Below are 115343 nucleotides of genomic sequence, written 5' to 3' on the forward strand. Positions count from 1 at the left end.
GCAGCGGCGCGGAAGTATCCGGCGGGACGGCGCGCTCCGAGCCTCCCGGCCCCGCGGACCCACCAGGTGAAACGTCCCATATCGTTCGCTTCAACGGGTATCAGCCGGTCACACGTTCTTCATTCCCGTCAGCGAACAGTGGGGTGTGAACACGATCGCCGCCGGTGCCGAACGGGCGGTGCCCGCCGAACTCGGCGAACTCGCCGAACTCGGCGTCCGCACCGCGCCGCCTGCCGCCGTCCAGCGGATCCACCGGGCCCGCTGGACGATCCTCGGGGTCCTGCTCGCCGGCACCGCCGCGGTCCTGCTGGTGACGCTCGGGCCGCTGCGCCCGGCGGTGTCCGCGCTGGGCCACCTGCGCTGGGAGTTCCTGCCGGCGCTGATCGTGCTGTGCCTGCTGCACTACGTGTCCTCGGCGATCGCGCTGCGGGGCGCCGCCGGCCGGCCGCTGCCGCTGGTCGCCACGACGCTCGCGCAGTTCACCGCGTCCGCCGCGAACCGGATCACCCCGGGCGGCCTCGGCGCCGCCGCGGTCAACACCCGCTACCTCGTCTGCCGCGGCCTGCCGCTGCCGCGCGCCGCGGTCGCCGTCGCGGTGCTGCAGGTGGCGGGCGTCCCCGCCGACCTGCTGCTGCTCGGCGCCGTGCTCGGCCTCGGCGGCGGGAACGGCCGGATGCTGGACGCCCTCGGCGACCACGCCGCCTACGCCGCCGGGCTCCTGCCGTCCGTGCCGCTGCTGATCGCGGGCGGGGTGCTGCTGCCGGCCGCGCTGCTGTGGGGCCGCCGCGCGGCGCGCTCGGCCGCGGTCGGACGGGCCGTCGCCGGGTTCACCGACCTGTGCCGCCGCCCGCGCGACCTGCTGGTCACCCTGGCCGCGTCCGCCGGGACCACGCTCACCCTCGGGGTGGCGTTCGCGCTCAGCGTCCTCGCCGTCCCCGCCGCGGGGGTGGGCCCCGCCGACCTCCTGACGCTCGTCGCCGCCTACCTGGTGGGGGCCGCCGCCGGCGCCGCCATCCCGCTGCCCGGCGGCGTCGGCTCCACCGAGACCGCGCTCGTCGCCGCGCTCGCCGCCCTGGGCATCGAGGCGGGACCGGCCCTGCACGCCGTCCTGCTGTTCCGCGCGGTCACGTTCTGGGCGCCCGTCCCGCTCGGGCTGCTGTCCTGCCGGACGCTCCGCCGGTGACCTTTACGTTGTAGATCACTAGATGCGGAACACCTTCGCGGCGTTGCCGGACAGGAACGCCTCCCTGGCCGGGTCGCTCAGGCCGAGGTCGTCCAGGCCCTTGAGCGCCCGGTCGGCGGTCAGCATCGGATAGTTGGTGCCGAACATGACCTTGTGGTTCCTGTCCTGCGTCATGTACCGGACGAGTTCCGGCGGATACCTGCCCACCGTGTACGCGGACGTGTCGATATAGACGTTCGGGTGCTTGCGGCACACCGCGACCATCTCCTCCGTCCACGGGTAGCCGATGTGCCCGCCGACGATGACCAGTTCGGGGAAGTCGAGCGCGACCTGGTCGATGTACGGAATCGGCCGTCCCGTCTCGCTGGGACGCAGCGGGCCGGTGTGGCCGACCTGCGTGCAGAAGGGAATGCCCAGTTCCACGCATTCCGCGAAGAGCGGGTAATAGCGGCGGTCGGTGGGCGGCAGCTCCCACAGCCACGGGACGACGCGGAGCCCCTTGAAGCCCAGGTCGCGCACGCACCGCCTCAGCTCGCGCACGGCCTCCATGGGCTTGCGCAGGTCGACCGAGGCGACGCCCACGAGCCGGCCGGGCGCCTGCTCGACGAACGAGGCGACCTCGTCGTTGCTCACCAGGTCGCCCTCCGGCCCGTACCAGGCGCTGATGAGGCCGACGTCCACTCCCCCGGCGTCCATGGCGGCGACGGTCGCCTCGACGGGCACCTCCTCCGCCGGCGCCTCGCGCCCCAGCCACCGCCACAGCGAATCCAGCATCTCGTGCTGCAGGAACCGGGCCGTGCCGTGCTGCATCCAGGCGTCGATCACCATGCGTGCCTCCCCACCGGCCGCCTCCGCGGCCTCACCCGGCGAGTCTGCCAGCTCCGGACGCCGGGCGGACGGCGGCCCCGGCCGCCGGGGTGGGCGTGCGGCCGGGGCCGGAGGGCGGGACGGGTCAGGTCTGGTTCTGGAGCGCGAGGGCGGCGGACCCGGTCAGCGCGGGCAGGTAGCCGAGGCGGTGGCCCAGCGCGGTCGGGTGGTAGGACGACTCGATCGGGATCGTCACCGCGTTGAGCCAGTCGTCGCCCGAGCACAGCTCGTGGCCGGCGAACTCGTCGCGGACGTCCGACCAGGTGAACCCGGCGCGTCCCGCCGCCTTGGCGATGACGCCGTCGAGGGTGTCGGCGGCGCCGTTCAGCGCGGTGCGCTTGGTGTTGCTCAGCCCCACGCACACGTTGACGATCTTGTAGAGGCGCGGGTAGCCGAGCACGACCACGCGCGCGGACGGCGACTTCGCGCGGATCTTGCCGTAGAGGGAGTCGAGCCGGCCGGGCAGCGTGTTCCGCATGTAGTCCTCGGCCTCGGCCACCCTGCTCTGGCAGGTCGAGGTCGAGTGCAGGACGCAGGTCTGCATCACGTCGGCGAATCCGGCGTCGTTCCCCCCGGCCGTGATGCTGACGAGCGTCGTCGACGAGCTGAGCGCGCCGAGCTGGCCGCTCGCGACGGTGGCGGTGGTCGCGCCCGAGCAGGCCACGAACTTGTAGGACGACGTCGAGTGCGCCGCCGCCCACAGGTTCGGGTAGGCGTTGGCGCTGCGGTTGCACGACCCGCTCCCCGGGTCGTAGCTTCCGGCCCCCGTGCCGGAGGAGTAGGAGTCCCCGAGTGCGACGTAGCCGGTGCCGGCCGCCGCGGCGGAACCGGACCAGAGCAGTGATGTGGCGGCGAGGGTCGCCGCGCCGAGGGCGGCCAGACAGGGGCGGGAAGGACGCATCTGCACTCCGCAGCATCGTAAGGAATTATGCCGCTCCGCTTATACCCGCGCGGCCATTCCGCCAAGCCCCTGACCTGATCAACTCGATTTGTCATAATTCGCCGTTGCAATCCTAAAACTCACGGAATTCGCGGCTGTCAAGGCACAGGAGGTAACAACCATTCTCCGGCAGATCACGCCGGCCTCGGAGATCACATCCGCCCCATTCGTCATGGCATGTCACCGGGCCGCCACGGGCCCGTCGCGACCGGCCGCGCCCCGCGGACGCGGAGGGTTTCGGCGAACGTCCGCTGCCGTCCCGGAATACCGTGGACGAGCATGACCTCCCGGGCGGCGACCTCGTCCGCGATCCCGAGGAGGCCGCGGCGGTCGGCGTGCGCGGAAAGGCGGATCACGCCGACGCGGGCGCGGACCGGGACGGTGGTCTCGCCGCCGCGGCCGGGCAGCGGGAAGACGCCGCCCCTTTCCGCGAGGTCCAGCAGCGCGCGGCCGGGCGACTCCTCGTCCTGGTAGCCGGAGATGAACAGCGCGCTGCCCGGTTCGGGGAGGATCCGGCCCGCCCACTGGACGGCCGGGCCGCCGGTCAGCATGCCGGACGTGGAGATGACGACCCCGGTCCGGAAGGCGTCCAGCTCGGCGGGGCGGTCCGCGATCGCGGCGGCGCCCCCGAACACCCGCAGCGCCGGGTCCAGGGACGCGAACACGGTGGCCAGCTCGGCGGCCATGCCGTCCACCCGCACCGGCACCTCGGGCAGGTGCCGCCGCAGGATCAGCGCGATCTCCTGCGCGCGGCCGAGCGCGAACGCGGGGATCAGCACCCGGCCGCCGCCCCGGTGGACCTCCGCGACCGCGCGCACCAGCTCGCCCACGCGCATGTCGCGGTCGTCGTGGTCGTCGGCGCAGCAGGTCGACTCCAGCACGAGCAGGTCGGCGCCGCGGGCCGGCTCGGGGACGGCGTAGCCGCCGACCGTCTCCTGCCGGAATCCCGAGATGTCGCCCGTGACGACGACGCGGCGGTCGCCGGCGCGCACCACGACCCCGGCCGCGCCCAGGATGTGCCCGGCCGGGAACAGCTCGACGGTCAGCGCGCCGATCCGGCGCGGCACCCCGAACGGCAGCTCCTCGCGCCGCCGGGACGCGGCCGCGACGTCCGGCGGCCCGTAGAGGACGTCGCCGGAGTCGCCCCAGCGGGCCCGGCCGCGCTCGTGCGCCGCGAGGACCTTGGCGGTGTCGGCCCACATCACCGGCATGAGCGCCGAGGTCTCCGGCGACGCGATGACCCGCAGGTCCGGACGCCTCGCGACCAGGGCGGGGACGTAGCCGCAGTGGTCGTTGTGCGCGTGCGTGACGACGACCGCGTCGAGCCGGCCGCCGAGCGCGCGGCCGATGTCGCGCGGCGGCCCAGCGCGGTCACCGGGCCGGAGGCCGGCGTCGACGAGGATCCGCGTCCCGCCCGCCTCCACCAGCACGCAGGAGCCGCCGATGTGGTCGTCCCCGCCGAGCGGCACGACCCGCAGGCCGAGCTCGGCGGTGGCGGCGACCGGCGGCGGCGCCGGCTCGGCGAGCCCCCGCAGCAACCCGAGGAGCTCCTCCGCATCCCGCCCGGCCGCCCGGGCCGGCTCCCCGCCGGGCATGCCAGGGTCGGCGGGCGAGGGCGCGCCGTCGCGGCCGGGCGGGGGCGCGCCGGGGCCGGTGGGTGGGGACGCGGCGTTGGCGGTGGGCGGGGGTTGTTCGAGGACGGCGAGGAGGGCGGTGGCGAGGGCGCGCGGGTCGGTCCAGCGGTCGCGTTCGGCCGCGAGGCGGCGGGTCAGCGCGTCCGCCCGCTCCGCCCGCTCGGCCAGTGCCTCCCGGGCGGCGGCGAGCTGCCCGGACGCCTCCCGCGCGTCGCGGCGCGCGTACTCCAGGCGGCCCTGCTCGGTCCTGAGCCGGGTGCGGAGGTGGTCGATGCGGCGGGCGGCGCGTCCGGCGTCCCGGTCCGCGCGCTCGGCGGCCCGTCCCCGGCGCCCGATCCAGCCGAGCCCCGCCCGGACGACGCCGTCGTCGGGATGCAGCAGGACGGCGGCCAGCGCGCGGACCTCCTCGCCGGCGCCGGTGATCCGCGCGGCGGCGCGGCGGCGCAGTGCCGGGAACCGCTCGACCGCCTCCAGCAGCAGCGGCGCGTGCTCCCCGGCCAGCTCGCCGGGGTCGGACGGGAGCCGGGCGGCGGACGGCCGCTCCAGCACCGCCAGCGCCACCGCCCGCAGCACCGCCGCGAGCGCGTCGCCGGTGGCGGCGGGCTCGGTGACGGCGGGCTCGGTGGCGGCGGGCTCGGTGGCGGCGGGCTCGGTGGCGGCGGGCTCGGTGGCGGCGGGCTCGGTGGCGGCGGGCTCGGTGGCGGCGGGCTCGGTGGCGGTCACTCGGACGCCGCCCGCCTGGTCGCGTCGGCGAGGACGGGTTCGCAGCCCAGCCCGTCCTCGCCGGGCTCCAGCGCGCCGAGCACGCGCAGTGCCTCCACCAGGTCGGCCGTCCCGTCGTACCCGTGTTCGCGGAGGTCGGCGGGGGTGAGACCGGGCGTCTCGGTCTCCGCGTAGAGGGTGAGGAGGGCGGTGAGATCGGCGGGGGTGCCGCGGTCGTCCTCGGCGACGAGGACGTGCCACGCGGCGGCGAGGCAGGGGTCGGCGCGGACCCCGGTGTCGCCCAGGAACGCCGCCGGTTTGGCGCGCACCTGCCGCAGCACGTCGTCGAGCGTCCGGTCGCGGTCGCCTCCGGCGAGGTCGGTGACGACCCGCCCGACCAGCGCCGGCCAGCCGCCGGTGCGGCGGAGGAGGTCGCGCTGCCCGGCGTCGTCGGGGAAGCCGAGCGAGTCCTCCAGCATCCACTGCCGGATCGCGGGCGCGTCGAACCGCCGCAGCGGCACCAGTTCGACGTCGTCGTCGGCCGTGTGCCGGAGCCAGCCGGCGGCCGCGGCGGGGCCGGCGACGAGCACGACGGACAGGGTTCCCTCCCCGGACGGGTCGGCGACCGCGCGCCGCGCCTCGGCGAACCGCCGCTCGAACTGCTCGCCGTCCCGCGCCGCGTGCAGGTCGACGACGATGACGTCGTGGCCGGGGTGGCGGCGGGCGCGCAGCACCGCGCTGTCGAAGGTGCCCTCCCCCGGCCGGACGGCCCGGATCTCCAGGTCGGGCCGGTCGGAGGGCATCGTCCGCAGCGACGCCGCGACCCGCTCGGCGTGCAGCGCCGCCGACCCGGCCACCACGTGGACGAGGCGGCCCGGCCGCAGCAGCCCGGTGATCTGCCCGATGCTGAGCGGGGCCCGGTCCGGCCCGTCCTGGTGCGGCATCCGGTAGGAGTGCGCGTCGAACGCGTCCGGGTCGTCGAAGTCGGCGGCGCCCTCCAGCACGCTCTCGATCTCCCGGACGCCGCCGAGCAGCCGCAGCACGTGCGGGGTGCGCAGCCGGTACCGGCCCCCGTCCACGCCGAGGACGCCGAGGTTGACGCACTCGGCGAGGAGGCTGCGGAAGTCGTCGCCGCTGCAGTTCTCGAACCCCCGCGCCCACCAGTACCGGCACTCCTCCCGCAGCTGCCGGACGGTGAGGGCCTCGCCCGCGCCGTCACCGAGGGCGTGCAGCGCCACCGTGTAGGCGATGACCTTGTACCGCTTGTCGAGAGTGAGGGTGTAGTCGAACCGCTTCTGGAAGCCCTCCACGAGGTTCTGGTTCCGCCAGACCTCCGCGACGTCCTCCCGGGTGATCTCGTACGGGAGGGTCCGCGGCGTCTCCCGCAGCAGGGCGAGCAGCTTCCCGGCGAACAGCTGGACGAGCGCCGGGGCGTTGTTGGCCTCGGCGATCACCCGCGCGGCGAGCGTCTCGGGGAAGGCGAACCCGAGCGTGGCGAGCGGCCGCACCAGCAGGTCGAAGGCGTCCTGCGGGTCCAGCGGGCCGACCGCGATCGGCTCGCCGAGCTGGGCGAGGGGCTGGTTGGGCAGGCCGTGGAAGCGGGCGGTCTGGTGCAGGCCCGCCCACACCACCTTGACGCGGCGGCCGGTGTCCTCCATGAGGGTTCGCAGGGCGGTGACGTCCTCGAAGCGGCCCCGTTCGGCGTCCCGGTTGAGGAAGGCGTCGGCCTCGTCCAGCAGGATGAGCAGCTGCCGGTTGCGGTCGGCGTCCGCCCACCCGCGGACCGCGTCGATCACCTGGTCGCGGCCGGTCAGCCCGGACCGGACGACGCCGGCCTTGGCGAGCCGGTCGCCCAGCATCGGCCACAGCGACAGCGAGCGGACCTTCCCGACCGTCTGGATGGTCTCGAAGATCACCGTCCGGTCCGGGTCGGACGCCAGGTCGCGTTCGGCCTTGCGCAGCAGCGCCGACTTGCCGAGCTGCCGCCCGCCGAACACGAACGACGGGCCCCTGCGGTCGGTGACCTTGCGGAGTTGCTCGGACCGCCCGTAGAACATCTCCTCCGGGACGCCGCCCGTGGGGGCGTAGGGGTCGGTGGCGGTGAACGGCGCCATCAGCGCGACCGCGACCGACCAGTCCTGCGGCCGGCACGCCAGGTACGCGATCGCCGCGTCGTCCAGGACCCCGGCGACCGGCGCCGGGCGCTTGCGGGCGGCCTGGGCGAGCTGGGCGCGGTCGTCGGCCGACAGGACGCCGAAGTACAGCACGAGCACGGTCTCGCCCTCGGGCTGCCCGCCGAGGAGGTCGATCAGCTGCTGCGGACCGGGACGCCCCCAGTGCAGCAGCAGCCGGAGCCGCCCGCCGGACGGGCTCTGCTGCGAACCGAACGCGGGCAGCAGCGCCCCGCCGACCGAGCCGACGTGCCGGACGCCGTCGAGCACGATCCGCATCCGGTCGGGGCCCTGGTCGGCGTCGCCCTGCGTCCCCTCCAGCCCGATCATCTTGAGGATCGCGTCGATCAGCGAGCGCAGGTTCCCCGGCGTCTTGCTGCGGCCGTCGCGCAGGTTCAGCCACTTGCGCAGGCCCTCCCCCGCGACCCGCCGGGACGCCTCGCGCAGCTGCGGGATGTCGATGCCGGCCCCGGCGAGCAGGCCCTCCAGCTGCGGATCGGTCACGTCCCGCCCGGCGATCAGGGCCTCCTTGAGCACGTCGATGTACTCGCTGGTCTCCTGCTTGCGGGCGCGTTTCCCGGTCTGCCGGGAGTGGCGGTGGAAGACGTCCGGGAACGCGGGGTAGAAGCGCTGGAAGTCGGGGCTGTCGGCTTTCTCGGGGAGCTGCTTGCCGGCCTTCAGCTGCGCGATGAACTCGCGGGCGGTCGTCAGGTCGCGGTCCTCGATGTGGCCTTCGATGCGCCGCACGTCCGCCTCGCGGAGGTCGCCGGCCTCCCGCGCCTCGGCGAGCGCCTCACGCGCGGCTTGCACGCTCGTTTCGCACCAGCGCTCCAGCCGGTCCTGCAGCGCGTCGAGTTCGCGTCCGATGCGGTCGAAGTCCTGGCGGTCGGCGGTGAGGAGCCGCACCGCCTCCTCGGCCTCGCGCTCCTCGCCCTCGGACAGCGACCCGTCCCGGCGCGCCATCGCGATCTGGTCGCGGAGCCCCTCGACTCGCCGGTCCCTGGCGGCTCGGGCGTCGCGAACCAGGTCGTCCCGGCGGGCCCCGAGCCGCGCGGCGGCCTCCGTGTCGACCGCCTCCAGCACGGACACGACGGCGCGCGTGCCCTCGTGGTCGAGCCGCTCGGCCCGCGCCTGGAACACCTTCCCCCAGTCGGGCGGCCCGGCGTGCGCGACGGCGACGAGCTCCTCCAGGGTGATGTCGCCGGTCGGCCGGAGCGTGCGCGAGTCCAGGGCGAGGCCGGCGGCCGGCAGCAGGTCACGGTTGAGGACGCGGGCCGCGGGCGACTCGGACTCGGGCGGCCGCGCCCCGTCCAGCAGGGCGAACGCGCCGTCGAGCAGATGGCGGGCGGCGGCCGCGGCCTCCTCGCCCGCGGCGTCCGCCAGCGCGGCGAACGCCGCGCCGACCTCCTCCCGCCGCCCGGTGACGGCGTCGCGCAGCTGCCGCAGCGGCCCCGCCCGCCAGTCGCGGTCGCCGGAGGCTGCGTCCTCGTGCTCCTTCACCGCCGCCGCCCACCGCCCGGCCGCGGCGAGCGCGTCGTCGATCCGCTCGTGCAGCTTGCGCCGGGCGCCCGCGATGATCGGCTTGCCCTTCTTCGGGCTGTTGACGCGCCGATCGGTGTCCTCGATGAGCCGCTCGATCGCCGCGCCGCCGCGCAGCCGGACGACCTCGGCCGCCACCTCACCGGCCCGCGCCGCGTCGTCCTGAGCGGCGGGCCGCAGCAGCCGGCGGATCTCGCCGTCCGCCGGCAGCAGCGCCTTCCACACCTCGGTGGCACGGGCGAGCTTGATGGTGCGGCGCGGCGCCTCCTCCAGCAGCCGCGCCGCCTCCTTGGACGCGTCGTCGCGGGCCTGCGCGAGCCTCGCGGCACCGCGGATCCAACCGTCCATGCCGGGGCTCAGGTACACCCCGGCCCGCGCCGCATGCGCGAACGCCTCGCCGCACTCCCGAAGGACCGCCTGTCCCGACACGACGACGTTCAGGTTCTCCACCAGCCGCGCCGTCTCCGGATACACCAGGCCCGCCCTGATCGCGGCCGCCCACGCCAGCAGCGCGCCTGCCGGATCGTCGGCGAGCGCCTTGGCGTCCAGGTCGCGGGCCGCGGCGGCGAACTCGGCCGACAGCGGCCCCGCGAACACCCCCATCTCCGGGGCGAGCGCCGCGCACCGGCGGGCGTCCACCTCGGCGTCCGGACGCCCCGCCGCCCTGCGCAGCCAGGCCGCGAGGCCGAACCGGCGGTCGCGCAGCGCCGCGGCCTCCGCCTCGGCCAGCCCGTCGGCCGGCCCCGGCTCCGGAGCCGCCGCGGGCTCGGGCTGCTCGGCCACCGCTTGCTCGCGCCGGTCCTCGGCGCGGGTGCCGGACGGTTCCGGCGGCGGTGCGGGCTCCGGCGGCGGTCCGGCCGGCTCCGGCGGCGGTCCGGTCGCGTCTTCGAGGAACGCGTCGAGGGCGGCCAGCCCGTCTTCGGGGGCGTCCGGCGGGACGGTCTCGGCCGCGGGCGCCTCCCGGGGCGCGGGCACACCGGCGACCCGGTGGGCGTCGGTGGCGAGGGGCCGGTCCGGGACGTCCGGCGGTTCCGGCACCGCCGGGTCCGGCTCCACCGGGGCGGGGGCGGGGGCGGGCCGCTCGCCGGTCCCTATCGTGAGGTCTCCCATCAGCGCCACGTAGATGAGGCGATGCCAGCGCTCCGGCAGCTCGGCGCGCGCCCGCTCCGCCAGGACGGGGGCGCGCAGCCGGTCCTTCGCGCACAGCTCGATGAGCTCGGCGAGCACCGCCAGTTCCCCGTCGCCGTCGGCCGCGGCCCGCCGCAGCTCCGCGAGCAGCTCGGTCTCCGACTCCGGCCCCTCGACGTACCGCAGGTCGCGGACCCGGTCGTCCCTGCGGCCGGCCTCCAGCACGGCCTGGACCACCGCCGCCAGCTCGTCGAGTTCGACCGGCTGCTCTCCGGGAAGGATCCGCGCGGCCAGCCCGTCGAAGCCCGCGGCGACGCCCTGGACGAGCAGCAGATCACCGTCGTCGGGGCGATGGCCGTCCCGCAGCCGCCCGGCGACGCGGTCCGCCGCGTCCGCGGCGCTCGCGAACCGTCCGCGCAGCTCGTCCAGCTCCACGGCGAGCCGCCCCGGCTCGGGTGCGGCCTCCCGGTCCCCGGCGGCGATCGCGTGCAGCCGCAGCGCATCGACCGGTCGTTCGGGAAGTTCGGGATGCTCCTCGCGGAGGGCGTCCCACAGGTCACGCGCTCCGGGCATCCGCTCCGCCGGCTCCGCCGCCAGCAGGCCGAGCGCCACCACCGCGAGCGGACGGTCCTCGGCGACGGCCCGCACCAGCCCCCAGCGCACGAAGGCGATCGGAGCGTCCCATTCCAGCAGGCTCCGCAGCCCGGGAGCCCGCTCCAGCACGTCCTCCGCCGTGTCGGCGCCGAGCAGCGCGACGCAGTCGTCCGGGCCGAGCTCGTCGGCGTTGCCGAAGCCGTGCGCGAAGACGCCGCCGAGCAGCAGCCGCAGCCGGCCGCTGCGCCTCCGGTCGCCGTGACGCATCGTGCGGAGCACCTGCTCGATCGCTCCGGCGGGCATCTTCTTCGCCGCGCCGAGACGCACCACGTCGAGGACGGCGCGCTGCAGCTCGGGCGGTCCGAGGCGCAGGACCTCCCGCACGTCCTCGGCCGATACCGCCGCCAGCGCCGCGTCCTCGAGTTCGGTCAGGCCGTCGACCCGTTCGCCGAGAACCCCGAAAGGCGCGGCCCCTTCGTGAAACCCTTCGCACCGAGACCCATGCCCCATGCCGTCCCTGCCTCTCACCGTGGGCGACCACCTGGCGACAAGGTAACGCGTCTTCCAATTCCCTGCCATCAAAACGCAAATGACGCGTTGATCGAATTCACAACGTTTCGCTCGCACACCCCTCGCCATCCCCCTGGTGACCAGCGCGAGCACCGCCCGCCGGTAACACGCGGCCACTAACGGCCATGTACCGAAAAATCCCACTCTGTCGGGCCGCAACCCGGCAACCTCGTCCCTCACCCTCACACCCGGTGCTACTCTGCGCGTTGATCGAGTTCACGCGTGCGCTGCTCTCGGTGGCGTGGTGGCGTGTCCGCAGATCACGGCGACCGCCCGGCGGCCGGACGGTGGCCGGGCTCCCCCACCCCTGCCGCCGCGCACCCCAGGAAGGGCGGGCCCACCTCATGCATCCCCCGTCGGCACACCCGCGCTGCGGCCGGGCATGACCGGCCGCAGGCCGCTGACCTCGCGCGACCCCGAAAGGCTCGGCGGCCACCGGCTGATCGAACGGCTCGGCGAGGGCGGCCAGGGCGTCGTCTACCTCGCCGAGGACGAGAACGGCGACCGGGTGGCGCTGAAGGTCCTGCACGACCACGGCGGCTCCCGCGACGGGTTCCTCAGGGAGATCTCGGCGGCCCGCAAGGTGGCGTCCTTCTGCACGGCCGAGATCCTGCACGCGGGCGAGGACGACGGCCTCCCCTACGTCGTCACCGAGTTCATCGACGGCCCGTCCCTCCGCGATCTCGTGTCGGAGCACGGCACGCAGAGCGGCCCGGCGCTCTACCGCCTCGCGGTGGGGACGGCGACCGCCCTCGCCGCGATCCACGAGGCCGGCATCGTCCACCGCGACTTCAAACCCGGCAACGTCCTCGTCGGCCCGGACGGCCCCCGCGTCATCGACTTCGGCGTGGCCCGTTTCCTGGACGCCACGGTCACCGCCTCCAGCACGGTCATCGGCACACCGTCCTACATGGCCCCGGAACAGCTGGCCGGCGACACCGTCACCCCCGCCGCCGACGTCTTCGCCTGGGGCGCGACCATCGCCTACGCCGCGAACGGCCACCCGCCCTACGGCCAGGACACCATCCCCGCCGTCATGAACCGCATCGTCAAGGGCAGACCGGACCTCGGCGGCCTGACCGGCCCCCTACGCGACCTGGTAGCCCAGGCCCTCCACAAGGACGCGGCCAAACGCCCGCACAGCCGCGACATCCTCCTACGCCTGCTGGAACACTCCCAAGGCCCGATCACCGCCCCCGAGGCCCTCGCCCAAGGCCACGCCCTGGCCATGGCCGACGACCAAACCCTCACCAACGACCGCACCACCCGCTGGACCACCGTCAAACTCCCGCCGGCGAACGCCTCCACCAAACACCCGGTCTTCCAGCGCGCGGCTCTCGCGATAGGCATACCAACCGCGCTCGCCCTACTTGCAGGAATCGCAGTGATGGCGCCCACAGGCGGGACACATGAACAGTCCCAGGCCGTCACCGCCTCTCCGACAGCCGGCAATTCCCGGTCGGCCGCCGCCGTCCAGCAGCCCCGGTCCGCCATGCCCCGCACGGGCCCGCCCACCACACCGGCGGCGGTCGGTGCGGCCGTCGAAGCAGCGGTCTCTGCGCGGAAGACCGCCGCCTTCACCGCGGAAGGTGGCATGGACCAGAGCACGGATGTGTTCGATTCAGAGGGCACGCTCCACTACCAGGCCGGCGAGAGCACCAATTACAACTTCGAGGTGCGGACCGAACTCGCCGAGGAACTGTACAGCGGCCTGACAGGACCACGGATAATAATTGTCGGAAACTGCGCCTACTTCCGCGCGAGTCCGAAGATCTGCCAGCCCATCGATACGGAATCCCTCCGCACAGGCGAGAATATCCTTGCCTGGGCGGCGGCAGAAGTAAGGTGGGTGTCGTCGCCGTACAACATTCTGGAACTCCTTCGGCAGACCCCGTCACTCCGCCGAAGCACGGAGACCGGACGGATCACCTACCACGGCACCGCAGCGGCCGTGCGGCTCGTGTCCGACGGCCCTGTCGCCCCGTTCTACCGGGCGTTCGGCAGCAATCTCACCCAGGTCGCCTACACCCTGGTCACCGGCCTCGACCACCTTCCCGAGCGCCTGGAGATCGACCTCTCCAGCAAAGTCACCATGGCTCCCGCCTCTCATTCACTCTACTCCGTTACTTACCGTGACTGGGGAAAAACCGGCACCATAACCAGTTCGTATTGATGTTCAACCCGCGACAGTCCGTTCGGAAGGTTCCCCATGCAGGCTCGTGAATTCTCCTTCTTCAAGGTCATCGAGGGTGAGAAGCAGTTCCAGATTCCGCTGTACCAGCGGACCTACAGCTGGGGGCACCGGGAATGGGCTCGGTTGTGGGCGGACATCCTCGAACACGCGGAGATCATCGCGGCCGGTGAGGACCGGCCGGCGCATTTCATCGGCTCCGTCGTCCTCGCGCCGGGCACGATGTCGGCCGGGGACATCCAGCGGTGGCTGGTCGTCGACGGGCAGCAGCGGCTCACGACGCTGATGCTCGCGTGCTGCGCGCTGCGCGACCGCCTCAGGGACATCGCGCCGCGGGAGGCGGGCCGCATCCACAAGCAGTACCTCGTCAACGAGTACCGCGACGGCCTGGAGCACTTCCGGCTGCTGCCCACCCAGGCCGACCGCGAGGCGTTCGCCGCCTGCATGGAGAGCGGCGCCGGCGCCGGCGGCAGCGACCGCATCGGCGCCGCGTACCGCTACTTCAAGCAGGCGCTGATCGACTACGACCCCGACGGCGACGTGGAGGCGCTCAAGCGGCTGGAGACCGTCGTCCGCAGCCGGCTGTCCGTCGTGGAGATCACCGCCGAGCACGGCGACAACGTGTACCGGATCTTCGAGTCGCTCAACAACACCGGCGTCAAGCTCAGCCAGACCGACCTGCTCCGCAACTACGTCTTCATGCTCCTCCCGACGATCGGCGAGCGCGTCTACACGAGGATCTGGCTGCCCATGCAGCAGGAGCTCGGCGCGGACAATCTGGAGCTCCTCGCCTGGCTCGACCTGGTGATCCGCGGCGACTACCGCGCCAAGCAGAGCGAGATCTACCGCGCCCAGCAGCGGCGTCTCAGCGAGATCGTCCGCCAGGGCGGCGAGGAGGCGCTGGAGGGCGAGATCGCCGAACTGTACCGGCGGGGCCGGCTCCTCATGCGGGTCATCGAGCCCGCCAGGGAAGAGGACGCCGCGCTCCGCGCCGCCCTGCTGCGGCTGCACGAGTGGGGCGGGCAGATCACCTTCCCGATCGCCCTGCACATGCTCGACCTCCTCGACCACGGCAAGACCACGGCCGCACAGGTCGCCCGGTCCCTCTCCTTCGTCGAGAGCTTCCTCGTCCGCCGGATGATCGCCGGGATGCCCACCAACAACCTCAACCGCATCCTCAACAGCGCGCCCAGGGAACTGGAGGCGGACCGCCCGATCGACGAGGCCGTGCACCGCTACCTCTCCGGGGAGCGCCGCTACTGGCCGTCCGACGACCAGCTCCGCACCGCCGTCCGGACGCGGCCGTTCTACTGGTCGGGACGCCCGAACCAGCGCTTCTTCGTCCTCAAGCGCCTGGAGCAGAGCCACGAGTCCAGCGAGCCGGTCGACTTCGCGGCGGCGAAGCTCACGATCGAGCACGTCATGCCGCAGACCGTCACGCAGGACTGGCTCGACCTCCTGTCCGCCGAGGTGACCGACGAGGACGGCCCCGCCGAGCTGCACGCCGAACTCCTGCACACCCTCGGCAACCTCACGCTGACGGGCGACAACTCCAAGCTCTCCAACCACCCGTTCCAGCGCAAGCAGGAGATCTTCGACGCCAGCGCGCTGCACATGAACCGCGAGATCGCCGACGCGCCCCGCTGGGGCAAGGCGCAGATCCTGGCCCGCGCCGAGGCACTGACCGAACGCTGCGTCGCGCTCTGGCCGGCGCCGCTCCCCGGCGGCTCCGACCTCGAGGACGAGCGCCGCACCTGGGTGCTGCTCCGGCGCCTGCTCGCCGAACTGCCCACCGGCTCGTGGACGACGTTCGGCGACCTGGCCGCCGTCATCGGCTCCAACCCCGCCGGCGTCGGCAGCTACATGGCGTCCCGTCCCGGCCTGGAGAACGCGCACCGGGTCCTCACCTCCGAGGGCACGGTGTCCCCTTCGTTCCGCTGGCCGGACGAGCGCGCCGAGACGCCTCGCGCCGTCCTGGAGACCGAGGGCGTGACCTTCTCCGACGGCGGCGCCGCCGACCCCGCCCAGCGCCTCACCGCCGGGTCCCTCGCGAAACTCATCGGCATGGACACCCCCGAGGACGCCGAGGATTCCGGGGACGACTGGGACCGGCTCCTCGGCCGGTTCGAGAACCAGCTGTCCGTCCACGGAGACGAGACCGTCGAGCTGACGACCCAGGTTCTCGAGCACTGGATCGGCAAGGGCGGCAACATCGACTTCGGGAGCGGTAAGACCAACACGAGCTGCTTTCCGTGGCTGGAGGACCCCACGGACTCCCGCGGCTGGATCTGGCCGGTCGTCCTCTACCCGCGCAGCGCCAGCGTCGAGGTCGTCTTCCAGCACCTGGCCAAACGTCCCCCGTTCGACGACACGGCGCTCCGCGAGGAGTACCGCCGGCGCCTCAACCGCATCGACGGCGTCGACATCCCCGAAGACCGCCTGGACAAGCGCCCGAACTTCCCCATCGGCGCCCTTTCCGGCGACGGAATCAAGCACTTCATCGAGGCGCTCGACTGGTTCATGGACAACGCCGGCACCGCCCGCCCCCCTGAGGAGGCCGCGGCCACCGAGCCGGACGACGCGCGTCTCGCCGCCGAATTCCACAGCGCGATGCTGCTCCTCTACACGCGCACGAAAACCGAGGCCGACTACAACGCGTCCGCGTTCCTGAGCATGGTCACAGAGCACGGCGGCGTGGGCGCGGCGAAGCTCCTCCTCGCCTCTCCCCACATCTCCGACGGATTCACGGCCCTCCACGAACGCGGCCGCCTGGACCTCTCCGTAGAAGCCCAGGTCGCCGACCCCCGCTTCGCCGCCCTCTTCGCCGAAGAAGAACGAGAGCGCGCCGCCCACCGCCTCACCGAGGCCGGCTACAAGCCCTGAGGCCGCACTGCCTTCGGAAACGCGTCAAGCCCGCCGCCGCGGCGGCGGGCTTGACGCGGTGAACATGCCTTTCCGCCGGTAAGGACGAGAGGCGATGCCAGCAGAGCAGTGCCGTCCTAGCCTTTGCTTTCCTAGCCCTTTGCCTTCCTGGCTCTGGCAGTGGTGCGGATTTTGTGCCAGGCGGATTTGGCGTGGGTGTTCAGGCGGGTGCTGAGGCGGCGGGCGGTGGGGAACTCGGTGCCGAGGAGGCCGAGGCCCGCCAGCATCGCGACCACGCCGGGGCCCGGCAGGACGAGCATGGCGACGCCCGCGACGATCAGGGCCGAGCCGGCCGCCGCGACGGCGACCTTGCGCAGCAGGCGGACGTGGGCCCGGTGCCGGGGCCTCGCCTCCGGTTTGGCGCGTTCCATCATGGTCGTCACAGCGTCCTCCCCCGTCGTGGACTCCTGTGTGGGACGAACGGCGGTGGCGCCGGGGATCCCGATCCGGCCGGATGTGATCAGAGCCATAGCGGATGCCGGGGGTCGTCCGGCCGACCGCTAGCATTTCGCTGATGAAGATCCCGTTCGGCGTGGAGCGCCGGGTGCGCGGGCGGATCGGGGCGTGGGCGGCGCCGGTGTGGAAGCGGCTCGGCGGGCGGGCGCAGTGGCGGCTCGCGCGGCTCCGGCACCGGACGTTCCTGGTGTACGCGGGCGGGGTCGTCCGGGACGAGCGCGGGCGCATCCTGCTGCTGCGGCACCGGCTGTGGCCGGAGTACCGCGCGTGGGGGCTGCCCGGCGGATACGTCAACGCCGGTGAGCGGCTGGAGGACGGGGTCGCCCGCGAAGTGCGGGAGGAGACGGCCCTGGAGGTGGAGGTCCCCGGGCCTCCACTGGGGCTGGCCAGCGGCTTCCGGCACCGGGTCGAGACCTACTACGAGGCGCGGATCGTCGGCGGGCGGCTCGAACTGGACGCGGCGGAGGTCCTGGAGGCGCGCTGGTTCCCGCTGGACGGGCTGCCGGACGAGATGTCGCCCAGGCTCCGGAGGGTCATCGCCGGATTTGACCTCAATCCCGGTTGAGGTTGCACGGTGGACGGCATGAGCCTCACCGATGTGGAACGCGAGTACCTGTCAACGCAGCACCTGGGCCGGCTGGCCACGGTCGGCCCGAAGGGCGACCCGCAGAACAACCCGGTCGGTTTCACCTACAACGCCGAGACCGGCACCATCGACATCCGCGGCTGGAACCTCGCCGAGAGCCGCAAGTACCGGAATCTGGGCCGCAACGACCAGGTGGCGTTCGTCGTCGACGACCTGGCGTCCGTCCAGCCCTGGAAGGCGCGCGGCATCGAGATCCGGGGACGCGCCGAGACCGCCGTGGAGCAGGCCCCGGAAGGGTCGTACTTCGGGGACGATCTCATCCGCGTCCACCCCCGCGTCGTGTTCTCGTGGGGTATCGAGCCGGATGGCGAAGGGATGACCAGACGCACCGTTGCGTAGCGGGCGACCGGCCCGCCGGGTGATTCAGGCGCCCGGGAGGGGTTCCTGCAGGGCGAACCGGTCGGCGGTCGCGTGGCACTTGGGGCAGCGAGCCGGCGCGCGCTCGCCCCGGACGACCTCGCCGCAGACGGCGCACGCCCACTCGGTGGTGAGCAGCGCCATGACGTCCGAGCGGGCGACGATGCCGACGAGGTCGCGGCCCGACATGACCGGGACGCGGCGGATGCGCCGTTCGATCAGGAGGTGGCGGGCCTCCTCGACATCGGTGTCCTCGGTGACGCTGATGACGCCGGTCGTCATCACGTCGGCGGCGGCGTCCCCCTCCCGGGCCAGCAGGTCGTACTCGCTGACCAGGCCCACGACGGCTCCGTCGGCGTCCACGACCGGGACGGCACTGATCCGGCGGGCGCGCAGCAGGGCCGCGACGTCGGGCACGGGCGCGTCCCGGTCCACGGTGATCACCGGGCTCGTCATGATCTCTTTGACCTTCACTGCTGCCGCCCCAGAGTCAAGCGGGCCCCCGCACCGTCCGGTGGGAGAAGCCCCAGTCGTCGTCCTCCCCTATGACCTTAGATGTCGCGATCGTTCCGCCCGGCACCGGGCCGGAACGGGCCGCTCGTCCGCAGGTCGCTTTCAGTCCTTCCCGATATCGCGCGGATGATCCGGATCCGGACCGGCCGCAACCGGCAAGGCCCGGTGCGTGAGGCACCGGGCCTTCCCTAGAATCACCCGGCGGAGCAGGCGGGAGCCATTCCGGTGCCGGTCCCGGTCCCCTGGAAGCCGAACTCGGTCGACTGGCCGGGGGCGTTAGAGCCGTTGAAGGCGACATTGCCGAACTGGACCGCGCCGCTGTTCCCGCTGCGGTCGGTGTTCCAGGCGTTGGTGATGCTCGCGCCGGACGGCAGGGTCATGGCGACCGTCCAGCCGTTGACCGGCGAGGAGCCCGCCGTCACCCGGACCGTGGCGGCGAAGCCACCCGTCCACTGGTTGGTCGACACGGTCGCCGAGCACCCCGCCCCGGACGGCGGCGGTGTGGTCAGCGGGGTCGTGGGAGGCGTCGTCGGGGGCGTGGCCAGCGGGGCGCCGGGGCCGTCGGACAAGGGCGGGGTCTGCCAGTCCCTCCGCTGGGACAGGTCGCCGGCCTTGCCGCCCGCGATCCGGAACCCGCCGGTCGAGCCGCCCGAGCGCAGCAGGAACTTCTGGATGTTCGCCCGCAGCGGCGCCTGCCATTCGGAGCGGGTGGCGCAGTGCGTGCCGTCCTGGGCGTCCGACCAGTAGGTGATGTTGTCGCCCGCGCCGAGCCCCGCCACGCTCCCGGACCTGGCGGCCAGCCAGTCGATGTGCGGGTTCTCCATGATGAACAGCCCGCGCGGCGCGACCATGGCCACCATCTCGTGGGTGTCCACGGGGAGCCCGCTCGGGTTGCCGGTGTAGGAGCCGAACGCGTCGCCGAGCCGCGGCTGCTCGGAGTAGGCGCTGCTCAGCGGCTGCGCGCCGCTCTCCTGGGCGATCCCGCGGAAGGCCGGCACGCAGCCGCTGCCCGACTGATCGATCACGTCGATGATCCGGCTCGCGCCCCAGGCCCAGGCGGCCAGCAGCCCGGTGCCGCTCGACGACCCGTAGACGCTGTAGAACGCGCCCTGCTTGCTGCCGCGCGCCGTGCCCTCCTTCCCGACCGCGAGGGGGTCGTAGCTGATGACGGCGGCGCCGGACGACCTGATGGTGCTCGTGTCCGCGCCGACCCCGCCGAGGACGATAACGGCCGGGAACGGCCCGGCAGGGACACCGCGCCGGCGACCACGAGTGCCAGCACGGTCAGCAGGACGACCGGCCTGGCGGCACCCCGGTCGGTACGGGCGGGCGACTCACGGCCCGCTGCTCGAACCGGACTCCGACGGCTCCTCACTCGGCCCCGAGTCCGAGGGAATCTCGCTGGGACCGGGCGCGGACGGCTCTTCGGAGGGCATCGAGGTAGACGGCTCACCACTCGGTGACGGAACCGGCGTCGACGGTTCGGTGCCGTTCCGGGGTTCGCAGTCGATGCCGTCCTGGTCCCGGTCCTCGTACCAGGCGTATTCGGGATCGGTGCCCCGGTAGTACGGGCCGTATCCGGCGGCGTTGGCCTTGGCGCACGTGGCAAAGCGCGGATCGAGGCCGGCCCCTCCCGACCTCGCACCAGGTTCGGACGGCGACACTCCTCCCCCATCTGGCGTCGTCGACGGACCAGAAGTGGGCGGGGCGGACGTCGGAGGAGCGGACGTCGGCGTGGAGGACGTCGACGGAGGACGCGTGGACGGCGTCGTAGCCGGGGCAGGCTTGCCGCGCGAGGTCTTCTGGGACGCCTGGCCACCGCACGAAGCGAGCCCGGCGAGGAGCAGGACCGCCGCGAGCGCGACGAGTACCGCGGGGAACGTGCGTTTCGGGGGCCGGGTGCGGTGATGCGAGGGCCGGCGAGCGATCGGAGGCATGGGCAAACCCTTCGTCCGTGGGCCCGCCGCGCCACACCCCCTTCCATGCCCCGCACGAGGAGGCCGCGCTCCCGCACACGCACCTCGATGCATATTTTTCACATTCCTTGACAAGGTAGTCGGATAGCCGTAAGAATCCCGCACGACCAGCCATCGTCCCTTCCCCGGGCGCGCCCGGTGGAGCTCAGGCAACTCCGCCGGGCAGCGGAACAGAGCATGGGCCGCCGCATGGCCGCCCGTCCGGCCATGACCGTCGGGAGAGCAATGCACGAGAACGCGGAGGAGCCGCGGCCCTGGTTGCGGACGGTGAGCGAGGACTGCCCGGTCGACCCGCCCCAGCAGGCCTGGATCGAGGCGTCGATGACATGGTTCGCCGGCGAGTTCGGCCGGGAGCCGCTGCTCGGCGGCATCGTGCTACCGGGCCCGAGTCTGCGGTCCGGATACACCGGGACGCCCCGGCAGATCGAGCGCCTGATCACCGGTGTGTGCACGGTGATGTCGATCGACCGGTCCGACCTCACGGTGGAGTACTTCGACGTGCGGGACGAGGACGCCCCGGAGACACGCGGCGGCAGCCGCGCGGTCGGGCACTACTTCGTCAGGGACGGCCGTCCGGTGATCGGGCTGGACGTGAGCGAGGCATCGGACGCGGACTACCTGACGGCGATCATCGCGCACGAGCTGTGCCACGTCCGCCTGCTGGGAGAACGCCGCGTCACCCGCGAGCGCCGCGACCACGAGCGCCTCACCGATCTCCTCACCGTCTATTTCGGATTCGGCGTCTTCAGCACCAACGCCGCACTGAGATTCGGGGAGACGGCCCGCGGATTCTCCGTCCAGCCGCTGGGCTATCTGGACGAGCGCATGCTCAACGCCGCCCGCAATGACGGCTATTCACGCGTCGGTTATCTCACCGAGTCCGAGTTCGGCTATGCGATGGCCTGCTACGCCTGGTTGCGCGCGGAGCCGGATCCCGCCTGGGCCGCCCGCCTGGACCCCGGCCCGCGCGTCCAGCTGAAGCAGGGCCTGGCCTATCTGGCCCGGTGCGCCCGGCAGGGCGAGCTGCCGACGACCCGGAGTGACGGCGTTTCGATAGCGGTCAAGGTGAGGGGCCCCGACGATCTCCGCCTCCCGTTCCCGGTCTTCACCCGGAGCCCCCGGCCCCCGGCCGCTCCACCGCGCTAGCCCGGCGTCCCCCCAGGCTCACCCGCTGCGTTGACCTGCGGCGTGTTGTTGTTATGAGCGCACCGAAAACAACAACACGCCGCAGATCAACGTCGGGGTGGGCCGGTCGGCGTTCGTGGACGCCGCGCCAGCGCCCCCACCTCCGCTGGTGGTGCTGGCGCGCCACGGTGTCACTTCGTCCAGAAGTTTCTGAATATTTTGTGTTATCGCCCGTCCTGGCGGGGGTCTGCACCGTATCTACAGGCACCCGACGCGAGAGGACGTGGCATCGCCATGAGCAACCCCATTCCCCCCAGGGGTGGAGGGCCGGGCCCGCGGCGGCGGCAGCGGACGGTGTCCGGGCGTGCGGCGGCGTGGACGGCCGCGGGCGCCGCGGGGCTGCTGGTGGCCGGCGGGGTCGCCGGTATGGCGAGCGGCGCGTTCGACGGCGACCCCGGCGCCGCCCCGGCCGCGAGCGGATCCTCGGCGTCCCCTGCCGCGTCCGCGCCGGTCCTGCCCGACGCCGCGGAACCGTCGCCGAGTTCGACGGCCAGCCCGACACCGACCCGCACCCGGAAAGTTTCGAAGACCCGCACACCGACGCCCCGTGCGACCCGGCCGCGTTCGGCCAAGCCGGCGCCCGCCCGGACGAAGGCGCCGCCCGCACCGGCGAGCGGAGGCACCGCGGCGCAGGTCATCGCCCTGGTGAACCAGGAGCGCGCGAAGCAGGGGTGCCGCGCCGTGAAGTCCAACGCCCGGCTGACACAGGCGGCGCAGGGCCATTCGGCGGACATGGCCCGGCGGGGCTTCTTCGACCACACCAACCCCGACGGCAAGAGCCCCGGCGACCGGATCACCGCCGCCGGGTACCGGTGGTCCACCTACGGCGAGAACATCGCCAAGGGGCAGCCGACGCCCGCGAGCGTCATGAAGTCCTGGATGAACAGCCCCGGCCACCGCGCCAACATCCTGAACTGCAAGTTCGCCGAGATCGGCGTCGGCGTGGTGAAGTCGGGCGGCCCGTACTGGACGCAGGTGTTCGGCACCGCCCGCTGATCGCGCCGATCACCGGGGCGTCGCGAAGACCTGCGTCCACCAGGGCCCGCCGGCGCCGCGCACGACCCCGATCCCGACCGTCGTCAGCCGGCAGTTCAGGATGTTGGCGCGGTGCCCCTGGCTGTTCATCCAGCTGCCGACGACGGCGGACGGCGTCGCCTGGCCGCGCGCGATGTTCTCCGCCCACACGCTCCAGCGGAAGCCGGCGGCGGTGATCCTCTCCCCCGGGTCGTCGCCGCCGGCGCCGCGATGATCGAGGACGCGGCGGGACGCCATGTCCGCCGAATGCCGCTGCGCCGCCCGGTGCAGGGCCGGCGAGACGCGCAGCGGACCGCATCCCGCGCCGGCCCGCCGCGCGTTGACCAGCTTCACGACCTGCTGCTCGACGGTCGCGGGCATGCGGCGCGGCGCGACCCGGTCCTTTCCGGACGCGGCGTCCGGCTCGGGCGGCGGCGTGCGCGAGGGCGTCCGGTGGGCGGGGGCGGGAGCCACGGAGTCGAGTGATGGACGTGGCGGGTCGGGCGGCTCCGGCCACGTCCAGTAGACGGCTGCCGCGACGACCCCGACCGCCGCGGCCCCCGCCACCCAGCGCGCCGTCCCGGCACCCGCCTTGCCCGCGGCGGCGGAAGCCTGCCCGGCACCGGCGGATGCCGTCCCCGTGCCGGCGGATGCCGTCCCCGTGCCGGCGGATGCCGTCCCAGCATCGGCGGATGCCGTGCCGGTGCCGGCGGATGCCGTTCCGGCGGCGGTCGGCGGTGCGGCGAGCGAGGACCCCGCCAGGCCGTTGGCGCCGGTCAGCGCGGCGTGCAGCGGAGCGTCGGCGGGCAGCGGCACCATGACCAGGCCCGCCAGCAGCGCCTCGGGCGGGGCCAGGTCGCGCCCGCGCTCGGCGCAGGAGCGGCAGTCCCGGATGTGCTTGGCGATCCGCTTGCGCCACAGCGGCGACGGCCGTCCGTCCCATCCGGCGAGCAGCGGGCCGAGTGCGTCGCAGCGCCGGCCGCTCACCACCCGCACGACGGCGCGGCACGTCGCCAGTTGCTTCTTCATCCGCTGCACCCGGACGGCGGCGTGCGGCGCCGGCACGCCGAGCCCGTCCGCCAGTTCCCCGCGCGTGAGATGCCCGGACGCCTCGAGCCACCACAGCGCGAGGAGTTCGCGCTCGTCCGCGTCCAGCCAGCGTGTCGCCTCGGCGATCTCGCGGCGCTGCTCCGACAGCTCCAGCCGTAGTACGGCCAGTTCGGCGAAGTCGTCCTCGGCCCCCGCCACCCGGGCCATGGCCTGCGGATCCAGCGGTGTCCGGCGGCGCTGCGACGTCCAGCGGCGCCGCACCTGGTTCATCGCGATCGAGATGAGCCAGGGCCGGAACCGCGCCGGCTCGCGCAACCCGTGGAGTCCGCCGAGCGCGCGGAGCACCGACTCCTGGACGACGTCGTCCACGTCGGCGTGGCCGCCGAGCGCCCAGCCGACCACGTTGTAGAGCAGCGGCAGATGCTCGGTGACCAGCCGGTCCCGGGCGGCGGCGTCGCCGTCCTGCGCCGCGCGGACCAGCAGGTCCACGTCCGTGCCCACACCCATCCTCGTCCTCCCGAGAGTCTCCGCCTTACCTGCAGCAGACCTCCGAGATCACCGCGAATAACAACAAGCCCGCCGATTCTCCACCCTCAACGGTCGTTTCAGGCGCCCCGCGACCCGTAGGCGGGCCCGAACACGACGAGGAGCGCCAGGTCCTCGGTCACGTCCTCGAACCAGTGCTCCTCACCGGCGGGCACGAAGACCACCGAGCCGGGGCCGACCGCCGCCGTGCCGCCCGGCGTCACGATCCGGGCCCGTCCAGCGGTGACCACGTAGATCTCGTCCTCGGTGTGGGGGCTCTGGTCATCGCGCCCGCCCGCCTGAATGCAGTACGTCCCGACCGACAGGTCCGGGGTGCGCAACTGCTCGGCCCAGTCATTGCCATCTGCGGCGGGCGCCGTCCAGGCACCCGCACCCTCAATGATCTCCATGGACGGGGAGCGTAGCGAGCGGTCCCGCGCCCACTGCAAGCAGCGGCCGCACCCGGCGAGCACGAAGGTAATGGCGGGTACCTCGTCCCGCGCCACAACCCGAACCATTACCATCTACTGACAGCCGCCCTTCCAAGTAGTGTCGGAATACTCGATCCAGGCACTACTCGGCGGTTTTTCTATGCTCCTCGAAATCAACATTGAACTTCTAACGGCCGTCGTCTTATAGAAGGAATAGGTTCCTTCAACTAACCTCCCGTGGAGGAACGGTCGGCCGTCCGCTCCCACTGCGCTTGAACTTTTCTCGTCCTAAATCGGCCGGCACATGGGCGGCTGCCCCCGTCCCCACCCCGCAGGAGTCTCCGCATGTTCCGAAAGATCACGGCGGCATTGGCCATCGCCCTCGGGTCGGCGTTCCTCGTGCCCGCGCTGGCCGCCGCTCCCGCATCCGCCTCGACCCCGGCCGCGGTCGCCGCCCGGACGATCTACTACGACGCCAGTGGCGCCCAGGAGTTCAGGGCGGCCGTCGACGAAGGCGCCGCCGCATGGAACGCCGCCGTGCCGGCGATCCGGCTCGTGCCCGCGTCCGGAGCACAGGCCACCGTCAAGGTGTACGCCGACAACGGCTGGCCGCGCACCTACATGTACGGCTTCGGCCGAGCCGTCATCTACATGGGCCGCGAAGCGGTCAACGACGGCTTCTACCCGCCGCGGATCGCCGCGCACGAACTCGGCCACGCCCTCGGCCTGCCCGACAACCGCAACGGACGCTGCGACTACCTGATGTCCGGCCACAGCTCGCCGGTCTCCTGCACGAGCACCACACCGCATCCGACCGAAGCCGCACAGGTCACCCGCAACGCAGGCGCCCGCGTCCCCGCCCTCGCCACCGCCCGGCAGGCCCAGTACGCGAACTGCTTCACGTTCTGATCGTCCCTGCCCCGGCAAGAGCACCAGCCGAGCCGGTCAAGGCTGACTCAGTCGCCCACGCCGAGGCCGGACATGAACGCGCTCGGATACCGGTCGCCGCGGGCCGCGCCCCGCGGCACCGCCGTCCCGATCTCGGCGAGGTCGGCGGCGGTGAGGTCCAACTCCATCGCGGGCAGCGCCTCGGCCAGCCGCTCGCCGGTGCGGGCGCCGACCAGCGGCACGATGTCGGTGCCCTGTGCCGCCACCCAGGCGATGGCCAGCTGGGCGACCGTGCACCCCTTGGCCTCGGCGACCCGTCGCAGCGACTCCACCAGGGCGAGGTTGTGTTCCACGTTCCCGCTGGTGAATCGCGGGCAGAAGCCGCGGCCGTCGCCCGGGCCGGCGGTGTGGCCGGCCTTCCAGTGCCCGGAGATGAGGCCGCGGCCGAGGACGCCGTAGGCGGTCGGGCCGATACCGAGTTCCCGCAGTGCGGGCAGCACATCCGCCTCCACCGCGCGGGAGACCAGCGAGTACTCGATCCGCAGGTCGGCGACCGGGTGCACGGCGTGCGCCCGGCGGATCACCGACGCATCGACCTCCGACAGGCCCAGGTGCCGCACGTACCCGGCGTCGATCATCTCCTTGATCGCACCCACGGTGTCCTCGACCGGCACCGCCGGGTCCAGCCGCGCGGGACGGTAGACGTCTATGTGGTCGGTGCCCAGCCGGGTCAGCGAGTAGGCCCGCCCTCCAGCGCGGCGTGCACGGTGGCGATGCTCTCGGCGCGGTCGGCCGCCCCGTAAGCGCCCGACATGCCCATCGCCCCCAGCCCCAGTGCGGAGGTGACCGGTCCGCTGCGGCCCAGGGTTCGTGTCTGCATCATGTTCTCCTCGATTCGCTGTTTCCTCGATGGCGTCTCCAACCCAGCGCCCGCGCCGGGACGGGTGGAAGCGGAGCGTTCATCGGAGGAGAGCCGCTCCCTGGATGGGCTCGCGGCCGCGAGGCACCATGGAGCCATGCGACGTGACCAGCTCGTCGGCTTCCTTCGCCGCCGACGCGAGGCGATCCACCCGGCCGATGTGGGCCTCGACGCCGGCCCGCGCCGCCGCACCAGCGGCCGGCGCTTGACCGACGACGAGCGCGACCACCTGTTCCACCTGGCCGGGCACCGTCCCCAGCCCGCGGACGGGGTGGCCCGCCTGGCCCGCGCCGGTCTGATGCGCATGCTCGACCTGCTCGGTGACACCCCGGCCCTGGTGCTGTCGGACCTGGGTGAGGTCCTGGCCAGAACCGGGCGGCCGTTCTGCTGATGGGCGACCACACCGGCTTTTCCGGCGACCGGCGCTACGTGGTGTACCGGTGGTTCACCGATCCGGCCGCCCGGGCCGTCTGCCCGCCCGAGGAGCAGGAGCACCAGGCCCGCCGGCTTGTGGCCGACCTGCGCGCGGTCGCCGGACGCTGGTCCGGCGACCCCGCGATCGCCGGACTCATCGACCGGTTGGAGTCGTCCAGCGCCGACTTCCGCCGGCTCTGGGCCGAGCACGAGGTCGCGGTCCGGCGCGCCGACCGCAAGGCCGTCCTGCACCCGCGGGTGGGCCGGGTGCTGATGGACTGCGAGCCCCTGGTCACTCCCGACCAGGGGCAGCAACTGCTGGTGCTCACCCCGGCCGACGCCGAGGCCCGCGAACGGCTGGAGTTGCTGCGGGTCCTCGGCGTCGAGGAGTTCCCCGCCGGGACGACGGGCACGTCCGCACGGTGACGACGACTTCGTATCAGCCGAGGGAAGTGACGATGCCGGCCAACTCATCGGGTATCGAGAGGAATGGCGAGTGGGAGGCGTCGAGCGCGACGACGGACGTCGGGTTGTCCGGGAAGGCCGCGTCGGCCTCGGCGACAAACCTCGCCTGCAGGGCCGGGCTGATCGCCCTGTCCCGTGTGCAGGTGAGGTACGTGCGCCGCACCGATCCCCAGCCGTCGTCGGTCAGGGCAGTGGTGCCGAGCATGATGCCGAGGGGACCGTCCGGCGTCAGCAGGCCCGTGGCGGCGTCGGCGAGGACCGGGGCCACGTCCGCATAGAACGCCTCGTAGAGCCGCTGCCGGTAGGCCGCGTCGGCCGTGGCGAGGTCCAGCCGCAGCGCGCCCGTCCGGGCCGGGTCGCCCCGCAACAATGGCGCGACCTGATCGTCTGCGGCCTCGGGTGTCCGCGTGTAGGCCACGGCCGGCACGCCGGACGCCGGCATGTAGGCCGAAAGGTACACCGCGTGCGCGACCAGTTCCGGCGCCTGCTGGGCCATTCGCGTCAGTACGGGACCGGCGGCGCTGTGGGCGACCACGGTGACCGGCTCGCCACCGCCGATCCGCTTGATCTGCGAAGTCAGCAACGCGGCCGCGTCGTCGAGACTGACCTCCGCGACGGGCGAAACCTCCGTGCCGACTGCCTCGGAGTTGTACGGCTGTTCGGTGAACCACCGGGGACGGCGGGCGTACAGTCCGTGCCCGGCCATGTCCACCGCGACGGCCGGACGACCGGTGGCCACCACCCGGGAGACGACTTCGCTCCAGCACCAGGAGCCGTGCCAGAAACCGTGAACGAATACCAGCGTGGAAGTGGGGGGCATTGATTCTCCCTGGTAGCAGTAACAAGGTGGTCGTTTTCGACTGGTCGGTCAGACGGTGAGCAGCACCTTGGTGGCGCGGCGCTCGTCCATGGCCCGATAGCCCTCGGCGGCCTGGTCGAGGGGCAGGGTGAGGTCGAAGACCGCGCCGGGGTCGATGGCCCGGTCCCAGATGAGCTGGATCAGCTCGGGCAGGAACCGGCGTACGGGGGCGGGGCCGCCGTGCAGGTGCACTCCGGAGAAGAACAGCTCGCGCCCGTCGAGTTGGACGTCGTGCGCGACGCCGACGTAGCCGACGTGGCCGCCCGGACGGGTGGCACCGATGGCCTGCCGCATGGACTCCCGAGTACCGACCGCCTCGATGACCGAGTGCGCGCCGTACCCGCCGGTGAGCTCCTTGATCCGGGCGGCACCGGCGTCGCCCCGCTCCTCGACGATGTCGGTGGCGCCGAACCGGCGGGCCAGGGCCTGCCGGGCGCGGTGGCGGCTGAAGGCGATGACGCGCTCGGCGCCTCGCTGCCTGGCGGCCAGGACGGCGAGCAGGCCGACGGCGCCGTCGCCGACCACGGCGACGGTCTTGCCAGGGCCGGCTTCGGCGGCCCCGGCGGCGAACCAGCCGGTGCCCAGCACGTCGGACGCGGCCAGCAGCGAAGGGACCAGGTCGGCTTCGGGCGCGCCCGGTGCGGCCACGAGCGTGCCGTCCGCCAGCGGGACCCGGACGAGCTCGGCCTGCGTGCCGATCGACCCCATGAACACGCGGTGGACGCAGTGGGACTGGTACCCGGCCCGGCAGCTTTCACAGGTGTTGTCCGAGGCGAAGAACGAGCCGACGACGAAGTCGCCGACCTCGATGCCGCGTACCGCACCGCCGACCTCCTCGACGACGCCGACGTACTCGTGGCCCATCGGTCTGGGGCCCTCGCTCTTGTCCGCGCCGCGATAGGCCCACATGTCGGTCCCGCAGACACAGGTCGCGCTCGTCCGGACGATCGCGTCGGTCGGCTCCAGGATCCGCGGGTCCGCGCGTTCCTCGACCCGGACGTCGCCGGGGGCGTGCATGACGGCTCCACGCATGGTCGGTGCTCCTTGATACGCCGGGGTGTGTCGGCTCCAGGGAACACCATCTCGGGCGTGCGCGAGAGTCCCTGGCGTGACGTTCCCCGGCAGGGCACCCCTCGTCCGCGCCGGTCCGCCGTACGCTCGATGGATGGACAACCGTCACCAGGTGCGCGAGTTCCTCATGTCGCGACGCGCCAAGGTCACCCCTGCGCAGGCGGGGCTGCCGGCCGGGCGGGGCCGCCGGGTACCCGGGTTGCGCCGCAGCGAGGTCGCGATGCTCGCCGGCGTGAGCGTGGAGTACTACTCACGGCTCGAGCGAGGCGCCATCCGGGGCGCGTCCGCCGCCGTCCTGAACGCCATCGCCGACACGCTGCATTTCGACGACGCCGAACGCGCGCACCTGTTCGACCTCGCCCGCACCGCCGACGGCATCCCCGCGTCCGGGCGGCGGCGCCGAGCGGCCCGGCAGGTCCCCGTGGACCCCAGCCTCACCTGGGCGCTGGAAGCGATCACCGGCGCCGTCGCCTTCATCCGGAACCCGAGGACGGACGTCCTGGCCGTCAACGCCCTCGGCCGGGCGTTCTACTCACCGCTGATCGGCGGCGCCGGACGCGTCCCGAACCTGGCGCGGTTCCTGTTCCTCGACCCCGCCTCGCGCGACTTCTACCCCGACTGGGACCGCTTCGCGCAGACGAGCGTGGCGATCATCCGCGCCGAGGCCGGACGAGACCCCCACGACCGCGGCCTGCAGGACCTCGTGGGTGAGCTCTCCACCCGAAGCGAGACGTTCCGCAGGCTGTGGGGCGCCCACGACGTGCGCATCCTCGGCACCGGCACCAAACGCTTCCACCACCCCGAGGTCGGCGAACTCGTCCTCGCTCACGAGGAACTGGCCGTCACCGCCGACCCCGGCCTGATGCTCATCGTCTACACCGCCGAGCCCGGGTCGGCGTCCGCCGAACGACTCCGGCTCCTGGGCTCCCTCGCCACCGAGCCGGCATCCACCGCGTGAACCGGCCCGGACGACCTCGTCCCCGTGGACGGTCCTCGCCACCCTGCGGCTGCCCTGGGTAAGACTTCGCGGCCCCGCACCATATCTGCGACGTCACCTGGCGCGGTAGGCGGCGTACTCCCGGATGATGAGGTCATGAGGCATCGCGGGCCAGCGGCTGAGGGCGCCGGTCTCCCGGTCGATGATCAGGATGGGGTGGAGGTCATCGGAGGGCGCCGTGGTCGAGCGGGTGATAAAGCCGTCCGCGAACTCCTCGACGGTCACCGGCACGGGACGTCCATCACGGGCGAAATAGGCGTCGGCGCGGCGCCACGCCTCGGCGCGGTCGACCGGGGCCGGGCGGACGGTGTAGGCGGCCAGGACGTCGGCGACGCCGTGCAGGGTGCGGCAGTCGCGAGTCCCGCAGCCCTGGCAGATCTGCCCGCCGTGCCCGTCGCCGCCGGGCCGATGAGCCGACAGGACGCAGGTCAGCGCGGCCGTGCAGGCGAGGACGAGGCGCCGCGACTGCGCGACGAACTCGCGGCTGTACGGGTCGAGCCGCCCATGCTGGACGAGTGCGGCGTCGATCGAGTGGACGTCGGCGCGCATCGCGGCCGTCATCGCGGTGTGGACGCGGCGGTGCACCTGGTCGTGCGTCCAGGAGGCGGGCTCGGTCACGCGGCCCACACCCCCGCGAACACGGCGGTGACCGTGCGCCCCGCGTCGTTGCCGTGCCAGCCCCAACTGGCGGCGGTGAGCGAGATCGTGCGCAGGCCACGCCCGGACTCGGCGAGGTCGGCGGCCTCCAGCGCGGCGGGCTCGCCCGGTCCGCCCTGGTCGGCGACCGACACGGCGACGCGGCCGCCCTCCTGGACGATCTCGACGGTGAACGAGCCGCCGTCCTGCCCGGACTTGGTGTGCCGCAGCGCGTTGACGACGAGCTCGTCGGCGGCGAGCAGGACGTCGTCCAGGTAGGGGCAGCCGGCCAGCAGGCAGGCGACGAACCGGCGGACGTTGCGGGCCTGCTCGGGCCCGCCGGGGAAGGAACGCCGCCACCGCAGCGGCGCCGGCTGCGCCGCCGGAAGCATCGTCGGGGACATCGAACACCTCGGGTCGTGGACACGGACGTTGCGGATCCTTCGGGTCTCCCCTGGTCCGCACAGCGATCGTCACAGGAAGTCGCCGCCCGGTCACGAAGAATCCGCGCAAAAGGCGTCCCGGCCGGTGGATTGGCACAGGCACCGCTCACGCGCCCGATTCCCGCACGTGCGAATTTCCATCGCGCGTTCCGTCCACCGTGCACACCCGGCACTGAGCATACGAGAACCGAACGTTCAAATTTCTCACGTGCGCCATTCCAATTTCCCTCCCACCAGGCCGTCCAACAAATGTTGGCAATACGCATGGAAGGCGTGATAAAAATCCGCTGTGTCGCAACGCCGACCATTGAGACGGCCACCGAGGAGCCCGATGTACAGAGATTCGGAAACGCCACCGCCCTGGGCGCGGAGGACGAGCGCCGACTGCCCGGTCGGCGTGCCGCACCAGGCGTGGATCGAGGCGTCGCTCACCTGGTTCGCCCGCGAGTTCGGTCGGGAGCCGGCCGCGTGGAACGTCGTCCTACCGGGTCCTGACCTGCCGTCCGCCGCGTACACGGGGACGCCCGAGCAGATCGGGACCCTGGCCTCGCGGGTGTGCGGGCTGATGGGCGTCGACCCCGCTGAGATCACCGTGGAGCTCTTCGACCGGGCGGGCGAGGACGCCGCGGCAACGCGGAAGGGGCGGCGCACGGTCGGCCACTACAGCGTCAGGAATGGCCGAACGGTCATCGGGCTGGACGTCACCGAGGCGGCCGACGCCGCCTATCTGATCGCCGTCATCGCGCACGAACTGTGCCATGTCCGGCTCCTCGGCGAGGGCCGCATCAGCGCCGATCACAAGGACCACGAACGCCTCACCGACCTGCTCACCGTGTACTTCGGATTCGGTGTCTTCACCACGAACGCCGCGCTGAGATTCGGCGAAACGGCACGCGGTTTCTCCGTCCAGCCCCTCGGCGAACTGGACGAGCGCACCCTGAACGCGGCCCGCAACGACGGCTTCTCACGGCTCGGCTACCTCACCGAGCGCGAGTTCGGCTACGCGATGGCCTGCCACGCCTGGCTGCGCCGCGAAGCCGAGCCGCCGTGGGCGAACCACCTCGACCCGGGGCCCCACGCGTTCCTGCGGCAGGGCCTCGCCTAACTGAGCCAGGCCGCCGCGCCGGGAGTACTGCCCACCCGCCAGTCCGCCACCGTCCCCGTCTCGATCCGCGTGGTGCCGAAGACCGACCCCGTGTGGCTCAGCGGCCTGCACCTGATGATCACGCGCGGCGAGTGGCCCCCGCACCCCCCGGGACACCGCCCGGCGTGACCCGCCCGCCCGGACGAGCGCGCCTCGAAGCAAAGGTCTACATCGGGTACGCGGGCCCGCGCCCACCGCACGTGCGCTTGCTCAACGCGGTGTCTCCTCGAACCGTGTCGCGGCGTCCAGGGCGGCGGCGTCGTAGTCGGCGGCCAGGTTCGCGACGTCCTGTGGGGCGCGCTGCGGGGAGCCGGTGTCGAACGGAGGGTGTGGGTCGTACTCCGTCCAGAGTTGGACGGCCTGGGCCGTGCGCGTGTCGATGAGGAGTTCGACGAGCCGGAGCGCCATATCGATCCCGCTGGAGACACCCGCGGCCGTCACGATGCGGGCGTCGTGCTCGACCACCACGCGCTCCGAGGTCGGGACGGCCCCGAAGAGGGGGAGTTTGTCCAGGTGCCGGTAGTGGGTCGTCGCCCGCAGTCCCTTGATCAGGCCCGCGGCGCCAAGGATGAGCGACCCCGAGCACACCGAGGTCGTCCAGCGCGTGGTGGCGTGGACGTCGCGCAACCAGGACGGGAGCGCACCGTCCAGGACGTGCACGGTGCCCGGACCACCGGGGACGACCACCACGTCCGGGCGCGGCACCTGCTCGAAACCCACGGCGGTGAGTTGGAGGGTACGGCAGTCGTCCAGCACCGGGTCCGGCCGCTCGGCGGCGAACACCACCCGCACGCCGGGCGTCATGGCCAGCATCTGGTACGGGCCGACGGCGTCCAGTGCGGTGAACCGGTCGTACAACGGGATGACGACGTTGATCTGAGGTGTGGTCATGACGGGCTCAGTGGGCGTACTCGTGCCGGCGGCGGAGCAGCACGGCCAGCATGGCCGCCATCATCAGAACGTGCGCGGCCGTCATGAACGTCATCGCGCTGACGACGTCGGCCCAGACGAGCGGGACGAGGACGGCCGGGACGTACATCGCGGCGCACATCTCGCCCGTGTAGGCCCAGCCGTGGCGGCGCAGGCGCATCCAGGCGGCCATGCCGATCGCCATGTCGGTGGCCATGAGCAGGTAGTGGGCGCTCGGCCGCTCATCGAACGCGACCGTAAGCCCGAGAAGGTCGCGGAGGGCGCCGAGGACGAGCATCCCGGCGAACATCGCGAGCACCATCTCGGCGTAGTGCAGCGCGAGCCGTCGCCATACGGGACGAGCGCGTTGACCGGGTTCCAGAGTGTGAGACGTAGTTGTCATGGCATCACTCTTCGCGTGCCGGGCGCCCGCCTGCCAGCCTTGAGGCGACGGATGTCCGAAATCTTGGGGTAACCGTCCATCGGACATAGGTGGCACGCGGCCGGATGCGCAATACCGTGGCGGTATGCACGCATTGCGCCGCGTCCTGATGGTGGGCTACCCGGCGGCCGAACTGCTGGACATCGCCTGCGTCGTCACGGCCCTCCAGGTGGCCAACCACCTCCACGGACGGGCCGTCTACGAGGTTTCGCTGGCCTCGCCGGGCGGCCGTCCGATCGATACCGGGACGGGTCTGACAGTGCAGGCGCAGCACTCGCTGGAGCGCACCACCGGACCGCTCGACACGCTGGTCGTCTCCGGCGGCATCGGCTATGTCGACGCGATGGAGAACCGGCGGCTGGTCGCACACGTCCGCAGGCTCGGCCGGGAATCGCGCCGCGTGGCGTCGGTATGCACCGGCGCCGGCGTCCTCGCGGCGGCGGGACTCCTGGACGGACGGCGCGCGTCGACCCACTGGGAGCACGCCGCCTTCCTCGCGACCCGGTTCCCGGCCGTCGAGTTCGACAGCGGCCCCATCTTCGTGTCGGACGGCCACGTGTGCACGTCCGCCGGCGTGACCGCCGCGCTGGACCTGACCCTGTCGTTCATCGAGTCCGACGTGAGCCCGGACCTGGCGCGGGACGTGTCACGACAACTGGTGACGTACCTGCAAAGGCCCGGCAACCAGGCCCAGATGAGCATGTTCACCGCGCCCTCCCCGTCCAACTCCCTGGTACAGGACGCCGTCGCACACATCGCCGGGAACCCCGCCGCGGACCTGTCGACGCCGACGCTGGCGGCCCGCGCGGGGGTCAGCGGACGCCATCTCGCACGCCTGTTCCTGGCCGAGACGGGCATGACCCCGGCACGCTTCGTGCGCCGGGCCCGCAGCGAGGCCGCAGCGCATCTCCTGACCGGCACGGCACTGACCGTGGAGACGATCGCGGCGCGCTGCGGTTTCCGCAGCGAGGAGGCACTGCGGCAGGCGTTCCGCGGCCTGTACGGCGTCTCCCCGTCCCACTACCGCGCCACCCAGACCACATCCGGTGAGGCGGGTCAATCGAGCAGGGCTGTGGCTTCGACCTCGACCAGGACGTCCTCTTCGAAGAGGTAGTCGACGCCGATGAGGGACGCCGGAGGCATCGGGAGTCGCAGCCCGATCTCCTCGGCGACAGCCTCCACGCCGGCCATGAAGTCGCCGATCTTGTCCGGGCTCCACTTCGTGACGTAGAACGTCAGGCGCAGCACGTCGTCGAACGTCGCGCCCGCTCCCGTCAGGCCGGTGGCGGTGTTGCGCAGGGCGTGGGCGACCTGACCGGCCAGGTCGCCCGGAGCGACCGGGGTGCCGCCGGCTTGGCGGGCGACCTGGCCGCTGACGTGCACATGCCGGTTCCCGGTGCCCACGGCTACATGGTGGTAAGGGGCGGGCTGCAGCATGCCTGCGGGAGTGAGGTACTGGACGGACATGAGGTGTTCCTCCTTCATTAGGTATCGCTAAGATACTTAGTAGATAGAAGAAACTTCAACGAAACCAGGTTTCGGCATGGATACCGACCGCGAGATCCGCATGGAGTCCGGGCACCGCGAGCTGCTCGACCAGGTCCTCGACAAGTGGTCCCTCAGCGTCCTCAACGAGCTGTGCGAACGCCCCTGCCGTTTCAATGAACTCCGGCGGGCGATCCCCGCGGTCACCCAGAAATCCCTGACCGCCACCCTGCGGCGACTCGAACGCAACGGTGTCGTCGAACGTCAGGTCACCTCCACCCGCCCGGTCGCGATCACCTACCGGATCACCCCGCTCGGCAAGACCCTCCGCCACCCCGTCGACGTCCTGCTGGCCTGGGCCGATGACCACATGCCCGCCATCGAACGCGCCCGCAACGCCTTCGACGCCCAAGAGGACGCAGAAGGCTGAACTCGAAGCTCCCTGCGAGACCGCCCGGCTGATCGCGTGGGGGTCATAGGTACAGTCCGACGTTTCTGGACGGCGGCGTTTGCGGGGTGATGACGTGCAGGTCGGTGGCGCGCAGGGTGGTGATTTCGGTGTCGTCCGGGCGGTCGCCGGTGGTGATGCGTTCCGCTTGCGCGGCGATGGCGGCGTCGAGGAGGTTGCGCATGAGGCGGCCGTTGCCGAAGGACGGCCCGCGGGGGCTGGTCCGGAGCAGGGCGCGGAGCCGGTCGGGGACGTCCGGGGCCAGGGTGAAGCCTTCGGCCGTGGCGAGGTGCCGGAAGATCGCGACGAGTTCGGTGTCGGTGTAGTCGGGGAAGGCGATGCGCTTCGGGAAGCGTGATTCCAGCCCCGAGTTGGTGTGCAGGAAGCGGCGCATCTCGCGTTCGTATCCGGCGGCGATGACGACGAGGTCGCCGCGGTACTCCTCCATGAGCTGGATGAGGGTCGCGATGGCCTCCTGCCCGTAAGCGTCGGTGGCCAGCGCGTATGCCTCGTCCACGAAGAGGACGCCGCCGAGGGCTCGCTCCACGACGGCGCGGACGCGGGGTGCTGTCTGCCCGAGGTACGGGCCGACGAGGTCGACGCGGGACGCCTCGACCAGATGGCCGGACGACAGCAGGCCAAGCTTCGCGTAGATGGCCGCGACCAGGCGGGCGACGGTCGTCTTGGCGGTGCCCGGATTGCCGGTGAAGACCATGTGCCGGGTGGGGGCAGCGGGTGCCGCGCCGGCGGCGCGGCGCAGTTCGGCGGCGCGGGCTTCGGCGACCAGCCGGTGGACTTCGTCCTTGACCTCGTCCAGCCCGATGAGCGCGTCGAGTTCGGCGACGGGGTCGGTGACGGACTGGATGCGGGCGGTTCCGCTCAGCACGTCCGGGATGTCCTCGGGGAGGAGGGCGGTGAGGTCGTCGGTGGACGGGGTGTCGAGCGCGGTGACGCGGCGCGCGTGGAGGGCGGTGGCGCGTTCGCAGAGGTTGCGCATGACGCGCGCGTTGCCGAAGGAGCGGACGCGCGGGGCGCGCCGGAGCAGCTCGGCGACCTTGCCGAGCGCGGCCTCGGACGGCTCCATGCCGGCGGCGGCGGCCTGAGCGGTGAAGATCTCGACGAGTTCGGCGCCGGTGTAGTCGGGGAACCGGACCGTGGTGGGGAATCTGGAGGCCAGGCCCGGGTTGGCGCTGAGGAAGCGCTGCATCTCCGTCTCGTATCCGGCGACGATGACCACCAGGTCGTCGCGATGGTCCTCCAGTGCGTTCAGCAGTTCAGCGACCGCCTCGGCGCCGTAGTCGTTGCCCGAGGTGCTCTGGGTGAGGGAGTACGCCTCGTCGATGAACAGGACGCCGCCGAGCGCGCTCTGCACGACGCCGCGGGTCTTGGGCGCGGTCTGGCCGACGTAGGGGGCGACGAGCCGGGCGCGGGACGCCTCCACCAGGTGGCCGGACGACAGCACGCCGAGGTCTTTGAAGATGCGGGCGACCAGCCGCGCGACGACCGTCTTGCCGGTGCCGGGGTTTCCGGTGAAGACCATGTGCAGGGCGGGCGCGGCGGTGGCGGGCAGCCCGGCGTCGTGGCGCAGCCTCCCGGCCCGGACGCGCGCGGCGACCAGTTCGATCTCCTGTTTGACGGCGGCCAGGCCGGTCAGCGCGTTCAGTTCGGCCATCGGGTCGGCGGACTTCTCGGCGTCGACGAGGGATTCGGGGAGGTCGGCGCGGGTGACGGCGAGTTCGTCGCCCGGCCCGGTTCGCTCGCGCACGGTCTCCAGGACGAGTCCGGCGAGGTGGGGGGCGAGGCGGGCGTTGCGGAGGTTGCGGACCGGCGGTGTCCGGGCCAGCAGTTCGCCCGCCGCGGCCAGGGCGTCCTCGTCCGCGTGAGCCCCCCGCTTCTGCAGCGCGCGGCGGAACAGTTCGGCGAAGCCGTCGGCGTCGAAGGGGTGCGTGGGCACGGTCGTGAACCGCAGCGCCAGCGCGGGGTTGACCTCCCGGACCGCCTCGTCGCCGCCCGGCTCGCACAACGCGACGATGTGCAGGTCGTCGCGGACGTCGATGGCCCGGTGCAGCTCTTCGAGGACGGCGGCGCCGCAGTCGTCGTTGCGCGCCAGGACGTCCAGCCCGTCGATGATCAGGACGCGTTTGCCCGCGCAGTCGCCGACGGCGTCGAGGACCTTCGTGGTGGCACTGGAGGCGCCCTTGTCGGCGTAGTGGTCCCCGGCCTGCCAGAGCGGGTCCCCGGTGATGCGGCGGTCGGTGAGCAGTTCGGCGACCTGCTGGGCGGCGTCCCGTTTGCCGGTGCCGTCCGGGCCGACCAGCAGGAGCCGGACGTCCCCGGCGGCCGTGCTCGTCTTCTGCAGCGCGGCGACGACGTCCGGTTGCCCGACCAGCCCGAAGGTGGGCTCCTCCTCCGGCTGCTCCGCCTCGTCCGGTGGGGACGTCGTGGACGTCGTGGACGTGAGCGTGGACATCACCGGGTTGACGACGCGGCGGCGCGGTGCGTAGAGGCGCCTGAGCTGCCGCATGACGGTCCTGGTCGGGAGTCGGCCCCGGTTGGGGAAGAGCGCGTTGCCGGGGAGGCCGTTCACCGCGCCGATGAACCTCGCCACCAGGTCCAGCCAGCGCCGGCAGGCCTCGGCCTCGCCTGCGCCCAGAGTCCGGCAGAGCCACGCTCCGGTCGCGTCCACCCACTTGTCGCGGTCGTGGCCGGCGCGCTGGGCGGCGAACCGGTCCAGCAGGTCCCGGTAGCCCTCCTCGCCGAGGACGGCCGAGATCTCCGGGGGAACATCGTCGAGCCCGGCATGGGCGAGAAGCCGGACGAGCAGATCGTCCGCAGAGTCCTCGTGCGGCGCGGCCTCCACCAGATGCTCGTGCAGTGGCCGGAGCCCCGACCAGACCCATTCCAGGTAGCCGGTCGGCCCGGCGAGTTCGGGCAGTGCCGCCAACGTCTCGTCGTCGGCCCGCGCGATGAACGCCTCGGCACGGGCCGTTTTCGTGAGGCCGGCGAGATTCGGCGGGTCGTCGAAGAGGCGGATCAGCGCATTCCGCCTCTCCTCCAGCGGTTCGACGCCCTCGAGCACGTCCAGCGACATGCGGCCCAGCTCTACCGCGAGGTCGAGGTCGGGCACATCCGCCAACCAGTTCAGCGGAAGGAACTCTCCATCCCCGACCGTCCAGTCGTCCGCCGTGCTCAGCGAACTGCGGCCCGTTCTGTAGTACGCGCCGTAGCACTGCCTTTGCAGGAAGGCGTGCGACCCGGAGCGGAGGGCCGACGGGCCGAGAAGGAATTCCGTCGTGACGATGAGGTCGAGCACTACGAGGGGGGCGGGGGTCTTCAGTCTGGAACTCTTGTCGGTGGTGAGGTCCGCATAGCGCGGGTCGGCCACCAGGTCGTCTAGGCGTGCGCCGATCTCCTCGCACAATCCGTCCGGGACCCGCCAGGGTCCGACCGACCACAGATCGAGCGTCGGCTCGTCGGTGACGAGTAACTCCAGATGGTCCGGTAGTGGCATCGCACCCATCTCCCTGTCGGCCGTTCTCGGCGATGACCGCCCCACCGCCCCTTCCAACGGAGCCGGTGGACCGGCCGCCGGGCCATGGTAGGACGCACGCCGCCCGGCCCGGCGTGAGTCAGGGACGAAAGTTGCCCGCCGGTGCGCGCGCACCGCGCAAGCCCGGCAATCAGACCGCCGATTCCGGCAAAAAGGACATCGCTGTATCGCTTGAATCGCGCCTTGAAAACCGTTGATCAGCCTGCGAATAGGGGTGGCAGTGGACGATGTCTTGGTCTGTTGAACGCAAGCCATGCATGCCGCAGCCGATCTCGTGGAGTGCCGTTATCCGCACGTGCAAAGTTCGGGCGTGCGCGATTACATAGGGGGTCCGATGTGCTCGTGACGTCAGCCCCGCGCGTCAAGAGGCACGCCCGGCGAACCGTCCGTTCGATGCCCTCGCGGTTCGCCTCCCCCGGGTGGAAGGACTGCGAGCGTGGGCGTGGACCACCCCAGCGGGCCCGGCAAGGGCCCCGAAACCGTCGACAAGCCCACCACGCAGGACAACGGCGACAAGCCACCGGCAGAGAACAACGGATCGTCCAGCGAAACGCCCCGCGCCGACAGCCTCCGCGCGGCCGGCTGGAAACTCGAGGGCTACGGGGAGACCGGCACCGACCAGCGGACCGGCGAGTCGTCCACTACCGGTTCGACCGGTGACAAGCAGCGCGGCCCCGGCGACCCGCCGGCCGAAGCCGACCCGAAAGCCGATAAGGAACCGAAGGCCGGCAAGACCGGATCCGCAACCGACGATCCCAAGACCGCAACCGCCGAGACCTCGGGCACCGACGGACGCGACCACCCCCAGGGCCAGCCGCCCGGACGGGAGACCGACGACCGCGCCGAGCCCGCCGACCGGGCAGCATCGTCGGCGGGGCAGTACAGGATGCCGGCCGACAACCCCGGGTCACCCGGCCAGCCGTCCCGGCTGGACGATCTCGCCCGCGCCCGTGAGGCACAGCAGCAGCGGGCCGCGCAGAACGCCGAAGGTACCGGCGGTGGCAGCGGCGGGCAGCCGGGCGAGGCACGCGACGGCGGCCCCGCCGCGCCGCAGGAAGAGAGCCGGGACGACAAGGCGCAGCCGGCGGGGCAGGCGGAGACCGGCGGCACCGGGCGGGACACTCATGCCGAAGGGCACGGCGAACGCGAGGTCACCGGTGGTGAGGGTGTGCGCCAGGACGGGCGCCCGCCGGAGGCGCCGCCCGCCGACACCCGCGCCGCGAGCGGCGGCGCGCCGGGCGAGAGTGACCGGCCCGCCTCCCAGCCGTCCGGCGAGCAGGCCGGCGGCCCCGCGCCCGAGGCCGGACGCCCGCAGGACCGGGAGCACCCGCCGCTCCCCCACCAGGACAACACCGCCGCAGCCGCCGACAGCGGGACGCCGCCCGGGACCGAGCAGACTCCGCCTGGCGCGGACGGACAGGGCGCGGACAAGCACGGTACGGACGGGCAGGGCGCACAGAAGCAGGGTGCGGACGAGCAGGGCGACAGACGACCCCGGCCCGAACCATCCGCCGAGACCGGCGACCGGACCACCGGCCCCGCGCCAACCCCGCCGGACAGCGTGCACAGCGCCCCGGAGCCGTCCGGCCGGGACGCACAACCCGCGCAGGAGACCGGCACGAATCCGCAGGCACCGGACGGACCCGCCGACAACGGCCGCACGCCCCCGCCCGAGGCACCCCAGCCGACCGAGGCACCCAAACCGGCCGAAGCCGACGAGTCCGGCACGGAGCAGCCCGGCGAGGCCGCCAACGGCACCCCCGATCACGGAACCACCGGCGACGCTCCGCCCGCCCCCCAGGAGGGCGAGCCCACCCAGCCCGGCACCCAGACCGGCGAAGCCGCACGCAGCGGCGCCGCACCCGACAGCGGAACGGACGAGCGGGGCAACACCGATGACACGCCACCCGCGCCCGAAGAAGCGGACCAGAGCGCCGGGGCACCCGAACCTCCCGGCGAACACGACGCTGACCATGGTAAGAAAGGCCCGGAGGGCAACTCCGAACAGGACCCAGACGAGACCAATCGGATAAAACCGGAGGTCCCCGGCAACCCCGTTATTTCCAACGTTCACACCGACAGCCGCGGCCAAGTCCACGTCGAACCCAGATACGGACGAGAGCCAACGGGCGAGTCCGGCACCGACCTCGCGCCGAACGAACCGGAAAGAACGGATCCGGAAGACCTTCCAAGCGACCAAGCCCTCGATCCGGCTCACACCGAAACCGAGTCCGAAGCTGCCAGTCGAGCCCTCGACCAACGAGAAGACATCGAGCAGACCAACTTGGACAAAAGGTCTCGATACGAGCGTCTCCGTAGGGCCAATGCCTCTCGAGCGAGCGACTTCAAGTCCGTTACCAAGGCAGACGGAAGTATTGTGGACGCTTTTCTTCGAAAAACTCCGCCGACCGGCCATGCTGAAACGGCCACTGCTCCCGTAGTGAAGCCTTCCCAGGCCAACGCGGGAACTGGAGACGCTATGCTCACCGTAGGCTTGGGCGCCATCGTGGCAGTCGAAGGCACACGTCAAGCCGGGCGCGCTGTTAAGCGTGGACTCAACCGGATGAAGGAGAAGATGAATGCCGATCACTGACCTCCAGACGGCAACTTTGCACGCTCAACTGGCCGGACATGGAGACGAACATCAGCGCATGTTGGGCCAACTCACATCCGAGGAGGACCAGGACGGTTACTCCAAGCTCCTGGCAACCGGATTCTTCGAAGCCGTCGACCAACGCTTTGTCAAGGACGGAAAGATCGCCGAAGACAGCGCTGTCGTCGACTTCGTCGCCAATCTACGCTCCAAGACCTCGGAGGTTGCCGACAGGCTCAATCCATCCATTGCTGAACGCTTGATCCTCCACGCTCTCGGCAGGGGCGAGATCGACGACATCGACGGAAATACCAGGTTGAGTGGACAAATTCTCATCCTCGGAGGCCTCATCGCAGATATGAGCCTCAGCGAGCCCGAACTTGACGCCTTCATGACCAGAATCCGCGGCATGGCCGAGGATTGGTAGGCAGTATGGATGAGCGTAACGTCAAAGTAAACGACCTTCATAAGGCGGCCCTGCGAACGTTCATGCTCGACCCAGACGAATGGGAGTCAAAGTACGCTGGTGCGCTGCAGAATGATGACGATCTCGCAGGTTATCCAACACTCATTGGATTCACTGTCGGCACGGCGATTCGGCGACACTTCCCGGTGACATGGTCCCGATCCGATCTGATCCGATACGTCGCCGATGTGCGCATCAACGTCGGCACCGAGCAACTACGACCGCGCCTGGCCGAGGACCTCATCCGCTGGATACTCAACGATGATTCGCTCGGTGAACGCCCGCCGTTCGATGGAACCCCAGCGGACATCGTGAGTACCAGCCTCATCTTGCTCATGAGCCTCATTACCGACGCTGACCTCGACGAGGCCGGAATAGACGAGTTGATCAATGAGGCTGCGCACAGCGCTGCACAGCAAAGACCAGAAACTCTGCCTCGATAGCTTTGGGAACCGCCGACGTGAGTGACATCCCGGGTTCGACGTCGACGAGGCGAACAGCAGTCGCTCTGGCGGAGTTATGCAGGGGCATCTTCTCGAGACGGGCCGATAACGGCGAATCGGATGGCCTTTGTGTGGCCCTCGACGTCCAGCCGCCACAGGTAACGGCCCTCCGGCAATGGAATGGGCCCGACCGCCACCCTGAAGTTCACGCCGAGCGGCAGGCCGTCGGGAACATCGGGGCGCACAGGCACCTCAATATCACCATGGGCCGTGATGGGCGCAGCCTGGTCAGCGGGCCCGACCATCACGGGTTCTTCATCACCGTCCAGCAGGCCGAGCTGCGGAGCGAATTTGCGGTCGGCGTGGTCGTGCGGGAATCCGAACATGGCCACCACTGGGTGCGGAGCGGTAGGCGTGCCGGTCATGGATCAGCTAGCCCCGAGAATATGGATCTGCGCGGGGTCCTCAACCTCCTCCACGACCTTGCCGGACGAGGGATCGGTGGGCGGTCGCTGGCCGACGCGCTGCCGATCAACACCGCCGACGAGGGCATGGCCCGCATCGTCTTCCTGCTGCTGGCGCTGTTCGCAGAGATGGAACGCACCTTCACCGCCGAACGCGCCGCCCGCGCCGTCGCCGGAGCCACAGGCCGGCAGATCGGACGGCCTGTCGCCCACCCCGAAGACACGATCGGATACCCGCGGCTGCTGAAGGCCCAGGGCGACTCCCTCGGCGTCATCGCCGCCAAGACCGGCATCCCCCAAGACTCGCTGCACCGCTACCTCGCTCGAACCCCCTGGCCAGCGCCACCACGACGAACCGGGAGCCCTCCGTGGAGATCAACCAGCAACAACTCGATGAGATTCTGGCCGACTTCTCCGCACTCGGCCGAGCCACCTACCTCGACGACCCGATCTTGAACTTCGGCTACGCCGCCACTGACAACGACGAGTTGGGCGTCCCTCGATTCAGCCCCGATTTGCCGCAGGTACCCGTCGCCCTGATCGAACGGCACCAGGCGCTGTGGACCCACCCCGACAACAACGCGCCGCAGCAGGAGGTCTGGACCCAACACGCGCTATCGCAAGGAATGCGGCGTATCGGTGACCACGGAGTGCACCAGCTACCCAGCCTGGACGGATGGCTGATCGCCCAGTGGCCACGCGACGGCGGCGGACTCCAGTTCCAGCAACCCAACGGCCACCTGTTCGTATACGCGCTGTGCGAGCTCGCTCCGGCCTGGATTACCGCAGCCCAGCATTACGGTGAGGTACTGGTCGTGCACGGCCCCAACCTCGGCCTGCGCATCCCCGCCGACCACACCGACGCCGAGCACCAGCGCCGAACCGCACTGGCGACCGCTCGAAAAGCCGGCCTGGTCACCGGCGGGCTCATGCTGTGGGGACAGGTCCGGACACCGTGAGCGGCGTGGAGCGAGTCCCATCGCCCGGCGGGGCCTGCTGGATGTGTGGCCTGCCTGCGGTATGCGGCGAGAAGCTGCCCGGCCGCAAGCACAAGGTCCGAGCGTTGTGCCAGACCCACTCCGACGCCATCTTCGGCGCCGACGATCCGCCATGGAAGCGCCTGGACGCCAAGACCCAGCGCGGGATCGTCCAAGAGTGGCTCCGCGGTATGACCATCCTCGCCCATGGCGGTCACCGTCCCATGGACGAGTTGCTCGCCGAGATCGCCGCTGTCAACGAGGTCGGCGCCGACACCGTCCGGCTGGTCTCGCCGCTGATGCCGGGAGAAGCCCACGACCTGCAAGAGGCGACTCGCGCACAAAATCGCCTCCGCGGCCGCGAGACCATGGTGCACGCCATCGTCACCCAGATCCTGCTGGACTGGTGCTCCACCGCCACTGGCAAAACCCGCGGCGAGGTTCTCCAACGCCTAGCCCTGGAACTCGACACCTGGCTCGCCCAACCCGGGCCGCCCTCCGGCGGGCCGACGCCCGGCTCGCTCTGACCGATCCCCACGGATGTGCAGGCGGCTTCTGACATCTGCGCAGAGAACTTCGGCCGGGCCACCGCCAAGACGGTGCGGAATATGAGAGGAAACGATCATGCCCGTAACTGATGAACAGGTAGCGACACTGCGCGCTCAACTGAGGGGAAACGCCAACGAGCACCGAAGGCTTCTGCGCGACCTTGATTCAGATGAAGCGAATGTAGGGTATCCAGCACTCATTGCCGCAGCCTTCATCGAGGCGGCAGAGCGCCGCTTCTTGAAGGACGGGAACGCGGCTGACGAGTCGGAAGTGATCGACTTCGTCGCAGGCGTACGAGAAACAGATGATGAAATGCCGGATGTGATCTCTGCCCAGATCGCCGAAGGCATGATCCTTCACCTGCTCGGAAAAGGTGCGATGGTTAAAGCTGACGAAGAGACGAAGCTCGGCCATCAAATAGTCCTGATCGCCGGCCTGGTAGGTGATGAAAAATTCACCGAGGACGATCTGGATGCCTTCTTGCGCGATGCTCGTTCACTTGCCGACCAGTTGCTCGAGTGATGGACTTTTCGACTGTCAAAATTGGCGAGAAGAACATTCTTGCGTTTGCGGTCGTTCTTGCTGGAGGGGCCGCAGGCCTGGCTGCCCCTGCAAGACGAGATGCAGAAGGACGACGAGACGGCGGCCGGGTACAACTTGCTGCTGTTCGGGGCATTCGAGGTGGCGGTGCGGCGGAGATTTGCACCGACCTACACCGTTGGCCAGATCGTTCGCTTCGTCGCTGACCTGCGGATGAGGCTCGGCGAGGACGCGGACGTGATCAACCCGATCGTCGCCGAGGACACACTGAACGCTCAGGTCTGCATCCTGTTGTACCTCGTCGGCGAGGCGGACTTCGATCGGGCGAGGCTGGAGCAGTTCATCGACGAGGCCACCGCCTACACCGAGCAGTGGCTTGCTGCACGACAAAGCGAGCAGGCCGCGCAGCGATAGACGACCGCTGCACAGAGCGCCTCCACTCACCCAGAGGTCGATCGGTCTCCGCACTCGGTCAGCTAGTCGATCCTGTGCCCTCGCGTCAAAGTGGCACCTGCCCTCGGCACCGCACCGGGGGGACGCGGGCCGCCGACCGATGGCGAGGACGGCCGAGGGGGCGTCCGGCCGGGCAACTGTCTGCTACTGACGGACGCATCGCCACGCACCACCCTCGATTCAAATCCGACACTTGCGGATAAGTGGGATTTGCAATCCGGACCTTCCGGGGCGAAGAGAGTGCGCGAAGGTCGCACGTTCGGAATTTGCGTGTGCCGATGTCCGGGCGCGTGTTCCTTTTCGGCGCTCGGATCGAGTGTTTGTCCGAGCGTGACCGTACGATTACTCGATAGTGGCCGATCGCACAGTCAATGATCGGCACGGGTCGTGTTCGACGCGATATCGGGAGGACGGTCGATGCCGAGCCCCTACGTCCGCCGCCGGCAACTGGCGGCCGAGATACGCAAACTACGCGAGAGCCGCGGCCTCACCACCGACGGCCTCGCCAGTCTCATGTTCTACAACCGCGCCAAGATCTCCCGCCTGGAGAATGCACAGGTCCGTCCGGACGTCGGCGAGATCATGAACATGCTCGAAACCCTCGAAATCTCCGGCAGCCAGTACGACAGGCTCCTCAAGCTCGCCCGAGAGGCCGCGCAGAAGGGCTGGTGGGACAAGTACGGCGTCTCCATGGGGCCGCGACAGAAGCTCGCGGCCGATCTGGAGTACAACTCGGCCACCGTCCGCAGCTACGACCAGACGGCGATGCCCGGCGCCCTTCAGTGCCGCCCGTTCATCGACACTCTTGTCAGCCTCGACGAGAGCCAGAAGACGCTCGACTACGAGCCCGACCGGATGGCCGAAGCCCGCGAGCGTCGGCAGCGCGAACTGCTCAGGCCAGACGGACCGGCCTACGAGATCATCCTCGACGAAACGGTGATTCACCGGCTGGCGGTACCGGTGGAGGCGATGGCCGCCCAGCTCTGGCACATGATCCAGACGGTCTCGACCGAGGAGCGGATCACCGTTCGCGTGCTCATGCACAACGCCCGCATCCCTGGAGGCTTCCTCCCGAAGGCGCCGTTCTACCTCTACACGTTCGCCGACCCGGGCGACCAGCCGATCGCCATCGTCGACACCGTCACCACCGACCTCGTTCTTACCAAGCGCGGCGAAGTGGCACGGTATACCGGGATATACGACCGCCTCCGGGAGGCTGCTCTGTCCACGGAGGACAGCATCGCCTTCCTGACGGAGGTGGCCGACCGGCTCACCGACCAGACAGGATCGGGAACATGACCAAGCAGTTCCACGACTGGCGTAAGTCTCGCCACAGCGAACCCAACGGCCACTGCATCGAGGTGGGCCGGGCAACCGACGGGACGATCGGCGTCCGCGACACCAAGCTTCACGGCAACGGTCCGACCCTGGAACTCACCAGGGAGGAATGGCGGATCCTCCTCCAGGAGATCCGCGCCCACGATCGCTGATCCCCCAAACCAAGCAAGCATCGCGGCCTTGAGGCGAGCCCGCTCGCCTCAAGGCCGATGGCGTCTTTGGCCTCCACACTCACCTGTCAGGGCCCTTCTCCTTCGGGCGGATCGAGGGCGAGATGCCGTGAGGCGCGGAATCTGTGGTCCCGCGACGCGCCTTCGCAAACCCGGCATCTACTGGCATCCGGGCTCTCGAATTCTGACTTCTCTGGACGGATCGGACGCGCAAAGTCCGCACGTGCGGGTTTTGCACGTGGCGATATCGCGGAGAGCAGCCCGTTTCGGCGCGCGAGTCGAGTGTTTGTCCGAGCGTGACCGTACGATTACTCGATAGTAGCCGATCGCACACGGTTAGCGATCGCTGCGGATCGTGTCCAACGCGATATCGGGAGGACGGTCGATGCCGAGCCCCTACGTCCGCCGCCGGCGACTGGCGGCCGAGATACGCAAACTCCGTGAGAGCCGGGGCCTTACGACCGATGGCCTGGCCCGCCTCATGTTCTACAACCGCGCGAAGATCTCCCGGCTGGAGAACGCACAGGTCCGCCCGGACCTGGCCGAGATCATGAACATGCTCAACGCCCTCGAAATTACCGGCAGCCAGTACGACAAGTTCCTCAAGCTCGCCCACGAGGCCGCACAGAAGGGCTGGTGGGACAAGTACGGCGTCTCCATGGGGCCGCGCCAGAAGCTCTATGCCGACCTGGAGTACAACGCCGACACCGTCCGCGAGTACAACCAGACGCTGATGCCTGCCGTCCTCCAGGCTCCCGAGTTCATCTCGGCGCTCGTGGAACTGGACGAGTGCCAAGGGAAACTCGACTACATCCCGGAGCGCATGGCCGACGCCCGCATGCGGCGCCAACGCGAACTGCTTCGCGCAGACGGCCCGTCCTACGAAACCATCCTCGATGAGTCCTTGATTCACCGGCTGGCCGGCCCGACTCAGGCGATGATCGCTCAGCTTCACCACATGATCAGGGTGGTCTCGGAAGAGGAGCGGATCAGCATCCGCGTCCTACTGCACGACACTCGCGTCCCGGGCGGCTTCCTCCCCATGTCGTCGTTCTAGGCATCCTGTGGGTCAGTTCCCCGAGTCTTCTCGGGTCTGGTCGAGGCGATCGATCAGGCGCCGCACTCGTTCGGTCGCGGGATGATGTTCCCCCTTGAACTGGCCGAGGTCGACCAGCAAGCCCCGGAGCATAGGCCAGACCGTATCGTAGCGCCTGTTCACCATCAGCAGACGACCGATCTCCTCGCGCAGGCCGAAGGCTTCGTCGGACGTGTGTCCATACGTGGACTCATAATCCGGTAGCAGGGCGCGAAGCCTCTCTACGGCCTCGTGGTTGCGCCCAAGTCCGGCCAGCGCACCGGCTTCCTTGTGGCGGCAGTCGAGCACCAGGTCGTGAAGTGGACCGGCGAGGTCGGCGAGACGGGCCGCGAGGTCGGCGAACTCCTCCGAAGCATGCTGGAAGTCCCGGTTGAAGAGCATGACGTCCGCCATGTCCTTCCGGAGCGCCAAGACGAGATTGTCGTCCGCCCCGAGCGCCTCGGAGGCAGCCCCGACCGTCGAGCGGAGCAGTTCGACGGCCTGGGTGTAGAGGCCGTCGCCCGCCAGTTCTTCGGCCTGTGCTCGCGCGGCGGCCACGTCCTCCCGGCTGAACCGGACCGTCCGAGGCGGACGTGGCGGGGTGAGCGACATGGTGACCGGTGGGCCGACGAGGGCGGTTTCGGCAATCCGGCCGGCGACGGCCGCGTACATCCGGGCCGGGTCGGGCGAAGGCGCGGGGACGGTGGCGCCGGGCAGCGGCGGCAGGTCCGCGACGAATGGTATGAGACGCTCGTAAACTTCCGCTGCCGCCTGTGGCCGCTCCTCGGGGACCTTCTTGAGGAGTGCCGAGATCAGAGACTGGATCTCCTCGGGGACGGCAACGCCGAACTCGTCCAGCGTGGGTGGCTCGTTGTTCATGTGCATGGCCGCCGTGCCCATGGGGGTGGGAGCCTGGAAGACCTTCTCTCCACACAGCAGCTCGTGGAGGATGCAGCCCACGGCATAGAGGTCGGTGTGCGGGCTGATCGCGCCCGTCGTGATGTACTCCGGCGCCATGTACGCGGGAGTGCCGGGGTAGAAGCCCGCTTCCGTGATCTTGGTCTCCTCCATGGCCGGGTCGAGGAGGGCGACGATCCCGAAGTCCAGCACCTTCAGTGTCCCGTCCGGACGCAGCATGAGGTTCTCGGGCTTCAGGTCACGATGGATCAGGGACTCGGCGTGCGCAACAGTCAGGACCGCGCAGAGCTGCGCGCCGATGGCCGCGGCCCAGGGCAGCGGCAGTCTTCCATCCTGCTCATGGAGCAGGTCCATAACCGTGAGCCCCTTGACGTGCTCCATGACCAGGAACACCTGATCGTCACCGTAGGGGCCGAAGTCGTGAATGGTCGGTACACCCGGGTGATCGATCCGTGCCGTCGCGCGGGCCTCGCGGCGAAGCCGCTTACGCGCCAGAGCGCTGGCTTCCGGATCGGCAAAGACCGCATCGCGCAGAAACTTGATGGCGATATGCCGGTCAAGATGCTGGTCGAAGCCCTGCCAGACCTCCCCCATCCCGCCGTGGCCGATCTTGAAGACAAGCTCGTACCGTCCGGCGACGACGTCCCCGGCATCCACGCGCGCACCACCCCTCTCGCCGATGGTGCCAGTCTTCCCCGTACGCCCCGCCCTTCGCGGGCAATTCAGTCAAGACCCCCAGATTCCCGGATGATCCGGTAGACCTGGCTGCGGCCGAGTTCGTTGATCCGGCTCCGGAACAGCGAATCGTCAAAGTAGCGCTGCATCAGCGTGGAATTGTCCTCGTGCTGGCGGATGACGGCCTTCTGCAGGTGGTCGCCGAACGCCTCGCCGAAGTTGGCCTCGTCGTTCACCATCGCCTTGAGCTGGAGCGACTCGTCCTCGGCGGCGGCCTTGAACTGCTGCTCGATCCAGATCTGATCGGTCTCGGACAAGCCGAGCCCGTACTTGTCGTTGAAGGCGGCGATGAGCTGCGCCAGCGAGGCGATCTCCTGCTCGACCGGGCTGCTGCCACCGTCGGACGGACCGGGGAGGCTCACCTCGCCCTCGTCACTGAGGCTGATGTCGTGATCACCGGTCTTGTCGATGCGCAGATGCGTCAGGTCGATCTGGCCGATGTCGACGGACGGGTCTTCGGGCTTCGGCAGCCGGTTCAGGAGGAACCGGCCGAAGATGTAAAGGCGTTCGAGGTCTTCGTCGTGGTAAGGCACGACCTGGGCCATGAACCCGTACAGCCGCACGTAGTCGTTGAGCGCGCCGCGGAACTCCTCGGCGGTCTCGGAGTCGTTCTCCCGCAGTTCCTCGAACCGCTGCCGGGCGGGATCGGTGAAACGGTAGAGCGCGGCATGCGCCTTCACCCACTCCTCGTGAGTCGCCGCGGCCCGCTCCCCCGCGAGATACGCCTCCGCCAAAGCCTGCATCTCCGATGTCACGAGCAGGCCGTAATGCATGACCTCCCCCTCCTTGGTGTAGAGGAGGTTGGGGTCTATCTGGTCGGTGGTGGTCGATTCGAAGTACGGCTGGAAGGCCGCCTGGATTTCTTCGGCCTCGTTGGCGAAGTCGAGGACGTAGACGTCCCCCTGGCTCTTGAGCGGATGGGTGCGGTTGAGGCGCGAGAGCGTCTGGACGGCCGCGACGCCGGCGAGCTTCTTGTCCACGTACATCGTGGTGAGGAGAGGCTGATCGAAGCCGGTCTGGTACTTGTCTGCGACGACAAGGATCCGGAATTCCTGCTTGCCTTCGGAATGCCTGTCGTCGGCCTTGCAGTAGGCGAACCGGTCGGGCAGCTCGTTCGGGCCGAAGCCGTTCATGCGTGCCTCGGTGTACTCGATCTCGTTGCCGTCCGCATCCTGCTGGGTCAGCGAACCGGAGAAGGCGATGAGCGTCCCGCAGTTCGGGTAGCCGTTCGTCTGGACATAGTCGCGGATCGCCTGGCCGAGGCGGAGCGCATGCTCCCGCGACCGGGTCACCACCATCGCCTTCGCACGCTTGCCGAGACGGCCGGCCGTGTGGCTGCGGAAGTGCTCCACGATGATTTCCGCGCGGTGGCTCATGCTGGTCGGGTGCAGTTCGGCGAACCGGGCGAGCTTCGCGTTCGCCTTCGTGCGCTCGACCTCCCGGTCATGCGGATTGGCGTTGGCCAGCCTCCAGTAGGTCTTGTACGTGACGTAGTTCTTGAGGACGTCGAGGATGAAGCCCTCTTCGATCGCCTGCTTCATTGAATAGATGTGGAACGGGCGCGGTTTGCCGTCCTGGCCGGGCGTTCCGAACAGGTGCAGGGTCTTCGGCTTGGGCGTGGCCGTGAAGGCGAAGAACGACAGCGTCTCGTGCTTGCCCCGGGCGAGGGCCGAGGCCGTGAGGAGGTTGCCGTCCTCGTCTATGTCGTCGGTGCCGAGCTTCAGCAGGACGCGCTTCAGGGCCGCCGCCGACTCCCCTGACTGAGACGAGTGCGCCTCGTCCGCGATGACCGCGAAACGCTTGCCCTTCAGCCCATCGACCTGCTGAAGAACGTACGGGAACTTCTGCAGCGTCGTGATGACGATCTTCACGGTCTCGCCCTGCAGCGCGTCGGCGAGTTGGGCGGAGTGAAGGTCGATCCGCTTCACCACGCCGGGCGTGTGCTCGAACTGGGTGACGGTCTCCTGGAGTTGCCGGTCCAGGACGACCCGGTCGGTAATGATGATGACCTTGTCGAACACCGGCTTGTTGGGGCCGAGGCCCTTCTTCACCGCCCCCGGGTCGAGTTCCGCCGCGTCGGCCGGCGTGTGGAGGTTGGACAGCCGGTGCGCCAACCACGCGATGGTGTTCGACTTTCCCGACCCGGCCGAATGCTGGACGAGGTAGTTGTGTCCAGCGCCGTGCTGCGCCGCATGACCGGCGGCCTTGAGAACGGTGTCCCACTGGTGGTAGCGCGGAAAGATGAGCGGCAGCCGGTGCGCCTTCCCGGGGGACGGCTTGCGTCCCCTGCCTTTGTTGACCTCCTCGTCTTCCAGGTGGAGGAACCGCTTGATGAGGTCGAGCCAGGTGTCGCGCTGCCAGATGCGCTCCCACAGATAGGACGTGCGGTAGGCCGTACCGGCGGCCGGGTCGGGATTGCCAGCGCCGCCGGGATCGCCCGCGCCCTCCGATCCCATGTTGAACGGCAGGAAGCGCGTCTTTGCGCCCGCGAGCCTGGTGGTGATGAAGACCAGGTCTTGGTCCACGGCGAAGTGGACGAGGGTCCGCTTCGCAAAGATCAGTTCTCGCGGGTCACGGTCCTTGCGGTACTGCTCCTTCGCGTCCTCGACCGTCGTCCCCGTCGCCTGGTTCTTCAGCTCGGCTGTCGCCACTGGAACACCGTTGACGAAGAGGGCGAGATCAAGCTCATCGGTCGTCTTGACCGAGTACCGAATCTGGCGGACGACGCTCAGGATGTTCTTGCCGTAAGGCACGAGCGCATCCGCCGCGATGGTGTGGGCGGGGCGGAAGTAGGCGAACTTGAACGAGATCGCGCGGTCTTTCAACCCGTGCCGCAGCACCTCAAGGGCACCCCGTTCATCGATGTGCTTGGCCACGACCTCGGCGAGCCGGCGCGCCGCCGCTGCCTCGTCATCGGCGTGCAGCTGCTTGAGTCGTCCCCACTCTTTCGGCTGCGTGCTCTTAACGAACTCGATCAGCTCCACCGGGTTCAAGCCGAGATCGCGGTCGTACTCCCGCGCATCCCCCTGCCGCCAGCCGCCCGGCTCGACGAGGGACGAAACGATCGCGGCCTCGAACACCTGCTCGTGATGCACCGGGCTCATGCCCTCATCCCCCAGCTAAAGCTCATCCAGGTCCCGCTCGCGCAGGACCTCCTCGGCCAGTTCCACAAGGGTTCCCTGCCCCGGAACCTCCCACCGCTTCGTCCCTTGGACGGCGACGGGGGCGGCGTTCCACTCCGCGAGCCGCCACATGTGCTGGACGAGGCCGGTCGGCGAATAGCGCCGGTTGTCAGCGGCCCACAGCAGCGCTTTCCCGCGCTGGCCCGTCCACGTGGCTTTGGTGCGCCGGGCGTCCTCGGCCAACCAGTCCGCCAGTGCCTCGTCCTCCGTCGGCCCCGCCCCCACGAACAGGAGTTCGGCGCCTTCCGGGATTCGGCCGGCATCGACCAGGACGGCCACCGTGTTCGGCCTGCGGGGCTTCGTGTTCTCCTCACGCCGGTACTCGTCCGGTACCTGCGGCGGCGGGGCGCCCTCTTCGAGGTCCGTCAGGATGCGGCGGACGAGCAGACGGCACCGGTCCTCGTTCAGGAAGGTGCTCCTGATGAACGAGGTCGGCCCGAACTCGATGTCGACGTAGGAGGTGAGCCGGTCAAGAATGTCCGCGACCATCCCCGGGACACCCTCTCGGAAGGACTCCCACTCTTCCGAGGTGTCGTCGAGGTGATCCAGTCCTGCCCGCTGGAACACGATGTGGGCGAGAAGCAGGTCACCATGTTCGGCGATCGCAGCGGCCCGGTTGCGGCGTTCCTTCTCCTCGCGGTCCAGTGCCTCCCGCACGTCCCGCAGCAGCCGGACGGACCGCCAGATCTGCGCCGAATCGGGCGCCCGACGGAAGATCCGCGTGTAAACGCCTTGGCCTTCCTTCTCCCACAGGGCATCGATCCGCGCCTTCACCCGAACCGTGAGGCGGGCGTCATTGTGCGCGCAGACCAGCGCGAGCCCCGCCTCCTCCATGGTGCAGCCGGCGTCGGGCGCGGGTGGAGTCTCACCGCGCCGGAAGACATAGGTCTTCTCCAGTTTCACCTGGAACTCGCTGCGGATGGTCGCCTGCATCGGATCGAGAGCGGCGAAGTCTTGGGGCTCTACGCGGTTCTGCGTATTGGCCGCCTTGGTGATCTGCTCGCCGAAGCCGTCCGGGCTGTTCCTCGTCGCGATGACCTTGACGCTCACCTGCGCACCGGCCACGAGTGCCGGATTCTGCTCGAACACCGCACTGATCGTGGTGACCGTCTGCGCGCCGTTCACGACGCTCACGTTCGTCAGGTCAAGCGTGGTCGGCCCGTTCGGGTCACTGATGCTGAACGGGTGAGGGTCGGCCTTGTCGCAGGTGATGGTGATGCCGTTGTTGAAGTACCAGAACAGCTCTGGATGCTCCTGGAGCGTCGCCGATATCGCGCTGTTCGCGGGTGTCAGGCCGAGCGACTGCCTGATGTTCCGGTCGAACAGCCGGTCACGATGCTTCTCGTACCAGCCGGCCACCTCGCCCACCGAAACGATTCCCTGGAAAGCGTCGTACGGAGCGGTTTGCCGGAACCAGTTCGTCACCGGGACGGACAGGTCGATCCGCACGTTCAGATCTTCGAGAATTGCCGCCTTGGCGTCGAGTGCGCCCCGGACCCCGTAGTCGATCGGACGATCGGGCGAGTAGGGGTTGAACTCCTTCTTCGCGTCCTCGAAGCACTCGATCACGCTGGACGACAACTGGCCTTGCCCCATCACGGCGGCAAGGAGCGTGATGTGTGCGTCCGGGTGGTCGAGCACGCGGTTGATCTGGTCGGCCAGATTGGTGTAACGCTCATTGAGCCGGTCGTACTGCCTCTGGTCGATGCGCTTGAAACCGTTGACCATCTGAAGCGCGTCGTTCATCTTCAGCGCCGCGCGGCCTTGGTCGCTCCACTTCGACTGGATCAGCCAGAGCCTCGGTGCCCCGTCGAGGATGGCCACCGCGTCGATCCCATAGTCATCGAAGCCGTCGACCACGAACCCGGCGGCGGTCTCGTTGTCGCATCCCGTTAACTGCCGGGCGATCAGCGCGGCAAGCCCCCGCGACAGAAGCTTCTGCTCCCGCTGGTAAGGGTCCTTGCTCGGCATGTCGTCCACCGAGATCAGCCCGCCGAAGTCCCGCTTGATCGCCGCCGCGACCAGCCCCACTTCACGCGGAACCCGCCCGCCCCGCTCCTCAGCCATACTGCCCCGCTCCCGCCGTAGACACGTCGAACTGCCCCGTAACGGCCGCCGTAATCAACGTCCGCCGCCGCTCCTCCAGCAGGTTCAACTGCACCGAGATTCTCGCAAGAATTCGACGATATTCACTCAGTGATTCACTAGCACACCCCGAAAGACGATGCTGGTGAGCGGCGGATGGAACGGGTATCGGCGTGCGTTTTAGATCCCAGATATTGATGCCTTTCACGGTCGCACCCGTCACTCGCGATTGAATCTCGGCTGCCACGAAAGGCGTCTCGAGAACGAACTGAAGCCAACTGGGATCCACATGGGGCGAAGGCGCAATGCGGGCAGCGTCCTGTGTCAGATTTGCCCCAGTCAACTGCGCCGGGACCAGCGCAACCTCACCCACACTGCCACGAATGGCGATAATAAGGTCACCGCCCGCGAGGCGGGATCTTGCGTAACGAGACTCAATTTCGCGAGTCGTGCGACTGAGCTTGTCCAACGAAAGCCGACCAGCAGCAACATCCCCCCCTTTGACAATGGGTACTCCATTTTCCACATGAGGACCCGGGAGGACGATCCCATACATAATTGGACGAGTTTGATCAGTGAGTGAAGCCAGCGGCTTAATTTCGTGATCGACTCCGTCCACAAACTGGGACTCCAGAAAAGCCCTCTGACGCTCGTAGAGCAACCCCATGACACGCGACTGCATACTGTGCATTTTGTCAATGCGAAGCGTCTCGGCGTCGAGGTAGTCGGCGATGCGACGCTGCTCGTCCATGGGTGGAAGCGCCACGGGAACCGCGCCGTAGCGTTCGGCGTTGAGTTCGATCTGATTTGTGGAACCCGCAACGCAGGTAGCCATCATGAAGTCGAGGGCGTGACTGCTCCTGAGGTAGAAGTAAAGAAACCGTGGATGCACGGTCCCGCCGATGGCACGCGCGATGGTGAGATGGCCGTCGGCGATGCACGGCCGCTCATCCGGGGCGTCCACGAAGAATCCAACTCGGCCGAGCGTTCCCGTGCCAGTGGAGTTGACCAGCGTGTCTTCCGGTTCGAGAAAGCCTTTCAGGAGACGCGGGTTCCCCGTGTAACCATGGAATCGAGTTTTCTTCCAGTCCCAGCCCTGCCATTGGTTCGCGGCTTGGCTGAGCACCCGGACAGGCCCGTCATCCACATAGTCGGGGGCCGTTCCTCGCCGCAGCACCGAGGTCACGTGCTTCAGCGGCCACCATGACCATCCGTCGGGCAGCGCTGCGCCCTCAAAGCCGGTCACTGGGTCACCTGGCCGAGGAGGGTTTGGATTTCGGATTCCAGGGCCTTGAGTTCGGCGTCTATTTCATCGAGGGGGCGAGGCGGCTTGTAGACGTAGAAGTGGCGGGTGAAGGGGATCTCGAAGCCGATCTTGGTCTTGGAGTGGTCCACCCAGGCGTCGGGGACGTGCGGGAGGACCTCCCTCTCCATGTACTCGTCGATCTCGGCGCGGAGTTGCGAGTCCGGGGCGTGCATGGTGGTGAGTGGGACGTTCTCGTTGTCGCGGAGGTCCGAGTCGGGCAGGGGGTTGTTCTTGCGGTCGACCTGGAGTTCGCCTTCGGGGTCGCTAACGGCGACGGCGCCCCATACCGCCTTCTCGACGTTCGCCGGTGGTTTCAGGCCGGCGGACGAGTAGGCCGCCGCGAGTTGCATCGCGAACTCGGCTTTGTGGTCCGTGGTCGTGCCGATGAGGGGCTTGAGAGCGGCGAGCAGGGCGTCCCCGGCCGGGTACTTGGTGACCTGCTTCGTCTCGGCCAGAGCGGCGAGGGTGTCCTCGGTGAGCTCGAAGCGCTGGCGGAGCGGCCGCTCTACGGTGATGCGCTGGTAGCCGAAGGCGTGCCGGGGGAAGACCTTCACCTTGCTGTGATGGGGGTGGTTCTCGTCGGCGGCGAGCGTGAGGGCGTCGCGGTAGATCTCGGTGAGTTCCTTGATCTGGGCGTCGTTGACGAGCTTGCGCTTGTCACCCAGGGACTTGCGCATCTTCTTCCAGTAGTCGCGGCCGTCCAAGAGGATCACCTTGTCCCGGAGGGCGGGAGCCTTGCGGTTGGACAGGATCCAGAAGTACGTCGAGATGCCGGTGTTGTAGAAGAGCTGGTCCGGCAGGGCGATGATGGCTTCGAGCCAGTCCTGTTCGAGGATCCAGCGGCGGATCTCGGACTCACCCGAGCCAGCGGCGCCGGTGAAAAGCGGGGAGCCGTTGAAGACGATGGCGATGCGGCTTCCGCCCTGCTCCACCGGCTTCATCTTCGAGATCATGTGTTGGAGGAACAGCAGCGACCCGTCATTGATGCGGGGTGTTCCGGCTCCGAAGCGGCCTCGCCAGCCCTCGGTGTCCCGCTCGTCCTCTACGGCCTTCTGGACTTTCTTCCACTCCACGCCGAACGGCGGGTTGGCGAGCATGTAGTCGAATCCGCGGATACCGCGCCGGTCCTCATGCTGGTCCTTGGAGAACGAGTTCCCGTACTTGATGTCGCCGGGGTCCTGGCCCTTCAGCATCATGTCCGCGCGGCAGATCCCGTACGCCTCGGGGTTGAGTTCCTGCCCGTAGACCTTCACTGTGGCGTGCGCGTTGTACCGGCGGATGTGGTCCTCGGCCTCAAAGAGCATGCCGCCGGTGCCGCAGGCGGGGTCGAAGACCGTCCGGACGACGCCGGGGACGGTGAGGTCCTCGTCGTCCGGGATCAGCAGGAGATTCACCATCAGCCGGATCACTTCGCGCGGGGTGAAGTGCTCACCGGCGGTGTCGTTGGCGTTCTCCGAGAACTTCCTGATCAGCTCTTCGAAGACGTAGCCCATCTGGTGGTTGTCGACCGTGTCGGGGTGCAGGTCGATCTCGGTGAACCTGCCGGTCACCAGGTAGAGGAGCCCCGCCTCGTCCAGCCGGGTGATCTGGTCGTCGAAGCGGAAGTGCTCCAGGACCTCGGCGGTGCCAGGCGAGAACCCGGCGATGTAGGAGCGGAGGTTGGCGGCGACGTTGTCGGAGTCGGCGAGCAGGCCCGGGAAGTCCAGTTCGCTGATGTTGTAGAAGCTGTGCCCGGCGACTTCCTGGAGGATCGGCTCGATGTTCTTGACCTTGCCCTGCAGGAGCCGCGCCTTCGTCACGACGTCCTTCTTGGTGTCGGCGAGCACGCAGTCGAGCCGCCGGAGGACGGTGAACGGGAGCACCACCCTGCCGTACTCCGATCTCCGATAGTCGCCGCGAAGAAGGTCCGCGACGGACCAGATGAAGTCGGCCAACTCCTGATGCCTGTCGCCCACCGTGTTCCTCTCGTTCCTGGGAATCTCAACGTATGACGTACGGCGCGCCCGCGTGGATGACTTTGGTCAATGCTTGGGGCGCAGCGTTCCCCCGGCCAGTCCGGCGGTGAGGCTGCCCGCCAATTCATCCCCGAGGCGGGTCGTGCGTTTCAGCAGGTCTCTGAACTGTTCGACGCGGTGGAGCGCCTCGGCGTGCGCGCGCTGTTCGGTGAGCGGCAGCCGGGGCACCTCGATGGCGCGGACGTCGATCCGCATGATCCGTGAGCCGGAGCCGCGCAGGTAGCGCTCGATACCGGCGTCGCGGAGGAACCCGGCTAGGAACTTCGGGTCGAGCGCGTCCGGGTCGGGGCGCAGCAGATGCAGGTGGGAGCCGAGGACGGCGCCGTCCTCGGAGATCAGCGCGGTGGCGGGGCGGTTCCCCGCGGTGACGAGGACGACGTCGCCGACCTGGACCGTGACGGCCCGGTCCTCCGGGGTCTCGGCGTCCAGCCGTCCGGTCGCGGGCCGCGCCGCGGCGACGTCGGCGGCGGTCAGCACCGGCCGCGCGCCGGACGGGCCGGTGCTGCGCAACCCGCCGGGCGCCTGCATGACCGTCAGGGCGCCTGACCGGGCTAGTTCCCCGATGGTGATCATCGGAAGCGGGGACGGGTCACCGGCCGCCTCTTCCACATCGGGGAGGGTGACGGGGAGCCGTGTCAGAAGCTCAGAGAGGTCGCGGCGGACGCGGGCGAATCGTTCACCCGCGTCCACATCGACCTTGGTGAGGTACCGGGCGGGGGTGACGTCGGTCGTCCCGCCGAGTAGGTCGACGGTGGGGACGGTGACGCTGCGGTCGGGGAGGTCTCCGGTCCCGTCGGCGAACGCCCGCCAGGCCCGTGTGATGCGGGTGACGGCCGCGTCGATCGGCAGGCCGGTCGTGTCGGCCACGAGCACGTCGCCGGGCGGACGCCGCTCCGGCGCCGTTCGGGTCAGCACCCACAGATGCATGCCCAGCGGGGTCCCCGGGACCCCGGCGGCGGGCAGGGCCGCGACCATGCGGAGGGTGCCGGTGCGGAGCAACTCGGCGCGGATGCGATTGCCTGACTTGCGGGACGCCACGGCCGGGGACAGCAGGACGGCGACGTTCCCGCCCGGTCGCACGTGTGACAGTGCGTGCTGGAGCCAGGCGAGTTCCGGTTCGGCGCGCGGCGGAACGCCGTACGACCAGCGACGGTCGTAGATGAGGCCGGCATGTCCCCAGTCAGGCTGGTTGAACGGCGGGTTGCAGACGACCGTGTCCGCCTCGGTGCCGGTGAAGGCGTCGTCACGGAGCGAGTCCCCGACGCGGATCTCGCTCTGTGCGCCGGCGAGGACCAGCCGGATCCCGGTCAGGCGCGCCAGATCCGGGTCGAGTTCCTGTCCGAGCACGGCGGTAGCGCCGCAGGCGGCCGCGGCAGTGAGGAGGCTTCCACTGCCGCAGGCAGGGTCCAGCACCGTGCGGCCTTTCGCTCCGGCGAGTCCGACCATGAGCTCGGCCACCGGACCCGGTGTGGTGAACACGCGCCTCGCGTGCGTTTCCAGCAACCGGGAGTAGAGGAGTTCGAAGGTCCGTGCGGCCCCGTGTTCGCCGGCGTACTCGGCGACGGCGGGCACCAGCGCGGCGCGGGCCGGCTCGTCCGCTCCCGGGGAGAGCCATGCCCCCGGCACCCCGGGGGCGACCGCCCCGAACTGGCCGGCCTTGCGGAGCCCCCTCCGTTCCCGCGGCGTGAGGCGTTCCCCACTGGCCTCCCGGGCAGACCACAGCAGGGAAAGGCCCAGATCCCCCACGACAACGGGGAGCTCGATCTCCTCGGCCGCGGCCCTGACGCGCTGCCAGAGCCGGTCGCTCGCCGGTACTTCGGCAAGCTTGCCCTGGTCGCGGAGCCAGCCTTCGACCTCGGCGAGGGAGAACGTGGGACTGGTAGCCGTCCCGCCTGCGGGTTCGGGAAAGTCCGGGTGGCGGCGCCGCCAGTTGCTGACCGCGGCCCTGCCGACTCCCGCGATGCGGGCTATCTCGGCGGCCGTGACGGTGGCCTCAGAAGCCACGTCCACCTCCTCTATCCCCACAGCTCAGCGCGTTGGCAAGTGCTGTTGACATGAACCTACCCAGGGGTAGGCGTGCACGTCAATACAAACTGGCTTGACGTTGACTATGTTTACAACGCATCCTGGTGCCAGTTCGTTCTGATGTGAACGATGGCGTGTTCGACAGCGCGGCGTGATCACCGCTGCCACCGTCCGCATCCCTGCTGCGGGCTTCCATTCGTTTCATGCGGCGCACGGTCGCCGCCCCGGCTTCCTGGAGTCCTCCATGAACCGCACCTCCGCTCGTCCCCCGACCAGGCTCGTCACCCTCTACCGGCTCACCGGAGTCCGGCCTGACATCGATGGGATGGTCGACGCTCTCGACGCCGACGGCCTCAGCGCCCGTGACCTCGACCTGCATCTCCCGTCCACGCTCGGGGTGCCGTCGGTCGCCGTGACCGGCCGGTTCGAGCGGGCCGCACCCGAATGGCGCGAGCATTTCGCCATCACCACCGGGCTCGATATCGGTGGGGCGGAAAGCCACGGCGCCTGCCTTCTGCTGCTCGCCGTGGACGAGCATGTCTACGCCATCGGGTACGGGGCCGGTTTCCGCCTCGTCCCCGAATCCAGGAAGGATCCCCGCTTCGGCCTGCGCGTCGCGATCCGCGTGCTGGACGCCGGGCAGGTCCGAGACCTCGTCCGCCGCTCCCCTGCCCTCTACGGCCGGACGGACGCCACCATCGTCCCCGGCGGCATGCCGATCTGGGCGTTCGGCGTCGAGGAGCACACCGATGTCGTCGGCCGGGCCGGCGGCGCGACCACGCGGCTCGCCCTCACCTGTATGCGCGGCGGGGACGGGGCGATCGCCATCGACGGGGCGGCCGGCCTGCGGGTGAAGCTCGGTGTGCGCCCCGCGGACCTCGTCGCCGATCTCCGTGAGATCGCCCGCGCGCTCAGTGCGGACGCGCGGCCCGGCCTGGAGTTCATCGACGCCTTCCAGCCCGTCGACGACGAGATCACGACGATGCTGCTCGACGACGAACTCGACCTGCTGCTCGGGTGCGACGAGGACGCGGTGCGTGGACGGCTGCATCCGGTCGTGCCGACGGCCAAGCTCCGCGAGTTCGAAGACGCCCGTGCCTTCACCACCAGGTTCGCCGGGTCCAAATGGAACAGTGACCGGCCCGACCTGGCGTATGTGCTGCGGCGCGCTCGGAGCCAGCGGCAGGGCACGCGCCTGACCCGCGTGCGCGACGCACGGATCGAGATGTACTCCGACCCGGGCCGGACCGAGTCCCTTGGCAACTTCAGTGCGCTGAAGTGGCTGGAGGCGACGGTCGCCCTGGATGATCGCAGCTTCTTCCTCATGGACGGACGCTGGTACGAGATCGGCACCCAGTACCTGGAGGCCAAGCGGCGGGAGATCGAGGACCTGATCATGCCCGATCCCGGCTTCTACCTCCCAGCCTGGGAGGAGGGGTGGGACGAGAAGCGCTACAACGAGCACGTCGCCGACGTCCTGCCCGGCGCCCTGTGTCTAGACCGCAAAGGCGTGCGCACGCGCCTGCATCGCGGCAACGGCGTCGAGGCGTGTGACGTCCTCACCCGTGATCTCGTCCTAGTGCATGTGAAGCGGGCCGACGGCTCGGCCCCGCTCAGCCACCTGTTCGGGCAGGGCCTCGTGTCCATGGAGACGCTTCACACGCCCGAGGGCGAGGCGCGTTTCGCGGAACTGGTGGAGGAGATCGGCGGGGGCCGCCTGGAACTGCCGCGTCCGTTCCGTCCCCGGAAGGTGGTCTTCGCGATCCTGCTGAAGGGTGGGGAGGAACTGAGCGCGTCCACGCTGTTCCCGTTCTCTCAGGTGACCCTGGCGAACGTGGCGAGGACCATCCGTTCGCGGTACGGCGTCCCGGTCGAGGTCGTCGGCATCTCGGTCCACGATTCGTGAATTGCGGGCCGGGCGGGGGGTGGGCAGGTGTTCCTGGGGGGCGTCGGAGCGGAGGTGGATCGGCTCGTGCTGCGAGAACTGCTCACAGTGCGGAGCCAGACGACATCCCGTGGCACCACTATTTGACACCGAATCCCGCTTCTTGCAGGGGGGTTCGTCGTTTTTGCGGGCAGTGCAGGGGTACTCATTCGAACCGACCGAGAGGGGGAGGGATGAGGCGTCCGAGGATCGTGATTGTCGGGGCCGGGTTCGCTGGGTTTCATGCTGCGCGTACGTTGTCGCGGCTGGCCAAGGGGCGGGCGGAGCTGGTCGTGATCAATCCGACCGACTACTTCCTGTACGTGCCGCTGCTGCCTGAAGTGGGCGCGGGCCTGCTGGATCCGCGCCGGGTGGCGGTGTCGCTGACCGCCGCGCTTCCCGATGCGCGGCTCGTGCTCGGTGAGGCGGACGCCATCGATCCGGACGCACGGACGGTGAGTTACGTCGATGCGGAAAGCGGGCGCGGGGAGGTCGGATATGACCGGCTCATCCTTGCGGCCGGCAGCGTCAACAAGCTCCTGCCCATCCCGGGCGTGGCGGAGCATGCGCATGGGTTCCGGGGCATTCCGGAAACGTTGTATCTGCGGGACCACATCATCCGGCAGATGGAACTCGCCGGTGCCGCTGACGATCCGGACGAACGGGCGGCGCGGTGCACCTTCGTGGTGGTCGGTGCCGGTTATACCGGGGTGGAGGTGGCCGCGCAGGGGGCGCTGCTCACGCGGGCGCTCAAGCGGCGGCTCCCCCGGTTGCGGGATGAGGCGCGCTGGCTGCTGCTGGATCTGGCCCCGCGGGTGCTGCCCGAGCTGGACGAGCGGCTGTCCCGCACGGCCGACCGGGTGCTGCGGGGGCGCAGGGTCGAGGTGCTCACCGGGACGTCGGTCGAGGATGCCGAGTCGGACGGGGTTCGGCTGACCGGCGGACGGCACGTGCCGACCAGGTCGCTCATCTGGTGCGTGGGGGTCCGGCCCGATCCGCTCGTGGAGTCGCTCGGTCTGGAGACGACGAAGGGGCGGCTCGTTGTCGACGAGTACCTCAACGTGCCGGGCCGTCAAGAGATCTTCGCGTGCGGGGACGCCGCGGCGGTGCCGGATCCGAACCGGCCCGGCGAGGTGACGCCGATGACCGCGCAGCACGCCGTCCGGCAGGGTAAGCGGGCCGCCCGCAACGTCGCCGCGTCCTACGGCACCGGTGCGCTGGCCCCCTACCGGCACCGGGAGCTGGGGTTCGTGGTCGACCTCGGCGGGGCCCAGGCTGCCGCCAATCCGCTGCAGGTGCCGATGTCGGGGCTGCCGGCGAAGGCGGTCACGCGCGGGTACCACCTGCTGTCGCTCCCGGGCAATCGTGTGCGGACGGCCGCCGACTGGGCGTTGAACGCGCTGCTGTCCCGTCAGATGGTGCAGTTGGGTCTGGTGCGGTCTCCGCTGGTGCCGCTGGAGACGTCCGCGCCGGAGCTTCCGAAGATCCCGCACTGATCTGTCTCGCTTTCGCCACGGCGGGCGCGGCCGGTTCAGTACTGGGCTAGCGCAAATATGCGACGTCGCCGCGGGCTCATCGTCGGTCGTCCAAGATTCCGGGGTTGTCCGGAGGCGGACGACGGGTTGTACGGGGTTCAATCATCTGTGGGGGCCGGGTGCTCCTAGGATGTTCGGACCCTGACGGGGCGTCAGGGCTGGTGAAAGGACGGTGCGGGGTGGCTCAGCTTGCTATTGCGGATTCGTTCATGCCGCAGTACGCCAAGTTGGAGCCGAAGGTGCGGAAGGGTGTGGAGGCGGCGATCGCGAAGTTCGCCGAGCACACGCACGCGGGGCTGCACCTGGAGAAGCTCAACAACGCCAAGGATCCGCGGATCCGGACGATCCGGATCGACCAGTTCTGGCGCGGGGTGGTGCTGGCGCCCGAGACGGGGGACGTCTACTGCCTGCTGGCGGTGAAGGCGCATGACGAGGCGATCGCGTGGGCGCGGAGCAGGAAGTTCTCGGTCAACCGGGCGATCGGCGTGTTCGAGGTGCGGGACCAGGTCGCCCTCGAGGAGATGTCGCCCGCGCTGGAGAAGGTCGCGGAGGGGACGAACTACCGGCTGCTGGGCCATGTCTTCGACAAGGATCTGGTGCGGCTCGGAATTGATGCGGAGTTGATTCCGCTCGTCAAGCTGCTGACGGACGAGTCGCATCTGCAGGCGATGGAGAAACTGCTTCCCGACCCGCAGTACATCGCGCTGCTGGCACTCGCGCAGGGCATGAACGTCCAGCAGGCGTGGGAAGAGGTCGCGAAGTGCCTGCCGGCTGAGGAGAAGCCGGCCGCCGTCGACCCGGATGACCTGGTGACGGCGATGCGTCGGACGCCAGGGCAGGTCGTCTTCATCAATGGGCCGGAAGAGCTGCGGGATATTCTCGCCCACCCGTTCGACACCTGGCGCATTTTCCTGCATCCGACGCAGCGCCGGGTCGCGCTCCGGCCGTCGTACAGCGGTCCCGTCCAGGTCACGGGCGGGGCCGGGACGGGGAAGACCGTCACCGCGCTGCACCGTGCGAAATTCCTCGCCGGTAAGGGCGGACGTGTTCTGCTGACGACGTTCACGCGGAACTTGGCGGAGGCGCTGCAAAAGCAGATCGACCTGCTCGTGGACGATCCGGAAGTGCGCGAACGGATCCATGTGCAGCACGTGGATTCGCTGTCGTACTCGATCGTCGGACGCCATCACCGGCCCGGTATCGCCGGAGCGGAGGTGAAGGACCCGCTGTGGGAGGAGGCGGCGGAGGGGACGCCGTTCTCACCGACGTTCCTGGAGCGGGAATGGGAGCAGATCGTCCTGGCGCAGAGGCTGGAGAGCGAGGAGGAATACCTCGCCTGCACGCGGGCCGGGCGCGGGGTGCCGCTGGGGAAGGCGCAGCGGGCGGTCGTGTGGCGCGCCATCGGGCATGTGGTGGACGGGCTGGCGAAAGAGGGGAAGTCGACGTTCCACCAGCTGGCCAATGAGGCGGCCGAACGGGTGGACGGCCCCGAATACGACCATGTGATCATCGATGAGGCGCAGGACATCCATACGGCGCAGTGGCGGCTGCTGCGGCGGCTCGTCGCGGTGGGGCCGGACGATCTGTTCGTCGTCGGTGATCCGCACCAGCGGATTTACGACAGCCACGTCTCACTGACCAGTCTCGGCATCAATGTGCGGGGTCGCAGTACGAAGTTGAAGATCAACTATCGGACCACGCAGGAGATCCTGGCATGGTCGGTGCCGTTGCTGGGGCTCGCGCCGGCGCAGGGGCTCGATGACTCGGCGGACACGCTCGACGGGTACCGGTCGCCGATGCACGGGCGGCGGCCCGTGGTGAAGGCGTATCCGGATTCGGACGCGGAAATGGACGGGCTGGTCGCCCAGGTCCAGGGCTGGCTCGATGACGGAGTGGAGCTCAGTGCGATCGGGGTCGCGCACCGGTACGGGTGGATGGCGAAGAAGGCCGCCAAACGGCTGAAGGAAGCGGGCATCACGGCGTATCAGGTGCCCAGCAAGTCGCCGGGCGTCCAGGTCGGGACCATGCACAAGATGAAGGGCCTGGAGTTCAGGTGCATCGCCGTTATCGGGGCCGATGAGAATTCGCTTCCGGCGGCGAAGGCCATCACGCCGGAGGACGAGGACCCGAAGGCGCACGCGCAGGACGTCCAGAAGGAGCGGTGCCTGCTGTTCGTGGCCGCTACGCGGGCGCGGGACCACCTGTACGTGTCGTATGCGGGGTCGCCTAGCCCGTTCCTGCCTGGGTGAGGTCGTAGAGAAGGGTGCGCAGGCCGTCCGCCTGCGGGTGGCCGTCGCCGTAGCGGCTCGTCAGGTCGGCCAGGAGTTCGGTGAGTTCCCTGCGGGCCTCGTCCGTCCGGCCCGCGGCCAGTTTGAGGCGGGCCATGCGTTCGCGGACGCGCAGCGTGAACGCGTCGTAGGGGCTGCCGGGTGAGAGGTCGTCCAGGAGTTCTTGCAGGTGGGTGAGGGCCGAGCCGGTGGCGCCGAGGTGGGCTTGGCTGACCGCCTCCTGCTCGCGGCAGTTCAGGACGTGCGGGTCGTCGGGTCCGTAGAACTCCGACAGGGTGACGGCGGCGGCGCGGTAGGCGTGGACGGCTCGGCGGTAGTCGCCGCCCTGGAACAGGACGTCGGCCAGGTCCAGGCGCAGGCCCAGGTATTCGGGGTCGTCGTCGCCCAGGGCCAGCCGGGCGGGTTCGGTCAGGTCGGAGAGCAGTTCGGCCGCCTGGGTGAAGCGTCCCGCGCCGGCCAGTTCGGCTGCCTCCGCGCGCGCTTGGACGACCTCGTCGAACGTGGGCAGTTCCACCGGTTCTTCTGGGCGGGCTACCGGAACCGTGCCCGTTATCCGGATCCGGCTGACGGCGGCGGCGTACAGGTGCTGCGGGGCGATCGCGTCGACGATCCCTGGGAGCGGGTGCAGTGACGAGACGAATTGCAGGAGGCGGTGGTACACCTCGTCGGCGTTCACCGGACGGTCGCCCGGTTGCTTCGCGAGGAGTTGAAGGGCGAGTGCGTCGAGCGCCGGAGGAACATCGGGGTTGAGCACGCTCGGTGGGGTCGGAGCCTCGTCCTCATGGCGGCGCAGCACCTCGTAGGGCGTCGTCCCGAGAAAGACCTGGCGGCCGGTGAGCATCTCGTAGAGGACGCAGCCGAGCGAGTACAGGTCGCTCTGCGGGCTCGGGCTTCCGTACACCTGCTCCATGGCCGTGTAGCCCGGCGTGTAGGGCGCCCCCAGGCCGGTGGTGGTCCGCCGTACGTCGCCCGGCCCGAGACCCACCGCGGCACCGAAATCGAGGACTTTCACCGAGCCGTCCAGGCACAGCATCAGGTTGCTGGGCTTGAGGTCCCTATGCACCAGCGGGCGTTGGTGCGCGACGTTCAGTACAGCGCACACCTGGGCGGCTATGAGCGAGGCCCACGGGATGGACAGTCTCTCCTCGGCGTCCAGGACGTGGGCCACCGTCGTGCCTTCGACGTACTGCATGACCAGGTAGAAGCATCCGTCGTGGCTGCCGAAGTCGTAGACGGTCGGGACGCCGGGGTGCTCGAACCAGGCCGTGCTCCGCGCCTCCTGCTCGAACCGCCCGACGAGCGCCTCGTCCGCGACGCGGGTGAACTTGACGGCCAGGCGCCGGTCGAGGAAGCGGTCGTAGGCGCGCCACACCTCGCCCATCCCGCCGCGCCCGATCGCCTGATCGAGTTCGTACCGCTCGCGCTCTCCGAGGAGATCGCCCCGCCGCACCGCCCACCTCCACTGCCCCGTGCAGGCAGCAGCGTACCGGCGGCGGACATCGGGGCGCGCCGGCCTCAGCCGGACGGGCGCAGGCTGCCCGCGCCGAGCCCCTCCAGGCCGAGGCGCAGGACGTCGGCGCCGAGGCGGTAGGTGTCGCGGAGCGCCGCCTCCAGGTCGGTGAGCCTGCGGAACGCGCGCCCGAGTTCGGCCTGCTCGTCCAGGCCGAGGCGGGGCAGGCGGGCGCGCCGGACGTCGAAGCGGGCGGACGAGGTGGAGCTGCGGAGCCGGGCCCCCTGCGCGCCGAGCAGCAGCCATCCGGCGACGAAATCGGGGTCGGACCGGGACGGTTCCGCGCGGACCAGGGCCAGGCCGGGGCCCAGCACCGGCCCCTCCCCGGTGATGACGCGCGCCACCGGATGGCGGGCGGCGAGCGACACGACGACATCGCCGGCCGCGACGTGGACATGCTCGTCGTCCGGTGCGGCCGTGCCGGTGGGCTCCTCGCCCAGCGCGACGTCGTCCAGGGTCAGGACCGGCACGTTCCCTTCGCCCATCCGCACCTTGGCGGGAGGACGGAGTATCTGCAGCACGCCCGCCTTGGCCAGTTCGCCGACCGTCGTCATGGGGACGTCGGCGCGCGCGCGGGCCTGAGTGAGGGAGGACAGTTCGGCGACCGCCCGCGGAAGTTCCGCGGCCTTCGCCTCCAGGAGTTCGCGGGCGGCGACGAACGAGCCTTCCGCCGTGGGCGCGCTCCGCTGCGGAAGGTAGCGGGCAGGGGTGAGGTCCACCTCGTCGTCCAGCAGATCGATGATGCGTACGACGACGCTCGCGTCCGTCCCGGGGGGCTTGCCCTTCTCGTAACGGCGCCAGGCGTCCAGGGCCGTCTTCCGGAAGTTGCCGGGGTCGGCCGACGTGTCGACCATCAGAACGTCGTCGGCCGGGGTGCCGCCAGGGGACGGACGGCGCAGAACCCACACCGCCAGCGCGACCGCCATGTTCGGCACCGCGCCCGAGGGCAGGCCGATGACGGCACGGAGCGTCCCACGGCGGAGCAACTCGGACCGGACGCGGCGTCCGGAACGACGGTTCGCGACGGCGGGAGGCATGAGAAGGACGACATGCCCCCCTGGCTCGACATGGGCGAGGCCGTGCTGGAGCCACGCCAGCTCCGACTCCATGCGCGGCGGCAGCCCGTACTCCCAGCGCGGGTCGCCGGTCAGCTGCTCGTAGCCCCAGCCGCGGTCGTTGAAGGGCGGGTTGGAGACGACCAGGTCGACCGTCCGCCCGGGGAAGGCGTCGGCCAGCAGGGAGTCGCCCGGGCAGACCTCGGCGGGGGCGCCGCGCAGCGCGAGCTGGATCGCGGACATGCGCGCGGTCGTGTCGTCGATCTCCTGCCCGAGGAGCTGCTCGACGTCCTTGAACACCTCGTCGGCGGCCTTGAGGTAGCTGCCCGTCCCGCACGCGGGGTCGAGGACGGTGCGCGCCGGGCCCCCGAGTTCGAGCATCAGCCGGACGACCGGCTCCGGCGTCAGGTACACGCGGCGGCTGTGGTGCTCCAGGTAGCGGGTGCGCAGGAACTCGAACGTGTCCGCGGCGCCGAGCTCGTCCACGAGCTGGGAGAGGGCGCGGACGAGCGGCACGGCGGACGGCGGTGTCAGGCCGGGGCCCGCCTCCACTCCCCCGGGCAGGGCCCGGACAACCTCGGGCAGCGCGCCGGCGACCTTGTCGTCGGGGGCGTCCGCCAGCTCGTCCCAGCGGGAGGGGTCGGCGCGCAGGTGGAGGAGGAACGCGCCGGCGAAGGTGAGGACGTCGGCGAGGTCCCGGCCCTCGGAGGCCGCCGTGCGCAGGGTCTGCCAGACGCGCTCGCGGACGGGCGAGTCGGACAGCTTCCCCTGGCCGCGCAGCCAGTCCTCCACCTCGGCGAGGGAGAACGTCGGGCTGACCGCCGTCCCGCCGACGGGTTGCGGGAAGTCGTCGTGGCGGCGGCGCCAGTTGCTCACGGCCGCGCGGCCCACCGCCGCGAGGCGGGCGATGTCCGCCGCGGTCACCGTCGCATCGTTCGGCACCAGCGCTCCCTTCAGCCGACGTTCAGGGTCGGCATCACCCTAGTGCCTATCACGGCGGTTGATCTGATTCACGTCTCCACCACCGATAGAGCTCCATCGCACACTTGATCGTATCAGTTTGCATGTTGATTGCGTTCACAGCATGTGATGTGGTTTGCTGTGTACAGCCAACTCCCGGGGCGATGCCGGCAGCGTCGCCCTCTCCCCAGGCCAGAGAGCGGAGGTGACGACCCGTGTACGTCCCGACGATGCCGCTGCGCGAGTTCGACGACGCGCAGGGACGGATGCCTGCGGACCTCGCCGCACGCACCCAGCGGTTACGCGCCTGTGCGACGCGGGCTCCGATGTGCGCGTGCTGCGGAGTCGCCCGCCGGCTGCTGTGGCTGTGCTTCGCCGCCGTCCGGCACGGCGACGACCCGATCGCGGAGATGCTCGCCGGTGAGGCCGAGCACTACGCCGACACTGGGGAGCACCACCCGGACTGCCCGCACCTGCCGCCGCCCCCCGCCCGGGGCCGGACGCCGGTGCAGGGGCGGGTGCCCGGGTGGCCGTCCGGCCCGCTCGTCGCCGCCACCGACGCGAGCTGGAAGCGCGGCACCTGCGGCCTCGGCTACGTCGTCAGCGACGGCCGGTGGGGCATGCGCGGCTGGACGTTCGGCCCGCAGGACCCGACCGGACCCAGCAGGGTCCTGGTCAGCGAACTGCGGGCCGTGGGCCTCCTGCTCGACCGCATCGGGGACGGCGACCGCGCCGGGGACGGCGGCCCGGACCTGACGCTGCTGCTCGACAGCCGGCCGGCGCTGCGCTTCCTGCGGGCGTGGCGGCGCGGCGACACCGGCCTGCTGCCGGACGGCTACGACCTGCGGCCCCGCCGCGGCGCCCCGCCGTCCCTCGTCCGGCTGGCCCGCCGCGTCGCCGGACGTCCCGGACTGGCGTTCGAGCACGTGAAGGGCCATTCCGGCCATCCGCTCAACGAGACCGCGGACTCCCTCGCGTCCATCGCCCGCCGCAACGCCACCGAACCCTTCGACTGCGCCGCCCGCGCCGAGGGCCTCGCCGGCGCCTTCCTGCGCGCATGGCACGAGACCTCCCCCCGAACCCCCGGCGAACTCGCCGCCTGAACCTTCTGGAGAACGACATGAACCCCCATCAGCCGCCCTATGGCCACGGACGGATCCCGCCGCCTCCGCCGCCCCCGCCGCCCATGCCGCCGTTCGCCGTTCCGCCGCCGAGGAAGAACGGGAAGGGATGCCTTTACGCGGTCATCGGCGCCTTCGCGGGACTGTTCCTGATGGGATCGTGCGTCGCGATCGTGGCCAGCGCGTCCGACCCCTCCGCGCCGACGGACTCGCCGTCCCGGGCCGCCGAGACGAAGCCGGCGGAGAAGAAGCCGCTCGGTGGAGAGAAGCCGGCCGCGAAGAAGACGGCCGGCGAGAAGAAGGTCACGAACGGGATAGGCCGCCCCTACCGGGACGGGAAGTTCTCCTTCACCGTCACCAAGGTGAAAAAGGGCGTGAAGAAGGTCGGCAACGAATACTTCGGCGACACCGCTCAGGGCCAGTTCGTCATCATCAGCGTGACCGTCGAGAACATCGGCGACAAGGCCCGGACGTTCACCAACGGCAACCAGACGCTCATCGACACCAAGGGCCGCGAGTTCGATGCCGACCCCGAGGCGTCGCTGTGGACCGACAAGGACAGCAAGTCCTTCCTCCAGCAGATCAACCCCGGCAACTCGGTCAAGGGCCAGCTCATCTACGACGTCCCGCGCGGCACAAAACTGAAGGCCATCGAGATGCACGACTCGATGTGGTCCGGGGGCGTCACCATCCCCCTCGGCAACCGCTGACCCGGGCGGGAACGTGCACGCCACCGTCACCTTCGCCGGCCGCGACGAGATCACCGGCCGCCTCCGCAACCACAACCCCCTGAATTGGTCCTGGCGTGGACCACACCCCGAGGATGTGACTTGTCCGAACTCTCCTGGGCCCTGACGGTTCCTCAGCCGGCCGCATGGGCGATCGCCCATGGCCACCAGACCGTCTACAACCGCCCCTACTCGACGGACCAGCGCGGCTGGATCGCCATCTGCGCGGGCGCGACCATGGACGATGATCTGAGACGGCTGACCGGCCGGCTGACCGGCCGCTCGCCGCAGAGCCTCGACGCCCTGTGCACGGAACGGAACAAGATCGTGGCCGTGGCACGGGTGGCGGACGTCTGCGACGAAGGGTCATGCGATTGCGGGCCCTGGGCCGACAAGCGGCTCGTCCACTGGAAACTGGCGGACGCGGTCCCGCTGCCCGAACCCGTCCCCGCCCCGCACACCCTCGGCCACTGGCGGATGCCCGACCATCTCGCGGAGGCGGTGGAGCGACGATGGCGGCTCGCCGCACACGCCATCGCGGGCGGCGAGGCCGCACCGGCCCCGCCCACCCCGCCCGGGGACTCCCTCGCCCTGCGGGACGAACTGCTGGCGCTCCCCGGGGCCGCCGAGGGATACCGGCACGTGCTCCTTCTCGGCACCACGGGGGCGGGGAAGACGACGGTCGTCCGGCAGTTGCTCGGCACGGACCCGGAGACCGAGCGGTTCCCGTCCACGTCGACCGCGAAGACCACCGTGGCCGACACCGAGATCGTCCTCACGGCGGACGGGCCGTTCCGCGCCGCCGTCACGTTCGCCGGACGCGACGAGATCGCCGACCATCTGCGCGACAACGTCTGGGAGGCGGCGCGGGCGGTCTTCGAGAGCCGTCCCCGGGAGGTGGTCCAGAACCGGCTGCTCGACCACGTCAGCCAGCGCTACCGGTTCAGTTACCTCCTCGGCCGGGCCGCCCTCCCGGACGCCGCGCCGCCAGACGACATCGACGACGAACCGGACGACGATGACGACGAGATGGACGGCGATCCGGCGACCGCACCGGCCGGACCTGCCGGATCGGCCGGATCGGCCGGACCGGCTTCGCGCACGGTGGACCCGCGCACGACGGCACTCGTCCAGAACGCAGTACGCGCCGTCCAGAACGCGGTCGCGACCGAACTGACCGCCGTCCGGCAGGACACGACCGGACCCGGGCACGAGGACCGGCCGCTCGAGGAGTACATCGAGGACGAACTCGAGACGCGCATGCGGCGCTCCGACGTCTGCGCGCGGATCGTCGACGCGTTCCTCAACGACATCGAGGACCGCTTCGCGCTGCTGACGGAGGGCGACCTGCGGCGCGCCCCGGACGGATGGCCGGTGTCCTGGTCCTGGGAGTGCGCCGACCGTGCCGAGTTCCTGCGCGCGGTCACCAGGTTCTCCAGCAACCGGGCGGCGTTCTTCGGCCGGCTCCTGACCCCCCTGGTGAACGGCATCCGGGCGGCGGGGCCGTTCCGGCCGCTCTGGGCGGAGCATGAGCCCCGGCTCGTCCTCATCGACGGAGAGGGGCTGGGGCACACCCCCGGGTCCGTCGCCGAGGTGTCCACTCCCCTGCGCAAGCGCCTGGACGAGGTCGACGCCGTCATGCTCGTCGACAACGCCCAGCAGCCGATGCAGGCGGCACCGGTCGCGGTGATGCGGACGGCGGCGGCCACGGGGAACGGCGAGAAGCTGTTCTTCCTGTTCACCCACTTCGACCTCGTCAAGGGCGACAACCTCGGCTCGTTCCGCGACCGCGAAAGGCACGTCCTCGGCTCGGCCGAGAACGTGCTCGGCGAGATCCGCGAAGAACTCGGGCTGGCGGAACGGATACTGCGCCGCCGCCTGGACGAGGCGCGCTACTTCGTCGGCGGCATCGAGCAGGTCCTCGATCCCGAACGGGTCGACCCGCTCCGGCCGAAGGCGTCCCGGCGCACGATGCGGCAGCTCAACGGGCTCCTCGAAGCGCTCACGAAGGAGGCGGTCCGGGCCGAGACGGGGCCGGCGCGCCCCGTCGACAAAAGCGGGCAGCTGACGGACGCGGTCGCCGAGGCGGCCCGGGCATCCCACACCCGGTGGCGCGGCACCTTCGGGCTCACCCACTCCGCCGAGGCGCCGAAGAAGCACTGGAGCAGCATCAAGGCGCTGACGCGGCGCCTGTCAGAGGGGCACACCGACGAGTACAAGGACCTGCGTCCCGCGGCGAGCCTGCGGACGGCACTGGAATACGCGGTCTACCGGGTGGTCCAGCGCCCCGTCCGATGGACCGGGGCCGAGCCGGACGCCGATGAGCAGGAGGTCATCGTCGGGGACATTTCCAGTGCCGTCACGAAGCGGGTCGCCATGCTGGTCGACCATATGATCACAGTGGATCCCCGGCCGGACTGGACGCGCGCCTACAGGGAACACGGAAAGGGCTCTACATTCCGCCGGGCGGACATCATCAGTGCGGAAGTCTACGAAAAGGCAGTGCCCCCGCCGCTCTCCGCGGAGCCCTACGAGAACTGGTTCTCACGAACGGTACTGACGATTTTCGAGGACGTCGCCGCAGAACTCGATTTCATCCTGGAATGAGCTGATGCCGCGCGCTCTCGGTACGTCGTACACCCACCTCACCTTGACTCTGGAGTCCACGTTGCGTCGACTTGCTGCCCTACTCCCCCTTCTACTCGTGTCGTCCCTCACCGCGTGCGGGGACGGCGACCCCGCCTCCGCCACGGCGCCGTCGAGTGCGCCGCCGGCCGCGTCACCTGCGCGGCCGGCCGCGCAGCCGAAGACCGAGGCCGCCGTCCGGACGGCCGCGCAAGACGAGTTCGACGCCTATGCCGCCGGCGAGTACGGCGAGGCGTGGGACCTGTGGACGGCAGCGGGCCGGCGCATGATCTCCCGCGCGGACTACGAGAAGCTCCACGAGTTGTGCCCGTCCGCGACCGGCCTGCGGTTCACGATCGAGAAGGTCAGGGTCTCCGGGGACACCGCGACCGTCCGGGTCTCCCGTTCCATCGCCGTGTTCTCCTACAAGTTCCTCTACGAGCAGGGGCAATGGCGGTTCGTCCCGGACAAGGCCGCGGTCGCCGACTACCGGTACGCGCGCAAGGCCGGCATCGCCAAACTCGCGGCCCGCGAAAAGGCCGAAGGCCTTTGCACCGGCTGAGCCACGAACGATCCGCGACGGCCCGTCCTCCTTTGGGGGCCGGGCCGTCCCGCCCGCCCTTGCCGCTCCCCATCGTCGGCCACCCGCCGGCCGACCGGTGCTGGCTGCCCCGCGCTGGCTGCCCCGTGCCGGCCGCCCGCCCGGACGAGCCGAAATCCCCAATACGCCATGGGCCCAATGCCGCAAACCGGGGGACTCGGAACGAGACGGCCGAGTCGGAGGGGGCGCTACCTGCACAAAACGGATCTCGACAGGATCTATGCGTCGATACCTTCAAAAGCCTCACTAACTACCGGCGGCAGAACTGCAGCTCAATGCTTTGACGAATGGTGTTCCATGGTGAAAGATGTCTGGTCAAGTCCCCGCGCTTCCGCTACTTCCTCGTTCCCTCCATGGAGGTACTTGTGCCGCCGACACGTTCGGGGCTGCCACCAGACGCGCGCGCCTGGCCCGGACTCGAAAGCACGGGGCCCGACCTTGTCGTCGGTGACCTGACATCGCTCGCGCGGCGGCTGGAGAGCCGGCTGGAGACCATGATCTCCGCGGCCACGGCGCACCTGAGCGCCGCAGGTTCCGCACCGGCCTCGGCGTTCGGACGCTGGGACGCCGCCGTCCAGCTGGCCGGTACCGCGTCCACCGCCCACGCCGCGATCAGCGACCACCACCTGCGGTTCATCCACTCGATGCAGGCCGTGGTCAAGAAGCTGTACGCGACGGCGAACGTCTACGACAAGCACGAGGCCGCGATCGAGGCGAAGATCCGCGAACTCGACCGGCTGCTGAGCGGGGCGCCGCCGTCCGTCCCGACCGCCGGCGAGCGTCCGAGCACCGCCGTGCCCGGCCCCGGGCCGACCTGGCCGGAGGCGGGCCGGTAACGATGACCGAGCACCAGAGTTCCTCGCTCCGCGGCGGCATCCCGTCCGGATCGCCCGCCTCGTACACGTCCAAGGAAGAGATCACGTCGCTGCTCCGCGGCACCGCCCCCGCGGCGGTGACCGCCTCCGGCCAGAGCTACGTGGACCTTGCGAACGCCTACGACCAGGCGATGACGGACCTGCGCAAGTTCGCTCATGACCTCGCGGACGCGTGGAAGGGACCGGCGTCCAATGCCGCCCAACACCAACTGAGGGACCTTTTCGCCGCCGCGTTCGAGATCTCCTCCCGATCGTCGGAGGTCGGCAACGCCGTCAAGACCCACGGGACGAGCTACCTGGCCTGGTACCAGCAGAGCATGCCGACTCCGAAGACCGTCGACGAGGCGCGCCAGTGGATGCAGGGCGCCAACGCCCGCGCCACGCAGACCTGGAACGCCATCCCCGCCGACATCTCCACCGGCCTGCCGGAGACCCGCCCCACGGAATCGGACTACGGCTCTCCCGTGAGGGCCGGCGGACCAACCGGCGAAAGGTCGAGCACCGTTCCCGGTGCTCCCGGCCATGAGCGCAGTGGGCGCGTATCCGGATCAGCGGGCTCCCAGGAGACGGGTAGCGGCGCCCACGGCTCCGCCGCTGGTCCAGGCTGGGTTCTCGGTGGCGCGGACATCGGCGGGTCGCCGGGCATCGGTGGCGCGCAGCAGTTCGACGGCCCGGACGGCACCGACCTGGCCAGCCTCGGGACGTCCGGCGGCGCCGGCGGCCTGCCGGGCTCCGGCCCGTCCGGCGGGGGCGGCCCCGGCGGCGGGCTCGGTGCGGGCGGCGGTCCGGCCGGGTCCGGTCTCCCCGGAGGCGTCGCCGGGGGCGGAGGTGGTGTTTCCGGCGGGGCGACAGGTGTGGGCCCAGGGCTCCTGCCCGGCGCCGGCGGTCCTGGAGCGGCACCCGCGCGCGGCGCGACGGGCGGGACGGCGCCGGCAGGCCGTCCAGGCGCACCGGGCGTGGGAATTCCCGGCGGTTCAGGGCGCGGAGGAGACGGCTCCAGGGAGCACAACCGGAGAACGTGGCTCGCCGAGCAGGACATCTGGTACGACGATCGAGAGGTCGCGCCGGAGGTCATAGGCGAAGTGGCGTCCAAGCCCCCCGAACCCGAGAAGGCCTCCGATGACGAGCCGACCGAGCAAGAGGCCCTGCTGCGCAGGGTCCTCGCCCGGCTGGAGCGGTTGGAGTCGCGCGACACCGCCACCCCGGCCGCCGATGAGCGGCGAATCGAGTGGACGGATTGACTCCCCCGGCATGGAGCCGGCGCGTCTGCGCGGGCGCGGTGGCGCTCGTGACGGCCTGGACCGCCATGACATCACCCGCATCGGCCGCGCCGCGCCCGAGAAGCGACGAGTGGTGGTTCCACGCTTGGTCGGTGCAGGGCACGGTGTGGCCGCTGAGCAGGGGCGCCGGAGTCACGGTCGGCCTGATCGACACCGGCACCGACGCGAACCTCCCGGAGCTTTCCGGAGCCGTCCTGCCCGGTCTGGACACGACCGGCGGGAAGACCGCGGGGCAGGTCGACTCCGACGGCCACGGGCACGGGACGTCGATGGCGGCCCTGATCGCGGGACGCGGCGGCGGGACGACCGGCTACGTCGGCCTGGCTCCGGAGGCGAAGATCCTTCCGGTACGGATCAACACCGGCCAGGACAAGGGCGGCGACGCCACCGAGATAGCGGACGGAATCCGCTTCGCGGTCGATCATGGCGCGAAGGTCGTCAACATGTCGTTCGGCGAACGCTCCGCCGGGTGCCCCGCCAGACTGCTGACCGCCATCGGCTACGCGATCGAGCATGATGTCGTGCTGGTCGCGTCCGCCGGCAACGCCGAGAAAGGCGCGGGGGCGGCCGAACTGCCGGCGAGATGTCCGGGAGTGGTCGCGGTGGGCGCGGTGACCAAGGCGACGAAGCCGTGGTCCAAGACCAAGGCCCAGAACTACGTGACGGTCTCGGCGCCCGGTGCGCAGATGGGGCTCGTGGGCAAGGACGGCACCTACTACCCCGACTCCGCGGGAACCAGCGGGGCGGCCGCCCTGACGTCGGCGGCGGTGGCCCTGATCCGGTCCCGGAATCCCGGCATGTCCGGACGGACGGTCGTGCAGCGGATCCTCGCCACCGCCATGCCGGTCGGCGACAGGGAATGGGACCCGCGAACCGGCTACGGAGTGATTCTCGTCCGCGGCGCAATGGACCCCGCCAAGTATCCGGTTCCGCCCGGCGCGCCCAATCCCGTCTACGAGGCGTTCGACCGGTGGAAGGCGTCCACGTACCGAGCGCCGTCCCGGCAACCGGTGGCGGCGGCGAACCCCGAAAGGGACTCCGGCGGAATTGCGGTGTCGACGATCGTCGCCGGAGCGGCGGGCGCAAGCCTGGTCGTCGCCGGGCTGGCCGCCGCACTTCTCATCGTGAGCCGCCGGCGAAGAGTCGGCCGCAGGGCCTGAACAGGAAGGGATCCGGTGACCGAGACTCGGAGGTTCGACCCTGCGCATCTGCGGAAGACGGGCACGTCGGCGGACGCCCTGGGCGACCACGTCCAGAAGTCGCTGAAGAAGCTGGAGCACGCCCAGCAGGGTGTCGCGGCCGGCGCGGACGGTTTCGCGTTCGCGGGCGCACTGGCGAAAGTCGTCCAGTCCTGGGACGAAAGACTCGGCGCGCTGCGCGGCGAATGCTGGTCGATCGCCGAAACGTTCCGGACGAACGCCGGCAACGACGAGGCGACGGAGCAGGGGCTCGTCGCCGGGATGAACAAGAACTTCAACGAGCTGCTCAATTTCAAGGCGGGCGGCTGACGTGGTGTCGATGGAGCAGCTCCAGAAGCTGGACCTGGGGCCCGTGAAGGCCGCCGGTGACGGCTGGGGCGGATTGATGGACGACCTGGAGGCCGGGCGGGACACCGCCGACCGCCGGTTGCTTGCGCCTCTGCACGGCGCGTGGCAGGGAAAGGACGCGGAGGCGGCTTTCCAGCGCCTGACCCGGCTGAGCCGGAACTTCGAATACGGGATGGCCGAGTCGGGGGACGTCCGGACACTGCTGGCCTCGATGTCCGCGGAACTCGGCGTCCAGCAGAAATCCCTGCGGCAGGCCCTCGCCGAAGCGGCCCGACTCGGCTTCACCGTCAGCGCCGACGGTCGGGTCGGTTATCCGGCTTCGCCGCCCATGCGGCGCGGCGGCACCGCCACCGGCACCGGCGGCCTGGCCCTCGGCGGCCAAGGCGGTGACAACCGGGCCCGGGCGCAGACGATCGCCGACCAGATCCGCCGCGCGGTGACGCAGGCGACCGCGATCGACGAGAGGTACGCGGCGGCGCTGGCGAAACTCGCCACCACCTCCGACCTCCGGGTGACGGCGAGGACGTGGCTGGACGCCCGCAACGACGGGCGGCTCGTGGCCGGGCTCGCCGACTCCGGCCTCAGGCTCCGCATCCCGGACGGCAAGGACCCGAAGAAGACGGCGGAATGGTGGCGCGGCCTCACCCCGGAGCAGCGCCAGGAGTACATCACCACGCATCCGGACAGGATTGGCGCGCTGGACGGCCTTCCCTCCGATGTCCGCGACCAGGCGAACCGCCTCGTCCTCCACGAAACGCACGCGGACGTCCAGCAACGCCTGACCGCCATGGGAAAGCCGCCCGAGCAGTTCCTCAGCGGCCCGACCGGACCGGTGACCAACCCGCTCTACCAGATCTGGAAGGACGAGCACGACAAGCTCGCGGGGCAGCTGAAAGGCATGGACGCCATCCAGACCAACCTGGACATGGCCGGCCAGAGGAACCTACCCGAGGGCTACCTGCTGGAATTCGACACGCGCGGCAACGGCCACGCCATCGTCGCCAGGGGCAACCCCGACACCGCCGCCCACACCGCCGTCTACGTCCCCGGCACCTATGCGGACCTCGCCGGAATAGGCACCGGCCTGAATCGCGGAAATGATTTGTGGCTGACGTCGCATCAGATGAACCAGGGCGAGTCCGTGTCCACGGTCACCTGGCTCGGATACGACGCTCCTCAGAGCATTCCGCTCGAAGCTCCGTTCCGGCACTACGCGGACGAAGGAGCACCTCTGCTGAACCAGTTCGTCGACGGGACGCGCACCGCCCACCAGGGCGGCGCCACCCATATGACGATGATCGGCCACAGTTACGGGAGCACCGTCATCGGCTCCGCCGCGCTCCACGGACATCTCGACACCGACGACATCATCTTCGCGGGAAGTCCGGGTGTCGAAGCGGGCCGCGCGGCGGACCTCGGGATCGGGGACGACCATGTTTACACCGATCGAGCCCCCGGTGACCCCGTCCCCTACGGGGGAAACCACACGGAGCTACCCGGACGGTTCCTGGGAATGGCCTCGGTGCCCGGCAATCCCGGGTTCGGCGGCAGGCGGCTGGATTACGGCCTGCGAACAGAAGGGTTCAACCCCGCGGCGGCGCACACGTCCTACTTCGACGAGAACTCGACCAGCCTCAGGAACATGGCCAAGGTGGTCACGGGGACACAATGAGGAACAGGCTGCCGAAAGGTCGTCGAGCCCATTTGGCCAGGGTGATGCTGGCCGTCGTCGCACTGACCACGAGCGGGTGCCATGGAATGAACGACATCGGATACGAACCGAAGGTCGCCGACCCGGAGACGGTACGGTCGCGGGTGGAGTCCCATCTGGCCGACATCAGGGAGATGGTCGATCTTCCAAAGGGGAAGGGCGATCCTCCCGCTGCGTTGATCAGTACTGAGGCGCAGGGAGTCGAGCAGGGCTACAGCATGACGGGCTCCTGGTCCGTCTGGGGGCTGCCGGATCAGGAGATCGGGGAAGGGTACGCACGCGTCCGCGAAGCGCTGCCCGCAGCGGGATGGAAGATCGTGCAGGAAGGCCGAGACGCCTTTTCGAAGCAGGATCCTGAAATCTGGGCGGAGCGTGCCGACGACCACTCCAAGCTGACGATCGAGTGGCTCAAGCCGCGCAACAAGAAGGGCACGATCCTGCTCGCCATGATCAGTTCGCGCATTTATGTGGCGCCTCCGGACGTCGATCTGAACAGGAAGATCTGAGCAGGAGCCGCCCGCCCGTCTCGGCGGTCTGTCACTGGGGGTCGGGGCGGCGGCCCGGGACGACGATGCCGTGCTCGTAGGCCAGGACGACGGCCTGGACGCGGTCGCGGAGGTGGAGTTTGGCGAACACGCTGCCCACGTGGCTCTTCACGGTGGCTTCGGTGACGACGAGCCGCGCCGCGATCTCCTGGTTCGACAGGCCCTGGGCGACGAGCAGGAGCATCTCGCGCTCGCGCGGGGTCAGCGCGGTCAGCAGGTCCGGCGACGGCCGGACCGGGTCGGTGCGTCCGGCGTAGTCCTCGATCAGGCGGCGGGTGATCGACGGTGACAGCAGCGCCTCGCCCTGGTGGACGACGTGGATCGCCTCCAGCAGCCGCTCGCGGGGCGCGTCCTTCAGCAGGAATCCCGATGCCCCGGCGCGCAGCGCGCCGAACACGTATTCGTCGAGGTCGTAGGTGGTGAGGATCAGCACGCGCGGCGGGCGGTCGTTCGAGGAGAACTCGTCCGTTGAGTGAGGACGGGCTGTGGCGGTGAGGCGGGCGGTGGCCTCGACGCCGTCCATCCGCGGCATCCGGACGTCCATCAGGACGACGTCGGGCCGCAGTTCCGCCGCCCGCGCGACGGCCTCGTGGCCGTCCGCGGCCTCGCCGACGACCTCCAGGTCGGGACGGGTCTGCAGGAACAGCCGGAAGCCGATCCGGATCAGTTCCTGGTCGTCGACGATCAGCACCCGGATCGTCACGCCGGCTCCCCGAACGGCAGCCGCGCCGCGACCCGGAACCCGCCCCCGGGGGCCCGGCCGGTCTCCAGTTCGCCGCCGAGGACCGCGACCCGCTCCCGCATCCCCACCAGGCCGTGCCCGTCGGCGCCCGGCTCGCCGGAGGTTCCCGTCCCGTCGTCGTGCACCCGCACCTCCAGGTCCGTGCCGCCGTAGTCCAGCCGTACCGTGACCAGTGTCGCGCCGGCGTGTTTCAGCGCGTTGGTCAGCGCCTCCTCGATGATCCGGTACGCGGACAGCTCCACCCCGCTCGGCAGCTCCAGCGGCTCCCCGGCGATCTCCAGCCGGACCGGCAGCCCTGCCGCGCGGTATCCGGTGACCAGTTCGTCCAGGTCCGCGAGCGACGGCTGCGGCCGTGTCTCCGCCGGGTCCTGCCCGCGCAGCAGGACGAGGATCCGGCGCAGCTCCGCCAGGCTCTGCTCGGCGCTGGTCTCCACCCGCTCCAGCGTCTCCGCGGCCACCCGCGGCTCGGTCTCCAGGACGTCGCGGGCGCCGCGGACCCCGATCAGCATCACCGTCACCGAGTGGGCGACGATGTCGTGCAGTTCACGGGCGATCGCGCCGCGTTCGCGCTGCGCCGCGATCAGGTCGAGCTGCTCCCGTTCGCGTTCGAGGGTGGCGGCCCGCTCCTCCACCGCCCGGACGTAGCGGCGGCGCGTCTGCATGTAGGCGCCGAGCATCCACGCCCCGATCGACACCGGCGGGCTGCAGACGCTGTCGGCCTCCAGGAACACGGCCATCGGTGCCAGCACCGCGAGCGAGACGCGCCGGTCGCGTGTCTCGGCGAGCGACCAAAGCGCGACGACGGCCAGCGCGCCTCCGGGCGAGTATCCGGCCGCGGTCAGCACGGCGGCCGACACGGCCGTCACCGCGGTCACCGCGATACCGAACCGGCGGCGGGCCAGCAGCATCGCGCCGGTCAGGACGGTCACCGCGATCGGCAGGGGGACGGCCTCGGTGCCGTCGTTGAACAGCAGCCCCACTTCCACGAAGGTCGCCGCCGCGGCGAGCGCGATGTCGAACAGCACCGGGCGGTGCGCGGCCCGCAGGCCCCGCACCGCCCGGATCCGCTCCGCGATGTTCACGCCAGGTCGCGCCGTCGTTCGCACGCGACCGCGACCAGCACCGCGAGGACCGTCCACACCGCGAAGACCGCGCCGGCCTCCGCGACCGTGAGCGTCGTGTTGTGGGTTCCGCCCGTCATGACGCCCGCCGCGCCGAACGGCAGGAGGTTCCCCTCCCGCTCCCAGGCCCCGCCCACCAGGGGCTGCACCACCAGGGCCAGGATCAGCAGCACCACCGCGCCGACGACCGGGCTGCGGATCAGCGCGCCGAGCGCCGCGCCGAACACCGTCGCCAGCACGAGCGCCCCGACGTTGCCCGCCACGACCCCGGTCACCTGGCCGGACGTCAGGTCCGGGCCGGGCTGGCCCGCCAGCAGCGGCAGCGCCACACCGACCGCGACCGCGTTGATCAGCAGCGCCAGCGCGAGCCCGGTCAGCGCGTACGCCGTGATCCGCACCGCGAGGACGGTTCCGCGGCCGCGCCGGGCGACCAGGGCCGTGGGCGCGGCGGTCCGGTGGCGGTACTCGCCGGCCGCGCCGACCAGTCCCCACAGCAGCAGGAGGACGGGGAGCCCCGCCAGCGCCTCCTTCTTCTCCGGTATCTCGTCGAGCGTTCCCGACGCCTTGGCGACGAGCACCGCGTTCAGGGCGGCGAACGCCATCCCGCCGGCCGCGAACCCCCACACGGCACGGGTCGTCAACGACTTGAGCAGTTCCGCGCGCAGCAGGCCGATCATCGTTCCACCCCTCCGGTGAGCTCGAGGAAGACGTCCTCCAGCGACTCCACCTCACTGATCGGTCCCTCGTGCACCAGCCTGCCATGGTCGATGACGACCACGTCGTCGACCGTTTGCGCGGCCTCCGCGAGCAGGTGGCTGGACAGCAGCACCGTCCCGCCCTTCGCGGCCCTTTCGCGCAGCATCGTCCGGAGCCAGCGGATCCCCTGCGGGTCGAGGCCGTTGGCCGGCTCGTCCAGCACCAGGATCTCCGGGTCGCCGAGCAGCGCGGCGGCGAGGCCGAGCCGCTGCCGCATCCCCAGCGAGAAGGCGCCGACCCGGCGGCGCGCCGCCTCAGTCAGCTCGGCGATCTCCAGGACCTCGTCGGCGCGGCGGCGCGGCAGTCCCGCCGCCAGCGCCAGCGCCCGCAGGTGCGCGCGGGCCGACCGGGCGGGGTGCGCGCCGCACGGCTCGATGTGGACGCCGATCCGGCGCGCGTCCGGCACCAGCGAGGCCACCGGCGCGCCCAGGACCGACACCGTGCCCGCCGACGGCCGCGCCAGCCCCACGAGCGCCTTCATGGCCGTCGTCTTGCCCGCGCCGTTCGGGCCGAAGAAGCCCGTCACCGCGCCCGGCCGGACGGTGAACGTCAGATCGTCCACCACCGTGCGCCGGCCGTACCGTTTCGTCAGCCCCTCGGCCCTGATCGCCGGGACGGCCTCCGTCTGTGATGTCATGCTGCCCAGCTTCGGCCGCCCGGGTCTCCCGGTCATCAGACCACGGTCGAAACCCGTCCTCCGACCACGGCATGACGTCCGCCGGTATCGCCGCCCCCGTGCGGCGGAGAATCCGCGGACACCGTACGCCCGCGTGCCGCTGTGCTAACTTGCTCGTATGACCAACTTGGCCGACCGACCAACTTCACCGCGCGGGGATCGCCGCCGGCAGCAGCTGGTGGACGCCGGGATCGCGCTGCTGGGCCGGGAGGGGTGGCCGGGCGTGTCCACGCGTGCCGTGGCCGAACGCGCCGGCACCAACCCGGGCTTGATCCACTACCACTTCGGCGGCTTGGCGGGGTTGCACGCGGAGATCTTCCGGCAGGCCACGGACCTCGTCATCGGCCCCCTGCTCACCGAGCTCCTGGGGGCCCCGGACGAGCGGGCGGCGCTGGAGACGATGCGCGGCATGCTGGCCCGGACCCCCGCCGACGAGCAGGGGACCCGGCTGGCCGCCGAGCTGATCATGGGTGCGATGCGCGATCCCTCCCTGGGCGCGGTGCTGCGCGAGGAGCTCCGCCAGGCCCGCGCGCAGATCGCGGACCGGCTCCGGGAGCTGCATCCCGCCTGGCCGGGAGCCCGGCCGACGGCCGTGGCCACTCTGATCGCCGCGTCGATCGACGGGCTGATGCTGCACTACATGATCGACGGCGACCTCCCGATCGGCGACGTCCTGTCCGCGGTGGGGGAACTTCTGGAGGCGGAGGCGTGAGGGTCCTCATCAGCGGAGGCGGAGTCGCCGGGCTCACGCTGGCGTACTGGCTGCGCCGGCACGGCATCGAGCCGGTGGTCGTGGAACGCGCCGCGCACGGCCGCCTGGGCGGGTACGGGATCGACTTCTTCGGCACCGGGTACGACGTCGCCGGCCGCATGGGCATCGTCGATCGGCTGGCTCCGCACCGGCTGCCGGTCGACTCGGTCGACTTCGTCGACGGCACCGGCCGCGCCGGGGCCCGGCTCACCGCACCGCTGCTGGACAAGATCATTCAGGGACCGCATCTCGCGCTGATGCACACCACCCTCGAAGGCGCGCTGCTGGACGCCGTCGAGGGCGAGGCGGAGATCCGCTTCGGGGAGGCCGTCACCGCCGTGCGCGACACCGGTTCGGCGGTCGAGGCCGACTTCGCCGGTGGCGGCACGCAGCGCTTCGACCTGCTGGTGGGGGCCGACGGGATCCACTCCCGGACGCGGGAACTGGTCTTCGGGCCGGAGCCGGAGTTCGCCCGGTACCTCGGCTGCCGGCTGGCGTGCTTCCCGGTCGCCGACCGGTACGCCTGGGGGCGGGCGAGGGCCCACTACACCGAGCCCGGCCGCCAGGTGGTGGTCTACCCCACCGGCCGGGCGGGCGAGCTGATCGCCCTGTTCCTGTTCAGGTCGCCGCACGCCGGTAACGTGCCGCGCGCCGAACGCCCCGGCCTGCTCCGCTCGGTGTTCGGCGGCATGGGCTGGCTCACGCCGTCGCTGCTGGCCGAGGCGCCCGCCGATGAGCCGATCTTCATGGACACGATGACGCAGATCGTGATGCCCGCCTGGCATCGCGGCCGGGTGGCGCTGGTCGGCGACGCCTGCGGCTGCATGACCATGGTGTCGGCGCAGGGCGTGTCCATGGCGATGGCGGGCGCCTACGTCCTCGCCGAGGAACTGGCGTCCGGCGGCGGCCACGTGCGCGCGTTCACCCGCTACCAGGAGCGGATGCGCGCGGAGGTGTCCCGCCGGCAGCGCAACGCGCAGCTGTTCACCCGGTCCCTGGTGCCCGGCACCCGGCCCGCCGTGGCCGCCCAGAGCCTCATCCAGCGCCTGATCATGCGCGAAGCGTTCGCGCCGCTGCTGCGCCGCCGGTTCGGCGCGGGCAGCATCCTGCCGCCCGCGGAACCGCGACCCCGAAGAGGAGTGACTCATGGAGATCATTGAGAGGCCCGCCCCGCCGACCGGCCTGCGCCGCCGGCTCTGGCGGTTGCCGATCCGGTTGTACCGCATGGGGCTCGGGCCGTTGCTGGGCCGCCGCATCATGCTGCTCACGCACACCGGCCGCGTTTCCGGCCTACCGCGGCGGGTCGTGATCGAGGTCGTCCAGAACGACGGGGACGGCTACGTGGCGGCCTCCGGATTCGGTCCCCGGGCGGACTGGTACCGCAACGTCATGGCCACCCCCGAGGTCACTCTCCAGATAGGCGGGAAGAAGATCCAGGCGACCGCCGCCCCCATCGCGACCGACGAGGGCGCCGAGATCATGGCCCGGTACGCCCCCCTCCATCCGACCGCCGCCCGGCAACTGTGCAAGCTCATGGGCTTCGCCGTCGACGGCAGCGTCGACGACTACCGCGAGGTCGGACGGCACATCCCGTTCGTGCGGTTCACGGTCCGCCCCGCCCCGCCGGCCTGAGACGGCTCCGCCGTTCCCGGCCGGGGCAGGTCGCACTGCTCGTCACCCGTCACCGGTCAGAAGGGCAAGGGTGTCTCGCCGCTGTGGTGGGCGTAGCGCCGAAGGTCGTCCACAGTGACGGAGGGCGTCTCCAACTGGACGCTGAGACGGCCCAGGAACTCCTCGGCCTCGTCGGCGCCGAGCTTCCGGGAGGCGGTGACGCGGTTGAGCGTGCGTTCCAGGATGGCTTTGCGGCGCAGGCGTGGGTCCTCGCACCACAGTTGCAGGACGTGGCTGCGGAACGTCACATAGGAGCCGACGCGGACCAGGGGGAACGTCCCCTTGCGGGCGCCCGCGGCGGTGCGGACGTCGAAGCGGGCGGCGGGCAGGGTGACGCGGAGGGTCCCGGCGTCGGTCCATTGGAGCCGGGCCGGGTCGATGTCGCGCTCGGCGAGCCAGCCGCCGAACTCGGCGCGGACGTCGCCGGAGTCGCCCGAGCCGAGGGTGCCGGTGAGGGCGGGCCAGCCGAGGCAGAGTCGTTCCAGATGCTCGTCGCGGGTGTCGGAGACGGCGGAGTACGCCAGCAGGGACGGCCCGCGCGGGGTCAGCGTCCGGATCACGTAGCAAGGAAGGTAGGCGTTGTCGAGCGCCCGGAAGGCCACCTCGCGGAGTTCGTCCGGCACGTTGAAGTCCCGGCGGTCGGGGCGCTCCGCGAGACGCTGCAGAGCGTCGTTCCGGAAGGCGCAGGCGTGGCTCATCAGGCGGTGCCACTTCTGCTCCGTGGCCTGCGCCGTGTCCCAGACGACGACCTTGCGCCCGTAGTACGCGGCGGGGAGGGGTTCGCCGAGCACCCCGTCGAAGTAGAGCTTCTGCCTGTCGCGCTTGGGCACGTAGCGGGTGTCGTCGCGGACGGACCTGGCGCCGAGGTCGGTGAGGGCGAACGTCCCGTCGGGAAGGCCGGCGATATGCCCTGCCCCGCCGAGGAAGCGCAGGACGCGGTCCACCATCGCCTCGTCCAGCCCGAGGAAGGCCGCGATCTCCGGGACGGTCCGCAGCCCGGCCTCGGCGATGGCGCGGCCGACGAACCGGTCGAGCAGGTCGTAGGGCTGGCGCTCCTCGATGAGCGCGTCGATCTCGACGGCGAACAGCGGCAGCGCGATCCGGTGCAGGCGGACGGGCCGGGTGCCGGGGAGGGCGGCGGCGTCCTCCACGGCACGGGCGGCGTCGTAGAGCGGATCCCTCATCGTTCGTCCTCCCGTGCGATCAGCGGCCGGATCTCGCGGACGTCGCGCGGGTCGCCGTTGTCGAGGACGTGGCGCAGCAGCGACTCGGCCATGTCCCGGAAGGCGGGGTCGGTGGCGCGTGTCAGGGTCGTGGAGTCGCCCACCAGGATCAGCATCCGGCGGGGCCGGGAGAACGCGACGTTGGCGCGGCGGAGTTCGTTGAGGAATCCGATCGCGCCGGAGGCGTTGCTGCGGGTGAAGCCGAAGACGATGAGGTCGCGCTCGCCGCCCTGGAACGAGTCGACGGTGCCGACCCCGGCGGCCGCCCGCTCGTCGTCGCCGATGCGTCCGGCGAGCATCTCGGTGACCAGCCCGACCTGGGCCTGGTACGGAAGAATCACCGCCCAGTCGGCCACCCTCTCGTCGTAGTGGCCGACGAGGTCGGTGATGACGCGGGCCTCGGCGTCGTTGGCGTAGCCGTTCTCGGCCCACCGCTCGTCCGGGCGGGGGTGCCGCTCGCGGCGCTGCCGCTGCGGCAGGGCCGCCGTGTCGACGAACACCAGCGGCGCGTCGAAGAGCGCGTCGCGGTGCGGGCGCTCGACGTCCGACTCCAGGAAGCCGTTGTAGAACTGCCGGGAGACGAACCGCGCGATGACCGGTGGCATGCGCCGCTGGTAGCGCAGGATCTCGCGATGCCCTTCGGGGACGCCCGGGAACAGCAGCTCGAAGGCGCTCTTGGTGACGAGGCCGTGTGCGCGGGGGTCGTCGCGCGCCCAGCGCGCCACCTGCCCGTCCACGAAGGGCGGCAACTGGTTGTGGTCGCCGACCAGGACGGCGCGGCGCGCCCGCACGAGCGGGACGAGCACGTTCGGGGTGCTGATCTGCCCGGCCTCGTCGACGATGGCGAGGGCGAAGTCGAGCCCCTTGAGCGCGGCGGTGGTGGCGGCGCCGATGCACGTCGCGCCGATCACGTCGGCGTAGCGGGCGAGCTCCGGGTAGAGCTGCTCGGTGCGGCTGCCCAGGTGCCCGCGCCATTCGGCCAGCAGGTCCAGTCGGCGGCGCATCAGGTCGAGGGCCCGCGCGGCCCGTTCGCGGAACCCGTCGAGTTCCGGCAGAGCGGGGCCGGGCGCCGCGGGGACGGGAACACCGTGGATCAGCGCGCGGAGTTCGCCGGCGTCGGCGGCCGCGGCCGCGGCGCCCTTGCGGGCCGCAGCGCTCGCGTCGTCCAGCGCGCCGCGGAGTTTCAGCAGTTCGGGTGAGGATTCGCGGATCCGGCGGGCTTCGTCGAGGGCGGCCTCCCTGGCCCGGACGGCGGTGTCGAGCGTGCCCTGGAGGTGCTCGCGTTCGAGCTGCTCCCGCCGGTGCTCGTCGGCGAGGCGGCCCGCCCGTCCTCGCAGCAGGGGGCCGATGAGCGGCCAGCGGGTCCGGGCGTCGGCGCGGTCCCGCCTGCCGGCCAGGGCGGCCAGGCCGGCGTCACGGCCGGCGAGCTCGCGGCGATGCCCGTCGGCGGCGGCCGCCGCGGCGCGCGCCCGCTCCTCCGCCGGCGCGGTGAGCGGGGCGGCCCGGGTCCAGAACGCGCCGCCGGCCCGCCGCTCGGCCGCCTCCGCCTCGCGGAGCGCGCGGATGGAGGCGTCCAGTTGCAGCAGCCAGCCGGCCGCCTCGCCCCGGCCCGGTTCGGCGGACGCGTAGGAGCGGAAGTCGGACTCGGTCCGGCGCAGGATCTCCCCCTGCAGCGTCGCCGCCTGCTCCTCCAGTGTCAGATGCTCGCAGCCGGGTGTGACGCCGTCCTCGCGGCCGACGCGCAGGACCACCAGGTCGGTGGGCAGCTCCTGCAGGACGTTGTCGACGGCGCGGTTGGTGTAGGAGGTCACGAGGACCCGTTCGCCCGTCGCCGCGCAGGCGCGGGCGATCTCGGTGATGGTGCGGGTCTTGCCGGTGCCCGGCGGCCCGAGGATCAGTCCGACGTCGGGCACCCCGAGCGCCTTGCGGAACGCCGACCGCTGGCTGTCGTCGAGCGTGCGGGCGGGCTCGGCCGCCGGCGGGGTGAAGGGGCGGAACCGGTGCGCGGCCAGGGCGTCCAGCAGGTACGGGTTGGCCGATCCCCCGTGGCGGAGCAGCCGCACCGCCTCCGCCTGCCGGTCGAACGGGATGGTCGAGGGCGATTCGACGAAGGCGCCCACCCGGGGGATCGCGTCGAGGTCCACGGGGCGTTCGAAGCGGACGGTCATCACGGTGCCGCGCAGCAGGTCGACGCGTCCGCGCAGGTCCGGCGCGCCGCGGATGTGCAGGCGGGTGCCGACGAGCGGGCGGTGGCTGCCGATGAGCTGGAAGTCGTGGACGCTCCGGGCGGACCTGCGGCGCGCGGCGGACGCCTGCACCCGGCGGTAGGAGATCATGCCGTCGGTCCGGGCGGCGGCCAGCTCCACGCGGCGGCCTTCCTCGATCACGGCGTCGAGGACGTCAAGGAACTGCTCGTGCTTCGCAGGGATCGCCGATGTAGAGGGCGCCGAGGGGGTCGAGGACGTCGAGGGCTCGCCGGCGGCCGGGGCCGGACCGGGGCCGTCGAGCAGCCGCCACTGCTGTCGCAGGAAGTCCCAGTGAGCGTCCGCGTCGAACGGCATCTCCTGGATCCGGTGGTGCAGGATCCAGGCCGGGGCCCGGAGGCGCAGCGTGCCGCGGACGATCTCGTCGTGGTGCTCGAAGCCCATCGGGAAGGCGCCGCTGACCGAGTACCCGTTCCCGCGCTTGGTCGCGTTGAGGCTCAGGACGTAGCGGCCGCCGATGTAGATCTTGAGGAAGTCGCCGCGTCCGCCGCGCCCGCTTTCCACCCGCGCCGGCACCGGTCCCCGGGAGGCGAGCGCGCCCAGATCGAACCGGACGCCCTCCACATCGGGGAGGAACGGGTAGCGGGCACGCTGCTCGGCCAGTTTCTCGGCGAAGCGCAGCGACGGGATGAGATGGATCGCGCTTGGCAGGTCGACTTGGTCGTCGGGCACCGCGTCACTCCGTTCCGGGGGTTCTCAGTTCCGGCGGGCTCTCAGTTCCGGCGGCGCCGGGAGGACAGCGTGTTCTCGGGGGCCTCGATCGCCGTCCGCACGCCGGACGCGAACGCTCGAACGCCGGGCCTGCGCGCCGGGTCGGCGGCCAGCGCCCGGCGGAACAGGTCGTCACATGCGGCGGGGACGTCCGGGTTGAGCACGGAGGGCGCCACGTGCCGTCCGCGCCGGCCCGCGGGGTGCCCGGTGACCAGTTCGTAGAGGATCCGCGCCAGGCGGTGCACGTCGGCGGGCCGTCCGGGCGGCGCGGTGCCCGCCGCCTGCTCGGGCGCGTGGTGGCGGTCGTCCCGCTCCCCCGCCCGGGGCGCCGTCGTCGCGAGGCCGAGGTCGCGCAGCAGGACGGTGCCCGGTCGCGGCATGAGGATCGTCCCGGGGCCCAGCGCCCGGTGGGCCAGGCCGCGGTCGTGCAGTGCCCCGAGCGCGTCGCCGAGGTGCGGGAGGACGCCCGCCAGCAAGGCCAGTTCGTCGGGGCCGGGGATCGGGCGGGTGCGGGTGAGGCGGTCGCCGAGCGTCGCGGGCGACCGCATCGCCGTCACGACGGTGACCGCCTCCGCCGTCATCTCCACGCCCAGCAGGGACGGCAGGCCGGGGAGGGAGGGCAGGCCGAGGAGCAGCGCGGCCTCGTCCGCGAGCGCGGCCCGCAGGCGGCCGGTGCCCGGGGGCGCTTCCGACCTGCGTAACCAGGCATGTCCTTCGGTGGTCCTGCCCTCTCCGTACGCGTGCCCCTGGCACCAGGTGCCCGACCCGCCGGAGTGCGCCGCCGTCTCGTAGGCGCCTTCCGCGTGGTCGGCGACGTCGCGGAATGCCGTGCGATCGGCGCAGAGCCGATACGGTTCGCCGTCCACGACGACGACCTCACCGGGGCCCGGCGGTCTCCTCGGGGCGTGGCGGCCGGCCCAGGCAGGCGATGGCCGCCGGGCGAGTACGGCCGTCCACGACTCGTGGTCGCGTTTGAGCTGCAGGAGCTTGCTCCGCGACCAGACCCGGCGGCCGTCGCCCTTGTCGATCATGCGGTGGTCGGACGGGCAGAGGAGCACCAGGTTGTCGATGCCGTCGACGTCCGCCGGACGGTCGGTGGCGCCCCGGGGCCCACCGGGCTTCTCGGCGACGATGTGCGCCGCCTCGGCGATGTTGTAGTCGGCGCCGCCGGGCGCGGCCTCGATCACCAGGGACCGCTGGCACATCGCGCACCGCCGGCCACCGCGTTCGAACAGCTTCCGGCGGGTCGACTCCGAGGCGGGCACGCGGAGATGGTAGCGAACCACCCCTGTTCGAAGAAGTAAGAAAACCATTGACCGATACGCCGCACTTGCCAGGTTTCGGGTCGAATGGCGGTTTCGCCGCATCTCACATCACTGCCGTCCCGGCGCACCAGGCAAGGCACCGCACAACCTCACCGGCGCAAGCGCCGACGACCACAACGAACAAGAGCACAACCAACAGCCACCCCAGCACCACCAACCAGACCGCCCACCGCGGTCCACCGACTAGGTTGACCTGCGGCGTGTTGTTGTTATGAACGCGTCGAAAACAACAACACGCCGCAGATCAACGACGTGGCGACGCGGTCGACGTTCGTGGACACCGCGTTGGGGAGCCGTCGGCGAGGCTCGTCGGGGGGCGGGCAGGGGGCGTGTCCCGGAGTGGACGAGGGATCGGTCCTGGGCTTCGGCGCGCAGGGCGAAGGTCTGCATGTCGTGTGACAGCGCCCGGCTGGTCGGTGTTGCGCGTCGGCCTGTGCCTGGTGCCCGGTTCCGCGGCGCCGTCGCACTCGTCGCGTGCGATTCCTCGTTGGCGAAAGCGGATTCGGCCGGGCTGCGGGTGGAGGTGTCGGCGGGGGAAGTTCGCCCGCCGGTCGGCGATGCGGGGCGGGCCGTACAGGCGATTCGGTGCGGCGAACTGGATGCCAGCGCAGAGCGCGCCGTAGTCGGCGGTGAGGAGGTACGCGCTGCGGTCGGCATGCGGATATGCGATCCAGATCGCGTCCAGTTCGTCCGAGCGGACGTGCCGTTGCAACTCAGCCGACGTCCCAGTGCCTGCGTCCCGGTGCTTGCGTAATTCGAAGCCCACAGCCTGGAGACCTCTGCGAACTGTTGTTCACTGAGACTGCCCCGGCCGTCCTCCTTCGAGTCTCCATCGACAGTTCGCGTCCAGTGACCCGTGGGCGGGGCAAACGGTGCGCGCATTGTTGTCCCAGGCGGCATACTGCCACCAGCCGAATGTACGGACCGGCGGATCCGTCCCTTCCATCGATTCAGGCAAAGGCGCAGCTCATGGGCAATCCCTCCCAGGACGCCGAGAATCACGGCGAAACGCGCAGAGCGAACAGTGAACCCGAGGTTCAGCAGACCTCGAGTCCCTGGCTGCTGCTGGCGATCATCACCTGTGTTGCGTTTTGGACTGCCGCTATCTGGATGAACGGGCCTGCCGCAATTGCCATCCTCGGGATACTGGGGGCGGTGACCGGCGCGACCATGGCACTGGTCGCGCTGACCTCTGGCAGATTTGACCAGAAAGTCGCGAAGATCGCTCTCTGGACATTATCGTGCTGCGCAATACCTTTCCTCCTAGTCGGCGTGCACGATCGGTATCTGGCAGCCAAGGACGCCCGCCTGTCACCGCAGGATTTCGCCGACAAGGGGGCCGGAGATTCATTCAACTCGGAGATCACTTCGACGGACAAGCGGCCGTATCTCGGCCTGACCTTCAGCGTGACGCCACGAAACCGCCAAGCCCCTACCTGTGGAGACAGCATCCGGCTCTCCGTGCGCCTTTCCTGGCAGTCCAGTTCCGTGGAATTAGAGCCGAACGTGGAGAAGAACATAAAGCTTGGTTCGCTACCTCCCGCCAAGCATCGCGAGATCGTACTGACCGTGCGAAATACCGAATCCAACTCGATCTGCACTGTCGATGTCCATGTACAAGGAATCCTGCACAGATGATCCAGCAAAGAGGCGTGCTCATGAAAAGGTCATGGGCCACGGCGTCGACTCTGACGCTCACTGCCCTTCTCTGCCTCACCGGATGCGACGGGCAGCAGTCCACCGCAGCACAGCCCTCGCCCAGTGCGTCGCAGGCGGCCGAACCGCATTTCGGACGCGGAAAAAGCGTGACGGTCGGCATCAAACCTGACCAACCGCAACTCTCCATGCAGAGCGGATCCAGGTTCGATGGATTCGAGAAGCGGCTGGTCGACTACATAACCACCAATACCGGCACGAGCAAGGTTTTCTCCCCGGTCGTGACCAAAGACCGCGAGGAGAAACTGCAAAACGGAGACCTTCCCATGATCGTGGCGACGTACTCTGACACCACGGAGCGAAGGTCGAAGGTGCAATTGGTGGGTCCTTACATGCGGACACCGCAGGGCGTACTCGTCCGCAAAGACTACCGGAAGATCCGCAAATCTGCCGACCTCAAGGGAAAATCCGTCTGCACGACTACCGGGTCGACCTCGCAGCAGGCGCTCGACTCACTCGGCGTCTCCACATTGCCCAAGACTCGCTTCGGAGAGTGCGTCGAACTCCTCAAAAGGAGGCAGGTCGAGGCAGTCAGCACCGATCTGCTGATCCTCTACGGCTACCAGGAGACGTCGTCTGATGTCGTCGTAGCCAAGGACAAAGATAAGAATCCGGTGGAGATTCCAGCGACCGGACAGAACGACTGGATGGTCGGACTACAGCCCGGAAACAAAGAAGACTGCAAGGTGGTACTCGCCCAACTGAGGGCTTTTCTGTCCGACCAGAAGTGGGAGCAGAATTTCACCACATGGTTCCCGGACACGCAGAATGACTATGCGGATTGGTCGACCCGCTTCAAGCCGGAGATCAGCTCCCTCGGCTGCGTGGGGCAGACTGGATAATGCGCCGTATCCCGGTCGGTTGGCTGGGCATCAGCGGCTCCGCGTCGGGGGAAGCGCCGCAGCGTGCCGCCCGGGAGGCGACGTTCTCAGGGCGCCCCACACGCGTGGCCGTATTCGGACACAGCCGCCGGTCGACCGCACCGGCTGGAAGCTGTGCCGCATCTGGGGCACCGGCTCCTCGACCGGGCGCTTGGCGGCCTGCTCAGGGCCGATTCCTGACGTGAGGGGGCCGGGTTTCAAAGTTCCATGAGTGCTGCGTGTTCGTCGGCTATTTCGGCGAGGGCCTTCTGGGCTTCCTCGGGGAGGTTCTGGCGGGCGGCGGCCCAGCGGGTCCAGGTGGGCAGGACCGCATCCAGAGGGAAGCGGGTCGGGGTGAGGAGGAGCTGGTCCAGCTTGGCGGGGCTCACGCGCAGCGGTCGGCCGAGGTCGTGGTCGCAGCCGTAGTCGACGATCCAGCGGACGGGCTCGGCGGGCATGTCCGGGTGGTCGTTGAGGAACCCCGCGACGAGCGCTCGGCGGGCCTCTTCGTCATGGACAGGGACGGGTTCGAGGACGCCTCCGGGCGGGAGGCCGCGGATGCGGCACAGCGCCGCCGCGCGGTCGCCGCCGAAGTTCTCGCTCACCGCGGCGTCCGCAGTGGTGTTGGCGAACGCGGTCTCCATCAGGGCACGGGCCGTGGCGGGGTCGATGGGCTCCAGGACGGCGGCGGGTTCGGTGGCGACCTGGGCCTTGAGCTCGCTGAGCACCAGGTCCGGCTGGTCGGCGAGGTAGGCGTCCTTGGCGATCCGGCCGAGGGAGTCGTCGATCAGGACGCAGAGGACGTCCCGGCCGGAGTCGCGGGAGAAGAGGCAGATGACCGAGCGCTGGTCTCCGTAGATGTCGTAGTAGGTCCAGCATTCGCCGGGTTCGGCCTTCCCGATGGTTTCCGCCCAGGACGGGTCGGGGACGCCGGCTGCCGACAGGTCGTTCGCGGCCTGCGCGGCGCGGGTGCCGAACCGGGGCGGCGCCAGGACGGCGAAGGCGCGCAGGAGGGCGAGCGCCTGCGGGGTGCGGCGGTCGGCGGCGCGTTCGATGAGGCCGCCGCAGAAGACCTCGTCGATGTCGGCCTCGATGAGTTCCTGCCCCCACCACGCGCCCATCATCTCGGAGAAGAACAGTTCCGCTTGGAGGGGCTCGGGCTCCCCCAGGAGTTCGTCCGGAATGCTGTCGACCATCGAGTCGAGGAGTTCGTCGAGGGGCACCGGTTCGGGGTCCGGTGCGGAGAACAGGCGGAGCAGATCTCCTGCCTGGCGGAGAGGGTGGGACCGGAGGCCGGGATGCACGAATTCCGGGTCGAACGTGCCGATCTCCAGGACGTCGAGAACGCGCGCCGCCTTCTGCTGCATCGTCGACTTGCTGACGTCCAGCAGGGCGGAGACCTCGTGGGCGGACTTGTGCAGCGGATGCGATCCGTCGCCGAGGAAGTTGACGCGGCCCATCGCGTACGCGATGCCCGCGGCCCAGATGCGCAGGTCGCCGCGGGCGAGGGGTGACGGGCGCTTGCGGGCGAGTTTGGCGGTGGCCGTGCGGCAGAGTTCGGCGAACGCGGTGTCGAGGTGGCCGAGGCAGAATTCGTCGGTGACCGCGACGATGCCGGACGCCTTGGCGCGCAGGGCTTCGGGAATCCGTTCTCCCGCGAGCCACTCGTCCACGCCCGGGAGTTCCGCGCGGAGTCTCCGGTCGGCGGCTGCCGGGTCGAAGGCCGCCGGGTCGTGGCCGCCGCCCGTCCATTTCAGGTAGAGCCCGTGGTCCTCGTGGGAGGGGTCGGCGAGCGCCTGGAGCATCGTCGCGTAGCCGATCGGACCGCCGCTGTCCTCGGGCGGGCAGGCGCCGGCGCCGTCCACCAGCCGCGGGTAGCGCGCATCGGGCTCGGCGGGGAAGGTGTCGGTGATGACGATCTCGTGCCGCCAGCCGTCCCCGAAGTCGTAGAGGTACTCGAAACGGGGTGCGACCTCGTCGATGTTCACCTGGGCGGCGTCCTCGATCTTCAACTCGGGGTCGGGATCGCCGAACCGTCCCCTGGATGTCTCGAAAACGTGCAGGTGGCCGGGCAGGTCCCAGCCCATCGCCTGCTGGACGACCGGGCGCAGGTCCGCGAGCGCCGTCTCGGCGGGGACCTCCACCGTCCGCCAGACGGGGACGGGCATGTCCAGCAGTGTGATCGTGATCCGGTGAATGCGCACGGCCCCATGCTTCCTCAGCCTGAAGCCTGGTGAGGCCGTTTCCACACCGGCCATGATCGCGTTCAGTGGCGACGGGCCAACGGATTGTCACACCCCTGCGGCATGCTGCCGGTTGTGAGGAGGACGGGACATGGCGAAGAGATCACTGGGGATCGGGCGGGAGAAGGCGCGGGCCGTGCTCGGGCTCGCGGTAGGGGAGGTCGAGTTGGCGGCCGAGACGGGGCTGCTGCTGCGGCTACCCGATCGCACCTTCGATCCCCTGTCGGTGCGGGCGGCGCTAGACGACCTCGATGGGCTGCGTCGGCGATTAGCGCAGGAGCGGCGCTGCAACGCGACGGAATCCGCCGCCCGGCTCGGCATCAGTGTGCAGCGGTTCAAGCGGGTGGCCATGGCCGCCGGTCTGGCGCCGGTCGCGGAGAAGGACGTCCGCAAGTACGGCAAAGTGCTGCATGTGGCCTACTACCGTGCCGGTGACGTGGACGCGCTCGCCGACCACCTCGAGCGACGGAAACCCGCCGCGGACGCGGGGCAGATCGAGGTGCTGACCTGGGCCCTCGCCTTGATGCGGGCGAGCGGCGGGTCGCCAGGTCCGCTCAACGGGCTCGGGCACCTGGACGACCCCGGCATCGAGCAACTCGCTCGCGTCATGCGCCGGGCCCGGCTGCGGCGGAGGGAGACGGAAGCCATGGTGGAGGACGTCCTTCCTCGTGCGGTGCGGGCCGCCGAAGATCTCGCCGATCCCGCGGAGGTCTCGGGGGCGCTGGGCGTCCCCGCGTGGGCCGTCGCGGAGCACGTCCCGCATGTCGGCGGGCATGTCCCTGGCGCGGCACTGCGGGAACTGGCCGAGGAGCCGCCCTCATGGCTTCTGCGGGCCCGGGCCGATATCGAACTCCGGAACGCCCTTATGGAGGTGGAGCGCAGGACGCCCATCGGCATGCGGCCGTCCTCGACTCCGCTGCCAGGGCGACCGCCCGCCTCAGCGATGCCGGCGTGGCCGGGTTGTTGGCCTGTCCGAGGACGTGGTGCGAGCGCTGAGGCCCGGCAGCGGCCATTGGAAGAGCGGGTATGTCGAGCAGTTGATGCGGCGGCGCCCCGCATGCTCGGTCGATGAGGATGCCGCATGGGCCGAAGTGGAGCAGCGGCAGAGGAGGAGGGAGACCCGCGAGCAGCGGAAGCGGCAACGCATGCTCGGTCGGCGGCGGACGTGGGCGCAGGTGTTCGGTGTGCCCCTCGCGTCCGTCCCCGCCAAGGTCGGCCGCCCGACACCGAAGGCGATCGCGGCCGCCAAAGCCCATCCGCCGCCCTGGGCGACTTACGGCCGGTGCCCCGACGGTTGAGGCGGACACCGGTACCGGCGCGGGCGACCATGCGCCCCTGGGCGAGAGTGGGCCCAGGTGGTGCGGCGGCGTGGGCTGGACGGGTGCTAGCGGTTCGCCTCTTTCAGGAGTGCGAGGGCTGTGGCGGCCATCGGCCGGGCATGGACCTCCGTTTCTCCCCACTGCTTGCTGGGCGCGTTGAAGGACACCCGGATCACGACGTTGCGGTCACGGGCATCGATCTGGAATCCGTTGGGGACAGGAGTGCCGACCGCCTCGTCCCCCAGCCCACCGATCGGGCGGGCGTCGCCGTTCCCGAGCTTGTCCATCTCCGCGGCCGCGATCGCCGCGCCCGACTTCAGTGCGGTCGCGCCGTACCGCGAGAAATGCACGTCCACCCTGACCAGTCCGGTGAACGCCGCCCAGGACACCCAAGACTGGTGCGTGAAGAGCCCGGTGCCGGCACGGTCCCAGCCTCTGTCCGACTCGATCTTCAGCTTGGAGGCGATACGGCGGTCCAGTCCCTCGGTGGCGTCCAGGACCCCGGCCGCGTGGGGTACGACTTCGTACTCGCCGCGCCCATGCATGTTCGGCAGGACGGAGAACCACGCCAGGTTCCCGCCCACGACCACCGCCAGCACGGCCAGGACCACCCCGACGACCACGAGCACCTTCCTCCGGCGCCGCCGGGGAGCCCCTGAACCCTTGCCCGGACCCGCCTGCGCACCGCCGACCGCCGCCTCGACCACGATCGACCACCCCCCTTACGACGATCTTGGCAGCCGCCGCACCTCCGCTCCAGCGATTTCCGCGATAGGCGGGGATGTGTGCCGAAGCTCCTGTTCTACGGCTGGTCGGTCATGGTGAGGGGCCCTCCGCCCGGGGCCGTGGCCGCTGCGACCATGGCGCCGTCCGTGCCGGAGATGGGGGTGTAGTCGAAGCCGCCTCGGTTGCGGGAGCCGGTGCCCGTCTGGGCGGGCATGGGGGTCGAGTTCCAGGTCTCGCCGTCGAAGCGGTAGAAGAGCGCGCCAGGCTGGGTGGGGGCGCTGCCCGTCCAGAGGGAGCCGTCGTCGGCGATGCGGTAGCCGAGGGAGTCGGACGGGGGTTTCGGGATCGCCGCCCAGGTGTCGCCGCGGCGGAGCATCAGGTCGGTCTTGCCGGGGCCCCTCAGGAGGACGCCGCCCGGACCGGCCGTCAGGAGGTCGGTGTAGCCGTCGGGGACGTCCGGCTCCGACCACTCGGTGCCGTCCCAGCGGGATATGGCCGGTCCGTAGGGGCCGAGGCGGCTGCCACCGGCCCACAGTTCCGTGTCGCTCACCGCGTGGATCCGGTGGAGGAAGGCGTCTATGTCGTAGGTGGTCCAGGTGCCGTCCTGCCAGCGGGCCAGGCAGCCGTTGACCGCCCACACGCCGCCTTCGACGGCTTCGAGCTGGAGGTAGGTCGCCGTCTTGCACGACTCGGGTAGCGCCACCTGCGTCCAGCGGGAGCCGTCCCATCGGGCGAGGTAGCCCTGTCCCATCTTGCTGCCGGAGAGCCAGACGTTCCCGGGGGCGGAGGCGTCGATGTCCTGGATCTCCAGGTTCCAGGCGCCGGGCGGGTTGCGGTTCAGCCACGCCGAGCCGTTCCACGCGCGGACGATCGCGTTGGAACTGCAGACCGAGCCCGCGCCCATGCCGGGCCACGACCAGTCCACGCACGAGTGGCCCTCGAAGCCGGCAGCCCAGATGTCCTGCGGGCCCGGCGCGGTCACGTCGGTGAGACCGCTCTCCGGCCAGAGGCCGAGCGGGGCGTCCGCCGTCCGCCAGGGGCGCTCGGCCGCGTGGGCCGGGGCCGCAAGGCCGGCGACGAGGGCGGCGGCCGCTCCGATCATCCATGCGCGCTTCATACCGATCATGGTGCTGGACGTCGGCGCGGCGGCGCTTGTCACCATCGTGACAGGAAATACTGGCAAGTTTGCGCCACTGCGCGCGTCCCGTCGTCAGAAGGTGCAGGCCGGGATGTCGGGGACGGGTTGCTCCGCCCAGGTCGGCGAGACGGAGGAGGCCGGGAACCATCCCCAGCCGTCATTCTTGTAGCGGTCGTCGCCCTGGGTGTAGAGCCAGGTCGTTCCGTTCCCTCCGGGGTTCGCGGCACCGTCGGCCTGGCACGCGAACCAGTTGCTGGACGACTTGATGTAGCCGGTCCTCGGCCCGGCCGCCGGTTGCAGGAAGAGCGGCCCCTGCCGCGCGGTGCGGCAGGACCAGGTGTCGAACAGGCGGCCCTCAGGGTCGGTCACCTGCTTGCCGACGAAGGAGCAGCGCTGCGCCGCGGGCGACTCCCCGGCCGCCGCGGGCGCCGAGGGGCCGGACGGAGCGGAGGAGCCGGAGAGGTTCGACGCGATGAGAACGCCGGCGACCAGGGTGACGGCCAGGCCGAGCACACCGATGCCCGCCCAGAGCTGCCACGCCTTGCGGGTACGCGGCCCCGCCGGGGACGACTGGGACATCGGGGGGGACGACGCCATCGCTGGCTGACCCATTGCGGGCTGACCCAGGCCATGCGTCCCCAGGGCAGGCGCCCCCAGGGCGGATGGGCCCATGGCCGACGGGCCCATGTCGGAGGCGCCCATGCCAGGCGTCCCGATCGCAGGCGGGCCCATGCCAGGCGTCCCCATCGCAGGCGGGCCCATGGTCGGCGGGCCCACCGCAGGCGCGCCTATCCCGGACGGGCCCATCGCGGGCGGACCCATCGCGGGCGAACCCATCCCCGGCGAACCCATCCCCGGCGAACCCATCCCGGACGAACCCATCCCGGACGAACCCATCCCGGACGGACCCATCGCGGGCGGACCCATCGCGGGCGAACCCATCCCCGGCGAACCCATCCCGGACGGGCCCATCGCGGGTCTGTAGGGGGGCTCGGGGGTGGGCGGGCCGTTTTCGGGGGTTTCGGCCTGGTACTGGTCCACCATCCGGGTCGCCTGGGCGGGCAGCCAATCGCCGATCGGGGCGACCTCGCCGGACAGGCCCAGCCGCCGCAGCACCTCGGTGGGCGCGGGACGGACGGCGGGATCCTTCGCCAGGCAGGTGGCGACCAGGTCGCGCAGCCCCGACGGCAGTTCGGACACGTCCGGCATCTCGTGGACGATGCGGTACATCAGCGTCTGGGCGGGGCCGTCGCCGAACGGGCGGACGCCGGCGGCGTGGCACAGGACCGTGCCCAGCGAGAAGACGTCGGCCTGCGGGCCGACGGCGTCGCCGCGGACATGCTCGGGCGCCATGAAGCCGGGCGTGCCGATGGAGGCGCCCGGCACCGTGAGCGACGTCCCCTCCAGCGCCTGCGCGATGCCGAAGTCGATGACGCGGGGCCCGTCCGAGGCGAGCAGGATGTTGGACGGCTTCAGGTCGCGGTGCACCAGCCCGGCGGCGTGGATCGCCTCCAGCGCCTCGGCCAGGCCCGCGCCGAGCACGCGCAGGGAGCGTTCGGGCAGGGCGCCGTACTCGGCGACGACGGCGGCGAGGGACGGCCCCGGCACGTAGGCGGTGACCAGCCACGGCGGGTCGGCGGCCAGGTCCACCTCGACGACCTGCGCGGTGTGGAAGCCGCCGACCCTGCGGGCGGCCTCGGCCTCACGGGCGAAGCGGTCGCGGAACTGCGGGTCGGCGGCCAGTTCGGGGCGGATGACCTTCACCGCCACCGCGCGCCCGCCCGGCGAGCTGCCGAGGAAGACCTCGCCCATCCCCCCGGAGCCGAGGCGGCCGGTCAGCCGGTAGCGGCCGATCGTCTGCGGATCGTCCGGACCCAGCGGTTCCATCGCTCTCCATTTCCCCGCCCCCGGACCGATGCCGGCGTCGCCGGCCCGGTTTCGTTGGACATGGACGATACCGGTGGTGCGCGACGAGCGTCCCTATCCGGGCGTCAGCGGGTTCTCGGGCGGGGACGGGGGCCGAGGGCGGACGCAAGGGCGCCGGCGAGGCCCTTGGCCGAGGCGGCCAGGAACGTCGTCCAGTCGAAGTAGTCGCGCCACAGGGTGATGCGGCCGTCGTGCACCTCGAAGGTGCCGCAGACCCAGAACTCGGCGCGCCAGGCGCCCCGCTCCAGGACGTCGGTCCGCTCGGTGAGGACGGCCGGGCCGTTCGCGGCGATGGTGTGGACGCGGGCCTCGAAGCCAGTGCCGTGGCGGGCCATGCCGCGCAGCGTCTTCTCGACGGCGGGCAGGCCGCGCGCGGGCGGCAGCGGGACGTTCTGGTAGACGATCCCGGGCGCGGCGTAGGTGAGCGCGCGGTCGATGTCGAGGTCTTCGAGCGCGGAGAGGAAGTCGGTGACGGTCTGGATCTCGGTCATGGCGCTCCTCCGAGGTGGGGAGCACCACGGTAGTGCGGGAGAATCCGGGCATGCGTTTCGGCATCCTGGGAGCGGTCGAGGTTCGGCGCGGCGACGACGTGCTGCCGGTGGGCGGCCCGACGGTGCGGGCGCTGCTGGCCATGCTGCTGCTGGACGCGGGGCGGGTCGTCGCGACCGAGCGGCTCATCGACGGCCTCTACGGGGAGGATCCGCCGAGCGGGGCGGCGAACGCGCTGCAGTCGCAGGTGTCGCGGCTGCGGCGGGGGCTCGGGGACGCGGCGCTGGTCGAGGGCCTGCCCGCCGGTTACCGGCTGAACGCCGCGCGCGACGACGTCGACGCGCACCGGTTCGAGCGGCTCGCCGGGGAGGCGCGGCGGGCTTCGAGCGCCACGGAGGCGGCCGGGCTGCTGGAGGAGGCGCTCGGCCTGTGGCGCGGCGCCGCGCTCGCCGGTGTGGGCGCCCCGTTCGCGGCGGCGCAGGCGGCGCGGCTGGAGGAGGCGCGGGCGTCGGCCGTCGAGGGCCTCGCCGAGGCGCGCCTGAAGGGCGGCGAACCCGAGGCGGTGGTCGCGGCGCTGCGCGACCTGGTGGACGCGCAGCCCTTGCGGGAGCGGGCGCGGGCGCTGCTGATGCGGGCGCTGCACGGTGCCGGGCGGCAGGCGGAGGCGCTCGCGGTGTTCGAGGACGGGCGGCGGGTCCTGGCCGACGAGCTGGGCGCCGATCCGTCGAAAGAGCTCGCCGAGGTGCATCTGGGCATCCTGCGCGGCGAGGCGGGCCGCGAGACCGTCCGGCCGAACCTGCCCGCGCAGCTCACCAGCTTCGTCGGCCGCGAGGAGGAGCTGCGGCGCGTCGGGAAGATGCTCGCGGGCGGGCGGCTCGTCACGCTGCTCGGGCCCGGCGGCGCGGGCAAGACGCGGCTGGCGATCGAGGCGGCGGGGCGGGAGGACGGCGAGGTCTGCTTCGTCGACCTGGCGCCGGTCGTCGCGGCCGAGGTGCCGAAGGCGCTGCTCGGCGCGCTCGGGCTGCGCGAGGGCGGCATGCTGCCCACCCCCGGCGAGGCGTCGCCGGACGCGATGGAGCGCCTGGTCACGGCCCTGGACGGGCGGCGGGTGCTGCTCGTCCTGGACAACTGCGAGCACATCGTCGCGGCCGCCGCCGCCATCACGCACCGGCTGCTGAGCGCGTGCCCGGACCTGCGGGTGCTGGCGACGAGCCGGGAGGCCCTCGCCATCACGGGCGAGGCGCTGCGCCCGCTGCCGCCGCTGGTGATGCCGCCGGAGGGCACCCCGGCCGGGGAGCTGCGGGGGTATCCGGCGGTGCGGCTGTTCCTGGACAGGGCGGAGGCGGTCCGCCCCGGATTCGCGGTGGACGCGGGCAACGCCGGGGCCGTGCTGCGGATCTGCCGGGCGCTGGACGGCCTGCCGCTGGCGATCGAGCTGGCGGCGGCGCGGCTGCGGTCGCTGCCGGTCGGCGAGGTCGCGACGCGGCTGGACGACCGGTTCCGGCTGCTGTCGCGCGGGAACCGGGCGGCGGCGCCGCGCCACCAGACGCTGCGCGCGGTCGTCGAGTGGAGCTGGGACCTGCTGGACGAGGCGGAGCAGACCCTCGCCCGGCGCCTCACGGTGTTCTCCGGCGGGCTCACGCTGGACGCGGCCGCGGGCGTCTGCGACCTGGACGACGCCGACGAGCTGCTGATCGAGCTGGCCGACAAGTCCCTGGTGCAGACCGACGGGTCCCGCTACCGGATGCTCGACACGGTGCACGCGTTCTGCGCGGAGCGGCTCGCCGAGGCGGGCGAGCGGGAGCGGTTCGAGCGGGCCCACGCCGAGTACTTCGCCGGGCTGGCCGGACGCGCCGAGCCGCACCTGCGCGGGACCGGGCAGCTGGAATGGCTGGAGCTGCTCGCCGCCGACCACGGGAACCTGCACGCGGCGCTGCGGCGGGCCGTGCGGTCCGACCCTGCGCTCGCGCTGCGGACGGTGGCGGTGCTGTCGTGGTACTGGTGGCTGCGCGGACGCGTCGAGGGCGCGGCGCTGGCGTCCGAGCTGCTCGGCGCGCTCGACCCGCTCGGCGCCGAACCGCCGGAGGGCATGGAGGAGGAGTTCGTCCTCTGCGTCACCAACGCGGTGGCCGGCGGGATCGCCGGCGAGCGGGCGGTGGCGTGGCTCGACCGCGCCGCGGTGCTGCTGAACCGCGTCGACCGGGCGGTGCGGTACCCGGTCGTGATCGTCCTGTGGGCGCTCACCGCCGGGCCCGAGCGCACCGACTACGCGGCGTTCACCAAGCAGGTCGGGGACGATCCGTGGACGCGCGCGCTGGTCGCGATGAGCGACGGGTTCCTCGCCCAGCACGCCGGGGACGTCGCCGGGACGGAGCGAAGGTGCGGCGAGGCGCTGCGGCTCTTCCGGTCCTGCGGCGACCGGTGGGGCATCGCCAACGTGCTCGACACCCTCGCGCAGGCGGCGGGCTGGCGCGGCGACCACGCCCGCGCCCTGGCGCTGCTGGACGAGGCACTCGACGTCCTCGCACCGCTCGGCGCGCTGGAGGACACCGCCGACCTGCTCTACCAGCGGGCGCACGTGCTGATCCACGGCGGGGAGCCGGCGGCGGCGCGCGCGGAGCTGGAGCGCGGCATCGAGCTGGGGCGGCGGGCCGGCGCCCCCGACAAGGTCGCCGCCGGCCACTACGGGCTCGGCGAGGTGGCGCGGCTGCGCGGCGACCTCGCCGAGGCGCGGCGGCGGTATGAGGCGGCCCTGACCGGCTTCGCCTCCGAGCGGTTCATCGCCGCCGCGACGCGGGGCTCGGCGCTGGTCGGGCTGGGCTGGCTGGCGGTCGCCGAGGGCGACACCGCACGGGCCCGCGCGCTGTTCCGCGAGGCTCTCGACAAGTCGCTCGACCACCCCGTCTTCGTCTACCGGACGGCCGTGGCGACCGGGCTGGCGGGGGCGGCCGCCGCGGACGGGGACGGGGAGCGCGCGGCGCGGCTGCTCGGCGCGGCGGAGGCGCTGCGCGGCATCCACGCCGCCGGCGGCCCCGACACCGAGCGCGTCGCCGCCGCCGCCCGCGGCCTCCTCGGCGACGCCGCCTACGAGCGGGCCTTCGCCGCGGCCGCTGCCCTCCCCCGCGACCGGGCCCGCGCCCTCCTCACCGACCACTAGCGCGGTGACTTCGTTGACCTGCGGCGTGTTGTTGTTTTCGACGCGCTCATAACAACAACACGCCGCAGGTGAACGCGGCTCGGTGCTGACGGCGGGCGGGGCGTGCTGACGGTGGAGGGGCCTCGCTGACGGTGGAGGGGTCGTGCTGTCAGCGGATGGTGCGCGGGCTGTCAGCGCCTCCCGCGACCGTTGCGGGCATGAACACATCAGCCCGCAAATGGGGCACGTTCGCGATCTGCCTGCTGGTCGCGCTCGTCCCGAACATCGACCTGACCGCGCTGAACCAGGCCATCCCGCACCTGAGCCGGGACCTGGACCCCTCGGCCACCCAGATCCTGTGGATCGCCGACGCCTACGGGTTCGCGCTCGCCGCCCTGCTCATCACGATGGGCGGGATCGGCGACCGGATCGGGCACAAGCGGCTGCTGCTCATCGGCACCGCGGTGTTCGGCGCGGCGTCCGCAGTGACCGCGTACGCGCCGAGCGCCGAGCTCCTGATCGCGGCCCGCGCGCTGCTCGGCGCGGCGGGGGCGACGCTGATGCCGTCCTGCCTGTCGCTGATCCGCCGCGTGTTCACCGACCCGAAGGAGCGGACCGGGGCGGTCGGCGCCTTCATGGGCATCGCCGGGCTCGCCGTCGGTCTCGGCCCGGTCCTGGCCGGCGCGCTGCTGGACCACTTCTGGTGGGGCTCCGTCTTCATGATCAATGTGCCGCTGATGGCGGTGGCACTGGTCGCCGGCGCGATCGTGCTGCCCGAGTCGCGCAACCCCGTCCCCGGCCGGATGGACCTGGCGAGCGTGCCGCTGTCGATCATCGGCGTCCTCGGGCCGGTGTACGCGATCAAGGAGGCCGCCGCGCACGGCCTGGACGGGACCCGGATCTACCTCGCCCTGGCGGTCGGGCTCGCGGCGCTGGCGGCGTTCGTCGTCCGGCAGACCCGGGTGGCCGAGCCGCTGATCGACGTCCGGCTGTTCCGCGGCGCCGCGTTCACCGGGTCCGTCGCCACGAACATGTTCGCGATGTTCACCCTGGTCGCCCAGTCGCTGATCTTCTCGCTGTTCTTCCAGCTCGCGCTCGGCTGGTCGCCGCTGAAGGCGGGCCTGGCCGGGCTGCCCGGCGCGGCCGGCGCCATGATCGGCGGCGCCGCGCTCGCCCCGCCGCTGATCGGCGCGCTCGGCCGCGCCCGCGTCGTCGCGATCGGCATGCTGGTCTCGGCCGGCGGCTTCTCCCTCTACCTGGTCATCGGCCTGCACACCTCGTACTGGGTGATGCTCCCGTCCATGCTGCTGGGCGGGCTCGGGATGGGGCTGGCGATGACGGTCACCGCCGACACCGTGCTCGCGTCCGTCCCGAAGGAGCGCTCGGGCTCGGCGTCGGCGATCGCCGAGACGGCGACCGAGCTGGGCGGCGCGCTCGGCATGGCGATCCTCGGCAGCGTCCTGACCGCGGTGTACCGCAACGTCCTGGACCTGCCCGCCGGCCTCCCGGCCCCGGCGGCGTCCGCCGCGCGCGACTCCCTGGCCGCCGCGCTGCAGGCCGCCGCGCAGCTCCCCGCTTCGCTGGCCGGGCAGGTCGCGCTGGCGGCGCGGGAGTCCTTCGTGACCGGTATGCACGCCGCGCTCGTCCTCAGCGCCGTCCTCGCCGCGGTGGTCGCCGTCTTCGCCCTGGTGACGCTGCGCAACGTCCCCAAGGTCATCGAAGACACCGGGGAGCCCGAGAGGCCCGAGGAGCAGGACCTCGTCGCCGCCCCCTGAGCGGCCCTGGCTCCTCCCCCCGGTTGGCAAATGTGATATCATTTTGCTAAGTTAATGATAGCCAAGGAGGAGGACGACATGGTGGACAAGGTGGAGATGCCGCGACCGAAGATCGAGGAGCGGCCGGCGCGGGACCGCGGCGGGTGGACGATGCTCGGCGTCGGCGTGCTGTGGATCGCGGTCGGCGGCGCGGCGATCGGCCTCGGGATCCTGGCCGGCGGCGGCGCCGCCATCGCCGTCGGCATCACGGTGGGCTCGCTGCTGGCGCTGGCCGGCCTGGTCGTCCTGGTCGGGCTGACACCGGTCGCGCCGGGCGAGGCGCGCGTGCTGCAGCTGCTCGGCCGGTACTCGGGGACGGTCCGCACCGACGGGCTGCGGTGGGTGAACCCGCTGACCGAGCGGCGCCGGGTGTCGACCCGGATCCGCAACCACGAGACGGGGCTCGCCAAGGTCAACGACCTCGACGGGAACCCGATCGAGATCTCCGCCGTGGTGGTGTGGCAGGTCGCCGACACCGCGCGGGCCGTGTTCGAGGTCGACGACTTCGTGGAGTTCGTCGCGTTCCAGACGGAGGCGGCCGTCCGGCACATCGCGGGCGCCTTCCCCTACGACGCCGCCGACCGGACGTCGCTGCGCGACAACGCCGACGAGATCACCGCGCAGCTGTCGGAGGAGCTGGCGCAGCGCGTCGCGTCCGCCGGCGTGGTGATCATCGAGTCGCGGATCACCCGGCTGGCGTACGCGCCGGAGATCGCGCAGGCGATGCTGCGCCGGCAGCAGGCGGGCGCGGTCGTGGCGGCGCGGCAGCGGATCGTCGAGGGCGCGGTCGGCATGGTCCAGCTCGCGCTCGACCGGCTGGACGAGGAGAACGTGGTCGACCTGGACGAGGAGCGCAAGGCGGCGATGGTCAGCAACCTGCTGGTCGTGCTCTGCGCCGACCGGGACGCCCAGCCGGTGGTCAACACCGGCACCCTCTACCAGTAGCCGGAACCAGTGGCGGAGCGGAAGAAGATCCTGCTGCGGCTCGACCCAGCCGTCCACGACGCGCTGGCCCGGTGGGCGGGCGACGAGCTGCGCAGCACCAACGCGCAGATCGAGTTCCTGCTGCGGCAGGCCCTCGCCGACGCGGGCCGGATGCCCGGGGCGGCGGGACGGATGCGAAGGCCCGGGCGCCCGCGCAAGGCGGAGCGTCCCGGGGACGGGGAAGACGGTAACGACCCGCCGGACGGCGGGGGCGAGGACTGACCATGGTCGAGGTTCCGGAGTCGCTGCCGGCGCGCATGTACCTGCTGGCGTACGACCTGAGGAAGCAGAAGATGACCAAGGGCGGCACGCGGCTCGGCTACGTGCTGCGCGCCGCCGCGCTGACCGAGCTGTACCTGGACGGACGGCTCGGCGAGGAGCGGCGCAGGCCCGTCCCGGGGACGCCGGGCGACGACCCGTACGGCCTGCTCGCGCAGATCGCGGCCGCGCGGCCCCGGTCGTGGCAGCACTGGGTGCGCAAGGACGCCAGGGCCATCGTGGGGACGGTCCGGGACGAGCTGGTGCGGGACGGCTGGATCCGGGTGCGGGGGCGCCGGATCCTCGGGCTGTTCCCGCACCAGGAGGTCACCGTGAAGGACCCGCGGGTCGTGAAGGCGCTGTGGGGCGGGGCGTCGTCGGCGCTGCGGGGGCGTCCGGTGGCGCACGTGAACAGCTACGACGCGGCGGCGGTCGCGCTGGCAGCGGCGGGCGAGCTGTCGTCGGTGCTGCCGGGTCCGGACCGGCGGCGGCACAAGCGCCGGATCGCGGAGCTGACCGCGCGCAGCGGCCCGGCGGCGCCCGCCGTCCGCACGGTGATCCGGCAGCTGAACGCGGCCGCCGCGAGCGGCTGACCGGGAGCCGGTCGGGAGTCGGAAGGGAATCGGCCGGGGAATCGCCCCGCCAGTGCGGATCCCTACAAGATCCGGGCCGCCGGGTTTGTACCGGGCGCCACCGGCGGCGGGGGCGGCGGCGCCCCTAGCCTTCTCGGACATGGATCCCGAACGGCTCGTCTACCCGCTGATGAAGTACGTCGTCTTAGGACCCGCGATGCGCGTCGCCTTCCTTCCCCGGGTGAGCGGTCTGCGGCACGTCCCGCGGATCGGCCCGGTGATCCTCGCCGCGAACCATCTGGCGTTCCTCGACTCGTTCCTGCTGCCGCTGATCGTGCCGCGGCGGGTCCACTTCCTCGGCAAGCACGAGTACTTCACCGGGGCGGGGACGAGGGGGCGCGCCACCGCGACGTTCTTCCGCGGCGTGGGCGCGATCGCGGTCGACCGGTCCGGCGGGCGGGCGGCCCTCGACGCGCTCGACACCTCGGCGGCCGTGCTGGACCGCGGCGGCGTGTTCGCGATCCATCCCGAGGGCACCCGCTCCCCCGACGGGCGCCTGTACCGGGGCCGGACGGGCGTGGCGCGGCTGGCGATGCGGACGGGCGCGCCCGTCGTCCCGGTCGCGATCACCGGCACCGACCGGGTGCAGCCGCGCGGGCGGGCCGTCCCGCGGCCGGGCCGGATCGGGCTGCGGATCGGCCCGCCGATGGACTTCCGCGGCCGGGACGACGGCGTCCCGCGCGGGAAGGCGGCCCGCCAGGTCACCGACGAGATCATGGAGGCGATCCGGGGTCTGTCGGGGCAGGAGTACGTGGACGGCTACGCGCCCCGGCCCGATGTTTGAGCGTGACCGAAAGGGCACGTTTTAGGGGGACGGACGGAGATGACGTGGAAATCAGCCTGGACCTCCAGCTTCCCCGGGACGCGGCGAGCGTCCCGGCGACCCGGAGGCTCCTGGACGCGGCGCTCACCGCCCTCGGGGTCGAGGACCACATCCGCGACGACATCGAGATGATGCTGACCGAGGCGTGCACCAACGTGATCAAGCACGCCGAGCACGGTGCCGACTACACGGTGCGGGCCACCATCCACGACTGCCGCTGCGTGATCAAGGTGATCGACTCGGGCGCCGGGTTCGACGCCGAGCGCGTGCCGCGGCCCGAGCCCTCCGCCGAGCACGGCCGCGGCCTGCTGGTCATGCGGTCGCTCGCCGACGACGTGCGGTTCCGCTCGTTCCCCGAGGACGGCGCGCTGGTCTCGCTGGAGAAGCGGCTGACCTACGGGGAGGACAGCCTCGGCGGGCTGCTCACCGCGGACAGCCGCGTCCCGCTGCTGACCGACGCCGACCCGGAGGCCGAGGACTTCACCGGCCGCCTGTTCGAGCTGGCGCGGTCCGGCGACACCCGCCGGCTCGTCGACTACGTCGATGCCGGGATCCCGGCGAATCTGGCGAACGAGCGGGGCGACACGCTGCTGATGCTCGCCGCCCACAACGGCCATCCGGAGACCGTGCGCGCCCTCGCGGCGCGCGGCGCCGACCCCGGGCGACCCAACGACCGGGGCCAGCGGCCCCTCCCGGGCGCGGTGTTCAAGAAGGAGGCGGCGGTGGTGCGGGCCCTGCTGGACGCGGGCGCCGACCCACGGGCGGGGTCGCCGTCCGCCGCCGACACGGCGCGGATGTTCGGCGACGCGCAGTTCCTCGCCTGGTTCGACGAGGCGGCTCCCCCGCCCGCCTGACCCACCGCGGCCTCACCGGCTCAGCGGCTCACCGTTGCACGCGCAGCACGAGCACCGCCACGGCCAGCGCGGCGGCGGCGAACACCGCGCCGGTCGCGAACGCCGCGTCCAGCCCCGGCAGGACGTCGCCGCCGGACGCCGCCGAGCCGTAGGCGGTGACCATGGCGGCCGACCCCAGCGACCCGCCCGACCACAGCATCGTCTGCGCCACGCCGGACGCGGCGCCGGAGTGCCCGGGGTCCACGCTCGCCAGGATCGTCGCGTTCAGCGGCATGATGGACAGGCCGCCGCCCGCGCCCATCAGCAGGAACGGGACGAGCAGCCCGGTGGCGTAGCCGTCGCCCGCCGAGAGCCGCGACAGCCACAGCAGGCCGGCGCCGACGAGGAGTGCGCCGGCGATGACGAGCGGCCGGGCGCCGAGGCGGGCCATCAGGCGCGGCGCGAGCCGCACGACCGCGAACTGCACGCCGACCATCGGCAGGAACGCGACGCCGGCGCGCAGCGGGCCGTAGTGCTGGACCTGCTGCAGGTACTGGGTGAGGAAGAAGAACGCCCCGAACATCGCCGCGGTCAGGCACAGCTGGGTCAGGTAGGACGCGGCGCGGTCGCGCCCGGTCAGCAGCCACAGCGGCATGACCGGCTGCCGGACCCGCCACTCGATCGCCAGGAACGCGGCGAGCAGGACGGCCGCGGCGCCGAACCCGGCGAGCGCCGGGCCGTGGCGCCAGCCGTCCTCGCCGACCCCGATCAGCGCGTAGACGAGCGCGGTCATGCCGAGCATGGACGTCGCGGCGCCGCCGAGGTCGAACCGGCCGGGGCGGCGCGGGGTCTCGGCGATGACGCGCGGCACGGCCAGCAGCAGGACGAGGCCGACCGGGACGTTGACGAAGAACACCCAGCGCCAGTCGCCGGCCTCGGTGAGGACGCCGCCGGCGATCATGCCGATCGCGGCGCCGGCGCCGGTCACCGCGGAGAAGAGGCTGAGCGCCCGGACGCGGGCGGCCCCCTGGAAGTTCACGGCGATCAGCGCCATCGCGCTCGGCGCGGCCACGGCGGCGGCGACGCCCTGCGCGGCGCGGGCGGCGAGCAGCCACCAGCCCGCGTCCGCGAGCCCGCCGAGCAGGGACGCGGCGGTGAACAGCGCGATGCCGGCGGCGAAGGTGCGGCGGCGGCCGAACACGTCCCCGGCGCGGCCGCCGAGGAGCAGCAGGCCGCCGAACGCGAGCATGTAGGCGTTCTGGATCCAGGCGAGGCCGCCGGTCGACAGCCCGAGGCCGCGCTGCACCTCCGGGAGCGCGATGGTGACGACCGAGGTGTCCACGCCGATCATGAGCTGGCAGCCGACGATGACGGAGAGGACGATTCCTGGGCGATGATGGAGGGCGGCGGCGTTCCCCGGAGCTGTGGACTCCGGGGGTGCGGCCGTCCGATGGTCGGACGAGGTCAAGGCGGGACCTTCCCGGGATTTAAGGAACGGCGAAGTACACTATGTGGGGAACGTACCACCGATGCGCGCGAAAGAGAACGCTAGCGTTCACTATTTTGGGGAGCGGGTCGTGACCCCGGCCACCCGCCGCCGCGGCGGCGACCTGGAGGCGGCGATCTTCGACGCCGTGTTCGCGCAGCTGGAGACGGTCGGGTACGCCAAGCTGACCATGGAGGGCGTCGCGACCACCGCGCGCACGGGCAAGGCCGCGCTCTACCGGCGGTGGAAGTCCAAGGACGAGCTGATCACCGACGCGCTGAAGCACGTCCTGCCCGAACCGCCGACCGCGCCGGACACCGGCAGGGTGCGCGACGACCTCCTCGCCATCCTCACCTGCACGCGCGACACCCTGGCCGCTTGCCGGGGCGCCGCGTTCAAGGTGCTGAAGGAGGAGTCGGAGGACGGCAAGGGCATCGTGCACGAGGTCGTCCACGACCGGCTGTCCCAGCCCGTCCGGGAACTGCTCTACGCGGCGCTGGTGCACGCCGCCGGGCGCGGCGAGATCCGGCCGGACGCGGCGACCAGGCAGGTCGCGAACGTCGGCCCGGCCGTGATCGTCTACTACAACCTCGTCGAAGGCGGCCCGCTCGACGACGCCTACGTGGCGTCGGTCGTGGACCAGGTGATGATGCCGCTCCTCCGGCCGTGACCGCCCGCCGGGCCGTGACCGCCCGGCGGGCGGCGGCCGGCTAGAGGGCCAGCTCGTCCTTGCGCGGCGCGCCGTTCGCGCGGGACGTGTCGTCCAGGGCCACGCGGTGGTGCCAGTAGGGCGGCGCGATGCCCTCCTCGCGGAGCGTCCGGTGCAGGCGCTTGAGGAACTCGTGCTTGATCGCGAACTGGTCGCCGAACTCGCTGGACCGCAGGATCACGTGGAAGCCCACGGTGGCGTCGTCGAAGTCGTCGAACCGGACCAGGACGTTGGAGTCGGCCACGCCGCCCTGGACGTCCTTCATCACCTCGTGGCCGACGCGGATGAGCAGCTGCTCGACCTCGTCCAGGTCGACCTCGTAGTGCACCTTCGCGTACACCAGCACCGACATGTCCTGCGCGGGGCGGTGGTAGTTGGTGAGGATGGTGTCGGAGAACCGCTGGTTCGGGATGACCTCGATGTTGTCCGACAGCGTCCGGATGGAGGTGTTGCGCCAGTTGATGTCGACGACGTACCCCTCCTGGCCGGTGGACAGCTTGATGTAGTCGCCGGGCTCGATCGTCTTGGACGCGAGGACGTGCACGCCCGCGAACAGGTTGGCGAGCGTGTCCTGCAGGGCCAGCGCGACCGCGAGGCCGCCGACGCCCAGCGCGCCGAGCAGCGGCGTGATCGACACCCCGATGCTCTGCAGCATGATCAGGACGCCGATGCCGAGCACCAGCACCCGGGTGATGTTGGCGAAGATCGTGACGTTCGCGGCGACGCCCTGCCGGGCCATCGCGATCGAGCTCACCGATGCCGCGATCAGCCGGGCCAGCGCCAGCGAGACGACCAGGATCGTGACCGCCGTCAGCACCTTGGCGGTCACGTCCAGGGTGCCGCGCGGCAGTTCGAGGACCTTCGCCGCCGTCCACAGGCCGAGCAGCACCGCGAGCGGCATCGCCAGGTCCCGGATGAGGCGCGCGGCGAGGTCGTCCCAGGCCCACCGGGTGTCGCCGGCGCGCCGGGTCAGCCGCCCGGTCAGCAGCCGCAGGAGGACCGCGACCGCCAGCGCGGCCGCCATCACGCCGGCGGCGATGATGACTCGGGTCCAGCTCAGATCGCCCAGGTCGCCCATGCGCGTGAAACTCTCCAGACACGGACCGGCACGGTCCGTAAGATCCCATTTGCCGTCTTGCGGTTTCCCGATCGTAGTGAAGACCCGGAGTGCCGCGGAGCCGATCAGCGGACATGTGGCCGCCAGGTCGGCCGATCTGGCGGATACGATCGATCAGGTGGTAGGCGTGGGAATGATGCGCCGGCTGGGGGTCACGGCGCTGGGACTGCGGAACGGCCCCCACCGGGTGACGGTCGAGCGTGATCTCGCCGTCCCCGCCGCCGACGGCGTCACGCTGCTGGCCGACCGGTACGCCCCGGTGGACGTCGACAGGGCGCCCGTCGTGCTCGTCCGCTCGCCCTACGGCCGGCGGGGGCCCTTCGGGCTCATGTGCGGGCAGGCGTTCGCGTCGCACGGGTTCCAGGCCGTGGTGCAGAGCGTCCGCGGCGGATTCGGGTCCGGCGGGGTCTTCGAGGCCCTCGACGAGCGCGAGGACGGCCTGGCGACCATCGAGTGGCTGAAGTCACAGCCGTGGTTCGGCGGCACGTTCGCCATGCACGGCCCGAGCTACCTCGGCTATGTGCAGTGGGCCGTCGCCGCGGAGGCCGGGCCGGAGCTGAAGGCCCTGTCGATGCAGGTCACCGCGTCCACGTTCCGGGACGCCGTCAACGTCGGCGGCACCTTCGCGCTCGAGTCCGCGCTGATCTGGGTCGACCTGACCGCGCGGATGAAGAACTCGCTGTCGGGCATCACGACCGGCATCATGTCGCCGCGCCGCGCCCGCCGCGCCACGCTGTCGGGGCGGCCGATCGCCGAACTCGACCGGCTCGCGACCGGCGCGCAGCAGCGCTTCTTCCAGGAACTGCTCGGCAACGGCCCCGACACGCCGTTCTGGGACAAGCGCGACTTCAGCCCCACCGTGTCCGGGGTCACCGCGCCGGTGAACATGACGGGCGGCTGGTACGACATCTTCCTGCCCTGGCAGATGAAGGACTACGCGGCCCTGCGCGCCGCCGGCCGCCGCCCCTACCTGACCATCGGCCCGTGGTTC

General features: G+C 71.0%; 96 protein-coding genes (1 of these 96 running past the window's edge). 53 read left to right on the forward strand and 43 right to left on the reverse strand.

The window, feature by feature from the left end; genetic code table 11:
• Positions 1–145: 145 nt before the first annotated feature.
• Entirely contained in the window at positions 146–1183 is a 1038-nt protein-coding gene (locus ABZ806_RS01190; RefSeq protein ID WP_500214474.1) for a lysylphosphatidylglycerol synthase transmembrane domain-containing protein, read from the forward strand.
• 18 nt (positions 1184–1201) lie between these two features.
• Here ABZ806_RS01190 and ABZ806_RS01195 read toward each other — a convergent pair whose 3' ends face one another.
• The 4 genes from ABZ806_RS01195 to ABZ806_RS01210 form a co-directional block, all read right to left on the reverse strand.
• The gene (locus ABZ806_RS01195) at positions 1202–2011 is read right to left on the reverse strand and encodes an amidohydrolase family protein (protein WP_500214475.1); all 810 of its coding nucleotides are present in this window, start codon (positions 2009–2011) and stop codon (positions 1202–1204) included.
• Between the two features lie 124 nt (positions 2012–2135).
• A complete protein-coding gene (locus tag ABZ806_RS01200; RefSeq protein ID WP_500214477.1) occupies positions 2136–2951 on the reverse strand; it encodes an SGNH/GDSL hydrolase family protein in 816 nt (271 codons plus the stop codon).
• Positions 2952–3160: 209 nt separating this feature from the next.
• Entirely contained in the window at positions 3161–5347 is a 2187-nt protein-coding gene (locus ABZ806_RS01205) for an MBL fold metallo-hydrolase (RefSeq protein WP_500214479.1), read from the reverse strand.
• The gene (locus ABZ806_RS01210; RefSeq protein ID WP_500214480.1) at positions 5344–11268 is read right to left on the reverse strand and encodes a hypothetical protein; all 5925 of its coding nucleotides are present in this window, start codon (positions 11266–11268) and stop codon (positions 5344–5346) included. Before ABZ806_RS01210 ends, ABZ806_RS01205 begins: the two co-directional genes overlap by 4 nt.
• Positions 11269–11710: 442 nt before the next feature.
• On the opposite strand from ABZ806_RS01210, the gene ABZ806_RS01215 reads away from it, so the two are divergent.
• The gene (locus tag ABZ806_RS01215; protein WP_500214481.1) at positions 11711–13501 is read left to right on the forward strand and encodes a serine/threonine-protein kinase; all 1791 of its coding nucleotides are present in this window, start codon (positions 11711–11713) and stop codon (positions 13499–13501) included.
• Between the two features lie 36 nt (positions 13502–13537).
• Positions 13538–16402 carry a DUF262 domain-containing protein gene (locus tag ABZ806_RS01220; protein WP_500214483.1) on the forward strand — a complete coding sequence of 955 codons (2865 nt, stop codon included), beginning with the start codon at positions 13538–13540 and terminating at the stop codon, positions 16400–16402.
• 131 nt (positions 16403–16533) lie between these two features.
• Here ABZ806_RS01220 and ABZ806_RS01225 read toward each other — a convergent pair whose 3' ends face one another.
• Positions 16534–16815: a PGPGW domain-containing protein gene (locus ABZ806_RS01225; protein WP_500214772.1), complete on the reverse strand. Its 282-nt coding sequence runs from the start codon at positions 16813–16815 to the stop codon at positions 16534–16536.
• Between the two features lie 140 nt (positions 16816–16955).
• Between ABZ806_RS01225 and ABZ806_RS01230 the strand changes: the two genes are divergently transcribed.
• The gene (locus ABZ806_RS01230) at positions 16956–17462 is read left to right on the forward strand and encodes an NUDIX domain-containing protein (RefSeq protein WP_500214485.1); all 507 of its coding nucleotides are present in this window, start codon (positions 16956–16958) and stop codon (positions 17460–17462) included.
• A gap of 18 nt (positions 17463–17480) precedes the next feature.
• Positions 17481–17882, forward strand: a complete 402-nt coding sequence (locus ABZ806_RS01235; protein WP_500214486.1) for a PPOX class F420-dependent oxidoreductase — start codon at positions 17481–17483, stop codon at positions 17880–17882.
• Positions 17883–17906: 24 nt separating this feature from the next.
• Here the strand turns inward: ABZ806_RS01235 and ABZ806_RS01240 are convergent, their stop codons facing one another.
• The 3 genes from ABZ806_RS01240 to ABZ806_RS01250 form a co-directional block, all read right to left on the reverse strand.
• Entirely contained in the window at positions 17907–18356 is a 450-nt protein-coding gene (locus ABZ806_RS01240) for a CBS domain-containing protein (protein ID WP_500214488.1), read from the reverse strand.
• A 251-nt stretch (positions 18357–18607) separates the two neighbouring features.
• A complete protein-coding gene (locus tag ABZ806_RS01245) occupies positions 18608–19639 on the reverse strand; it encodes a glucuronyl esterase domain-containing protein (protein WP_500214773.1) in 1032 nt (343 codons plus the stop codon).
• 108 nt (positions 19640–19747) lie between these two features.
• Positions 19748–20443 (reverse strand): excalibur calcium-binding domain-containing protein, encoded by a 696-nt coding sequence (locus ABZ806_RS01250; protein ID WP_500214774.1) that lies wholly within the window; start codon positions 20441–20443, stop codon positions 19748–19750.
• A gap of 171 nt (positions 20444–20614) precedes the next feature.
• Between ABZ806_RS01250 and ABZ806_RS01255 the strand changes: the two genes are divergently transcribed.
• Positions 20615–21535 carry a hypothetical protein gene (locus ABZ806_RS01255; protein ID WP_500214489.1) on the forward strand — a complete coding sequence of 307 codons (921 nt, stop codon included), beginning with the start codon at positions 20615–20617 and terminating at the stop codon, positions 21533–21535.
• Between the two features lie 273 nt (positions 21536–21808).
• A complete protein-coding gene (locus ABZ806_RS01260) occupies positions 21809–22570 on the forward strand; it encodes a CAP domain-containing protein (protein ID WP_500214491.1) in 762 nt (253 codons plus the stop codon).
• A gap of 9 nt (positions 22571–22579) precedes the next feature.
• Here ABZ806_RS01260 and ABZ806_RS01265 read toward each other — a convergent pair whose 3' ends face one another.
• Together ABZ806_RS01265 and ABZ806_RS01270 are read right to left on the reverse strand one after the other, a co-directional pair.
• On the reverse strand, positions 22580–24139 hold the full coding sequence (locus ABZ806_RS01265; RefSeq protein ID WP_500214493.1) for a sigma-70 family RNA polymerase sigma factor: 1560 nt from the start codon (positions 24137–24139) through the stop codon (positions 22580–22582).
• A 104-nt stretch (positions 24140–24243) separates the two neighbouring features.
• Positions 24244–24573, reverse strand: coding sequence for a cupin domain-containing protein (locus ABZ806_RS01270; RefSeq protein ID WP_500214495.1), 330 nt, complete (start codon positions 24571–24573; stop codon positions 24244–24246).
• Positions 24574–24939: 366 nt separating this feature from the next.
• On the opposite strand from ABZ806_RS01270, the gene ABZ806_RS01275 reads away from it, so the two are divergent.
• A complete protein-coding gene (locus tag ABZ806_RS01275; protein WP_500214497.1) occupies positions 24940–25503 on the forward strand; it encodes a snapalysin family zinc-dependent metalloprotease in 564 nt (187 codons plus the stop codon).
• A 47-nt stretch (positions 25504–25550) separates the two neighbouring features.
• Here ABZ806_RS01275 and ABZ806_RS01280 read toward each other — a convergent pair whose 3' ends face one another.
• Complete coding sequence (locus tag ABZ806_RS01280) at positions 25551–26216, reverse strand: aldo/keto reductase (protein ID WP_500214775.1); 666 nt, start codon at positions 26214–26216, stop codon at positions 25551–25553.
• Positions 26213–26362, reverse strand: a complete 150-nt coding sequence (locus ABZ806_RS01285) for a hypothetical protein (RefSeq protein WP_500214498.1) — start codon at positions 26360–26362, stop codon at positions 26213–26215. The genes ABZ806_RS01280 and ABZ806_RS01285 overlap by 4 nt, the downstream gene beginning before the upstream one ends.
• Before the next feature lie 136 nt (positions 26363–26498).
• Here ABZ806_RS01285 and ABZ806_RS01290 point away from each other — a divergent pair, with 136 nt between their 5' ends.
• Both ABZ806_RS01290 and ABZ806_RS01295 read left to right on the forward strand, forming a co-directional pair.
• Positions 26499–26792 (forward strand): hypothetical protein, encoded by a 294-nt coding sequence (locus tag ABZ806_RS01290; RefSeq protein ID WP_500214500.1) that lies wholly within the window; start codon positions 26499–26501, stop codon positions 26790–26792.
• Complete coding sequence (locus tag ABZ806_RS01295; protein ID WP_500214502.1) at positions 26792–27241, forward strand: MmyB family transcriptional regulator; 450 nt, start codon at positions 26792–26794, stop codon at positions 27239–27241. Before ABZ806_RS01290 ends, ABZ806_RS01295 begins: the two co-directional genes overlap by 1 nt.
• Positions 27242–27254: 13 nt before the next feature.
• On the opposite strand, the gene ABZ806_RS01300 is transcribed toward ABZ806_RS01295, so the two are convergent.
• Positions 27255–28100: an alpha/beta fold hydrolase gene (locus ABZ806_RS01300; RefSeq protein ID WP_500214503.1), complete on the reverse strand. Its 846-nt coding sequence runs from the start codon at positions 28098–28100 to the stop codon at positions 27255–27257.
• Between the two features lie 48 nt (positions 28101–28148).
• Positions 28149–29171: a zinc-dependent alcohol dehydrogenase family protein gene (locus tag ABZ806_RS01305; RefSeq protein WP_500214504.1), complete on the reverse strand. Its 1023-nt coding sequence runs from the start codon at positions 29169–29171 to the stop codon at positions 28149–28151.
• 133 nt (positions 29172–29304) lie between these two features.
• On the opposite strand from ABZ806_RS01305, the gene ABZ806_RS01310 reads away from it, so the two are divergent.
• Positions 29305–30168, forward strand: coding sequence for a helix-turn-helix transcriptional regulator (locus ABZ806_RS01310; RefSeq protein WP_500214506.1), 864 nt, complete (start codon positions 29305–29307; stop codon positions 30166–30168).
• 93 nt (positions 30169–30261) lie between these two features.
• On the opposite strand, the gene ABZ806_RS01315 is transcribed toward ABZ806_RS01310, so the two are convergent.
• Positions 30262–30825, reverse strand: coding sequence for an SUKH-4 family immunity protein (locus tag ABZ806_RS01315; protein ID WP_500214508.1), 564 nt, complete (start codon positions 30823–30825; stop codon positions 30262–30264).
• Positions 30822–31247, reverse strand: coding sequence for an ATP-binding protein (locus ABZ806_RS01320; RefSeq protein ID WP_500214509.1), 426 nt, complete (start codon positions 31245–31247; stop codon positions 30822–30824). The genes ABZ806_RS01315 and ABZ806_RS01320 overlap by 4 nt, the downstream gene beginning before the upstream one ends.
• A 370-nt stretch (positions 31248–31617) precedes the next feature.
• On the opposite strand from ABZ806_RS01320, the gene ABZ806_RS01325 reads away from it, so the two are divergent.
• Positions 31618–32391: a hypothetical protein gene (locus tag ABZ806_RS01325; RefSeq protein WP_500214510.1), complete on the forward strand. Its 774-nt coding sequence runs from the start codon at positions 31618–31620 to the stop codon at positions 32389–32391.
• A 249-nt stretch (positions 32392–32640) separates the two neighbouring features.
• Here the strand turns inward: ABZ806_RS01325 and ABZ806_RS01330 are convergent, their stop codons facing one another.
• Positions 32641–33321: a DJ-1/PfpI family protein gene (locus ABZ806_RS01330; RefSeq protein ID WP_500214512.1), complete on the reverse strand. Its 681-nt coding sequence runs from the start codon at positions 33319–33321 to the stop codon at positions 32641–32643.
• A 7-nt stretch (positions 33322–33328) separates the two neighbouring features.
• Positions 33329–33742, reverse strand: coding sequence for a hypothetical protein (locus ABZ806_RS01335; protein ID WP_500214514.1), 414 nt, complete (start codon positions 33740–33742; stop codon positions 33329–33331).
• A 124-nt stretch (positions 33743–33866) separates the two neighbouring features.
• Here ABZ806_RS01335 and ABZ806_RS01340 point away from each other — a divergent pair, with 124 nt between their 5' ends.
• A complete protein-coding gene (locus ABZ806_RS01340; RefSeq protein ID WP_500214515.1) occupies positions 33867–34895 on the forward strand; it encodes a GlxA family transcriptional regulator in 1029 nt (342 codons plus the stop codon).
• On the opposite strand, the gene ABZ806_RS01345 is transcribed toward ABZ806_RS01340, so the two are convergent.
• The gene (locus ABZ806_RS01345) at positions 34838–35248 is read right to left on the reverse strand and encodes a RidA family protein (protein ID WP_500214517.1); all 411 of its coding nucleotides are present in this window, start codon (positions 35246–35248) and stop codon (positions 34838–34840) included. The genes ABZ806_RS01340 and ABZ806_RS01345 overlap by 58 nt on opposite strands.
• Positions 35249–35324: 76 nt before the next feature.
• On the opposite strand from ABZ806_RS01345, the gene ABZ806_RS01350 reads away from it, so the two are divergent.
• Entirely contained in the window at positions 35325–35696 is a 372-nt protein-coding gene (locus tag ABZ806_RS01350; RefSeq protein WP_500214518.1) for a winged helix-turn-helix transcriptional regulator, read from the forward strand.
• A gap of 43 nt (positions 35697–35739) precedes the next feature.
• On the opposite strand, the gene ABZ806_RS01355 is transcribed toward ABZ806_RS01350, so the two are convergent.
• Entirely contained in the window at positions 35740–39225 is a 3486-nt protein-coding gene (locus tag ABZ806_RS01355) for an AAA family ATPase (RefSeq protein ID WP_500214520.1), read from the reverse strand.
• Between the two features lie 475 nt (positions 39226–39700).
• Between ABZ806_RS01355 and ABZ806_RS01360 the strand changes: the two genes are divergently transcribed.
• The 3 genes from ABZ806_RS01360 to ABZ806_RS01370 are packed head-to-tail and all read left to right on the forward strand — an operon-like array spanning position 39701 to position 42766.
• Positions 39701–41857, forward strand: a complete 2157-nt coding sequence (locus ABZ806_RS01360) for a hypothetical protein (protein ID WP_500214522.1) — start codon at positions 39701–39703, stop codon at positions 41855–41857.
• The gene (locus ABZ806_RS01365; RefSeq protein WP_500214523.1) at positions 41844–42284 is read left to right on the forward strand and encodes a hypothetical protein; all 441 of its coding nucleotides are present in this window, start codon (positions 41844–41846) and stop codon (positions 42282–42284) included. Before ABZ806_RS01360 ends, ABZ806_RS01365 begins: the two co-directional genes overlap by 14 nt.
• 5 nt (positions 42285–42289) lie before the next feature.
• Positions 42290–42766: a hypothetical protein gene (locus ABZ806_RS01370; protein WP_500214525.1), complete on the forward strand. Its 477-nt coding sequence runs from the start codon at positions 42290–42292 to the stop codon at positions 42764–42766.
• Between the two features lie 74 nt (positions 42767–42840).
• On the opposite strand, the gene ABZ806_RS01375 is transcribed toward ABZ806_RS01370, so the two are convergent.
• On the reverse strand, positions 42841–43152 hold the full coding sequence (locus ABZ806_RS01375) for a hypothetical protein (protein ID WP_500214527.1): 312 nt from the start codon (positions 43150–43152) through the stop codon (positions 42841–42843).
• A 60-nt stretch (positions 43153–43212) separates the two neighbouring features.
• Between ABZ806_RS01375 and ABZ806_RS01380 the strand changes: the two genes are divergently transcribed.
• From ABZ806_RS01380 to ABZ806_RS01415, 8 genes are all read left to right on the forward strand, one after another.
• On the forward strand, positions 43213–43686 hold the full coding sequence (locus ABZ806_RS01380; RefSeq protein WP_500214529.1) for a hypothetical protein: 474 nt from the start codon (positions 43213–43215) through the stop codon (positions 43684–43686).
• Entirely contained in the window at positions 43599–44189 is a 591-nt protein-coding gene (locus ABZ806_RS01385) for a hypothetical protein (protein ID WP_500214530.1), read from the forward strand. Before ABZ806_RS01380 ends, ABZ806_RS01385 begins: the two co-directional genes overlap by 88 nt.
• Positions 44186–44734: a hypothetical protein gene (locus ABZ806_RS01390; protein WP_500214532.1), complete on the forward strand. Its 549-nt coding sequence runs from the start codon at positions 44186–44188 to the stop codon at positions 44732–44734. Before ABZ806_RS01385 ends, ABZ806_RS01390 begins: the two co-directional genes overlap by 4 nt.
• Positions 44735–44831: 97 nt before the next feature.
• Entirely contained in the window at positions 44832–45278 is a 447-nt protein-coding gene (locus tag ABZ806_RS01395; RefSeq protein ID WP_500214534.1) for a hypothetical protein, read from the forward strand.
• A 45-nt stretch (positions 45279–45323) separates the two neighbouring features.
• The gene (locus ABZ806_RS01400; RefSeq protein WP_500214535.1) at positions 45324–45710 is read left to right on the forward strand and encodes a hypothetical protein; all 387 of its coding nucleotides are present in this window, start codon (positions 45324–45326) and stop codon (positions 45708–45710) included.
• 456 nt (positions 45711–46166) lie between these two features.
• Positions 46167–47048, forward strand: coding sequence for a helix-turn-helix domain-containing protein (locus ABZ806_RS01405; protein ID WP_500214537.1), 882 nt, complete (start codon positions 46167–46169; stop codon positions 47046–47048).
• The gene (locus ABZ806_RS01410; protein WP_500214539.1) at positions 47045–47239 is read left to right on the forward strand and encodes a DUF397 domain-containing protein; all 195 of its coding nucleotides are present in this window, start codon (positions 47045–47047) and stop codon (positions 47237–47239) included. Before ABZ806_RS01405 ends, ABZ806_RS01410 begins: the two co-directional genes overlap by 4 nt.
• Before the next feature lie 403 nt (positions 47240–47642).
• On the forward strand, positions 47643–48314 hold the full coding sequence (locus ABZ806_RS01415) for a Scr1 family TA system antitoxin-like transcriptional regulator (RefSeq protein ID WP_500214540.1): 672 nt from the start codon (positions 47643–47645) through the stop codon (positions 48312–48314).
• A gap of 12 nt (positions 48315–48326) precedes the next feature.
• Here the strand turns inward: ABZ806_RS01415 and ABZ806_RS01420 are convergent, their stop codons facing one another.
• The 6 genes from ABZ806_RS01420 to ABZ806_RS01445 all read right to left on the reverse strand — a co-directional run bounded on the left by ABZ806_RS01420 (position 48327) and on the right by ABZ806_RS01445 (position 60577).
• Positions 48327–49907 (reverse strand): serine/threonine-protein kinase, encoded by a 1581-nt coding sequence (locus ABZ806_RS01420; protein ID WP_500214542.1) that lies wholly within the window; start codon positions 49905–49907, stop codon positions 48327–48329.
• 65 nt (positions 49908–49972) lie between these two features.
• On the reverse strand, positions 49973–53089 hold the full coding sequence (locus tag ABZ806_RS01425) for a type I restriction endonuclease subunit R (RefSeq protein WP_500214544.1): 3117 nt from the start codon (positions 53087–53089) through the stop codon (positions 49973–49975).
• 15 nt (positions 53090–53104) lie between these two features.
• A complete protein-coding gene (locus ABZ806_RS01430; RefSeq protein WP_500214546.1) occupies positions 53105–55234 on the reverse strand; it encodes an AIPR family protein in 2130 nt (709 codons plus the stop codon).
• On the reverse strand, positions 55227–56498 hold the full coding sequence (locus ABZ806_RS01435; RefSeq protein WP_500214548.1) for a restriction endonuclease subunit S: 1272 nt from the start codon (positions 56496–56498) through the stop codon (positions 55227–55229). Before ABZ806_RS01435 ends, ABZ806_RS01430 begins: the two co-directional genes overlap by 8 nt.
• Complete coding sequence (locus tag ABZ806_RS01440; protein ID WP_500214550.1) at positions 56495–58513, reverse strand: type I restriction-modification system subunit M; 2019 nt, start codon at positions 58511–58513, stop codon at positions 56495–56497. The genes ABZ806_RS01435 and ABZ806_RS01440 overlap by 4 nt, the downstream gene beginning before the upstream one ends.
• A 66-nt stretch (positions 58514–58579) precedes the next feature.
• A complete protein-coding gene (locus tag ABZ806_RS01445; RefSeq protein WP_500214552.1) occupies positions 58580–60577 on the reverse strand; it encodes an N-6 DNA methylase in 1998 nt (665 codons plus the stop codon).
• Positions 60578–60842: 265 nt separating this feature from the next.
• On the opposite strand from ABZ806_RS01445, the gene ABZ806_RS01450 reads away from it, so the two are divergent.
• The 3 genes from ABZ806_RS01450 to ABZ806_RS01460 all read left to right on the forward strand — a co-directional run bounded on the left by ABZ806_RS01450 (position 60843) and on the right by ABZ806_RS01460 (position 66306).
• Complete coding sequence (locus ABZ806_RS01450; protein ID WP_500214553.1) at positions 60843–62504, forward strand: TIGR04141 family sporadically distributed protein; 1662 nt, start codon at positions 60843–60845, stop codon at positions 62502–62504.
• Between the two features lie 212 nt (positions 62505–62716).
• A complete protein-coding gene (locus ABZ806_RS01455; RefSeq protein WP_500214555.1) occupies positions 62717–64018 on the forward strand; it encodes an NAD(P)/FAD-dependent oxidoreductase in 1302 nt (433 codons plus the stop codon).
• A gap of 218 nt (positions 64019–64236) precedes the next feature.
• On the forward strand, positions 64237–66306 hold the full coding sequence (locus ABZ806_RS01460; RefSeq protein ID WP_500214776.1) for a UvrD-helicase domain-containing protein: 2070 nt from the start codon (positions 64237–64239) through the stop codon (positions 66304–66306).
• On the opposite strand, the gene ABZ806_RS01465 is transcribed toward ABZ806_RS01460, so the two are convergent.
• Together ABZ806_RS01465 and ABZ806_RS01470 are read right to left on the reverse strand one after the other, a co-directional pair.
• Positions 66284–67795: a serine/threonine-protein kinase gene (locus ABZ806_RS01465; RefSeq protein ID WP_500214556.1), complete on the reverse strand. Its 1512-nt coding sequence runs from the start codon at positions 67793–67795 to the stop codon at positions 66284–66286. The genes ABZ806_RS01460 and ABZ806_RS01465 overlap by 23 nt on opposite strands.
• A gap of 65 nt (positions 67796–67860) precedes the next feature.
• On the reverse strand, positions 67861–69852 hold the full coding sequence (locus ABZ806_RS01470) for an N-6 DNA methylase (RefSeq protein WP_500214558.1): 1992 nt from the start codon (positions 69850–69852) through the stop codon (positions 67861–67863).
• A gap of 233 nt (positions 69853–70085) precedes the next feature.
• Here ABZ806_RS01470 and ABZ806_RS01475 point away from each other — a divergent pair, with 233 nt between their 5' ends.
• From ABZ806_RS01475 to ABZ806_RS01520, 10 genes are all read left to right on the forward strand, one after another.
• Positions 70086–70973 (forward strand): hypothetical protein, encoded by an 888-nt coding sequence (locus ABZ806_RS01475; protein WP_500214560.1) that lies wholly within the window; start codon positions 70086–70088, stop codon positions 70971–70973.
• Positions 70974–70990: 17 nt separating this feature from the next.
• Positions 70991–71701, forward strand: a complete 711-nt coding sequence (locus tag ABZ806_RS01480; RefSeq protein WP_500214561.1) for a DUF4352 domain-containing protein — start codon at positions 70991–70993, stop codon at positions 71699–71701.
• 120 nt (positions 71702–71821) lie between these two features.
• The gene (locus ABZ806_RS01485) at positions 71822–74326 is read left to right on the forward strand and encodes a hypothetical protein (RefSeq protein WP_500214563.1); all 2505 of its coding nucleotides are present in this window, start codon (positions 71822–71824) and stop codon (positions 74324–74326) included.
• Positions 74327–74423: 97 nt separating this feature from the next.
• Positions 74424–74906 (forward strand): hypothetical protein, encoded by a 483-nt coding sequence (locus tag ABZ806_RS01490; RefSeq protein ID WP_500214564.1) that lies wholly within the window; start codon positions 74424–74426, stop codon positions 74904–74906.
• A 404-nt stretch (positions 74907–75310) separates the two neighbouring features.
• Positions 75311–75781 (forward strand): hypothetical protein, encoded by a 471-nt coding sequence (locus tag ABZ806_RS01495; protein WP_500214566.1) that lies wholly within the window; start codon positions 75311–75313, stop codon positions 75779–75781.
• 2 nt (positions 75782–75783) lie between these two features.
• The gene (locus tag ABZ806_RS01500; RefSeq protein WP_500214567.1) at positions 75784–77061 is read left to right on the forward strand and encodes a WXG100 family type VII secretion target; all 1278 of its coding nucleotides are present in this window, start codon (positions 75784–75786) and stop codon (positions 77059–77061) included.
• A gap of 131 nt (positions 77062–77192) precedes the next feature.
• Entirely contained in the window at positions 77193–78260 is a 1068-nt protein-coding gene (locus ABZ806_RS01505; RefSeq protein ID WP_500214569.1) for a S8 family serine peptidase, read from the forward strand.
• 15 nt (positions 78261–78275) lie between these two features.
• A complete protein-coding gene (locus ABZ806_RS01510; protein ID WP_500214571.1) occupies positions 78276–78608 on the forward strand; it encodes a hypothetical protein in 333 nt (110 codons plus the stop codon).
• Positions 78609–78618: 10 nt separating this feature from the next.
• Positions 78619–80319, forward strand: a complete 1701-nt coding sequence (locus ABZ806_RS01515) for an alpha/beta hydrolase (protein WP_500214573.1) — start codon at positions 78619–78621, stop codon at positions 80317–80319.
• A gap of 86 nt (positions 80320–80405) precedes the next feature.
• Positions 80406–80864 (forward strand): hypothetical protein, encoded by a 459-nt coding sequence (locus ABZ806_RS01520; protein WP_500214575.1) that lies wholly within the window; start codon positions 80406–80408, stop codon positions 80862–80864.
• A gap of 31 nt (positions 80865–80895) precedes the next feature.
• On the opposite strand, the gene ABZ806_RS01525 is transcribed toward ABZ806_RS01520, so the two are convergent.
• Genes ABZ806_RS01525 through ABZ806_RS01540 form a run of 4 tightly spaced genes read right to left on the reverse strand, consistent with a single transcriptional unit; the run spans position 80896 to position 84159 of the window.
• Entirely contained in the window at positions 80896–81606 is a 711-nt protein-coding gene (locus ABZ806_RS01525) for a response regulator (protein WP_500214577.1), read from the reverse strand.
• A complete protein-coding gene (locus ABZ806_RS01530) occupies positions 81603–82727 on the reverse strand; it encodes a sensor histidine kinase (RefSeq protein ID WP_500214579.1) in 1125 nt (374 codons plus the stop codon). The genes ABZ806_RS01525 and ABZ806_RS01530 overlap by 4 nt, the downstream gene beginning before the upstream one ends.
• Positions 82724–83443, reverse strand: coding sequence for a hypothetical protein (locus ABZ806_RS01535; RefSeq protein ID WP_500214581.1), 720 nt, complete (start codon positions 83441–83443; stop codon positions 82724–82726). The genes ABZ806_RS01530 and ABZ806_RS01535 overlap by 4 nt, the downstream gene beginning before the upstream one ends.
• Positions 83440–84159, reverse strand: coding sequence for an ABC transporter ATP-binding protein (locus ABZ806_RS01540; RefSeq protein WP_500214583.1), 720 nt, complete (start codon positions 84157–84159; stop codon positions 83440–83442). Before ABZ806_RS01540 ends, ABZ806_RS01535 begins: the two co-directional genes overlap by 4 nt.
• 157 nt (positions 84160–84316) lie before the next feature.
• On the opposite strand from ABZ806_RS01540, the gene ABZ806_RS01545 reads away from it, so the two are divergent.
• From ABZ806_RS01545 to ABZ806_RS01555, 3 genes are read left to right on the forward strand one after another with little or no spacing between them, the layout of a single operon-like run.
• Positions 84317–84910 carry a TetR/AcrR family transcriptional regulator gene (locus tag ABZ806_RS01545; RefSeq protein ID WP_500214585.1) on the forward strand — a complete coding sequence of 198 codons (594 nt, stop codon included), beginning with the start codon at positions 84317–84319 and terminating at the stop codon, positions 84908–84910.
• Complete coding sequence (locus ABZ806_RS01550; RefSeq protein ID WP_500214587.1) at positions 84907–86109, forward strand: FAD-dependent monooxygenase; 1203 nt, start codon at positions 84907–84909, stop codon at positions 86107–86109. The genes ABZ806_RS01545 and ABZ806_RS01550 overlap by 4 nt, the downstream gene beginning before the upstream one ends.
• Positions 86096–86581 carry a nitroreductase family deazaflavin-dependent oxidoreductase gene (locus ABZ806_RS01555; protein WP_500214589.1) on the forward strand — a complete coding sequence of 162 codons (486 nt, stop codon included), beginning with the start codon at positions 86096–86098 and terminating at the stop codon, positions 86579–86581. Before ABZ806_RS01550 ends, ABZ806_RS01555 begins: the two co-directional genes overlap by 14 nt.
• Before the next feature lie 56 nt (positions 86582–86637).
• Here ABZ806_RS01555 and ABZ806_RS01560 read toward each other — a convergent pair whose 3' ends face one another.
• Genes ABZ806_RS01560 through ABZ806_RS01570 form a run of 3 tightly spaced genes read right to left on the reverse strand, consistent with a single transcriptional unit; the run spans position 86638 to position 92083 of the window.
• Positions 86638–87804, reverse strand: a complete 1167-nt coding sequence (locus ABZ806_RS01560; RefSeq protein ID WP_500214591.1) for a hypothetical protein — start codon at positions 87802–87804, stop codon at positions 86638–86640.
• Positions 87801–90779, reverse strand: a complete 2979-nt coding sequence (locus ABZ806_RS01565) for a DEAD/DEAH box helicase (RefSeq protein WP_500214593.1) — start codon at positions 90777–90779, stop codon at positions 87801–87803. The genes ABZ806_RS01560 and ABZ806_RS01565 overlap by 4 nt, the downstream gene beginning before the upstream one ends.
• Before the next feature lie 41 nt (positions 90780–90820).
• Entirely contained in the window at positions 90821–92083 is a 1263-nt protein-coding gene (locus tag ABZ806_RS01570; protein WP_500214595.1) for a hypothetical protein, read from the reverse strand.
• A gap of 1029 nt (positions 92084–93112) precedes the next feature.
• Between ABZ806_RS01570 and ABZ806_RS01575 the strand changes: the two genes are divergently transcribed.
• Together ABZ806_RS01575 and ABZ806_RS01580 are read left to right on the forward strand one after the other, a co-directional pair.
• Positions 93113–93781, forward strand: a complete 669-nt coding sequence (locus ABZ806_RS01575; protein ID WP_500214597.1) for a hypothetical protein — start codon at positions 93113–93115, stop codon at positions 93779–93781.
• Positions 93778–94701: a transporter substrate-binding domain-containing protein gene (locus ABZ806_RS01580; RefSeq protein ID WP_500214599.1), complete on the forward strand. Its 924-nt coding sequence runs from the start codon at positions 93778–93780 to the stop codon at positions 94699–94701. The genes ABZ806_RS01575 and ABZ806_RS01580 overlap by 4 nt, the downstream gene beginning before the upstream one ends.
• A 236-nt stretch (positions 94702–94937) precedes the next feature.
• On the opposite strand, the gene ABZ806_RS01585 is transcribed toward ABZ806_RS01580, so the two are convergent.
• Positions 94938–96923, reverse strand: coding sequence for an IS1096 element passenger TnpR family protein (locus ABZ806_RS01585; protein WP_500214600.1), 1986 nt, complete (start codon positions 96921–96923; stop codon positions 94938–94940).
• A 130-nt stretch (positions 96924–97053) separates the two neighbouring features.
• Between ABZ806_RS01585 and ABZ806_RS01590 the strand changes: the two genes are divergently transcribed.
• The gene (locus ABZ806_RS01590; protein ID WP_500214602.1) at positions 97054–98034 is read left to right on the forward strand and encodes a hypothetical protein; all 981 of its coding nucleotides are present in this window, start codon (positions 97054–97056) and stop codon (positions 98032–98034) included.
• Between the two features lie 312 nt (positions 98035–98346).
• Here ABZ806_RS01590 and ABZ806_RS01595 read toward each other — a convergent pair whose 3' ends face one another.
• From ABZ806_RS01595 to ABZ806_RS01610, 4 genes are all read right to left on the reverse strand, one after another.
• Positions 98347–98904, reverse strand: a complete 558-nt coding sequence (locus ABZ806_RS01595) for a hypothetical protein (RefSeq protein ID WP_500214603.1) — start codon at positions 98902–98904, stop codon at positions 98347–98349.
• A 179-nt stretch (positions 98905–99083) separates the two neighbouring features.
• Positions 99084–100124: a hypothetical protein gene (locus ABZ806_RS01600; protein WP_500214605.1), complete on the reverse strand. Its 1041-nt coding sequence runs from the start codon at positions 100122–100124 to the stop codon at positions 99084–99086.
• 93 nt (positions 100125–100217) lie between these two features.
• Entirely contained in the window at positions 100218–102032 is a 1815-nt protein-coding gene (locus tag ABZ806_RS01605) for a serine/threonine-protein kinase (RefSeq protein ID WP_500214607.1), read from the reverse strand.
• Positions 102033–102136: 104 nt separating this feature from the next.
• Entirely contained in the window at positions 102137–102562 is a 426-nt protein-coding gene (locus ABZ806_RS01610; RefSeq protein ID WP_500214608.1) for a limonene-1,2-epoxide hydrolase family protein, read from the reverse strand.
• Between the two features lie 50 nt (positions 102563–102612).
• Here ABZ806_RS01610 and ABZ806_RS01615 point away from each other — a divergent pair, with 50 nt between their 5' ends.
• From ABZ806_RS01615 to ABZ806_RS01645, 7 genes are all read left to right on the forward strand, one after another.
• Complete coding sequence (locus ABZ806_RS01615; RefSeq protein ID WP_500214610.1) at positions 102613–105717, forward strand: AfsR/SARP family transcriptional regulator; 3105 nt, start codon at positions 102613–102615, stop codon at positions 105715–105717.
• A 197-nt stretch (positions 105718–105914) separates the two neighbouring features.
• A complete protein-coding gene (locus ABZ806_RS01620; RefSeq protein ID WP_500214611.1) occupies positions 105915–107471 on the forward strand; it encodes an MFS transporter in 1557 nt (518 codons plus the stop codon).
• 78 nt (positions 107472–107549) lie between these two features.
• Positions 107550–108455 carry an SPFH domain-containing protein gene (locus ABZ806_RS01625; protein WP_500214613.1) on the forward strand — a complete coding sequence of 302 codons (906 nt, stop codon included), beginning with the start codon at positions 107550–107552 and terminating at the stop codon, positions 108453–108455.
• Positions 108456–108464: 9 nt separating this feature from the next.
• Positions 108465–108716 carry a type II toxin-antitoxin system antitoxin gene (locus ABZ806_RS01630; protein WP_500214614.1) on the forward strand — a complete coding sequence of 84 codons (252 nt, stop codon included), beginning with the start codon at positions 108465–108467 and terminating at the stop codon, positions 108714–108716.
• A 2-nt stretch (positions 108717–108718) separates the two neighbouring features.
• The gene (locus ABZ806_RS01635) at positions 108719–109345 is read left to right on the forward strand and encodes a GOLPH3/VPS74 family protein (protein ID WP_500214616.1); all 627 of its coding nucleotides are present in this window, start codon (positions 108719–108721) and stop codon (positions 109343–109345) included.
• A 139-nt stretch (positions 109346–109484) separates the two neighbouring features.
• Positions 109485–110168: a lysophospholipid acyltransferase family protein gene (locus ABZ806_RS01640; protein ID WP_500214618.1), complete on the forward strand. Its 684-nt coding sequence runs from the start codon at positions 109485–109487 to the stop codon at positions 110166–110168.
• Positions 110169–110212: 44 nt separating this feature from the next.
• The gene (locus tag ABZ806_RS01645; protein WP_500214619.1) at positions 110213–111061 is read left to right on the forward strand and encodes an ATP-binding protein; all 849 of its coding nucleotides are present in this window, start codon (positions 110213–110215) and stop codon (positions 111059–111061) included.
• Between the two features lie 28 nt (positions 111062–111089).
• On the opposite strand, the gene ABZ806_RS01650 is transcribed toward ABZ806_RS01645, so the two are convergent.
• Complete coding sequence (locus tag ABZ806_RS01650) at positions 111090–112508, reverse strand: MFS transporter (protein WP_500214621.1); 1419 nt, start codon at positions 112506–112508, stop codon at positions 111090–111092.
• Positions 112509–112617: 109 nt separating this feature from the next.
• Between ABZ806_RS01650 and ABZ806_RS01655 the strand changes: the two genes are divergently transcribed.
• Positions 112618–113196, forward strand: a complete 579-nt coding sequence (locus ABZ806_RS01655; RefSeq protein ID WP_500214623.1) for a TetR/AcrR family transcriptional regulator — start codon at positions 112618–112620, stop codon at positions 113194–113196.
• A gap of 40 nt (positions 113197–113236) precedes the next feature.
• Here the strand turns inward: ABZ806_RS01655 and ABZ806_RS01660 are convergent, their stop codons facing one another.
• A complete protein-coding gene (locus tag ABZ806_RS01660) occupies positions 113237–114313 on the reverse strand; it encodes a mechanosensitive ion channel family protein (RefSeq protein WP_500214625.1) in 1077 nt (358 codons plus the stop codon).
• A 172-nt stretch (positions 114314–114485) separates the two neighbouring features.
• Here ABZ806_RS01660 and ABZ806_RS01665 point away from each other — a divergent pair, with 172 nt between their 5' ends.
• Positions 114486–115343, forward strand: the 5' portion of a protein-coding gene (locus ABZ806_RS01665; RefSeq protein ID WP_500214777.1) for a CocE/NonD family hydrolase. 768 nt of this gene lie beyond the right edge of the window; only the first 858 of its 1626 coding nucleotides appear in the window; the start codon lies at positions 114486–114488; its stop codon lies off the right edge, out of view.

Source organism: Spirillospora sp. NPDC047418 (assembly GCF_040643275.1).
Taxonomy (GTDB): domain Bacteria; phylum Actinomycetota; class Actinomycetes; order Streptosporangiales; family Streptosporangiaceae; genus Spirillospora.

Bases quoted from the DNA above. Each gene is read 5' to 3' on its own strand.
- ABZ806_RS01195 (WP_500214475.1), bottom strand. From the start codon at position 2,011: ATGGTGATCGACGCCTGGATGCAGCACGGCACGGCCCGGTTCCTGCAG.
- ABZ806_RS01200 (WP_500214477.1), bottom strand. From the start codon at position 2,951: ATGCGTCCTTCCCGCCCCTGTCTGGCCGCCCTCGGCGCGGCGACCCTC.
- ABZ806_RS01210 (WP_500214480.1), bottom strand. From the start codon at position 11,268: ATGGGGCATGGGTCTCGGTGCGAAGGGTTTCACGAAGGGGCCGCGCCT.
- ABZ806_RS01215 (WP_500214481.1), top strand. From the start codon at position 11,711: ATGACCGGCCGCAGGCCGCTGACCTCGCGCGACCCCGAAAGGCTCGGC.
- ABZ806_RS01220 (WP_500214483.1), top strand. From the start codon at position 13,538: ATGCAGGCTCGTGAATTCTCCTTCTTCAAGGTCATCGAGGGTGAGAAG.
- ABZ806_RS01225 (WP_500214772.1), bottom strand. From the start codon at position 16,815: ATGATGGAACGCGCCAAACCGGAGGCGAGGCCCCGGCACCGGGCCCAC.
- ABZ806_RS01230 (WP_500214485.1), top strand. From the start codon at position 16,956: ATGAAGATCCCGTTCGGCGTGGAGCGCCGGGTGCGCGGGCGGATCGGG.
- ABZ806_RS01235 (WP_500214486.1), top strand. From the start codon at position 17,481: ATGAGCCTCACCGATGTGGAACGCGAGTACCTGTCAACGCAGCACCTG.
- ABZ806_RS01240 (WP_500214488.1), bottom strand. From the start codon at position 18,356: ATGACGAGCCCGGTGATCACCGTGGACCGGGACGCGCCCGTGCCCGAC.
- ABZ806_RS01250 (WP_500214774.1), bottom strand. From the start codon at position 20,443: ATGCATCGAGGTGCGTGTGCGGGAGCGCGGCCTCCTCGTGCGGGGCAT.
- ABZ806_RS01255 (WP_500214489.1), top strand. From the start codon at position 20,615: ATGCACGAGAACGCGGAGGAGCCGCGGCCCTGGTTGCGGACGGTGAGC.
- ABZ806_RS01260 (WP_500214491.1), top strand. From the start codon at position 21,809: ATGAGCAACCCCATTCCCCCCAGGGGTGGAGGGCCGGGCCCGCGGCGG.
- ABZ806_RS01270 (WP_500214495.1), bottom strand. From the start codon at position 24,573: ATGGAGATCATTGAGGGTGCGGGTGCCTGGACGGCGCCCGCCGCAGAT.
- ABZ806_RS01275 (WP_500214497.1), top strand. From the start codon at position 24,940: ATGTTCCGAAAGATCACGGCGGCATTGGCCATCGCCCTCGGGTCGGCG.
- ABZ806_RS01285 (WP_500214498.1), bottom strand. From the start codon at position 26,362: ATGCAGACACGAACCCTGGGCCGCAGCGGACCGGTCACCTCCGCACTG.
- ABZ806_RS01290 (WP_500214500.1), top strand. From the start codon at position 26,499: ATGCGACGTGACCAGCTCGTCGGCTTCCTTCGCCGCCGACGCGAGGCG.
- ABZ806_RS01295 (WP_500214502.1), top strand. From the start codon at position 26,792: ATGGGCGACCACACCGGCTTTTCCGGCGACCGGCGCTACGTGGTGTAC.
- ABZ806_RS01300 (WP_500214503.1), bottom strand. From the start codon at position 28,100: ATGCCCCCCACTTCCACGCTGGTATTCGTTCACGGTTTCTGGCACGGC.
- ABZ806_RS01305 (WP_500214504.1), bottom strand. From the start codon at position 29,171: ATGCGTGGAGCCGTCATGCACGCCCCCGGCGACGTCCGGGTCGAGGAA.
- ABZ806_RS01310 (WP_500214506.1), top strand. From the start codon at position 29,305: ATGGACAACCGTCACCAGGTGCGCGAGTTCCTCATGTCGCGACGCGCC.
- ABZ806_RS01320 (WP_500214509.1), bottom strand. From the start codon at position 31,247: ATGTCCCCGACGATGCTTCCGGCGGCGCAGCCGGCGCCGCTGCGGTGG.
- ABZ806_RS01325 (WP_500214510.1), top strand. From the start codon at position 31,618: ATGTACAGAGATTCGGAAACGCCACCGCCCTGGGCGCGGAGGACGAGC.
- ABZ806_RS01330 (WP_500214512.1), bottom strand. From the start codon at position 33,321: ATGACCACACCTCAGATCAACGTCGTCATCCCGTTGTACGACCGGTTC.
- ABZ806_RS01335 (WP_500214514.1), bottom strand. From the start codon at position 33,742: ATGACAACTACGTCTCACACTCTGGAACCCGGTCAACGCGCTCGTCCC.
- ABZ806_RS01340 (WP_500214515.1), top strand. From the start codon at position 33,867: ATGCACGCATTGCGCCGCGTCCTGATGGTGGGCTACCCGGCGGCCGAA.
- ABZ806_RS01345 (WP_500214517.1), bottom strand. From the start codon at position 35,248: ATGTCCGTCCAGTACCTCACTCCCGCAGGCATGCTGCAGCCCGCCCCT.
- ABZ806_RS01350 (WP_500214518.1), top strand. From the start codon at position 35,325: ATGGATACCGACCGCGAGATCCGCATGGAGTCCGGGCACCGCGAGCTG.
- ABZ806_RS01355 (WP_500214520.1), bottom strand. From the start codon at position 39,225: ATGCCACTACCGGACCATCTGGAGTTACTCGTCACCGACGAGCCGACG.
- ABZ806_RS01365 (WP_500214523.1), top strand. From the start codon at position 41,844: ATGCCGATCACTGACCTCCAGACGGCAACTTTGCACGCTCAACTGGCC.
- ABZ806_RS01370 (WP_500214525.1), top strand. From the start codon at position 42,290: ATGGATGAGCGTAACGTCAAAGTAAACGACCTTCATAAGGCGGCCCTG.
- ABZ806_RS01375 (WP_500214527.1), bottom strand. From the start codon at position 43,152: ATGTTCGGATTCCCGCACGACCACGCCGACCGCAAATTCGCTCCGCAG.
- ABZ806_RS01380 (WP_500214529.1), top strand. From the start codon at position 43,213: ATGGATCTGCGCGGGGTCCTCAACCTCCTCCACGACCTTGCCGGACGA.
- ABZ806_RS01395 (WP_500214534.1), top strand. From the start codon at position 44,832: ATGCCCGTAACTGATGAACAGGTAGCGACACTGCGCGCTCAACTGAGG.
- ABZ806_RS01405 (WP_500214537.1), top strand. From the start codon at position 46,167: ATGCCGAGCCCCTACGTCCGCCGCCGGCAACTGGCGGCCGAGATACGC.
- ABZ806_RS01410 (WP_500214539.1), top strand. From the start codon at position 47,045: ATGACCAAGCAGTTCCACGACTGGCGTAAGTCTCGCCACAGCGAACCC.
- ABZ806_RS01415 (WP_500214540.1), top strand. From the start codon at position 47,643: ATGCCGAGCCCCTACGTCCGCCGCCGGCGACTGGCGGCCGAGATACGC.
- ABZ806_RS01425 (WP_500214544.1), bottom strand. From the start codon at position 53,089: ATGAGCCCGGTGCATCACGAGCAGGTGTTCGAGGCCGCGATCGTTTCG.
- ABZ806_RS01430 (WP_500214546.1), bottom strand. From the start codon at position 55,234: ATGGCTGAGGAGCGGGGCGGGCGGGTTCCGCGTGAAGTGGGGCTGGTC.
- ABZ806_RS01450 (WP_500214553.1), top strand. From the start codon at position 60,843: ATGAACCGCACCTCCGCTCGTCCCCCGACCAGGCTCGTCACCCTCTAC.
- ABZ806_RS01455 (WP_500214555.1), top strand. From the start codon at position 62,717: ATGAGGCGTCCGAGGATCGTGATTGTCGGGGCCGGGTTCGCTGGGTTT.
- ABZ806_RS01480 (WP_500214561.1), top strand. From the start codon at position 70,991: ATGAACCCCCATCAGCCGCCCTATGGCCACGGACGGATCCCGCCGCCT.
- ABZ806_RS01500 (WP_500214567.1), top strand. From the start codon at position 75,784: ATGACCGAGCACCAGAGTTCCTCGCTCCGCGGCGGCATCCCGTCCGGA.
- ABZ806_RS01515 (WP_500214573.1), top strand. From the start codon at position 78,619: ATGGAGCAGCTCCAGAAGCTGGACCTGGGGCCCGTGAAGGCCGCCGGT.
- ABZ806_RS01520 (WP_500214575.1), top strand. From the start codon at position 80,406: ATGAACGACATCGGATACGAACCGAAGGTCGCCGACCCGGAGACGGTA.
- ABZ806_RS01535 (WP_500214581.1), bottom strand. From the start codon at position 83,443: ATGATCGGCCTGCTGCGCGCGGAACTGCTCAAGTCGTTGACGACCCGT.
- ABZ806_RS01540 (WP_500214583.1), bottom strand. From the start codon at position 84,159: ATGACATCACAGACGGAGGCCGTCCCGGCGATCAGGGCCGAGGGGCTG.
- ABZ806_RS01545 (WP_500214585.1), top strand. From the start codon at position 84,317: ATGACCAACTTGGCCGACCGACCAACTTCACCGCGCGGGGATCGCCGC.
- ABZ806_RS01555 (WP_500214589.1), top strand. From the start codon at position 86,096: ATGGAGATCATTGAGAGGCCCGCCCCGCCGACCGGCCTGCGCCGCCGG.
- ABZ806_RS01560 (WP_500214591.1), bottom strand. From the start codon at position 87,804: ATGAGGGATCCGCTCTACGACGCCGCCCGTGCCGTGGAGGACGCCGCC.
- ABZ806_RS01575 (WP_500214597.1), top strand. From the start codon at position 93,113: ATGGGCAATCCCTCCCAGGACGCCGAGAATCACGGCGAAACGCGCAGA.
- ABZ806_RS01580 (WP_500214599.1), top strand. From the start codon at position 93,778: ATGATCCAGCAAAGAGGCGTGCTCATGAAAAGGTCATGGGCCACGGCG.
- ABZ806_RS01590 (WP_500214602.1), top strand. From the start codon at position 97,054: ATGGCGAAGAGATCACTGGGGATCGGGCGGGAGAAGGCGCGGGCCGTG.
- ABZ806_RS01600 (WP_500214605.1), bottom strand. From the start codon at position 100,124: ATGAAGCGCGCATGGATGATCGGAGCGGCCGCCGCCCTCGTCGCCGGC.
- ABZ806_RS01605 (WP_500214607.1), bottom strand. From the start codon at position 102,032: ATGGAACCGCTGGGTCCGGACGATCCGCAGACGATCGGCCGCTACCGG.
- ABZ806_RS01610 (WP_500214608.1), bottom strand. From the start codon at position 102,562: ATGACCGAGATCCAGACCGTCACCGACTTCCTCTCCGCGCTCGAAGAC.
- ABZ806_RS01615 (WP_500214610.1), top strand. From the start codon at position 102,613: ATGCGTTTCGGCATCCTGGGAGCGGTCGAGGTTCGGCGCGGCGACGAC.
- ABZ806_RS01620 (WP_500214611.1), top strand. From the start codon at position 105,915: ATGAACACATCAGCCCGCAAATGGGGCACGTTCGCGATCTGCCTGCTG.
- ABZ806_RS01625 (WP_500214613.1), top strand. From the start codon at position 107,550: ATGGTGGACAAGGTGGAGATGCCGCGACCGAAGATCGAGGAGCGGCCG.
- ABZ806_RS01635 (WP_500214616.1), top strand. From the start codon at position 108,719: ATGGTCGAGGTTCCGGAGTCGCTGCCGGCGCGCATGTACCTGCTGGCG.
- ABZ806_RS01640 (WP_500214618.1), top strand. From the start codon at position 109,485: ATGGATCCCGAACGGCTCGTCTACCCGCTGATGAAGTACGTCGTCTTA.
- ABZ806_RS01660 (WP_500214625.1), bottom strand. From the start codon at position 114,313: ATGGGCGACCTGGGCGATCTGAGCTGGACCCGAGTCATCATCGCCGCC.